The sequence below is a fragment of the Streptomyces bikiniensis genome (assembly GCF_000716625.1).
GTDB classification, from domain to species: Bacteria; Actinomycetota; Actinomycetes; order Streptomycetales; family Streptomycetaceae; genus Streptomyces; species Streptomyces bikiniensis.
In genome coordinates, this window is sequence record NZ_JNXJ01000011.1 from 1 (window position 1) to 115,104 (window position 115,104).

The 115,104-nt window shown below is 71.9% G+C and carries 100 protein-coding genes and 3 tRNA genes (1 of these 103 only partly in view); 43 read left to right on the plus strand and 60 right to left on the minus strand.

Annotated features, from left to right (window positions below):
* Window positions 1–118: 118 nt before the first annotated feature.
* Window positions 119–1,645, plus strand: a complete 1,527-nt coding sequence (locus OO47_RS10705) for an aminotransferase-like domain-containing protein (RefSeq protein ID WP_051715263.1) — start codon at window positions 119–121, stop codon at window positions 1,643–1,645.
* A 91-nt stretch (window positions 1,646–1,736) separates the two neighbouring features.
* On the opposite strand, the gene OO47_RS10710 is transcribed toward OO47_RS10705, so the two are convergent.
* The gene (locus tag OO47_RS10710; RefSeq protein WP_030206544.1) at window positions 1,737–2,540 is read right to left on the minus strand and encodes a carbon-nitrogen family hydrolase; all 804 of its coding nucleotides are present in this window, start codon (window positions 2,538–2,540) and stop codon (window positions 1,737–1,739) included.
* A 156-nt stretch (window positions 2,541–2,696) separates the two neighbouring features.
* Here OO47_RS10710 and OO47_RS10715 point away from each other — a divergent pair, with 156 nt between their 5' ends.
* A complete protein-coding gene (locus OO47_RS10715; protein WP_030206547.1) occupies window positions 2,697–3,524 on the plus strand; it encodes a maleylpyruvate isomerase family mycothiol-dependent enzyme in 828 nt (275 codons plus the stop codon).
* 43 nt (window positions 3,525–3,567) lie between these two features.
* Here OO47_RS10715 and OO47_RS10720 read toward each other — a convergent pair whose 3' ends face one another.
* The 5 genes from OO47_RS10720 to pdhA (OO47_RS10740) all read right to left on the minus strand — a co-directional run bounded on the left by OO47_RS10720 (window position 3,568) and on the right by pdhA (OO47_RS10740) (window position 9,313).
* Complete coding sequence (locus OO47_RS10720; RefSeq protein WP_030206550.1) at window positions 3,568–4,884, minus strand: MFS transporter; 1,317 nt, start codon at window positions 4,882–4,884, stop codon at window positions 3,568–3,570.
* Window positions 4,881–5,522, minus strand: a complete 642-nt coding sequence (locus OO47_RS10725; RefSeq protein WP_030206553.1) for a GntR family transcriptional regulator — start codon at window positions 5,520–5,522, stop codon at window positions 4,881–4,883. The genes OO47_RS10720 and OO47_RS10725 overlap by 4 nt, the downstream gene beginning before the upstream one ends.
* A 164-nt stretch (window positions 5,523–5,686) precedes the next feature.
* Complete coding sequence (locus OO47_RS10730) at window positions 5,687–7,105, minus strand: dihydrolipoamide acetyltransferase family protein (protein ID WP_051715322.1); 1,419 nt, start codon at window positions 7,103–7,105, stop codon at window positions 5,687–5,689.
* Window positions 7,106–7,136: 31 nt separating this feature from the next.
* Window positions 7,137–8,117 (minus strand): alpha-ketoacid dehydrogenase subunit beta, encoded by a 981-nt coding sequence (locus OO47_RS10735; protein ID WP_030206558.1) that lies wholly within the window; start codon window positions 8,115–8,117, stop codon window positions 7,137–7,139.
* Between the two features lie 2 nt (window positions 8,118–8,119).
* The gene (gene pdhA, locus OO47_RS10740) at window positions 8,120–9,313 is read right to left on the minus strand and encodes a pyruvate dehydrogenase (acetyl-transferring) E1 component subunit alpha (protein ID WP_030206561.1); all 1,194 of its coding nucleotides are present in this window, start codon (window positions 9,311–9,313) and stop codon (window positions 8,120–8,122) included.
* 342 nt (window positions 9,314–9,655) lie between these two features.
* Between pdhA (OO47_RS10740) and OO47_RS10745 the strand changes: the two genes are divergently transcribed.
* The 3 genes from OO47_RS10745 to OO47_RS10755 all read left to right on the plus strand — a co-directional run bounded on the left by OO47_RS10745 (window position 9,656) and on the right by OO47_RS10755 (window position 12,446).
* On the plus strand, window positions 9,656–10,315 hold the full coding sequence (locus tag OO47_RS10745; protein WP_030206562.1) for a response regulator: 660 nt from the start codon (window positions 9,656–9,658) through the stop codon (window positions 10,313–10,315).
* Between the two features lie 85 nt (window positions 10,316–10,400).
* Window positions 10,401–10,853 (plus strand): pyridoxamine 5'-phosphate oxidase family protein, encoded by a 453-nt coding sequence (locus tag OO47_RS10750; protein ID WP_030206565.1) that lies wholly within the window; start codon window positions 10,401–10,403, stop codon window positions 10,851–10,853.
* A 516-nt stretch (window positions 10,854–11,369) separates the two neighbouring features.
* On the plus strand, window positions 11,370–12,446 hold the full coding sequence (locus OO47_RS10755) for a phosphotransferase (RefSeq protein WP_199812290.1): 1,077 nt from the start codon (window positions 11,370–11,372) through the stop codon (window positions 12,444–12,446).
* 192 nt (window positions 12,447–12,638) lie between these two features.
* Here the strand turns inward: OO47_RS10755 and OO47_RS10760 are convergent, their stop codons facing one another.
* Complete coding sequence (locus OO47_RS10760; RefSeq protein WP_030206571.1) at window positions 12,639–14,282, minus strand: protein kinase domain-containing protein; 1,644 nt, start codon at window positions 14,280–14,282, stop codon at window positions 12,639–12,641.
* A gap of 267 nt (window positions 14,283–14,549) precedes the next feature.
* Between OO47_RS10760 and OO47_RS10765 the strand changes: the two genes are divergently transcribed.
* The 6 genes from OO47_RS10765 to OO47_RS10795 all read left to right on the plus strand — a co-directional run bounded on the left by OO47_RS10765 (window position 14,550) and on the right by OO47_RS10795 (window position 22,224).
* Window positions 14,550–16,190, plus strand: coding sequence for a protein kinase domain-containing protein (locus tag OO47_RS10765; protein WP_030206573.1), 1,641 nt, complete (start codon window positions 14,550–14,552; stop codon window positions 16,188–16,190).
* A 165-nt stretch (window positions 16,191–16,355) separates the two neighbouring features.
* Entirely contained in the window at window positions 16,356–17,108 is a 753-nt protein-coding gene (locus tag OO47_RS36830) for a hypothetical protein (RefSeq protein ID WP_158708649.1), read from the plus strand.
* Between the two features lie 96 nt (window positions 17,109–17,204).
* A complete protein-coding gene (locus tag OO47_RS10780; RefSeq protein ID WP_030206582.1) occupies window positions 17,205–17,870 on the plus strand; it encodes a PadR family transcriptional regulator in 666 nt (221 codons plus the stop codon).
* Window positions 17,871–17,985: 115 nt separating this feature from the next.
* Complete coding sequence (locus tag OO47_RS10785; protein ID WP_030206585.1) at window positions 17,986–18,720, plus strand: ABC transporter ATP-binding protein; 735 nt, start codon at window positions 17,986–17,988, stop codon at window positions 18,718–18,720.
* A complete protein-coding gene (locus OO47_RS10790; protein ID WP_030206588.1) occupies window positions 18,717–21,581 on the plus strand; it encodes an ABC transporter permease in 2,865 nt (954 codons plus the stop codon). The genes OO47_RS10785 and OO47_RS10790 overlap by 4 nt, the downstream gene beginning before the upstream one ends.
* A gap of 97 nt (window positions 21,582–21,678) precedes the next feature.
* Window positions 21,679–22,224 carry a bacterial proteasome activator family protein gene (locus OO47_RS10795; protein ID WP_030206591.1) on the plus strand — a complete coding sequence of 182 codons (546 nt, stop codon included), beginning with the start codon at window positions 21,679–21,681 and terminating at the stop codon, window positions 22,222–22,224.
* Between the two features lie 86 nt (window positions 22,225–22,310).
* Here OO47_RS10795 and OO47_RS10800 read toward each other — a convergent pair whose 3' ends face one another.
* The 7 genes from OO47_RS10800 to pdhA (OO47_RS10830) form a co-directional block, all read right to left on the minus strand.
* Window positions 22,311–23,297 (minus strand): NAD(P)H-quinone oxidoreductase, encoded by a 987-nt coding sequence (locus OO47_RS10800; protein ID WP_030206593.1) that lies wholly within the window; start codon window positions 23,295–23,297, stop codon window positions 22,311–22,313.
* Window positions 23,298–23,386: 89 nt separating this feature from the next.
* Entirely contained in the window at window positions 23,387–24,472 is a 1,086-nt protein-coding gene (locus OO47_RS10805; RefSeq protein WP_078489579.1) for a potassium channel family protein, read from the minus strand.
* Window positions 24,469–26,040: a molybdopterin molybdotransferase MoeA gene (locus OO47_RS33330; RefSeq protein ID WP_078489580.1), complete on the minus strand. Its 1,572-nt coding sequence runs from the start codon at window positions 26,038–26,040 to the stop codon at window positions 24,469–24,471. Before OO47_RS33330 ends, OO47_RS10805 begins: the two co-directional genes overlap by 4 nt.
* 20 nt (window positions 26,041–26,060) lie before the next feature.
* On the minus strand, window positions 26,061–26,912 hold the full coding sequence (locus tag OO47_RS10815) for an NTP transferase domain-containing protein (protein ID WP_030206598.1): 852 nt from the start codon (window positions 26,910–26,912) through the stop codon (window positions 26,061–26,063).
* An 81-nt stretch (window positions 26,913–26,993) separates the two neighbouring features.
* Window positions 26,994–28,367, minus strand: a complete 1,374-nt coding sequence (locus OO47_RS10820; protein WP_030206599.1) for a dihydrolipoamide acetyltransferase family protein — start codon at window positions 28,365–28,367, stop codon at window positions 26,994–26,996.
* Complete coding sequence (locus OO47_RS10825; protein ID WP_030206605.1) at window positions 28,367–29,413, minus strand: alpha-ketoacid dehydrogenase subunit beta; 1,047 nt, start codon at window positions 29,411–29,413, stop codon at window positions 28,367–28,369. The genes OO47_RS10820 and OO47_RS10825 overlap by 1 nt, the downstream gene beginning before the upstream one ends.
* Window positions 29,413–30,570, minus strand: coding sequence for a pyruvate dehydrogenase (acetyl-transferring) E1 component subunit alpha (pdhA, locus tag OO47_RS10830; RefSeq protein ID WP_030206607.1), 1,158 nt, complete (start codon window positions 30,568–30,570; stop codon window positions 29,413–29,415). Before pdhA (OO47_RS10830) ends, OO47_RS10825 begins: the two co-directional genes overlap by 1 nt.
* A 192-nt stretch (window positions 30,571–30,762) precedes the next feature.
* Between pdhA (OO47_RS10830) and OO47_RS10835 the strand changes: the two genes are divergently transcribed.
* Window positions 30,763–31,272, plus strand: coding sequence for an Lrp/AsnC family transcriptional regulator (locus OO47_RS10835; protein WP_030206610.1), 510 nt, complete (start codon window positions 30,763–30,765; stop codon window positions 31,270–31,272).
* Window positions 31,273–31,364: 92 nt separating this feature from the next.
* Here the strand turns inward: OO47_RS10835 and OO47_RS10840 are convergent, their stop codons facing one another.
* The gene (locus tag OO47_RS10840; protein WP_030206619.1) at window positions 31,365–31,958 is read right to left on the minus strand and encodes a TetR/AcrR family transcriptional regulator; all 594 of its coding nucleotides are present in this window, start codon (window positions 31,956–31,958) and stop codon (window positions 31,365–31,367) included.
* Window positions 31,955–33,586 carry a 3-hydroxyacyl-CoA dehydrogenase gene (locus OO47_RS10845; RefSeq protein WP_078489581.1) on the minus strand — a complete coding sequence of 544 codons (1,632 nt, stop codon included), beginning with the start codon at window positions 33,584–33,586 and terminating at the stop codon, window positions 31,955–31,957. The genes OO47_RS10840 and OO47_RS10845 overlap by 4 nt, the downstream gene beginning before the upstream one ends.
* Before the next feature lie 124 nt (window positions 33,587–33,710).
* Here OO47_RS10845 and paaN point away from each other — a divergent pair, with 124 nt between their 5' ends.
* On the plus strand, window positions 33,711–35,408 hold the full coding sequence (paaN, locus tag OO47_RS10850; protein ID WP_030206624.1) for a phenylacetic acid degradation protein PaaN: 1,698 nt from the start codon (window positions 33,711–33,713) through the stop codon (window positions 35,406–35,408).
* Between the two features lie 47 nt (window positions 35,409–35,455).
* Here paaN and OO47_RS10855 read toward each other — a convergent pair whose 3' ends face one another.
* The 3 genes from OO47_RS10855 to OO47_RS10865 are packed head-to-tail and all read right to left on the minus strand — an operon-like array spanning window position 35,456 to window position 38,207.
* A complete protein-coding gene (locus tag OO47_RS10855) occupies window positions 35,456–36,130 on the minus strand; it encodes a TrmH family RNA methyltransferase (RefSeq protein ID WP_030206626.1) in 675 nt (224 codons plus the stop codon).
* Entirely contained in the window at window positions 36,127–37,458 is a 1,332-nt protein-coding gene (locus tag OO47_RS10860; protein ID WP_234323128.1) for an HTTM domain-containing protein, read from the minus strand. Before OO47_RS10860 ends, OO47_RS10855 begins: the two co-directional genes overlap by 4 nt.
* On the minus strand, window positions 37,455–38,207 hold the full coding sequence (locus tag OO47_RS10865; protein WP_051715272.1) for a DUF5819 family protein: 753 nt from the start codon (window positions 38,205–38,207) through the stop codon (window positions 37,455–37,457). The genes OO47_RS10860 and OO47_RS10865 overlap by 4 nt, the downstream gene beginning before the upstream one ends.
* Window positions 38,208–38,319: 112 nt before the next feature.
* Here OO47_RS10865 and paaA point away from each other — a divergent pair, with 112 nt between their 5' ends.
* The 5 genes from paaA to OO47_RS10890 are packed head-to-tail and all read left to right on the plus strand — an operon-like array spanning window position 38,320 to window position 41,961.
* On the plus strand, window positions 38,320–39,354 hold the full coding sequence (gene paaA / locus OO47_RS10870; protein ID WP_030206640.1) for a 1,2-phenylacetyl-CoA epoxidase subunit PaaA: 1,035 nt from the start codon (window positions 38,320–38,322) through the stop codon (window positions 39,352–39,354).
* Complete coding sequence (paaB, locus tag OO47_RS10875; RefSeq protein ID WP_030206642.1) at window positions 39,351–39,638, plus strand: 1,2-phenylacetyl-CoA epoxidase subunit PaaB; 288 nt, start codon at window positions 39,351–39,353, stop codon at window positions 39,636–39,638. Before paaA ends, paaB begins: the two co-directional genes overlap by 4 nt.
* Complete coding sequence (gene paaC, locus OO47_RS10880) at window positions 39,635–40,381, plus strand: 1,2-phenylacetyl-CoA epoxidase subunit PaaC (RefSeq protein ID WP_030206645.1); 747 nt, start codon at window positions 39,635–39,637, stop codon at window positions 40,379–40,381. Before paaB ends, paaC begins: the two co-directional genes overlap by 4 nt.
* Window positions 40,375–40,872 carry a 1,2-phenylacetyl-CoA epoxidase subunit PaaD gene (gene paaD, locus OO47_RS10885; protein ID WP_030206648.1) on the plus strand — a complete coding sequence of 166 codons (498 nt, stop codon included), beginning with the start codon at window positions 40,375–40,377 and terminating at the stop codon, window positions 40,870–40,872. The genes paaC and paaD overlap by 7 nt, the downstream gene beginning before the upstream one ends.
* Window positions 40,873–41,961, plus strand: a complete 1,089-nt coding sequence (locus OO47_RS10890) for a 2Fe-2S iron-sulfur cluster-binding protein (protein WP_030206651.1) — start codon at window positions 40,873–40,875, stop codon at window positions 41,959–41,961.
* A 63-nt stretch (window positions 41,962–42,024) separates the two neighbouring features.
* On the opposite strand, the gene OO47_RS10895 is transcribed toward OO47_RS10890, so the two are convergent.
* The 4 genes from OO47_RS10895 to OO47_RS10910 form a co-directional block, all read right to left on the minus strand.
* A complete protein-coding gene (locus OO47_RS10895; RefSeq protein ID WP_030206654.1) occupies window positions 42,025–42,369 on the minus strand; it encodes a rhodanese-like domain-containing protein in 345 nt (114 codons plus the stop codon).
* Window positions 42,370–42,425: 56 nt separating this feature from the next.
* Window positions 42,426–43,268, minus strand: coding sequence for a hypothetical protein (locus OO47_RS10900; RefSeq protein ID WP_030206656.1), 843 nt, complete (start codon window positions 43,266–43,268; stop codon window positions 42,426–42,428).
* A gap of 41 nt (window positions 43,269–43,309) precedes the next feature.
* Window positions 43,310–44,797, minus strand: coding sequence for a DUF2252 domain-containing protein (locus tag OO47_RS10905; protein WP_078489582.1), 1,488 nt, complete (start codon window positions 44,795–44,797; stop codon window positions 43,310–43,312).
* A 206-nt stretch (window positions 44,798–45,003) separates the two neighbouring features.
* Window positions 45,004–46,059: an ABC-2 transporter permease gene (locus tag OO47_RS10910; RefSeq protein ID WP_030206666.1), complete on the minus strand. Its 1,056-nt coding sequence runs from the start codon at window positions 46,057–46,059 to the stop codon at window positions 45,004–45,006.
* A 103-nt stretch (window positions 46,060–46,162) separates the two neighbouring features.
* Here OO47_RS10910 and OO47_RS10915 point away from each other — a divergent pair, with 103 nt between their 5' ends.
* Window positions 46,163–46,630: a MarR family winged helix-turn-helix transcriptional regulator gene (locus OO47_RS10915; RefSeq protein ID WP_033208801.1), complete on the plus strand. Its 468-nt coding sequence runs from the start codon at window positions 46,163–46,165 to the stop codon at window positions 46,628–46,630.
* A gap of 57 nt (window positions 46,631–46,687) precedes the next feature.
* On the opposite strand, the gene OO47_RS10920 is transcribed toward OO47_RS10915, so the two are convergent.
* The 3 genes from OO47_RS10920 to OO47_RS10930 all read right to left on the minus strand — a co-directional run bounded on the left by OO47_RS10920 (window position 46,688) and on the right by OO47_RS10930 (window position 49,473).
* The gene (locus OO47_RS10920; protein WP_030206670.1) at window positions 46,688–47,347 is read right to left on the minus strand and encodes a response regulator transcription factor; all 660 of its coding nucleotides are present in this window, start codon (window positions 47,345–47,347) and stop codon (window positions 46,688–46,690) included.
* 36 nt (window positions 47,348–47,383) lie between these two features.
* Entirely contained in the window at window positions 47,384–49,159 is a 1,776-nt protein-coding gene (locus OO47_RS10925) for a histidine kinase (protein ID WP_051715332.1), read from the minus strand.
* Between the two features lie 227 nt (window positions 49,160–49,386).
* Window positions 49,387–49,473 (minus strand) — tRNA-Leu (locus OO47_RS10930).
* 559 nt (window positions 49,474–50,032) lie between these two features.
* Between OO47_RS10930 and OO47_RS10935 the strand changes: the two genes are divergently transcribed.
* The 6 genes from OO47_RS10935 to pknB all read left to right on the plus strand — a co-directional run bounded on the left by OO47_RS10935 (window position 50,033) and on the right by pknB (window position 58,248).
* On the plus strand, window positions 50,033–50,887 hold the full coding sequence (locus tag OO47_RS10935; RefSeq protein WP_030206672.1) for an FhaA domain-containing protein: 855 nt from the start codon (window positions 50,033–50,035) through the stop codon (window positions 50,885–50,887).
* A gap of 10 nt (window positions 50,888–50,897) precedes the next feature.
* Complete coding sequence (locus tag OO47_RS10940; RefSeq protein WP_030206673.1) at window positions 50,898–51,419, plus strand: FHA domain-containing protein FhaB/FipA; 522 nt, start codon at window positions 50,898–50,900, stop codon at window positions 51,417–51,419.
* Window positions 51,420–51,608: 189 nt separating this feature from the next.
* Window positions 51,609–53,096 carry a Stp1/IreP family PP2C-type Ser/Thr phosphatase gene (locus OO47_RS10945; protein WP_030206675.1) on the plus strand — a complete coding sequence of 496 codons (1,488 nt, stop codon included), beginning with the start codon at window positions 51,609–51,611 and terminating at the stop codon, window positions 53,094–53,096.
* 27 nt (window positions 53,097–53,123) lie between these two features.
* Window positions 53,124–54,548 (plus strand): FtsW/RodA/SpoVE family cell cycle protein, encoded by a 1,425-nt coding sequence (locus tag OO47_RS10950; protein ID WP_030206681.1) that lies wholly within the window; start codon window positions 53,124–53,126, stop codon window positions 54,546–54,548.
* Window positions 54,545–56,011 carry a peptidoglycan D,D-transpeptidase FtsI family protein gene (locus tag OO47_RS10955; protein WP_030206683.1) on the plus strand — a complete coding sequence of 489 codons (1,467 nt, stop codon included), beginning with the start codon at window positions 54,545–54,547 and terminating at the stop codon, window positions 56,009–56,011. Before OO47_RS10950 ends, OO47_RS10955 begins: the two co-directional genes overlap by 4 nt.
* Before the next feature lie 188 nt (window positions 56,012–56,199).
* Window positions 56,200–58,248, plus strand: coding sequence for a Stk1 family PASTA domain-containing Ser/Thr kinase (pknB, locus tag OO47_RS10960; protein WP_030206685.1), 2,049 nt, complete (start codon window positions 56,200–56,202; stop codon window positions 58,246–58,248).
* Window positions 58,249–58,337: 89 nt separating this feature from the next.
* Here the strand turns inward: pknB and OO47_RS10965 are convergent, their stop codons facing one another.
* The 5 genes from OO47_RS10965 to OO47_RS10985 form a co-directional block, all read right to left on the minus strand.
* Window positions 58,338–59,015, minus strand: coding sequence for a class E sortase (locus OO47_RS10965; protein WP_030206686.1), 678 nt, complete (start codon window positions 59,013–59,015; stop codon window positions 58,338–58,340).
* Between the two features lie 37 nt (window positions 59,016–59,052).
* Complete coding sequence (locus OO47_RS34885) at window positions 59,053–60,564, minus strand: class E sortase (RefSeq protein ID WP_078489583.1); 1,512 nt, start codon at window positions 60,562–60,564, stop codon at window positions 59,053–59,055.
* Complete coding sequence (locus OO47_RS10975; RefSeq protein WP_030206688.1) at window positions 60,561–61,199, minus strand: aminodeoxychorismate/anthranilate synthase component II; 639 nt, start codon at window positions 61,197–61,199, stop codon at window positions 60,561–60,563. The genes OO47_RS34885 and OO47_RS10975 overlap by 4 nt, the downstream gene beginning before the upstream one ends.
* Window positions 61,196–61,357: a hypothetical protein gene (locus tag OO47_RS37225; protein WP_030206689.1), complete on the minus strand. Its 162-nt coding sequence runs from the start codon at window positions 61,355–61,357 to the stop codon at window positions 61,196–61,198. The genes OO47_RS10975 and OO47_RS37225 overlap by 4 nt, the downstream gene beginning before the upstream one ends.
* Before the next feature lie 180 nt (window positions 61,358–61,537).
* The gene (locus tag OO47_RS10985) at window positions 61,538–62,305 is read right to left on the minus strand and encodes a DUF881 domain-containing protein (RefSeq protein WP_030206692.1); all 768 of its coding nucleotides are present in this window, start codon (window positions 62,303–62,305) and stop codon (window positions 61,538–61,540) included.
* Between the two features lie 140 nt (window positions 62,306–62,445).
* On the opposite strand from OO47_RS10985, the gene crgA reads away from it, so the two are divergent.
* A complete protein-coding gene (crgA, locus tag OO47_RS10990) occupies window positions 62,446–62,700 on the plus strand; it encodes a cell division protein CrgA (RefSeq protein WP_030206706.1) in 255 nt (84 codons plus the stop codon).
* Window positions 62,701–63,015: 315 nt separating this feature from the next.
* Here crgA and OO47_RS10995 read toward each other — a convergent pair whose 3' ends face one another.
* Both OO47_RS10995 and OO47_RS11000 read right to left on the minus strand, forming a co-directional pair.
* Entirely contained in the window at window positions 63,016–63,879 is an 864-nt protein-coding gene (locus OO47_RS10995; protein WP_030206709.1) for a rhomboid family intramembrane serine protease, read from the minus strand.
* Window positions 63,880–63,902: 23 nt separating this feature from the next.
* Window positions 63,903–64,430, minus strand: a complete 528-nt coding sequence (locus OO47_RS11000; RefSeq protein ID WP_030206711.1) for a peptidylprolyl isomerase — start codon at window positions 64,428–64,430, stop codon at window positions 63,903–63,905.
* 172 nt (window positions 64,431–64,602) lie between these two features.
* Between OO47_RS11000 and OO47_RS11005 the strand changes: the two genes are divergently transcribed.
* Window positions 64,603–65,316 carry a DUF5324 family protein gene (locus OO47_RS11005; protein WP_030206713.1) on the plus strand — a complete coding sequence of 238 codons (714 nt, stop codon included), beginning with the start codon at window positions 64,603–64,605 and terminating at the stop codon, window positions 65,314–65,316.
* 363 nt (window positions 65,317–65,679) lie between these two features.
* On the opposite strand, the gene OO47_RS11010 is transcribed toward OO47_RS11005, so the two are convergent.
* The 3 genes from OO47_RS11010 to OO47_RS11020 form a co-directional block, all read right to left on the minus strand.
* Window positions 65,680–66,060, minus strand: a complete 381-nt coding sequence (locus OO47_RS11010) for a DUF6344 domain-containing protein (protein WP_030206716.1) — start codon at window positions 66,058–66,060, stop codon at window positions 65,680–65,682.
* A 145-nt stretch (window positions 66,061–66,205) separates the two neighbouring features.
* The gene (locus OO47_RS11015; RefSeq protein ID WP_280923804.1) at window positions 66,206–67,387 is read right to left on the minus strand and encodes an MFS transporter; all 1,182 of its coding nucleotides are present in this window, start codon (window positions 67,385–67,387) and stop codon (window positions 66,206–66,208) included.
* Between the two features lie 515 nt (window positions 67,388–67,902).
* Window positions 67,903–67,975: transfer RNA gene (locus OO47_RS11020), tRNA-Ala, on the minus strand.
* Between the two features lie 129 nt (window positions 67,976–68,104).
* Here OO47_RS11020 and OO47_RS11025 point away from each other — a divergent pair.
* Complete coding sequence (locus tag OO47_RS11025; RefSeq protein ID WP_030206720.1) at window positions 68,105–68,653, plus strand: helix-turn-helix domain-containing protein; 549 nt, start codon at window positions 68,105–68,107, stop codon at window positions 68,651–68,653.
* 61 nt (window positions 68,654–68,714) lie between these two features.
* The gene (locus tag OO47_RS11030) at window positions 68,715–70,151 is read left to right on the plus strand and encodes a serine/threonine-protein kinase (RefSeq protein ID WP_030206721.1); all 1,437 of its coding nucleotides are present in this window, start codon (window positions 68,715–68,717) and stop codon (window positions 70,149–70,151) included.
* Between the two features lie 12 nt (window positions 70,152–70,163).
* On the opposite strand, the gene OO47_RS11035 is transcribed toward OO47_RS11030, so the two are convergent.
* The 11 genes from OO47_RS11035 to dnaA form a co-directional block, all read right to left on the minus strand.
* Window positions 70,164–71,537, minus strand: a complete 1,374-nt coding sequence (locus OO47_RS11035) for a hypothetical protein (RefSeq protein ID WP_030206723.1) — start codon at window positions 71,535–71,537, stop codon at window positions 70,164–70,166.
* Between the two features lie 147 nt (window positions 71,538–71,684).
* Complete coding sequence (locus OO47_RS34890) at window positions 71,685–71,819, minus strand: DLW-39 family protein (protein ID WP_003958712.1); 135 nt, start codon at window positions 71,817–71,819, stop codon at window positions 71,685–71,687.
* A 168-nt stretch (window positions 71,820–71,987) separates the two neighbouring features.
* Window positions 71,988–72,061: transfer RNA gene (locus OO47_RS11040), tRNA-Ile, on the minus strand.
* 110 nt (window positions 72,062–72,171) lie between these two features.
* A complete protein-coding gene (locus tag OO47_RS11045) occupies window positions 72,172–72,735 on the minus strand; it encodes a DUF3566 domain-containing protein (RefSeq protein ID WP_030206725.1) in 564 nt (187 codons plus the stop codon).
* A 109-nt stretch (window positions 72,736–72,844) separates the two neighbouring features.
* Window positions 72,845–75,457, minus strand: coding sequence for a DNA gyrase subunit A (gyrA, locus tag OO47_RS11050; protein ID WP_030206727.1), 2,613 nt, complete (start codon window positions 75,455–75,457; stop codon window positions 72,845–72,847).
* A gap of 41 nt (window positions 75,458–75,498) precedes the next feature.
* Window positions 75,499–77,529 carry a DNA topoisomerase (ATP-hydrolyzing) subunit B gene (gyrB, locus tag OO47_RS11055; RefSeq protein WP_030206730.1) on the minus strand — a complete coding sequence of 677 codons (2,031 nt, stop codon included), beginning with the start codon at window positions 77,527–77,529 and terminating at the stop codon, window positions 75,499–75,501.
* Window positions 77,530–78,109: 580 nt separating this feature from the next.
* Window positions 78,110–78,679: a DUF721 domain-containing protein gene (locus OO47_RS11060; protein ID WP_030206733.1), complete on the minus strand. Its 570-nt coding sequence runs from the start codon at window positions 78,677–78,679 to the stop codon at window positions 78,110–78,112.
* A gap of 25 nt (window positions 78,680–78,704) precedes the next feature.
* A complete protein-coding gene (gene recF / locus OO47_RS11065) occupies window positions 78,705–79,826 on the minus strand; it encodes a DNA replication/repair protein RecF (protein WP_030206736.1) in 1,122 nt (373 codons plus the stop codon).
* 56 nt (window positions 79,827–79,882) lie between these two features.
* Window positions 79,883–80,761: a phosphogluconate dehydrogenase (NAD(+)-dependent, decarboxylating) gene (gene gnd / locus OO47_RS11070; protein ID WP_030206739.1), complete on the minus strand. Its 879-nt coding sequence runs from the start codon at window positions 80,759–80,761 to the stop codon at window positions 79,883–79,885.
* 125 nt (window positions 80,762–80,886) lie between these two features.
* On the minus strand, window positions 80,887–82,017 hold the full coding sequence (dnaN, locus tag OO47_RS11075; RefSeq protein ID WP_030205035.1) for a DNA polymerase III subunit beta: 1,131 nt from the start codon (window positions 82,015–82,017) through the stop codon (window positions 80,887–80,889).
* An 864-nt stretch (window positions 82,018–82,881) separates the two neighbouring features.
* Window positions 82,882–84,702, minus strand: coding sequence for a chromosomal replication initiator protein DnaA (gene dnaA / locus OO47_RS11080; RefSeq protein WP_030206752.1), 1,821 nt, complete (start codon window positions 84,700–84,702; stop codon window positions 82,882–82,884).
* Window positions 84,703–85,098: 396 nt separating this feature from the next.
* Here dnaA and rpmH point away from each other — a divergent pair, with 396 nt between their 5' ends.
* The 9 genes from rpmH (at window position 85,099) to OO47_RS11125 (ending at window position 91,795) form a co-directional block, all read left to right on the plus strand.
* Complete coding sequence (gene rpmH / locus OO47_RS11085; protein WP_015659252.1) at window positions 85,099–85,236, plus strand: 50S ribosomal protein L34; 138 nt, start codon at window positions 85,099–85,101, stop codon at window positions 85,234–85,236.
* A 21-nt stretch (window positions 85,237–85,257) separates the two neighbouring features.
* Complete coding sequence (gene rnpA / locus OO47_RS34900) at window positions 85,258–85,629, plus strand: ribonuclease P protein component (protein WP_078489585.1); 372 nt, start codon at window positions 85,258–85,260, stop codon at window positions 85,627–85,629.
* Window positions 85,626–85,952, plus strand: coding sequence for a membrane protein insertion efficiency factor YidD (yidD, locus tag OO47_RS11095; RefSeq protein WP_015034858.1), 327 nt, complete (start codon window positions 85,626–85,628; stop codon window positions 85,950–85,952). The genes rnpA and yidD overlap by 4 nt, the downstream gene beginning before the upstream one ends.
* Window positions 85,953–85,955: 3 nt before the next feature.
* Window positions 85,956–87,281: a membrane protein insertase YidC gene (gene yidC / locus OO47_RS11100; protein ID WP_030206758.1), complete on the plus strand. Its 1,326-nt coding sequence runs from the start codon at window positions 85,956–85,958 to the stop codon at window positions 87,279–87,281.
* A gap of 31 nt (window positions 87,282–87,312) precedes the next feature.
* Window positions 87,313–87,825, plus strand: coding sequence for a Jag family protein (locus tag OO47_RS11105; protein WP_030206759.1), 513 nt, complete (start codon window positions 87,313–87,315; stop codon window positions 87,823–87,825).
* 118 nt (window positions 87,826–87,943) lie between these two features.
* The gene (gene rsmG / locus OO47_RS11110) at window positions 87,944–88,660 is read left to right on the plus strand and encodes a 16S rRNA (guanine(527)-N(7))-methyltransferase RsmG (protein ID WP_033208766.1); all 717 of its coding nucleotides are present in this window, start codon (window positions 87,944–87,946) and stop codon (window positions 88,658–88,660) included.
* Between the two features lie 270 nt (window positions 88,661–88,930).
* On the plus strand, window positions 88,931–90,025 hold the full coding sequence (locus tag OO47_RS11115) for a ParA family protein (RefSeq protein ID WP_078489586.1): 1,095 nt from the start codon (window positions 88,931–88,933) through the stop codon (window positions 90,023–90,025).
* Window positions 90,022–91,002 carry a ParB/RepB/Spo0J family partition protein gene (locus OO47_RS11120; RefSeq protein WP_030206768.1) on the plus strand — a complete coding sequence of 327 codons (981 nt, stop codon included), beginning with the start codon at window positions 90,022–90,024 and terminating at the stop codon, window positions 91,000–91,002. Before OO47_RS11115 ends, OO47_RS11120 begins: the two co-directional genes overlap by 4 nt.
* A 175-nt stretch (window positions 91,003–91,177) precedes the next feature.
* A complete protein-coding gene (locus OO47_RS11125) occupies window positions 91,178–91,795 on the plus strand; it encodes a GNAT family N-acetyltransferase (protein ID WP_030206770.1) in 618 nt (205 codons plus the stop codon).
* Window positions 91,796–91,938: 143 nt separating this feature from the next.
* On the opposite strand, the gene trxA is transcribed toward OO47_RS11125, so the two are convergent.
* The 7 genes from trxA to OO47_RS11160 form a co-directional block, all read right to left on the minus strand.
* Window positions 91,939–92,271 (minus strand): thioredoxin, encoded by a 333-nt coding sequence (gene trxA / locus OO47_RS11130; RefSeq protein ID WP_030206773.1) that lies wholly within the window; start codon window positions 92,269–92,271, stop codon window positions 91,939–91,941.
* Window positions 92,272–92,318: 47 nt separating this feature from the next.
* Window positions 92,319–93,302, minus strand: a complete 984-nt coding sequence (trxB, locus tag OO47_RS11135; RefSeq protein ID WP_030206776.1) for a thioredoxin-disulfide reductase — start codon at window positions 93,300–93,302, stop codon at window positions 92,319–92,321.
* A 137-nt stretch (window positions 93,303–93,439) separates the two neighbouring features.
* On the minus strand, window positions 93,440–94,381 hold the full coding sequence (locus OO47_RS11140; RefSeq protein WP_030206779.1) for an anti-sigma factor: 942 nt from the start codon (window positions 94,379–94,381) through the stop codon (window positions 93,440–93,442).
* Entirely contained in the window at window positions 94,378–95,082 is a 705-nt protein-coding gene (gene sigM, locus OO47_RS11145; protein ID WP_030206781.1) for an RNA polymerase sigma factor SigM, read from the minus strand. The genes OO47_RS11140 and sigM overlap by 4 nt, the downstream gene beginning before the upstream one ends.
* A 26-nt stretch (window positions 95,083–95,108) precedes the next feature.
* Window positions 95,109–96,800, minus strand: a complete 1,692-nt coding sequence (locus OO47_RS11150; protein WP_030206783.1) for a protein kinase family protein — start codon at window positions 96,798–96,800, stop codon at window positions 95,109–95,111.
* A gap of 117 nt (window positions 96,801–96,917) precedes the next feature.
* Complete coding sequence (murJ, locus tag OO47_RS11155) at window positions 96,918–99,206, minus strand: murein biosynthesis integral membrane protein MurJ (protein ID WP_030206785.1); 2,289 nt, start codon at window positions 99,204–99,206, stop codon at window positions 96,918–96,920.
* Window positions 99,207–99,251: 45 nt separating this feature from the next.
* Entirely contained in the window at window positions 99,252–101,654 is a 2,403-nt protein-coding gene (locus OO47_RS11160; protein WP_030206791.1) for a DUF6049 family protein, read from the minus strand.
* Between the two features lie 295 nt (window positions 101,655–101,949).
* Between OO47_RS11160 and OO47_RS11165 the strand changes: the two genes are divergently transcribed.
* Entirely contained in the window at window positions 101,950–103,416 is a 1,467-nt protein-coding gene (locus OO47_RS11165; protein WP_199812289.1) for a CCA tRNA nucleotidyltransferase, read from the plus strand.
* A 90-nt stretch (window positions 103,417–103,506) separates the two neighbouring features.
* Here OO47_RS11165 and OO47_RS11170 read toward each other — a convergent pair whose 3' ends face one another.
* From OO47_RS11170 to OO47_RS11180, 3 genes are all read right to left on the minus strand, one after another.
* Window positions 103,507–104,784 (minus strand): MFS transporter, encoded by a 1,278-nt coding sequence (locus tag OO47_RS11170; RefSeq protein WP_030206798.1) that lies wholly within the window; start codon window positions 104,782–104,784, stop codon window positions 103,507–103,509.
* 121 nt (window positions 104,785–104,905) lie between these two features.
* Window positions 104,906–105,988 carry an inositol-3-phosphate synthase gene (locus OO47_RS11175; protein WP_030206801.1) on the minus strand — a complete coding sequence of 361 codons (1,083 nt, stop codon included), beginning with the start codon at window positions 105,986–105,988 and terminating at the stop codon, window positions 104,906–104,908.
* A gap of 48 nt (window positions 105,989–106,036) precedes the next feature.
* On the minus strand, window positions 106,037–106,717 hold the full coding sequence (locus OO47_RS11180) for a PadR family transcriptional regulator (RefSeq protein WP_030206803.1): 681 nt from the start codon (window positions 106,715–106,717) through the stop codon (window positions 106,037–106,039).
* A gap of 367 nt (window positions 106,718–107,084) precedes the next feature.
* Between OO47_RS11180 and OO47_RS11185 the strand changes: the two genes are divergently transcribed.
* Complete coding sequence (locus OO47_RS11185) at window positions 107,085–109,829, plus strand: transglycosylase domain-containing protein (protein ID WP_033208771.1); 2,745 nt, start codon at window positions 107,085–107,087, stop codon at window positions 109,827–109,829.
* A gap of 111 nt (window positions 109,830–109,940) precedes the next feature.
* Window positions 109,941–111,443: a glycosyltransferase family 87 protein gene (locus OO47_RS11190; RefSeq protein WP_030206810.1), complete on the plus strand. Its 1,503-nt coding sequence runs from the start codon at window positions 109,941–109,943 to the stop codon at window positions 111,441–111,443.
* Between the two features lie 45 nt (window positions 111,444–111,488).
* Here OO47_RS11190 and OO47_RS11195 read toward each other — a convergent pair whose 3' ends face one another.
* The 3 genes from OO47_RS11195 to OO47_RS11205 all read right to left on the minus strand — a co-directional run bounded on the left by OO47_RS11195 (window position 111,489) and on the right by OO47_RS11205 (window position 114,375).
* Window positions 111,489–112,520, minus strand: coding sequence for an alanine racemase (locus OO47_RS11195; RefSeq protein WP_030206812.1), 1,032 nt, complete (start codon window positions 112,518–112,520; stop codon window positions 111,489–111,491).
* A 162-nt stretch (window positions 112,521–112,682) separates the two neighbouring features.
* Window positions 112,683–113,801, minus strand: coding sequence for a lipid II:glycine glycyltransferase FemX (locus OO47_RS11200; RefSeq protein WP_030206814.1), 1,119 nt, complete (start codon window positions 113,799–113,801; stop codon window positions 112,683–112,685).
* Between the two features lie 259 nt (window positions 113,802–114,060).
* Window positions 114,061–114,375 (minus strand): hypothetical protein, encoded by a 315-nt coding sequence (locus OO47_RS11205; RefSeq protein ID WP_030206815.1) that lies wholly within the window; start codon window positions 114,373–114,375, stop codon window positions 114,061–114,063.
* Between the two features lie 295 nt (window positions 114,376–114,670).
* On the opposite strand from OO47_RS11205, the gene rpsF reads away from it, so the two are divergent.
* Both rpsF and OO47_RS11215 read left to right on the plus strand, forming a co-directional pair.
* Window positions 114,671–114,961, plus strand: a complete 291-nt coding sequence (gene rpsF, locus OO47_RS11210) for a 30S ribosomal protein S6 (RefSeq protein WP_015034882.1) — start codon at window positions 114,671–114,673, stop codon at window positions 114,959–114,961.
* A gap of 74 nt (window positions 114,962–115,035) precedes the next feature.
* Window positions 115,036–115,104: the start of a single-stranded DNA-binding protein gene (locus OO47_RS11215; protein WP_030206816.1), read on the plus strand. It continues 525 nt past the right edge of the window; only the first 69 of its 594 coding nucleotides appear in the window; its start codon is at window positions 115,036–115,038; its stop codon lies off the right edge, out of view.

A 115,104-nucleotide genomic window follows, 5' to 3' on the forward strand; every position in this document is an offset into this window, starting at 1 on the left:
GGACAGAGGACGGGGTGGTGGGGCGGGCAGAGGACGGGGTGGTGGGGCGGGTCATGAAGTCAGTCTGGGAAAGGGGCGCTTGCCTTCCCAGGTCCAATCCCGGCAGATTGGTCCGGCGATGGAGCCAATCGAATCCCTTCCCCCTCCCCCCGCCCTCGACGTCCTGGTCGCGCGGCTCGGGCGCTGGTCCGCCGGGCGCGGGCCGCTGTACCTGCTGCTCGCCGCCCGGCTGCGCCGGCTCATCGACGAGGGGGTGCTGCCCCCGGGCACGCTCCTGCCGCCGGACCGGCGGTTCGCGACGGCCCTGGCCGTGGGCCGTACGACGGTGGTCGCCGCCTACGACGCGCTGCGGCGGGAAGGGCGGCTCGTACGGAGGCAGGGCAGCGGTACGCGGGTGGCGCCGGCCGCACTGTCGGCGAGGCGGCTCCGGTCGGCGGGGGCGGGGGCGGGCGCGGGTGCGGGAGTGGGGGCGGGTGCGGGGGCGCCCCGGGTGCGGGAGACCTCGAACCCGCTCTTCCTGCACCTCCTGGAGGCGCCGGACGACGTGATCCTGCTGAGCTGCGCGGCCCCGGACCGGGCGCCGGACGCGCTGGCGGAGGCGTACCGCTCCCTCGAACTGCCCGTCGGGGACCTCGGCTACCACCCGGCCGGGCTCGGGGCGCTGCGCGAGGCGGTGGCCGCGCGGTACGCGGCGCGGGGCGTGCCGACCGGTCCCGACCAGGTCCTGGTCACCACCGGCGCCCAGCAGGGGCTCGCGCTGCTCGCGCGGCTGCTGCTCGCCCCCGGGGACGGGGTCCTGGTGGAGGCGCCGACGTACCCGGGGGCGCTCGACCTGTTCCGGGAGGCGGCGGCCGTGCCGCTGCCGGTGGCGGTGGGCCCGGACGGGGTCGACGTGGCGGAGGCGGTGCGGCTGATGGAGCGGCACCGTCCCGCCCTGGCCTATGTGGTGGCCCGCTTCCAGAACCCGACCGGGACCGTGCTCCCGCCGCTCGCGGGGCGCCGGCTGGTGGAGGCGGCGAACGCGCTCGGGGTGCCGCTCGTCGACGACGAGGCCCTCTCCGACCTGGCCTTCGACGCCGGGGCGCCGTGGACGCCGCTCTCGGCGTACGGGGAGGTGGTCGCGGTCGGCTCGCTCAGCAAGGTGGTGTGGGGCGGCCTCCGGATCGGCTGGGTACGCGGACCGGCCCCGCTGATCGCCCGGCTCGCCCGTCTGAAGGCCCTGCACGACCTGGGCAGCGACGTCCCGGCCCAGTTGGCGGCGGTCCGGCTCCTGGACGGTTTCGGGCCGGTCCTGGAGGCCCGCGTGCGGACGGTCCGGGCGGGCCACGACCACCTGCGGGCCGAGCTGGCCCGGCTGCTGCCGTCCTGGTCCTGCGCCCCGGCGGCGGGCGGTCAGACCCTGTGGGTGCGGCTCCCGCACGGCGACGGCGTCTCCTTCGCGCAGCTCGCCCTCCGGCACGGGGTCGCCGTCCTGCCCGGCGCCACCGCCGACGCCCTCGGCGGCAGCGTCCGCCACCTGCGGCTGCACTTCCTGGCGGCCCCGGAGGTGCTGACGGAGGCGGTGCGGAGGCTGGCGGCGGCCTGGGCGGAGTACACGCCGGGTCCCGAGCCGGTGCGGGCGGCCCTGCACGCGATCACGCTGTGACGGCCGGGGCCCTGCTTCGGACGGGTCCCGGGGCGTGTGCCGAAAGTCCCGCCTGCCCTTCGGGCGGACGGCACTGCTTTCGGCACAGGCCCTAGGGCCGCTTCGGCTCCGGCGCCGCCACGCCCAGGACCCGGTCCTTGAGGGCCGGGAACTCCTCGCGGGTCGCGGCGACCCGGCCGGGGTCGAGTGCGACGCGCAGGACCTCCTCGCCGGGCCCCGCCTCCGCCAGGACCTCGCCCCAGGGGTCGACCACGATCGAGTGCCCGGCCTGCTCGATGCCGGCGTGGGTGCCGGCGGTGCCGCAGGCGAGCACGTACGCCTGGTTCTCGACCGCGCGGGCCCGCGCCAGGAGGGTCCAGTGGGCGCGGCGGCGGGCGGGCCAGCCGGCCGGGACGACGAAGGCCTGGGCGCCCGCGTCGACCAGGCCGCGGAAGAGCTCGGGGAAGCGCAGGTCGTAGCAGGTGCCGACGCCGACGGTGAGGTGCGGCAGGTCGACGGTGACCAGGTCCTCCCCGGCGGCCATGAGGACCGCCTCGCCCTCGTCGAAGCCGAAGCGGTGGATCTTCCGGTAGGAGGCGGCGAGTTCGCCGTCGGGGGAGAGGACGAGCGAGGTGTTGTAGAGGGCGCCGGCCTCCGCCTCCACGAAGGAGCCGGCGTGCAGCCAGACCCCGGCGTCCCGGGCGGCCTCGGCCATCGCCCGGTGCGTGGGGCCGTTCAGCGGCTCGGACCCGGCGGCGAAGAGGTCGGACGCGAAGGCGCCGACGGTCCACAGCTCGGGGAGGACGACGAGGTCGGCGCGGCCAGATTCCGCCCGTACGAGACGTGCCGCGCGGGCACGGCGGGCGTCGACCGGTTCGTCCGGGTCTACCGCGATCTGGATCAGCGAGGCGCGCACACTACCACCGTCCTGGCATTCGAGCCGTCAACACCGGCCTACGATCGTCACACGAAAGCACTGCCGGGGTGCCTTCGGGCAGCGTAACTTAGCGTCCGAGCCTCCCACCCAGTCGTGTTATTCAGCCCGCGCACCGAAGAACCGCCGAGGGGTCCCGTGACCGTCCATCCCAGCCTCCAGAACCACGCCGACGCCTGGACGCACTCGATCGAGGCGATAGCCGAGCTGGTGCAGCCGCTCGTGGAGGGCGAGTGGAACCGGCGGACCCCCTGCCCGGGCTGGTCGGTGCGGGACGTCGTGTCGCACGTCATCGGCATGGAGACGGAGATGCTGGGCGACCCCCGGCCGATCCACTCGCTGCCGCGCGACCTCTACCACGTGCGCAGTGACTTCGCGCGCTACATGGAGGTCCAGGTCGATGTGCGGCGGCACCACACGGCGCCGGAGATGACGTCGGAGCTGGAGTACGTCCTGATTCGCCGGGCCCGGCAGCTCCGCAACGAGAACCGCTCGCCCGACCATCTGATCCGGGCCCCGCTGGGCGCCGAGCAGACCCTGGAAGTGGCCTACCGGATGCGGGCCTTCGACGTGTGGGTGCACGAGCAGGACCTGCGGACGGCGCTCGGGGTGCCGGGGAACCTGGACTCGCCCGGGGCGCACGTGGTCCGGGACGTGCTCCTGGAGGCGCTGCCGAAGGTGGTCGCCAAGGACGCGGGCGCGCCGGCGTCCTCGGCGGTGGTGTTCGACGTGACCGGCCCGGTGGAGTTCCTGCGGACGGTGCGAGTGGACGCGGAGGGGCGCGGGTCGATCGACGGCGCGCCCTCGCTCGGCCCGGCGGCGACGCTGGCGACGGACTGGGAGACGTACGTGCGGCTGGCCTGCGGCCGGGTCCGGGCGGCCGACGCGGCCGACCGGATCAAGGTGGAGGGCGACGAGCGGCTGGCGCGGGCGATCCTCGACAACTTCGCGGTGACGCCGAACTAGGGCCTGTCCGGCGGGTCAGGGTCGGACAGGCCCTGGCCGTGCGCTACACGGGTACGTGCACGGCCTCCACGCGGCTGGCGACGAGCCGTTCGCGCTCCCGGCGGTGGGTGCGGGCCTTGAGGCGCAGGATCTGCGCGACGCCGAGGGCTTCGAGGACGAAGACCGAGGAGAACGCGATCCGGTAGTCGTCGCCGGTCGCGTCGAGCAGCACGCCGACGGCGAGGAGCGTCGTCATCGAGGCGACGAAACCACCCATGTTGACGATGCCGGAGGCGGTGCCCTGACGCTCCGGCGGGTTGGCCGGGCGGGCGAAGTCGAAGCCGATCATCGAGGCGGGACCGCAGGCCCCGAGGACCAGGCAGAGGGTGACGAGCAGCCACATCGGGGCGTGGTCGCCGGGGTACGCGAGGGTGGTCCCCCACAGCAGGGCGGTGGCCGCGACCGTGCCGAGGGCGAGCGGGGCGCGGGCCGCGTGGTGGCGGGCGATGATCTGCCCGTACGCGAGGCCGACGACCATGTTCGAGAGCACGACCAGGGTGAGCAGCGTCCCGGCGGTGGAGCGCGAGAGGCCCTGCGCCTCGACGAGGTACGGCAGTCCCCACAGGAGCAGGAAGACCATGGCCGGGAACTGGGTGGTGAAGTGCACCCACATGCCGAGCCGGGTGCCGGGCTCGCGCCAGGACTCGGCGATCTGGCGGCGCACGTAGGCGGCGCCCGCGTGCGGGGCGGGCCGGGGCTCGTACCCCTCGGGGTGGTCCTTGAGGAAGAGCAGCAGCAGGACGAGGACGAGGACGCCCGCGAGGGAGCTGCCGACGAAGGTGGTGGTCCAGCCGAGGCCGTGCAGGGCGCGGGCGACGACGACGGTGGAGACCAGGTTGCCCGCCATGCCGAAGAGGGCGGCGACCTGGCCGATGAGGGGGCCGCGCCGGGCGGGGAACCAGCGGCTGCCGAGCCGCAGGACGCTGATGAAGGTCATGGCGTCGCCGCAGCCGAGGAGGGCGCGGGAGGCGAGGGCCGTGCCGTACGACGGGGAGAGCGCGAAGCCGAGCTGGCCGACGGTGAAGAGGACGACGCCGAGGACCAGGACCTTCTTGGTGCCGAGCCGGTCGACCATGAGGCCGACGGGTATCTGCATGCCGGCGTAGACGAGCAGCTGGAGGATGGAGAAGGTGGAGAGCGCGGAGGCGTTGACGTCGAAGCGGTCGGCGGCGTCGAGTCCGGCGACGCCGAGCGAGGTCCGGAAGATGACGGCGACGAAGTAGACGGCGACGCCGACGCCCCAGACGAGGGCGGCGCGGCGGCCGCCGGGCGGGTCTCCGGGGAGGGTGACGGCGGAGCCGTATCCGTTGCGGTTGCTCACCGGTGCTCACCCCGCACCAGGACCTTGACCCAGCTGAGGTGCTGGCGGACGCAGTGCGCGGCGCCCTCGGCGTCGCCGGCCTTGATGCGGTCGAGGATCTCGGCGTGCTCGGCGATGTTCTTGGCGACGCGGTCGGGCTGGGACTGCATCACGGCGACGCCCATGCGCAGCTGGCGGTCGCGGAGCTGGTCGTAGAGCCGGGCGAGGATCTGGTTGCCGGCGTGCTGGACGATCTCGGCGTGGAAGCAGCGGTCGGTGACGGCGACCTCCGCGAGGTCCCCGGCCCCGGCCCGCCGCTTCTGCTCTTCCAGGAGCTCTTCGAGACGGGCGATCAGGGCGGCGGGGGCGGGCACGGCCCGGCGGACGGCGAACTCCTCGACGAGCAGCCGGGTCTCGACGACGTCGGCGATCTCCTGCGCGGAGACGGCGAGGACGAGGGCGCCCTTCTTCGGGTAGAGCTTGAGCAGCCCTTCCATCTCCAGCTTGAGCAGCGCCTCGCGGACGGGGGTCCGCGACACCCCGACGGCCGTGGCGAGTTCGCCCTCGGTCAGGAGGGTGCCCCCCTCGTACCGCCGGTCGAGTACGGCCTGCTTGACGTGCATGTAGACGCGGTCGGCGGCGGGGGGAGCGGAAGACATGGACACAGCATAGATACAACAGGGGTACAACAGAGAGCCCCGTCCGCATGATGGACGGGGCTCCGCCTGTCACCTTCTCGCCGGTTTCACGTGAAACCGTGCAAGTCGGGCCTCACTCCCGGGTGACCGCGCCGGGCATCACGCCCAGGTGACCGCGCCGGGCATCACGCCCAGGTGATCAGCCGCTTCGGCTGTTCCAGGATCGCGGCGACGTCCGCCAGGAACTTGGAGCCCAGCTCGCCGTCGACCAGGCGGTGGTCGAAGGAGAGGGCGAGCGTGGTGACCTGACGCGGCTTCACCTTGCCCTTGTGGACCCACGGCTGGAGCTTGATCGCGCCGACCGCGAGGATCGCGGACTCGCCGGGGTTGAGGATGGGCGTGCCGGTGTCGACGCCGAAGACGCCGACGTTGGTGATGGTGAAGGTGCCGCCCTGCATCGCCGCCGGGGTCGTCTTCCCCTCGCGGGCCGTGGCGACTAGCTCGCTCAGCGACTTCGAGAGCTCGGGCAGCGTCTGGGCGTGCGCGTCCTTGATGTTCGGCACGATCAGACCGCGCGGGGTGGCCGCGGCGATGCCCAGGTTCACGTAGTGCTTGAGGACGATCTCCTGCGCCGCCTCGTCCCAGGCCGCGTTGATCTCCGGGTTGCGCTTGACCGCGACCAGGACGGCCTTGGCGATGAGGAGCAGCGGGTTGACCCGCAGGCCCGCCATGTCCTTGTCGGACTTGAGCTCCTCGACCAGCTTCATCGTGCGCGTGATGTCGAAGGTCACGAACTCGGTGACGTGCGGGGCGGTGAAGGCCGAACCGACCATCGCCGCCGCCGTGGCCTTCCGTACGCCCTTGATGGGGACACGGGTCTCCCGGGCGCCGGACGGCGCGGCGGGCGCCTCCGCGGCGGGTGCTGCGGCGGGAGCGGCGACGGGCGCCGGCGCCTGGGCCGGGGCGGCCGGAGCCGGGACCGGGACCTCGACGGCCGGTGCGGGCGCCGGGGCGGCGGCCGCGTGGACGTCCTCGCGGGTGATGATGCCGTCCGGGCCGGTCGGGACGACCGTCGCCAGGTCGACGCCGAGGTCCTTGGCGAGCTTGCGGACCGGCGGCTTGGCCAGCGGCCGGCCGGCCCCCGCCGCGTGCCCGTTGAGCTGCTCGGGCACGGAGACGGCGACGGACGCCTGCGGTGCGGGGGCGGCCTCCCCGGCGCCCTTGCGGGGGCGGCGCTTGGTGGAGCCGGCGGCCACGCCGTAGCCGACGAGGACCGGCTGACGGCCCTGCGGCTCGTCCTCCTCCTCGGCGACCGGTTCCGCCGGTACGGCCTGGGCCGCGACGGACTCGGTCACCGGGGCCGCCGGGGCGGGGGGCGCGCCGCCGCCGACGTTCACCGAGATGATGACCTGGCCGACGTCGACCGTCGTGCCCTCGGGGAAGCACAGCTCGTGGACCGTGCCGTCGAACGGGATCGGCAGCTCGACGGCCGCCTTGGCCGTCTCGACCTCACACACGACCTGCCCGTCGGTGACGGTGTCGCCCGGCTGGACGTACCACTTGAGGATCTCGGCTTCGGTGAGGCCCTCGCCCACGTCGGGCATCTTGAATTCGCGGATCGTCACGGTGCTCTCCTCAGTACGCCAGCGAGCGGTCGACGGCGTCGAGCACGCGATCGAGACCCGGCAGGTACTCCTCCTCCAGGCGCGCCGGCGGGTACGGCGCGTGGTAGCCGCCGACCCGCAGGACGGGGGCCTCCAGGTGGTAGAAGCAGCGCTCGGTGATCCGGGCGGCGATCTCCGCGCCGGAGCCGAAGAAGACCGGGGCCTCGTGGACGACGACCAGGCGGCGGGTCTTCTCGACCGAGGCCTGGAGGGTGTCGAAGTCGATCGGGGAGATCGAACGCAGGTCCACGACCTCGACGGACTTGCCCTCCTCGGCTGCGGCCGCGGCCGCCTCCAGGCAGGTCTTCACCATCGGGCCGTAGGCCACCAGGGTGAGGTCCGTGCCCTCGCGGGCGACCCGGGCCTTGTGCAGCTCGCCGGGGATGGCCTCGGTGTCGAGCTCGCCCTTGTCCCAGTAGCGGCGCTTGGGCTCGAAGAAGATGACCGGGTCGTCGCTCTGGATCGCCTGCTGGAGCATCCAGTAGGCGTCGGAGGGGGTCGCCGGGGTGACGACCTTGAGGCCCGCGACGTGCGCGAAGAGCGACTCGGGGGACTCGGAGTGGTGCTCGACGGCGCCGATGCCGCCGCCGTACGGGATGCGGATGACGACCGGCACCTTCACCGCGCCGAGCGAGCGGGCCCGCATCTTCGCGAGCTGCGTGACGATCTGGTCGTACGCCGGGAAGACGAAGCCGTCGAACTGGATCTCCACGACCGGCCGGTAGCCGCGCAGCGCGAGACCGATGGCGGTGCCGACGATGCCGGACTCGGCGAGCGGGGTGTCGACGACCCGGTCCTCGCCGAAGTCCTTCTGGAGGCCGTCGGTGATCCGGAAGACGCCGCCGAGCTTGCCGACGTCCAGGCCCATGACGACGACCTTGGGGTCGGTCTCCAGGGCCGTGCGCAGCGACTCGTTGAGCGCCTTCGCGAGGGGAAGCTTCTGAACAGCCATGATTACTCGGCCTCTCCGTCCGCGAAGGACGCCTGGTAGGCGGCGAACTGCGCGCGCTCCTCGTCGACGAGCGCGTGCCCGTCCGCGTACACGTTGTCGAACATCGCCATGTGCTCCGGTACGGGCATGGCGCGGACGACCTCGCGGACCTGCTTGCCGAGGGCCTCGCTCTCCGCCTCCAGCTCCTCGAAGAAGGCCGCGTCGGCGTGGCCCTCGTTCTCCAGGTACGCCCTGAGGCGCAGGATCGGGTCCTTGGCCTCCCACGCCTCGCGCTCCGCGTCGCGGCGGTAGCGGGTCGGGTCGTCGGAGGTGGTGTGGGCGGCCATCCGGTAGGTGAAGGCCTCGATGAGCGTCGGGCCCTCGCCGCGGCGGGCGCGCTCCAGGGCCGAGCGGGTGACCGCGAGGCAGGCGAGGACGTCGTTGCCGTCGACGCGGACGCCGGGGAAGCCGAAGCCGCGGGCGCGCTGGTAGAGCGGGACGCGGGTCTGCTTCTCGATGGGCTCGGAGATGGCCCACTGGTTGTTCTGGCAGAAGAACACGACCGGGGCGTTGTAGACCGCGGAGAAGACGAACGACTCGTTGACGTCGCCCTGGCTGGAGGCGCCGTCGCCGAAGTACGCGAGCACGGCGGAGTCCGCGCCGTCCTTGGCGATGCCCATGGCGTAGCCGGTGGCGTGCAGGGTCTGCGAGCCGAGGACGATCGTGTACAGGTGGAAATTGTTGCTGTTGGGATCCCAGCCGCCGTTGTTCACGCCGCGGAACATTCCCAGCAGGTTCGTCGGGTCGACGCCCCGGCACCAGGCGACGCCGTGCTCGCGGTAGGTCGGGAAGACGTAGTCGTCGTCCCGCAGCGCGCGGCCCGAACCGATCTGGGCGGCCTCCTGGCCGAGGAGCGAGGCCCACAGGCCCAGCTCGCCCTGGCGCTGGAGGGAGGTGGCCTCGGAGTCGAAGCGACGGGTGAGGACCATGTCGCGGTAGAGGCCGCGCAGCTCCTCGGCGCTCAGGTCGATGTCGTAGTCGGGGTGCTGGACGCGCTCCCCTTCGGGCGTCAGGAGTTGGACCAGCTCGGGCTCCGTCGCTCCCGCCGCGGCGCGCGTGCTCGTCTTCTTGGTGGTGCTCGGGCTCGCGCTTGCGGTGCGCTTGGTGCCGCTGCTGCGTCGCGTCGTCTTGCGCGCGGCAGTGCTCTCCACGGTCACGTGCGTGCTCCTCCGTCGGTCCGGCCCCCGGGTTCGCCGGTGAGGCCAGTGCGGCTCTCCGCCTTATCCGTACCCTTCGCACGGGGTGGGTGCGACGCGGCCGGGGTCGGGCGTGACAAGTGCCCCGGCGAGCGCCCTGTCATAGGCACGTTACCCACAGCGCGGCATTCCCGCGAAACCCCTTTTGACCTGCGTTTTTGCTTGGATTTCCAAGTAAATCGAGAAAAGGGGGAACAGCGGCTGGTCAGCGCGTCGGCAACGGCCTGGAGGGCCGCCGGAACAAGCGGCACGTTATCCCGCGCACCCCGGGCGCGGGAAGAGCCAGTATGTGAGACTGACCCCGTGCGCGAAGAAGGAAAAATCAGGGTATTCCTGCTGGACGACCACGAAGTCGTCCGGCGCGGCGTCCACGAATTGCTCTCCATGGAGGAGGACATCGAGGTGGTCGGCGAGGCGGGCACGGCGGCGGACGCGCTGGTCAGGATCCCTGCGACCCGTCCGGACGTCGCGGTGCTCGACGTGCGGCTCCCGGACGGCAGCGGCGTCGAGGTGTGCCGGGAGGTCCGCTCCCGGGACGAGGACGTCAAATGCCTGATGCTGACCTCGTACGCGGACGACGAGGCCCTCTTCGACGCGATCATGGCCGGGGCCTCGGGATACGTCCTCAAGGCCATCCGGGGGACGGAACTCCTGAGCGCGGTGCGGGACGTGGCGGCCGGCAGGTCGCTGCTCGACCCGGTGGCGACCGCCCGGGTCCTGGAGCGGCTGCGCGACGGGAACGCCCCGAGGGGCGACGACAGGCTCGCCGGCCTGACGGAGCAGGAGCACAGGATCCTGGACCTGATCGGCGAGGGCCTGACCAACCGGGCGATCGGCGAGCGGCTGCACCTCGCGGAGAAGACCATCAAGAACTACGTCTCCAGCCTGCTGTCGAAGCTGGGCATGGAGCGGCGCTCGCAGGCGGCGGCGTACGTGGCGCGGATGCAGGCCGAGAGGCGCTGAACCGTTCCGCTTCGGGACCTACGTCCCGTCCCGAGGGGGCGGGGGCCCCTTTTCGGGCACCCGGTGGTGACGGAGAGTGGAAGCCATGTCCACCGAAGAGATCCGCGCCGTCGAGCTGCTGAACCGCGTGTCGTACGGGCGGGTGGCGGCGAGCATGCGGGCGATGCCCTTCGTCGCCCCGGCCCGGCACGTCGTGGTCGACGGCCGGGTGCTGCTCCGGATGCACCAGGGCCTCGGCCACCACCGCGCCTGCAACGGGGGCGTGGTCGCGTACGGGGCGGACAACTTCGGCTCGGGGGCCGAGCGGATCTGGTCCGTGCAGTTCAGCGGCACCGCGCGGGTCGTCGAGCCGACCGCGGCGGAGCGCGCGGCCTTCGGGCCCGAGCCGGAGCTGGTGGACGGCGAGCCGTTCGTCCCGGTCTACCTGCGGATCGAACCGCAGTTCGTGACGGTGCACGCGCTCGACTACCCGAGCGAAGCCCCCGGGGTTCCGGCTGCGGCCCGTCCCGTACGGCGACACCTCCACCACGTAGCGTGATCTAACATCTGGCGGGTGCCGCGCTCATCTGAAACCCTCCTCCCGCCGACCGGCGCACCGCCACCGCCCCCCGGGACCGCCGCCGCCCCACCGCCCCGGACCTCCACCCCACTGCCCTCCCGGACCGCCGCCTCGCCGCCCTCCCAGGCCGCCACCGCCCTGCCGCCCCGGACCGCTGCCTCGCCGTCTTCCCGGACCGCCGCCGCCCCACCGCCCCGGACCTCCACCTCACTGCCCTCCCGGACCGCCGCCTCGCCGCCCTCCCGGGCCGCCACCGCCCTGCCGCCCCAGGCCGCCGCCTCTCCGCCCTCCCGGACCGCCACCGCCCTGCCGCCCCGGGCCGCCGCCTCTCCGCCTTCCCGGACCGCCGCCGCCCTGCCGCCCCGGGCCGCCGCCGCGGTCCGGTCCGCCGGGGGTGCCGGAGCCCGGCCCACCGGGGCCCGTCCCGGGGGCGCCCCGGCCGCCCGGCTTCCCGGCACCCCGCCCCGACCGCTCGTCGGCGCCCCGACCGCCCCGGTGCCCGGGACCCGGCCCGTGCCGGCCCCCGGCCCACCGAACCCCCCCGGCGTCCCGCCCGTCGACGTCCTGCTGCGCCGGTACCGGCACGCCGGGGAGCCGCTGGCCTGCGTGCCGGTCACCGAGGGGCTGCTCAACCGGGGGTTCCGGCTCACCACCACCCGCGGCACCTACTTCCTCAAGCAGCACCTGGACGCCGCCACCGCCGACCGGGCCACCGTCGCCCGCCAGCACCGCGCCACCCAGCGCCTGCACGCCCTCGGCCTGCCCGTCGCCCCGCCGCTCACCGACGCCCGGGGGCGCACGGTCGCCGTCGTCGGCGGCCACTGCTATGCCCTGCACCCCTGGGTCGAGGGCCGCCACCGGGACGGCGGCCAGCTCTCCACCGGCGGCTGCCGTCGCCTCGGCACCCTCCTCGGGCAGGTGCACACCGCGCTCGACAGGGTCATGGGCGCCCCCGGGGCCGCCGGGGCCGACGGGGCGCCCGGCGGGACGGACGCGGACGCGTGCGCGAGCGCGGACCCCCAGGACACCTTCCGCGCCATCGACGAGCTGATCCGCCTCGTCCGCGCGCACCGCCCCCGCGACAGCTTCGATGTGCTCGCCGAGCACCGGCTCAGGGAGCGCCGCAGGCTGCTCACCCAGCACGCCCACCACCGGCCCCCGGCCGCCTCGGGCGCCGACTGGGTACACGGCGACTTCCACCCGCTGAACCTGCTCTACCGGGGCGCGGAGCCCGCCGCGATCGTCGACTGGGACCGGCTCGGGCTCCGCCCGAGGGCCGAGGAGGCGGTCAGGGCCGCCGCCATCTTCTTCGTACGGCCGGGGGGCGAGCTGGCCCTGGGGAAGGTACGGGCCTACGCGCGCGCGTACCGGCGGGCGACGGGCGCCGACGGCGCCGAGCTGGCGGCGGCGGCGCACCGGGTGTGGTGGGAGCGCCTGAACGACTTCTGGACCCTGCGCTGGCGCTACCAGCTCCACGACCGGAGGGCCGACGCGCAGTTCCCCGCGGTGTCGGCCCTGGCGGTCTGGTGGACCCGCGAGTACGAGGCGGTGCGGGAGGCCTTCGCGGGGTGAGCCCGGCGTTCTCGGAGTGAGCCCGGCCTTCGCGGGGTGAGCTCGGCCTTCGCAGGGGCGAGCCCGCCCTTCGCAGGCGCGAGCCCGCCCTTCGCAGGGGCGAGCCCGCCCGTCACCGGACCCTGCCTGTCCCGAGCCCCGCCGTCACCCCGACGGCGTCTCCTCGGCCGGGCCCCGCCGCCGGGTCCTCCGTCAGCCGGAGGCGCCGCTGGTGGCCGTCGGCTGCGTGCCCGTGCCGCCGCTGTCGTCGCCGCCGCCGTCCCCGCCGTCGCCGCCCCCGGAGGGGTCGCCGGTCGGGTCGGTGGTCGGCGTGCCCCCCGTGGGCCGGGTCGTCGGCTCGCCCGTGTGCGTGGGCGTGTCCGTGGGGTCGACCGGCGGCGTGGTGGCCGGTTCGGTCGGCGCCTCGGTGGTCGGCCTGCCCGTGGGCCAGTTCGGCTGCCGCGTCGGCTGCTCGGTCCACGGCTCCCGCGTCGAACCGCCGCTGGACGTGCCCGGGTCCTGCGTCTGGTCCTGGGTGGGCTCCGGCGAGGCCGTGGGCTCCTCCGAGGCCTTCGTGGACGGCGAGGTGGTGACGGTCGGCGTCTTGTTCTCCGTACCGCCGCCGCCGTTCCCGCCCGCCTTGCTGAGGGCGAACGCGACCCCGGCGACCACCGCGACCACCGCGAGCGCGGCGAACAGCCACATCCTGCCCCGGCCGCCGTTGCCGCCGCCCTGCGACCCGTACGAGCCGCCCTGGCCGTAGCCCCCGCCGCCCGCACCGCCGTCGTAACCACCGTCGTCGGGGTTCATCGGCGGGAGGATCGGGCGCTGCGCGGTCTCGCCGTGCGCCGGGTGGCCCATCGCGGTCGTCGCGGCCACGCCGCCGGCCGGGGTCCGGCCGCCGTCGTGCACCTCGATCGGGCCGGTGTTCCACGTGCCGGTGTAGCCGCCCTGCTGCTGGAGCATCTGGAGGGCGTACTGGATGAGCCCGCGCATCTCCTCGGCGCTCTGGAACCGGTCGTCCGGCTCCTTCGCGAGCGAGCGCATCACCAGGCCGTCCAGCTCCGGCGGCACGGACCCGGTCACGTCGGACGGCGGGACCGGCGCGTCCTGGACGTGCTGGTAGACGACGGACAGCGGGGTCTCGCCGGTGAAGGGGGGCCGCAGCGCGAGGAGTTCGTAGAGGAGGCAGCCCGTCGCGTACAGGTCGGAGCGGTGGTCGACGGCCTTGCCGAGCGCCTGCTCGGGGGAGAGGTACTGCGGCGTGCCCATGACCATGCCGGTCTGGGTCATCGTCGACTGCGCGCCGTGCAGGGCGCGGGCGATGCCGAAGTCCATGACCTTGACGGCGCCGCCGTGGGTGATGATCACGTTCGCCGGCTTGATGTCGCGGTGCACGATGCCGTGCTGGTGCGAGTAGGCCAGCGCCTCCAGGACCCCGGAGACGATGATCAGGGCCTGCTCGGGGCCGGGTGCCTCGGCGCTCAGCAGCAGGTCGCGGATGGTGCGGCCCTCGACCAGCTCCATCACGATGTACGGCACGGGGCGGCCGCCCACCAGGTCCTCGCCGGAGTCGTACACGGCGACGATCGCGTGGTGGTTGAGGCCGGCGACCGACTGCGCCTCGCGCGTGAAGCGCGCCTTGGAGACCGGGTCCTCGGCGAGGTCGGCGCGCAGCAGCTTGACGGCCACGGTGCGGCCCAGCCGTACGTCCTCCGCCGCGAACACCTCGGCCATGCCGCCGCGTCCCAGACGGTGCGTCAGGCGGTAGCGCCCGTCGCCGACGACGCCGCCGACGCCCCAGGATTCCGCGGCCGCGTCCGGCGCACCGCCACCTGCTCCGGATTCGGGTGCCATCAGTCCTCGCCGTCGTCTGTCGTGCCGTGTCCAGTCGTCACGCTACAGGCTCCGTACGACATCGCGGTCCGAGATGGACCGGCCATCCAATCCCGTTCACGTACACCTGTGCAAATTCGACGCATTCCCGCACCGGTTCGGAAACGCTTCCTGTGCGGAGGGTCACGTAACGGGCACCCGGCTTGACGTGTCACCGCCCTGGGGCAGACTTGGCCGGGAAAATCACGGGTCGACGCCGCACGCGCGCGTACGTAGGGGGAAGCACAGATGAGCCAGGACGGCGCACAGGGCCGCTACGCGGGCGGTTCGGTCGCGGGCGGCCGGTACCAGCTGCGCGATCTTCTCGGCGAGGGCGGCATGGCGTCGGTGTACCTGGCGTACGACAGCGCCCTCGACCGGCAGGTCGCCATCAAGACGCTGCACACGGAGCTGGGCCGGGAGCAGTCCTTCCGCGAGCGGTTCCGGCGCGAGGCGCAGGCCGTCGCGAAGCTCTCCCACACCAACATCGTCTCGGTCTTCGACACCGGCGAGGACACCCTCGACGGCGCCGTCATGCCGTACATCGTCATGGAGTACGTGGAGGGGCAACCGCTCGGCTCGGTGCTCGCCGCGGACGTGCGGCAGTACGGCGCGATGCCGGCCGACAAGGCGCTGAAGGTCACGGCCGACGTGCTCGCCGCCCTGGAGGTCAGCCACGAGATGGGCCTGGTCCACCGGGACATCAAGCCGGGCAACGTGATGACGACCAAGCGCGGCGTGGTCAAGGTCATGGACTTCGGCATCGCGCGGGCCATGCAGTCGGGGGTCACCTCGATGACGCAGACCGGCATGGTCGTCGGCACCCCCCAGTACCTCTCCCCCGAGCAGGCCCTCGGCCGGGCGGTGGACGCCCGCTCCGACCTCTACTCGGTCGGCATCATGCTCTTCCAGCTGCTCACGGGCCGGCTCCCCTTCGACGCCGACTCCCCGCTCGCCATCGCGTACGCGCACGTGCAGGAGGAGCCGGTCGCCCCGTCCTCCGTCAACCGCTCATTGACTCCGGCGATGGACGCGCTCGTCGCCCGCGCGCTCCGGAAGAACCCGAACGAGCGGTTCCCGAGCGCGGCGGCCATGCGCGACGAGTGCCTGCGGGTCCTGTCGGCCGGGCAGACCGGTGCCCCCGTGATCGTCGCGGGCGGGCCCGTCAGCAGCGGCGCGGGCGTCGGCTCGGCGGTCTTCCCGCCGGTCGGCCAGGCCCCGCCGCCCGGCCCGCACGGCGTGCAGCAGCCGTACCTGCCGCCGACGCCGCAGCCGGGCCCGTACGGCCCCGCGACCCCCGCGCCCGCCCCGTCGTACGGCTACCCGCAGCAGGCCCCGACGCCCGCCCCTTACGGCCAGCAGGCCCCCACGCCAGCGCCGTACGCCCAGACGCACGCCCAGACGCACGCACCCGCCCCGGCGGGCGGCGGCTCCCGGCGGAACACGTCGGTGATCGTCGGCGCGATCGCGGTCGCCGTGATCGCGATCGGCGGCCTGGTCCTGGCGCTCAACCTGAACAAGGGCGAGGAGAAGGACCCGCAGGCGGGCGGCACCGGCGGCACGGGCACCCAGCAGAGCGAGACGGCGAAGCCGGGCTACAAGGGCCCCGACCTGACCAAGACCATCGACACGAAGAAGTGCACCCAGCCGAGGGAGTCGAGCGACGACCCCGAGAAGTTCGAGGTGCCCGACTTCAACTACAAGAACATCCAGTCGGTGAAGGACTGCATCCGGGCCGCCGGCTGGAAGATCAAGGTCCAGACCCCGGTGGACGAGGCGACGTACGGCGACGGGACGGTCCTGGAGCAGTACCCGCCGTCCGGTACGGACATCAGCGCCAAGGACGCGGAGTTCACGCTGAAGATCTCGACGGGCAACCCGCCGCAGTAGCCCCCTCGGGCCCGCCCCCTCCTGCCGTGCGCCCACCGGGGGCCCGTCGGGCGCTTGCGGGCGTCTGAAGGACGCCTACCGGGTGCCCACCGGGTGCCGGAATCGTCCCGGCATGTGACGCTGAGTCGAACACCTCGGCGGCTCGGTACGGGAGGGGGTCACCCGGTGACTCCAGTACTCCGCGGGGCACGGGCGCGAGCCCTGCGCCCCGCGCTCACCTGCGCGTTCGCCTGCGCCTGCGCCCTGTACGCCGCGCCCCTCGCCCATCCGGCGGAGCCCCCCGGCACCACGGCGAGCGCCCCGACGGACACCACGGCGGACACCAGGACGGGCGCCACGCCCCCCGGCACCACCCCTCCGGCGCCCCCGCCGGGCCCGCCCTCCACGACCGCCCCGCCGCCGGTCTCCCCCTCCGCTCCCGCTCCCGCGTCCGGTTCCGTCCCGGCCTCTGCGCCCGCCTCCGCCTCCCCGGGGCGCGCCGGAAGCGCCGTCCCGCCCGCTCCCGCGCCCGCGGGCAGCGGACCGGCCTCCCCGGCCGTGCGGCCCGCCGGGCCCTCCGGCGCCCCCGCCCCGGAGTCCTCCGCCTCCCTCGCGGGGCGGCCCGCCGCCGAGGGCAGGACCAGGCCCGGCCGCACCGAGACCGCCCCGACGCCCTCGGAGAGCCGTTCCCGTACCGAAACCGTCACGGAATCCGAGTCGCGGGAGGACGGGGAGGAGGAGGGCGGAGCGGTACGCGAGGAGGAGGACGCGTCGCCCGAGGCGGCCTCCGCCGGCCTGCCCGCCGCCGTGCCCCGGACGGAGGGCGAGTCCGCCTCCGGCCTCGTCCACCAGCGGGTTCCCGTGCTCACCCTGGGGGTGGGGCTGGCCCTGATGGGGCTCGGGATCGGCTTCCTGGGGCTCCGGATGCGCCGCCGCTGAGCCGCGGCGGAGGGCCGGCGTCCCCCTTGAGGGGGACCCCCCGCTTCCGCCTCAGGTCGGTTGTCCGCGACGATATACCCGGTATACATACTGAGTATGTCCATCCGCCACGGGCTCCTCGCCCTCCTCGAACGCGGCCCGCGCTACGGCTCTCAGCTCCGTACGGAGTTCGAGTCCCGCACGGGCTCCACCTGGCCGCTCAACGTCGGGCAGGTCTACACGACCCTCAGCCGGCTCGAACGCGACGGCATGGTCGCGCAGGGCGGCGAGGACGGGGCCGGGCACACGCTCTACACGATCACCGACGACGGCCGCGCCGAGCTGAGGGCCTGGTTCGAGAAGCCGGTGGACCGCACCAGCCCCGCCCGTGACGAGCTGGCCATCAAGCTCGCCATGGCGGTGGGCGCGCCGAACGTCGACATCCGCGACGTCATCCAGTCCCAGCGCCGGCACACCGTGAAGGCGATGCAGGACTACACCCGGCTCAAGGCCCAGGCGCTCCTGGCCGTCGAGAGCGGCGGGGCGCGGGAACGGGACGACGTGGCCTGGCTGCTCGTCCTGGAGCAGCTGATCTTCCAGACGGAGGCCGAGGCGCGCTGGCTGGACCACTGCGAGTCCCGGCTGATCCGCCTCTCGGCGACCGCCCGGTCGGCCCCGGACGCCCCGGACGCGCAGAGCGAGCCGGACGCGCCCGCCGCCGGGGCCCCGGCTCCCGCCCCGGCCCCTGTCGCGCGGGCGGGCGCCCGCACCGACCGCCCCTGACGCCGGGGCGCGCCGACCGCTCGCCCGCGCCCCGCCCGTACGTCCGACGCACCACCTTCCACCGCACGCTCCGTGCCCGGCCGACCGCCCGGCACGCCAAGGGGGGAACCCTTCCATGTCCGCACAGCAGCCCGTGCTGCAACTGAAGAACCTGACCCGGGTCCACGGCTCGGGCGCCACCGAGGTGCACGCCCTGCGCGGCATCGACCTCGCCGTGTACCCCGGTGAACTCGTCGCCGTCATGGGCCCGTCCGGCTCCGGGAAGTCCACCCTGCTCACCATCGCGGGCGGTCTGGACTCCCCCACCTCGGGCGAGGTGATCGTCGAGGACACCGACATCACCAAGGTCGGCATCAAGGAGCTCGCGGCCCTCCGCCGCCGCAGCATCGGCTACGTCTTCCAGGACTACAACCTCATCCCGGCCCTGACCGCCGCCGAGAACGTCGCCCTGCCCCGCGAGCTGGACGGGACCCCGGCCCGCAAGGCGCGCGTCGAGGCCCTCGCCGCCCTGGAGGAGATGTCGCTCGGCCACCTCGCCGACCGCTTCCCCGACGAGATGTCCGGCGGCCAGCAGCAGCGCGTGGCCATCGCCCGCGCCCTGGTCGGCGACCGCCGCCTGGTCCTCGCCGACGAGCCGACCGGCGCCCTCGACTCCGAGACCGGCGAGTCCGTCCTCGCCCTGCTCCGCACCCGCTGCGACGCGGGCGCCGCCGGCGTCCTCGTCACCCACGAGCCGCGGTTCGCCGCCTGGGCCGACCGCGTCGTGTTCCTGCGGGACGGCGCCATCGTCGACCAGACCGTGCGCAGCGAGGCCGACTCCCTCCTCTCAGGTCGGGTGGCCGAGGCGTGAAGACCTGGTTCCACTCCTGGCGGGCCGCGATCCGCATAGCCCGCCGTGACGCCTGGCGCGCCAAGGGCCGCAGCGCCCTCGTCCTCGCGATGATCGCCCTGCCCATCCTGGGCGTCAGCGCCTTCGACCTGACCTTCCGCAGCGCGGAGCTGTCCCCCGCCGAGAAGCTGGACCGGACGATCGGCGCGGCCGACGCCCGCTTCCGGGACGCCGACATGGCCGGCGTGCCGATCCTCCAGGACCCGGCCGGTGAGATGAGCGCGCCGGCCAGGAAGGAGGACGACGAACGGTGGCCGTCGGGCCCCACCGACGTCACCAAGACCTTCCCGGCGGGCTCCACCGTCCTCACGGACCGCGTCGGATCGGCGAAGCTGACCACGTCCCACGGTCTGCTGATGACCGAGGTGCGCGAGCTGAAGGCGTCCGACCCCGTCGCCCGGGGCATCATGCCGCTCCTGGAGGGGCGTTACCCGGAGAAGAACGACGAGGTCATGGCGACCTCGCACTTCCTGGAGACCAGCGGTCTGTCGATCGGCTCGACCCTTTCCGCTCGCAACTTCGAGCGCCCGTACCGGATCGTCGGCTCCTACGAACTTCCCGACTCGCTCAAGGCGGATCAGGTCAACGCGCTCCCCGGCGCCTTCCTCGCCCCGTACGGGAAGGCCGCCGAGAAGGCCGGTCTGTCGGCCCCGGACTCCTCCGTGTCCTACCTGGTGCGGAAGCCCGGTGGTTTCACGTGGAACACGGTCCAGGAGATCAACACCAAGGGCGTTCTCGTCGCCTCGCGCGCCGTGCTGCTCTCCCCGCCCGCCGACGCCGACGTCCCGCTCTACCAGAAGGACGGCTGGGGCAACTACGAGGCCGGGCCCACGGACCGCGCCGCCGAACTCGCCGCGGCCGCGACCGTCGTGGGCCTGGCGATGCTGGAGATCTGCCTCCTCGCCGGTCCCGCCTTCGCGGTCGGCGCCCGCCGCTCGCGCCGCCAGCTCGGGCTCGTCGGTGCCAACGGCGGTGCCCGCAGCCACATCCGGGCGATCGTGCTGAGCGGCGGTCTGGTCATCGGCATCGCGGCGGCCGTCGTCGGCACCGTGCTCGCCGTGGTCCTGACCCTGGCGCTCCAGCCGCTCCTCGAACAGGCGATGGGCCAGCGGTTCGGCTCCTTCGACGTCCGGCCGCTCGAAATCCTGGCCATCGCGCTGCTCGCGGTCCTGACCGGTCTGCTCGCCGCGATCGTCCCGGCCGTCACCGCCTCCCGGCAGAGCGTCCTCTCCTCGCTCACCGGCCGACGCGGTGTCCGCCGCAGCAACCGGGTCCTGCCGGTCATCGGCCTCGTGGCCCTCCTGCTCGGCGGGTCCGTCGCCCTCTTCGGTTCCCTCGTCACCGAGCAGGTCGCCGTGGTGGCGGCCGGCTCCGCCCTGGCCGAGCTGGGCGTCGTCGCGATGACCCCGGCCCTGGTGGGCCTGTTCGGCCGCAGCGGACGCTGGCTGCCGCTCTCGCCGCGCCTCGCGCTGCGGGACGCCGTCCGCAACCGGGGCCGTACGGCTCCGGCCGTCGCCGCCGTCCTCGCCGCCGTCGCGGGAACGGTCGCCGTCTCCACCTACATGGCGAGCAGGGAGGCCGAGAACAGGGCCTCGTACGAGCCCCAGCTGCCCTACGGCGCCGTCGCGGCCTTCGTCCGGGAAGAGGGCGGCCGGGACGTCCCGGCGGTCCGCGAGGCCGTCCAGCGGTACCTGCCCGTCGAGCTGCGCGCCGACGTCGACCGCGTCTCGGTCGGCAGGCCCGGCTGCTCCCCGTGGGGCGACGCCGCGGGCTGCGGCCGCTTCGAGGTCGTCGTGCCCCCGGCGAACGAGTGCCCGCTGTACGCGGCGCTCCCGGGCGGCGGCGACCCCACGGAGAGGTTCACGCCCGACCAGCGGCGGAAGATGGTCACCGACGACTGGCGCTGCAAGGAGTCCTCCCACGGCGGGATCTACGTCGACGGCGGCCTGCTCGTCGGTGACGCCAAGGTCCTCCAGGTCCTCGGCGTCGACGACCCCGGGGCCGTGAAGGCCCTCGCGGACGGCAAGGTCGTCACCTTCGACCGCACCCAGATCGACAAGAACGGCACCGTCGGGCTCAAGCAGATCACCGACACCGCCGCCGCCGACAAGGCCATGGAGGAAGGCCGCCCCGTACCCGGCAAGGTCAGCTCCGTGCCCGCCTACCTGGTGCCCGGCGACGAGAAGTCCTACGGGGTCCGGGCCCTGATCACCCCGGCCGCGGCCAAGGCCGCCGGTCTCTCCACCGTGCCGCTGGGCATGTACGCCGCCACCGACCGGCTCGCGGACAGCGAGCAGCGGCAGAAGCTCGACGGCGAGATCGCCAAGCTCGGCAGCAACGTCGAACTGCACGTGGAGGAAGGTTTCGTCAACGAGTACGGGATCGTCCTGCTCTCGCTCGCGATCTTCGCGGGCCTCGTCACCATCGGCGCCGCCGGCATCGCCACCGGGCTCGCCCAGGCCGACGCCGAGGCCGATCTGAAGACGCTCGCCGCCGTGGGCGCCCCGCCCCGGGTCCGCCGCACGCTCAGCGGCTTCCAGTGCGGAGTCGTCGCCGCGATGGGCGTGGTCCTCGGCTCGGCGGCCGGGCTGCTGCCCGCCGTGGGGCTCCGGCTCACCGAGGAGCGCGACCGGCTCCGCTACCACGAGATGAGCGTCGCCGAGGGCTGGACCGGCACCGACACGGCGCCGCCGGACGTGCCGATCGTCGTCCCCTGGGAGACGCTGGCCGTCCTGCTCGTCGCCGTCCCGCTGGGCGCCGCCCTGCTCGCCGCCCTCGTGACCCGCTCGCGCGGCGCGCTGGCCCGGCGCGCGGCGACCTGACGTCCTTCGTGGCCCATCTGTGCCCCTGTACGAGGGTGGATCACCCTCGTACAGGGGCACACCCCGTGGTGAGGCACGTGTACGAGAGAATGGCGGCATGGAGATGCCGAGGAATGACAGGTCGCAGGAGAGCCCCCAGGTCCTCATCGTGGGACAGGACGGGATGGCGCTCGGCGGCACTCAGGGCGACGACGAATCCCGCGAGGTCCCGGTGACGGAAATGGTCGAGCAGCCTGCGAAGGTCATGCGGATCGGCAGCATGATCAAGCAGCTCCTGGAAGAAGTACGCGCGGCACCTCTCGACGAGGCCAGCCGGGTCAGGCTCAAGGACATCCACGCCAGCTCCGTGAAGGAGCTGGAGGACGGGCTCGCGCCCGAACTGGTCGAGGAACTCGAACGTCTCTCCCTGCCGTTCACGGACGAGGCGATCCCCTCCGAGGCGGAGCTGCGCATCGCGCAGGCGCAGCTGGTGGGCTGGCTCGAAGGCCTCTTCCACGGCATCCAAACGGCGCTGTTCGCCCAGCAGATGGCGGCCCGCGCCCAGTTGGAGCAGATGCGCCGGGCGCTGCCGCCGGGCGCCGGTCACGACGATGACGATGACCACGGCCCGGGCCACGCGGTCCGCTCGGGGCCGTACCTGTAGGACGGCGGCCGTACGGAGCCGTACGGCGGCCGTACGCGGAGGGGCCCGGCACACACGGTGTGTGCCGGGCCCCCGTGCGTACCGGCTCAGGCGCCGGGCGCGAGGAGCAGGACCTTGCCGACGTGGTCGCCGGACTCCAGCGCCCGGTGCGCGTCGGCGGCCTCCGGCAGCGGCAGCGTGCGGTCGACGACCGGCCGGACCGTGCCCGCCTCGATCAGTGGCCAGACGTGCTCCCGGACGGCGTCGACGATCGCCGCCTTCTCCCGCAGCGGGCGGGACCGCAGCGTGGTCGCCATGACGGCGCCACGCTTCGCGAGCAGCGCCCCGAGGTTCAGCTCGCCCTTCACCCCGCCCTGGAGGCCGATGATCACCAGGCGTCCGTTCACGGCGAGCGCCTTCACGTTCCGTTCCAGGTACTTGGCGCCGACGATGTCCAGGATGACGTCCGCCCCGGCCCCGTCCGTCGCCTTGGCCAGCTCCTCGACGAAGTCCTGCTCGCGGTAGTCGATGAGGACGTCCGCGCCCAGCTCGGCGCAGCGCTCCAGCTTCCCGGCGCTGCCGGCGGTGACCGCGACCCGGGCCCCGACCGCCTTCGCCAGCTGGATCGCCATCGTGCCGATCCCGCTGGCGCCGCCGTGCACGAGCAGCGTCTCGCCCGGCCGCAGATGGGCGATCATGAAGATGTTGGACCAGACCGTGCACGCCACCTCGGGGAGGGCGGCGGCGGTGGCCAGGTCGACGCCCTCCGGCACCGGCAGGAGCTGACCGGCCGGGACGACGACCTTCTCCGCGTAGCCGCCGCCGACCAGCAGCGCGCACACCTCGTCGCCGACGGCCCAGCCGGACACCCCGGGACCGAGCGCGGCGATCCGGCCCGAGCACTCCAGACCGGGGTACGGGGAGCTGCCGGGCGGCGGGTCGTAGAAGCCCTGGCGCTGGAGCAGATCGGCGCGGTTGACCGCGCTCGCCGCCACCTCGACGAGCACCTCGCCCTCGCCGGGCACGGGATCGGGCACCTCGGACCAGACCAGGGCCTCGGGTCCACCGGGTTCCGGAATCGTGATCGCATACATGGCGGCGAGGCTACTCCCGCGATCACCGCCGGCCGCGATCACCACCGGGGCGGGTTCGCCGCGGAGGCGATCGCGGCCGGCGGGCGGGCTCAGTCCTCCGGCGGGGTGGAGAGCCGGGTCACGGGCGTGGCGCGCACGATGGTGATCACCCGGTCGGTCAGCTGGAGCGGGTTGGCCGCGGGGTCGTCGTAACTGAGCAGCCGGTGGCCCCGGAGCACGCTCACCACCAGGTCCTGGGTCTCCCGCGGGCTCTTGCCCGCTTCGCTCTTCGTCACGGGACGCTCGACCAGGTCGAGGCCGGAGCCCTGCTGGATCAGGTCCTCCATCACCGTACCGGCGCTGGGGCTCAGCACCGAGAGGCCGAGCAGGCGTCCGGCGGCGCTGGCGCTGGTGATGACCGCGTCCGCGCCGGACTGGCGCAGCAGCGGCGCGTTCTCCTCCTCCCGGACGGCGGCGACGATCTTCGCGCCCCGGTTGAGCTGGCGCGCGGTCAGGGTGACCAGGACGGCCGTGTCGTCGCGCTGGGTGGCGATGACGATCTGGCGGGCGCGCTGCACCTCGGCGCGGAGCAGGACGGCGCTGCGGGTCGCGTCGCCGATGACACCGACGAAACCGTCCGCGTTCGCCGTCTCGATCACCTTGCTGGAGGGATCGACGATGACGATCTGCTCCTTGCTGAGACCGGTCGCGCAGAGGGTCTGGATCGCGGACCGCCCCTTCGTGCCGAACCCGACGATGACGGTGTGGTCGCGCAAGGTGGACCTCCAGCGGTTCAGCCGGAACTCCTCCCGGGTCCGCTCGGTGAGGACCTCCAGGGTGGTGCCGACCAGGATGATCAGAAACAGCACGCGCAGGGGCGTGACCAGCAGGATGTTGACGAGCCGCGCCGTGTCGCTGTGCGGGACGATGTCGCCGTATCCGGTGGTGGAGAGCGTCACGGTCGCGTAGTAGGCGCAGTCGAGGAAGTCGAGCGTCTCGTCGGCATTGTCGTGGTAGCCGTCACGGTCGAAGTAGACGAGGAAGATCGTCACGACGAGGACGCCGAGCGCCATGAGCAGCCGCTTGCCGACCTGGCGCAGCGGTCGCTCCACCTCCCGGCGGGGCAGGGTGACCCGGGGGCCGGCGATCTTCTCGTCCGCGTGGCGGGCCATCACGTCACGGCTGGGAAGTTTCACGTGAAACACGCTCCTTGGGCCGGTACGGCCCCCGCCGCCGGCGGCCAGGGAAGATCGAGGACGTCCAGTTCCTGTCCGGGCCGTGCCCCGCCGGGCGGGACGACGGCCAGGCCGTCCGCGGCGGCGATGCCGCGGAGCATGGCCGGACCGTTGTAGCGCAGCGGAACGGCCGATCCGCTGCGGCGGACGACCGGGACGAGTCGTGTGTCATGGGGGTGCCCGTGCACCTCGTCCCGAACGGGCACACGGTACGGCACGGGGGTACGGGGGTCTGTTCCGGCCCCGCCTTCCGCGGGGGTACGGGGCTCTGCGGGGTGCTCGGGCTCTGCGGGGTGCTCGGGCGCCGTGAAGGGCTCGGGCTCTGCAGGGTGTTCGGGCGCCGTGAAGGGCTCGGGCTCTGCGGAGTGCTCGGGCTTCGTGGCGGGCTCGGGCTTCGTCAGGGCGTCGAGCAGGGGCGCGGCGAGGGTGAGGAGCCCCGAAACGGCCGCGAGCGGGTTGCCGGGGAGGCCCACGAGGTGGCGCACGTGGTGCGGGCGGGCGGGGTCGGCGCCGAGGCGGGCGAGGAGCATGGGGTGCCCCGGCCGTACCTTCACCCCGTCGACCAGGAGCACGGCACCGGCCTCGTCGAGCACGCGGTGGACGTGGTCCACGGGTCCGGCGGCGGTGCCTCCGGTGGTGACGACCAGATCGGCGGCGGAGCCGGTGACGGCCGCGTACAGCGCTTCGGCGTCGTCGCCGATCCGGCGGGTGTCGAGGACGTCCGCGCCGAGCGCCGCCAGCCAGGGGCCGAGCATCGGGCCGAGGGCGTCCCGGATGAGCCCCTCGCGGGGGAGGCCGGCCGTGAGGAGTTCGTCGCCGAGGACCAGGATCTCCACGCGGGGACGGGGCAGTACGGGGAGTTCGTCGTACCCGGCGGCGGCGGCGAGGCCGAGGACGGCGGGGGTCACGGTGGTACCGGCGGGCAGCAGTTCGTCGCCGGAGCGGCACTCCTGGCCCCGGGGCCGGATGTCCTGCCCGGCGACGACCTCGCGCAGGGCGCGCAGGAGAAGCCGCCCGTCGTGCGGGGGCTCGTCGGTGCGGGGGTGTTCGGGGCCTTCGGTACGGGGCCGTTCGGTCCGGGAGTGCTCCGCACGGAGGACGGCCGTGGTCCCGGGCGGGACGGGGGCGCCGGTGGCGATCCGTACCGCCTCCCCGGCGGCCAGGGCGGCGGCCGGCACGTGCCCGGCGAGGACGGCGGTCTCCTCGCGCACGTGCCAGGGGCCGGGTCCCGCGACCGCCCAGCCGTCCATGGCGGAGGTGTCGAAGGACGGCAGGTCCGCGAGGGCCGTGAGCGGCCCCGCCAGGACCCGGCCCAGCGCCTCCCCCAGCGGGAGCCCCGAGGGCTTCCGGCCGACCCGTGCCCCGGCCCCGGCGCGGCGCGCGGCGGCCCGCGCCTCGGGCCAGGCGGTGGCCCGGTGCACGTGACCGGCCTTCGCACCGCCGGCGGGCCCGGCGGGGCCGGTGGGACCGGGCGCGTCGGCGGCAGGCCCGGCGGGGCCGGGTCCGGCGGCGGCGGGTTCGGGGGCCATGGGAGCGGGCTCCTTCAGGCTCATCCGGCCCCGTCCTGCTCGGCCTCCCAGCGCAGGGCGAGCGCCGCGGCCTTGCGGGCGGCCTCCGCGACCGCCTCGGGCCCGCCCTCGCCCGCGCGCGCCGCCGCGTACCCCACCAGGAAGGTGGTCAGGGGTGCGGCGGGGCGGGCCACGTTGTGGGCGGCGTCGCGGGCCAGATCGAGCAGGACGCCGGTGTCGACGTCCAACTCGATGCCCAGTTCGTCCTTGACTGCGGTGATCCATTCATCCAGCACGCTCCCATGCTCCCTGATGCGGGCGCGGGCCGTGGCAACGTCCTCCCAGGTGTCGCAGTCGAAGGAGGCGAGGGGACCCGCGGGAAGCCGGGCGAGCCGGAGTCCGTGCGTGAGGTGACGCAGCGGCAGGTGGGCGAGGCCGCCGTGCTCGTGCGCGAGCCGGTCCAGTTCGCGGCGCAGCGGGCCGGTCCGGTACGCGGCGACGAGCGGCTGGTCGCGCCCCTCGGCGTCGGTGAGGAGGACGGCCTCGGCCCCGGGACCCCCGTCCAGCGCGCCGAGGAGTCTCCGTACGGTGGCGCCGTCCAGGAAGGGCAGGTCGGCGGAGAGGACGAGCAGGACGGCCGCCTCCGTCTCCCGCGCCCCCGCGTCGAGGGCGGCCACCGGGCCGCCGCCGGGCGGGTCCTCCCTGGTCCAGCGGACGGGCCGGCCGGTCGGCCGGGGGGACCCGACGACCACGGTCCGGCCCGCGCCGGAGCAGGCCGCGAGGACCCGGTCGAGGAGGGTCCGGCCCCCGACCCGTACCCCGGGCTTGTCCGTGCCGCCGAGGCGCCGGGCGGCGCCCCCGGCGAGTACGACGGCGTCGTGTGCGGTGGTCACCCCAGCAGTATGGGCCGCCGGGGGCCGCGGGCGCCCGGCCCGTCCCACGGGGAGAGACGGACCGGGCGGTGACGGGTGCCGTCAGACCGTGCGGAGCAGCACCGCCGGCTGTTCGACGCAGTCCGCCACGTACCGCAGGAAGCCGCCCGCCGTGCCGCCGTCGCAGACGCGGTGGTCGAAGGTGAGCGAGAGCTGCACGACCTGACGGACGGCCAGTTCGCCCCGGTGCACCCAGGGTTTGGGGATGATCCGGCCGACGCCGAGCATGGCGGCCTCGGGGTGGTTGATGATCGGCGTGGAGCCGTCGACCCCGAACACCCCGTAGTTGTTGAGGGTGAACGTGCCTCCCGTCAGATCGGCCGGGGTGAGCGCGGACTGCCGGGCGGCCTCGGTCAGGCGCCCGAACTCCTCCGTCAGCGCCTCGGCCGTCCGCCTGCCCGCGTCCTTGACCACGGGGACGACCAGGCCGCGCGGGGTCTGGGCGGCGAACCCGAGGTGCACGTCCGGCAGCCGGACGATCTCCCGGGCGGCGGTGTCGACCGTGGAGTTGAGCTCGGGGAACCGGGCCAGGGCGTGGACGCAGATCCGGGCGAGGAGCGCGAGCAGCGAGATCTTCGGCCCGCCCGCCGCGTTCATCGCCGCCCGCGCGGCCATCAGCTCGGTCGCGTCGGCGTCGACCCAGCAGGTCGCGTCGGGGATCTCCGTACGGCTGCGGGACAGCTTGTCCGCCACCGCGCCGCGCACCCCGCGCAGCGGGACCCGCTCGCCCGCCGAGGTGACGGAGGGGGCGGAGGGGGCGGGCTCCGGCGCGGTGACCTGCCGGTCCCGGGCGGCCGCGAGGGCCAGTTCCACGTCGGCGCGCAGGATCAGCCCCTCGGGCCCCGAACCGCGCACCTGCCGCAGGTCGAGCCCCCCGTCCCTGGCCAGCTTCCGTACGAGCGGGGAGATGACGGGAACGGGTCCCCGGTGCGCGGGCGCGGGCACGGGCGCGGGGACCGCGACCGGTGCCGGGGCGGCGGCCGGAGCCGTCTGCCGCACCCGGCGGCGCCGGGCGGCGGGCCCGGCGGTTCCGTACCCGACGAGGACGTTGCCTGAATACTCAGAAGACACAGCAGACACGGCGGACTCGGCGGACCCGGCCTGCGCGGCGGCGGTCCCGGCGTCCTCCTCCGCGGCGACGGGGGCGGTCGCGGGGCCGGCGCCCCCCGTGCCGCCCACGGCGACCGTCAGGAGCGGTGCGCCGACGGGCAGTTCGGTGCCCTCCTCGCCGTACCGGGCGGTGACGACGCCGCCGTACGGGCAGGGCACCTCGACCATGGCCTTGGCCGTCTCGACCTCGACGACCGGCTGGTCGACGGCGACGACGTCGCCGACGGCGACCAGCCAGCGCACGATCTCGGCCTCGGTGAGCCCCTCGCCGAGGTCGGGCAGCTTGAATTCGAGGACCTGGGCCATCAGTTGTCCGCCTCCCACTGGAGCCGGGCCACCGCGTCCAGGACCCGGTCCACGCCGGGCAGGTGGTGCCGCTCCAGCATCGGCGGCGGGTACGGGATGTCGAAGCCCGCGACCCGCAGCACCGGCGCCTCCAGGTGGTGGAAGCAGCGCTCGGTCACCCGGGCGGCGATCTCCGCGCCGGGGCCGCCGAAGCCGGTCGACTCGTGGACCACGACGGCGCGTCCGGTGCGCCGCACCGAGGCGCAGACGGTCTCGTCGTCGAAGGGCACGAGCGAGCGCAGGTCGACCACTTCGAGGTCCCAGCCCTCCGCCTGCGCGGCCTCGGCGGCCTCCAGGCAGACCGGCACCGAGGGCCCGTAGGTGATCAGGGTGGCGCCGGTGCCCCGGCGCCGCACGACGGCCCTGCCGATGGGTTCGACGGGCGCGGGCGCCTCGGGGGACCAGTCGGACTTCGACCAGTAGAGCCGCTTGGGCTCCAGGAAGACCACCGGGTCGTCGGAGGCGATGGCCGCTCGCAGCAGGCCGTAGGCGTCCTCGACGGTGGCCGGGGTGACGACGTGCAGGCCCGGCGTGGCCGTGTAGTAGGCCTCGGAGGAGTCGCTGTGGTGCTCGACGCCGCCGATCCCGCCGCCGTACGGCACCCGGATGACGATCGGCATCGGCATCGCGCCGCGCGTGCGGTTGCGCATGCGGGCCACGTGGGAGATCAGCTGCTCGAACGCCGGGTAGGCGAAGGCGTCGAACTGCATCTCCACGACCGGCCGCAGGCCGTACATGGCCATGCCGACGGCCGCGCCGAGGATGCCGGCCTCGGCCAGCGGGGTGTCCGTGCAGCGGTCCTCGCCGAACTCCTTCGCGAGCCCGTCGGTGACCCGGAAGACCCCGCCGAGGGTGCCGACGTCCTCGCCCATCACGTGGACGGTCGGGTCCTCGGCCATGGCGTCGCGCATGGCGCGCTGGAGCGCCTGCGCCATCGTGGCGGGCTTGGCCTTCCCGGCCTTCCCGCCGGCCCCGGACGCCTTGGGTCCGGTCGTCGCGGTCGTCATCACGCCTCACCCTCGGCTTCGAGCTCGGCGCGCAGCTGCGCCGCCTGTTCGCGCAGCTGCGTGGTCTGCTCCGCGTACACGTGGGAGAACAGGTCCATCGGGTCGAGCACCGGGTCGGCGTTCATCCGTTCGCGCAGGTCGGCGGCCATGGTCTCGGCGGCCTCGGCCGCGGCGCGCCTGCCGTCCTCGTCCAGCAGGCCGCGTTCGGTCAGTTCCCGTTCGAGGATCAGGACGGGGTCGTGCGCCCGCCAGGTCTCGACCTCGGCGGACTCGCGGTAGCGGGTGGCGTCGTCGGCGTTGGTGTGGGCGTCGATCCGGTAGGTGACGGCCTCGACCAGGGTCGGCCCGCCGCCGCGCCGCGCGCGGGCCACGGCCTCGGTGAGCACCTGGTGGACGGCGACCACGTCGTTGCCGTCCACCAGCCGGCCCGGCACGCCGTATCCGACGCCCTTGTGGGCGAGGGAGGGGGCGGCGGTCTGCTTGGCGAGCGGCACGGAGATCGCGAAGCCGTTGTTCTGCACGAGGAAGACCACGGGGGCCTGCCAGACGGCCGCGAAGTTCAGCGCCTCGTGGAAGTCGCCCTCGCTGGTGCCGCCGTCGCCGACCATGGCGAGGGCGACGACGTCGTCGCCCTTGAGGCGGGCGGCGTGGGCGAGGCCCACCGCGTGCGGGAGCTGGGTGGCCAGGGGCGTGCAGAGCGGGGCGATCCGGTGCTCGTGCGGGTCGTAGCCGGTGTGCCAGTCGCCGCGCAGCAGGGTCAGGGCCTGGACGGGGTCGAGGCCGCGGGCCACCGCCGCCAGGGTGTCGCGGTACGAGGGGAAGAGCCAGTCCCGGTCCTCCAGGACGGCCGCGGCGGCGATCTCGCATGCCTCCTGGCCGGTGGTGGACGGGTACACGGCGAGCCGGCCCTGCTTGGTGAGGGCGGTGGCCTGGGTGTTGTACCGGCGGCCGCGGACCAGCTCCGCGTAGAGCCGCAGCAGCAGCGCGGGATCGGCGTCGGCCATGGCGTCCGTGCCGAGCACGCGCAGCGGCTCGGCGTCCGGCAGCAGCGGCGCGGGGTCGGTGCGCGGCCGCCACTCCGGCGGGGTGGTCCGGCGGGCGGGGGCGGCACCGGGCGGCTCTTGGACTGTCGAACTGCGCTGTTGCAACGAGTCCACCTCCTCGTGGGAGCGGGCATGAAGCCCGAAGGCGGGCGGCGCGAGTGTGGTGCGCCTCACCTACCGATTGTTCGGTCGTGGAGGCATTTTGGCTACAGGCACCTCCAGCCTGTGGACAAACGGTTCTCCACAGCCTGGGATAAGAACAGGTCGTCCACCGGAGAGAGGCGGGGGCACATGGCGGATGAACAAATGGCCGACGACTGGGAGCAGGTCGTCTCCCCGGCCCCGGCGGCGGCGCTGCAGGGCCCGCCCGCGCGCCCGCTGGACGCGATCGACCGCGACATCCTGCGCATACTCCAAACGGACGGCCGGGCGTCGATCCGCTCCGTGGCCGAGCGGGTGCACGTCTCCCGGGCCAACGCCTACGCGCGGATCAACCGGCTCATCGACGACGGGGTGATCCGGGGCTTCAGCGCCCGCGTGAACCACGAGCGGGCCGGCCACGGCGCCTCCGCCTACATCACGCTCAAGATCGTCCAGAACTCCTGGCGGACCGTGCGCGAGCAGCTCCAGGCCCTGCCGGGGGCCGCGCACATCGCGCTGGTCAGCGGCGATTTCGACGTACTGCTCCTGGTGCACACCCCGGACAACCGGACCCTGCGCGAGCTGGTGCTCACCAAGCTCCAGTCGATCCCGGAGGTGCTCTCGACCCGGACGCTGCTGGTCTTCGAGGAGACGGACCTCGACCCGGACCACTGAGACCGCCCGGGCCGGGGCGCGGACCGCTGGGACGCCCGGGCCAGGGGCCCCCGGACCACTGAGGCGCCCGGGCCAGGGGCCCGCCGAGGGCGTCAGCCGGCCGTCCGCAGCCCGTCGAAGGCCAGGTGGACCACGGTCCCGGCGATCCGCTGCCGCTCCGCCGCCGTGTCCGTATGCGGCCGGTACCACTCCACCAGCGAGTTGATCATGCCGAAGAGAAGCCGGGTCGCGAGCCGGATGTCCACGTCGGCCCGCAGGTCGCCCTCGGCGACGGCCGCCTTCAGGAGGTCGGCCACCCGGTGGTCGAACTCGCGGCGCCGCTCCATCGCCCACCGCTCGGTGGCCGTGTTGCCGCGCACCCGCAGGAGCAGCGTCACGTACGGCAGCTCCTCGATCAGCACCTCGACCGTGCGGCGCGTGACGTACTCGACCCGCTCGACGGCCCGGCCCTGCCCGGCCCCCGGCTCGTCGAGGACCGCGAACAGGCCGTCCAGCGCCCGGCTGACCGCCCGCCGGAGCAGCTCCTCCTTGCCGGACACGTGGTGGTAGATCGAGGACTTGGAGATGCCCGCCGCCTTCGACAGGTGCTCCATGGAGGTGCCGTCGTAACCGCGCTCGTTGAAGACCCGCACCGCGACCGAGAGCAGCGTCTCGGGGGTGTACGTGTCGCGCTTCGCCGTGGTCATCGGGAGCCCTCCTCGTCGCGGGTCTCCTCGGCGTACGCCCGGCGTACCAGACCGGTGCCCGGCGCGTACCGACCCGTCGGGTACCGCTCGTGCAGCGACTTGAGCAGGCCGCACACGCGCCGGTAGCCCACCCGCTCGGCCCACTCGAACGGTCCGGCCGGGTAGTTGACCCCGAGCCGCATCGCGGTGTCGACGTCCTCGGCGGTGGCGACCCTCCGGTCGACCGCGTCGACCGCGAGGTCGACCAGCATCGCGACCGTACGGGCCACGATCATGCCGGGCACGTCGCTGATCACGGACACCCGCTTGCCGAGCGCCTGGAAGAGGCCCACCGCCTCGGCGAGCACCTGCGGCTCGGTCTCCTCCGCGGTGGAGAGCACGATCCGGTCCGCGCGCGCGTAGTCGAGGGCCAGGTCGAAGTAGACGACCTCGTCACGGCCGTACTCGAAGGAGGTCTCCCCGTCGGCGAGCAGCAGCACGGCGCCGCCCGGCAGCTCGAAGAAGCCGTTCCCCCGCTTCTTGCGCCGGACCGTGATCCCAGCCTCCTCGAAGAGACCCACCAGCGGCTCGGCCGGGCCCAGGTCGCCCCGGACGGTGATCCGCTCCGGCGCCTTCGCCGGCGGGGCCGTGTGCGGCTCGGAACACTCGGCGCCCTCCGCGTACGAGAACCAGCCGTGGCCCGTCTTGCGGCCGAGGCGCCCGGACTCGACCAGCCGGCGCTGCGCGAGCGACGGGGTGAACTTGGGGTCCTGGTGGAAGGCGTCCCAGACGGAGCGGGTGACGGCCTCGTTCACGTCCTGGCCGATGAGGTCGGTCAGCTCGAACGGACCCATGCGGAAGCCGCCGCTCTCGCGCAGGGCCGCGTCGATGGTGGCCGGGTCGGCGCCGCCCTCCTCGTACACCCGGAACGCCTCGGCGTAGAAGGGGCGCGCGATCCGGTTCACGAGGAAGCCGGGGGTGTCCGCGCAGCGCACCGGCGTCTTGCCCCAGCCCTTCACCGTCTCGTACGCGCGCGTGGCGGTGTCCGGGTCGGTGGCGAAGCCGCTGACGACCTCGACCAGCGGGAGCAGCGGCGCCGGGTTGAAGAAGTGCAGTCCGACGAACCGGCCGGGCAGGCGCAGGCCTCCGGCGATGGCGGTGACGGAGAGCGACGAGGTGTTGGTGGCGAGGACGGTGTCGTCGCCGACGACCTCCTCCAGGTCGGCGAAGAGCCGCCGCTTGACCTCCAGGTCCTCCACGATCGCCTCGACCACGAGGGCCGCGTCCGCGAGTTCGGCGAGCTCTCCGGCCGCGTGCAGCCGTCCGACGGCCGCCTCGCGCGCGCCCGCGTCCAGGCGGCCCTTCTCCACGAGCCGGTCGAGGCGGGCGGTGAGGGCGGCCACGGCCTCCCCGGCCCGGCCGGGGGCGCTGTCGTAGAGGCGCACGGGGTGGCCGGCGACCAGGGCGACCTGGGCGATGCCCTGGCCCATGGTCCCGGTGCCGACGACGGCGACGACACGGCCCCGCCCGACGGACTCCACGGCCCCGGCGCCCTCCGTCCCCACGGCTGCAACGCGGTCCTGCTCCACGGCGGCGGGCTCATTGGCGGTCACGTCGTCGTTCCCCCTGACGGTCACGTCGGCACTCATGGGAGTGATCCTCCCCGATGGGTTTTCCACAGGATCGGCGGACCCCCTTGTCCCGACCGATCGTTCGGTTACTCTAACTCCGTACGTGTCTCCCTGCCCAGCTCGACGAGGAGTTGGTCCACCCATGGCCACCGCTCAGCCGACCACCGACCGTCTGGCCGAGAAGCACCGGTCCACGCTCGACCAGGCGCTCGACACCATCCGCACCCGCGCCTACTGGTCGCCGCACCCCGAGCACCCGAAGGCCTACGGGGCGGACGGCTCGCTCGACGCGGCGGCCGGCCTGACCGCGTACCAGTCCCTGCTGAACGGCCGCTTCGAGCTCGACCAGCCCGGCACGGACGGCTGGACCGGCGGCGAGGTCTCGCCGTACGGGCCGGAGCTCGGCGTCGAGTACCCGCACGCGGACCTCGACGTCCTGCTGCCCGCCATGCGCGCGGGCATGGGTGCCTGGCGCGACGCCGGGGCCGAGACGCGCGCCCTGGTCTGCCTGGAGATCCTCGCCCGGATCTCCGCCCGCACCCACGAGTTCGCCCACGCCGTCATGCACACCAGCGGCCAGGCGTTCATGATGGCGTTCCAGGCCGGCGGCCCGCACGCCCAGGACCGCGGCCTGGAGGCCGTGGCGTACGCGTACGCGGAGCAGACCCGCACCCCCGCCGGGCGGGCCGGCTGGTCCAAGCCCCAGGGCAAGCGGGACCCCCTGGAGCTGAGCAAGGAGTTCACCCCGGTCGGCCGGGGCGTCGCCCTGGTGATCGGCTGCAACACCTTCCCCACCTGGAACGGCTACCCGGGACTGTTCGCCTCCCTCGCCACCGGCAACCCGGTCCTGGTCAAGCCCCACCCGCGCGCGGTCCTGCCGCTCGCGCTCACCGTCCGGGTCGCCCGCGAGGTGCTCGCCGAGACGGGCTTCGACCCCAACCTGGTGGCGCTCGCCGTCGAGCGTCCCGGCGAGGGCATCGCCAAGACCCTGGCCGTGCGCCCCGAGGTCCGGATCATCGACTACACCGGTTCGACCGCCTTCGGCGACTGGCTGGAGGCCAACGCCCGCCAGGCCCAGGTCTACACCGAGAAGGCCGGGGTCAACACGGTCGTGGTGGACTCCACCGACGACTACCGGGGCATGCTCGGCAACCTGGCCTTCTCGCTGTCCCTCTACAGCGGCCAGATGTGCACCACCCCGCAGAACCTGCTGATCCCCCGCGACGGCATCGCCACCGACCAGGGCCCCAAGTCGTACGACGAGGTCGTGGCCGACCTCGCGGCGGCGGTCGACGGCCTGCTCGGCGACGACGCCCGGGCCAACGGCCTGCTGGGCGCCCTGGTCAACCCGGACGTGAAGGCGCGCCTGGAGGCCGCCGCCGACCTCGGCGAGGTGGCGCTGGCGTCCCGCGAGGTGGCCAACCCGGAGTTCCCGGACGCCGTGGTCCGCACCCCGGTGATCGTGAAGCTGGACGGCTCCAAGCCGGAGGCGCAGGACGCGTACTTCTCGGAGTGCTTCGGCCCGGTCTCCTTCGCCGTCGCGGTGGACTCCACCGCCGACGCCCTGGAGCTGCTGCGGCGCACGGTCCGCGAGAAGGGCGCGATGACGGTCGGCGCGTACACGACCTCGGAGGAGGTCGAGCGCGCGGTGGAGGAGGTCTGCCTGGAGGAGGCGGCCCAGCTGTCGCTGAACCTGACGGGCGGGGTGTACGTGAACCAGACGGCCGCGTTCTCCGACTTCCACGGCTCCGGCGGGAACCCGGCGGCGAACGCCGCGCTGTGCGACGGCGCCTTCGTCTCCAACCGCTTCCGGGTGGTGGAGGTCCGCCGCCAGGCCTGACCTGCCGTGTGCGGCGGGGCCCCTCAAGGCCCCGCCGCCCCGGGGCCCTAAGGGGTCTCGATCTCCGCGTACCGCTGGATCCACGCGTGCATGGCGATGGCGGCGGCGGCCCCCGCGTTGATCGACCGGGTGGAGCCGAACTGGGCGATCGAGCAGACCGTCTCCACGTGGGCGCGGGCCTCCTCGGTGAGCCCGGGGCCCTCCTGTCCGAAGAGCAGCACGCAGCGGCGGGGGAGCACGGTCCGCTCCAGCGGCACGGCGCCGGGCAGGTTGTCGATGCCGATGACGGGCAGGCCCTCGGCCGCCGCCCACGAGGTCAGCGACGCGGTGTCCGGGTGGTGGCGGACGTGCTGGTAGCGGTCGGTGACCATGGCGCCGCGCCGGTTCCAGCGCCGCCGGCCCACGATGTGGACCTCCTTGGCCAGGAAGGCGTTGGCGGTCCGCACCACCGAGCCGATGTTGAAGTCGTGGCCCCAGTTCTCCACCGCCACGTGGAAGTCGTGGCGCCGGGTGTCCAGGTCGGCGACGACCGCCTCGCGCGTCCAGTACCGGTAGCGGTCGACGACGTTGCGCCGGTCGCCGCCGGCGAGCAGCTCGGGGTCGTACCGCTCGCCCTCGGGCCACGGCTCCGGGTGCGGTCCGACGCCGACCTCGGTGCCGAACCCCTCGTCGTACTGGACCGGCTCCTGCTCGGCCCCGGGCCTCTCTTCGGTGCTGCTCACCCGACGAGGGTACGGGGGCCGTGCTCCCCGCCCGCAGGGCGCTCCCCGTCCGCGGGGCCCTGCGCGTCCGTATGGCGCTGCTCGTCCGCGGGACCCTGCGCGTCCGTACGGCGCTGCTCGGGCAGTGCCTTCTCCGGTGCCCGTCGCAGCAGCCGGTCCCGGATCCGGGTCGCCCGCGCGCCCAGGGCCACCAGGAACACCGTCGGCAGGAACACCGCGTCGGCGGAGATCATCGCCAGCGAGAAGACCGGCAGGCCGAGGAGCACGGCGATCCCGGCGTGCTCCAGCATCATCGCGACGAGCAGGACGTTCTTGACCTTGCGGTTGAAGAGCGTGAAGGGGAAGGCGACCTGCACGATCACCGTGCCGTAGGTCAGCACCATCACCATGATCCCGCTGGCGGCGAGCAGCTCGGAGAGGGTGGGCCAAGGCGTGAAGTAGTCGAGGTGGAGCGGGTAGAACAGCGCGGTGCCGTCCTGCCAGCGCGAGCCCTGGACCTTGTACCAGCCGGCCGTGGCGTAGATCAGGCAGACCTCCGCCATGAGCACGAGCAGGGCGCCGTTGTGCGCGAGGTTGGCGAGGGCGTCGAGCAGGGTGCGGGGCTCCCCGGGGGCGTACCGGCAGACCAGCCACCACAGCCCGTTCCCCAGCCAGAGCACCCACAGCAGCACCGGGATCCACCACTCGCCGGTGACGTCGGCGAACCAGGTGGTGGCCACGAGGAAGCCGCCGAGCACGACCCACAGCAGCGGGCCGGTGAGGTCGCGGCGCGGGGGCTCCCCGGCGCGGGCGGCGCGGTCCTCGCGGGCCGCCCGCCGGGCGTCGAGGGACCACACCTGCGAGCAGCGGATCAGGACGAGGTAGATCGCGGCGAGGTGGAGGACGTTGTCGCCGCCGTCGCCCACGAAGACGGCGCGGTTCTGCAGCGACAGCACCCCGGCCATGAAGACCACGGAGACGGCCCGGGTGCGCCAGCCCACCAGGAGGAGGGCGGCGGAGAGCACCGCGAGTGCGTAGACGATCTCGAACCAGATCCGCCCGTCCGACCAGAGGAGCACGGTGAAGGCCCGGTTGTCGGCGATCAGCCGCTCGGCCATCCCCCATGACCAGGGGCTCTCGAAGCCGTACAGCTGGTGCCGGTGCGGCAGCTCGCGCAGCAGGAAGAGCAGCCAGGTCAGCGAGAAGCCGATCCGTACGATCGCGCTCTGGTACGGGCCGAGGGAGCGGCCGGTGACGGTCTGGACGGCGCGGGTGAGCCGGCGGTCGAAGGGCTCGCGGGCACGCGCGCGCGTGGGCGCGGACACGGGCGTCGGGGCCGGGGCGCTCATCGGGCCTCCTCCGTACGGTTCGGAGCCGCGTCCGCGGGGTTCCGGTCGGCGCCGGCGCCGGGGGACCGGTCGGCGTCGGTGATCCGCCACCACGGGAAGTCGCGGTAGGTGGGGGCGGAGGTCTTCGGCTTCTCGGTGCCCCACCGCGGCGCGGGGACGGGCCGGGTGACGGCGCGGAGCTGGACGCGCCGGACGTCGGAGCCGCCGAGGGAGGGCAGGGCGTCGAGCCGCTGCACCGCGATCCGGCGCATGTACTGCTCCGAGAGGCGGCCGCGCAGTCCGTTGGGTCGGTGCTCGTCGTTGTGCGAGTTGAAGTAGAAGTCCACGGCCCTGCGGAGCTGGTTCTGCTGGGTGTGGCTCGGCATCGGGTTGTGGCGGACGGCCTCGGCGTCCTGGGCCGTGAGGTCGATCCAGCCGGTGGTGCGGCGGCCGCCGTCGGCGGTGGCGAGCTCGGCGCGGGCCTCGACGGAGACGTTCTGCTGGAGCGGGTTGGGCGCGAAGAGCTTCCAGTTCTGCTCGAACTCGGGGTAGATCCAGTCGTCGACGGCCTGGCCGTTCTGCTTGGTCAGCGTGTTGGACGGCGCCACGTGCAGGAAGACCATCGCGAGGTGGACGCAGGCGAACACGCCGGTGACGGCGAGCGCGACGGCGACGACGACCTGGTACGGCAGGGAGAGGGCCATGATCCCGGCGCCCGTCCTGCCCGCCCCGTCCGCCCCGGCCGCGCCCTTTTCGACGTCCGTGTCCATCCCGCCCCGATCCCGATCGGCCCACCTCGGTTATCCACAGGGTTGACACCATACGGGCCGCCGTCTCACCATTGAAGCCAATGAACCGAACGATCGGTCGGTAGGGGATCTGATGACTGCGGTGACGGCGGGAACGGCAGGGAGCGCGGGTACGGCGGGCGGCGCGGGCACGATCGGCGCGGCGGACGCGGCCGCGGTGGAGGCGGCCGCCCACGAGGCCGTGTTCGACGCCGCCGTCGCCGCCGACGAGCGCATCGAGCCGCGCGACTGGATGCCCGAGGCCTACCGCGCCTCGCTCGTCCGGCAGATCGCGCAGCACGCCCACTCCGAGATCATCGGCATGCAGCCCGAGGCGAACTGGATCACCCGCGCCCCCTCGCTGCGCCGCAAGGCGATCCTGATGGCCAAGGTGCAGGACGAGGCGGGCCACGGCCTCTACCTGTACAGCGCGGCGGAGACCCTCGGCACCAGCCGCGACGAGCTGCTCGACAAGCTCCACTCCGGCCGCCAGAAATACTCCTCGATCTTCAACTACCCCACGCTGACCTGGGCCGACGTCGGCGCGATCGGCTGGCTGGTGGACGGTGCCGCGATCACCAACCAGGTCCCCCTGTGCCGCTGCTCCTACGGCCCGTACGCCCGCGCGATGGTCCGGGTCTGCAAGGAGGAGTCCTTCCACCAGCGCCAGGGGTACGAGGCGCTGCTCGCCCTGTCGAACGGCACCGAGGCCCAGCACGCCATGGCGCAGGACGCGGTGAACCGCTGGTGGTGGCCCTCGCTGATGATGTTCGGCCCGCCGGACGACGAGTCGACCCACACGGCCCAGGCGATGGCCTGGAAGATCAAGCGCCACTCCAACGACGAGCTGCGGCAGCGCTTCGTCGACATCGCCGCGCCCCAGGCCGACGCGCTCGGCCTCACCCTCCCCGACCCGGACCTCCGGTGGAACGAGGAGCGCGGGCACTACGACTTCGGACCGATCGACTGGACCGAGTTCTGGGACGTCCTCAAGGGGAACGGCCCCTGCAACGACCAGCGGCTGAGCAAGCGGCGCCAGGCCCACGAGGACGGCGCCTGGGTCAGGGAAGCGGCGGCGGCCCACGCGGAGAAGCACACCGGCGGGAACAACGGGAAGGCACAGGCATGACGAGCGACGGTTGGCCGCTGTGGGAGGTGTTCGTGCGCTCGCGCCGCGGACTGTCCCACACCCACGCGGGCAGTCTCCACGCGCCCGACGCGGAGATGGCCCTGCGCAACGCCCGCGACCTGTACACCCGCAGGAGCGAGGGCGTCTCGATCTGGGTGGTGCCCTCCGCGGCGATCACCGCCTCCTCGCCCGACGAGAAGGACCCCTTCTTCGACCCGGCGGCGGACAAGCCCTACCGCCACCCGACCTTCTACGAGATCCCGGAGGGGGTGAAGCACCTGTGAGCACCCCCGACACCTCCGGGAGCGCCACCGCCGCCGTGCCCGTCGGCGCGGCCCTCGCCCTCGCTGACGACGCCCTGGTCCTCTCCCACCGCCTGGGGGAGTGGGCCGGTTCCGCCCCCGTCCTGGAGGAGGAGGTCGCCCTGGCCAACATCGCGCTGGACCTGCTCGGCCAGGCCCGCGTCCTGCTCTCACTCGTCGGTGACGAGGACGAACTGGCCTACCTCCGCGAGGAGCGCTCCTTCCGGAACGTCCAGCTCGTCGAGCAGCCGAACGGCGACTTCGCCCACACCATCGCCCGGCAGCTGTACTTCTCCACCTACCAGCACCTGCTGTACGCGCGGCTGGCCTCCGGCGACGGGCCCTTCGCCGGTCTCGCGGCGAAGGCCGTCAAGGAGGTCGCCTACCACCGGGACCACGCCGAGCACTGGACGCTGCGGCTCGGCGACGGCACCCCCGAGAGCCACGAGCGGATGAGCCGGGCCTGCGAGGCCCTGTGGCGGTACACCGGCGAGCTGTTCCAGCCGGTCGAGGGGCTCGACGTGGACCACGCGGCCCTGGAGAGCGCCTGGCTGGAGTCGGTGGCGGACGTCCTCGGCAGGGCGACGCTCGCCGTGCCCTCCGGGCCGCGCACCGGCGCCTGGAGCGCGGGCGCGGGCCGCCAGGGCCTGCACACCGAACCCTTCGGGCGGATGCTGGCCGAGATGCAGCACCTGCACCGCAGCCACCCGGGGGCGTCGTGGTGACCATGACGGCCCTGGAGGAGGAGCTGAGCCGGATCGCCGGCGCGGTCCCCGACCCCGAGCTGCCCGTCCTCACCCTGGAGGAGCTGGGCGTGATGCGGGGCGTCCACGTCACCGGACCCGGCCGGGTCGAAGTCACCCTCACCCCGACGTACACGGGCTGCCCGGCGATCGAGGCCATGTCGTCGGACATCGAGAGCGCCCTCCACGCCCACGGGGTCCCCGAGGTCTCCGTCGTCACGGTCCTCACCCCGGCGTGGTCCACCGACGACATCAGCGAGGAGGGGCGGCGCAAGCTCACCGAGTTCGGCATCGCCCCGCCGCGCCCGCAGGGCCCGGCCGGCGGTCCCGTGCCGCTGACGCTCGCGATCCGCTGCCCGCACTGCGGCTCCACCGACACCGAGCTCCTGAGCCGCTTCTCCTCCACCGCGTGCAAGGCCCTGCGCCGCTGCACGGCCTGCCGCGAACCGTTCGACCACTTCAAGGAGCTGTAGATGGTGTCCTCAGGCGCGGGACGGGCCGGGTTCCATCCGCTCAGGGTCAGCGAGGTCGAGCGGCTCACGGACGACTCCGTGGCCGTCACCTTCGCGGTCCCGCCCGAGCTGCACGAGGCCTACCGGCACCTGCCCGGCCAGCACCTCGCGCTGCGGCGCACCGGCGAGCGGGGCGAGGAGGTCCGGCGCACGTACTCGATCTGCGCCCCCGCCGCTCCGGTCGGCGAGCCGCCCGTCCTGCGCGTCGGCATCCGGCTCGTGGACGGCGGCGCGTTCTCGACGTACGCGCTCAAGGAGCTGGCCGCCGGCGACCTCGTGGAGGTCATGGAGCCGACGGGCCGCTTCACGCTCGCCCCGCGCCCCGGCTACTTCGCGGCCGTCGTCGGCGGCAGCGGCATCACCCCGGTGCTCTCGATGGCGGCCACCCTGCTCGCCCGCGAGCCGGAGGCCCGGTTCTGCCTGGTCCGGAGCGACCGCACCACCGCGTCCACGATGTTCCTGGACGAGGTGGCCGACCTGAAGGACCGCTACCCCGGCCGCTTCCAGCTGGTCACCGTGCTCTCCCGGGAGGAGCAGCAGGCGGGCCTGCCGTCGGGCCGGCTCGACCGCGAGCGGCTCGCGGGGCTGCTCCCCGCACTGCTGCCGGTCGGCGAGGTGGACGGCTGGTTCCTGTGCGGCCCGTTCGGCCTGGTGCAGGGCGCCGAGCGTGCGCTGCGCGACCTGGGCGTCGACCGGGGCCGGATCCACCAGGAGATCTTCCACGTCGACGACGGCTCCGCACCCGTGGCGGCTCCGGCGGCCGACGCCCCCGCGCACGCCACCCTGACCGCGACCCTGCACGGCCGGTCCGGCACCTGGCCGGTGGAACGGGGCGAGACGCTCCTGGACACCGTGCTCCGGGCCCGCGCGGACGCCCCGTACGCCTGCAAGGGCGGGGTGTGCGGCACCTGCCGGGCCTTCGTGGTCGGCGGGGAGGTGCGGATGGACCGCAACTTCGCCCTGGAGCCGGACGAGACGGAGGCCGGTTACGTCCTGGCCTGCCAGTCCCGCCCTACCACCGCCGACGTGGAGCTGGACTTCGACCGCTGACGGAATCTGAACGAAGGGAACGGGGAACGGCGCGGGCCCTGTCTCCGGGCCCCGGCCCGGGGGTCAGAGGACGAACGCCTCGGCGCCGTTCTCCGCCACCATCGGGCGCCCGGCGCCGTCCCAGGCGAGCATCCCGCCGTCGATGTTCACCGCGTCGAAGCCCTGCTGGAGCAGGTACTGCGTGACCTGGGCCGACCGGCCGCCCACCCGGCACATCACATAGGCCCGGCCGTGCTCGGCCAGGGACTCGGTGACCTCGCCGAAGCGGGCCACGAAGTCGCTCATCGGCACGTGCACCGCGCCCTCGACGTGCCCGGCCGCCCACTCGTTCTCCTCCCTGACGTCCAGCACCAGGGCATCGGCCGGCACGGAAGCCGCGTCCACCGAGGGCAGCGGGGAGACATTCATGGGACCGGCCTTCTCTCGTCAGAACCGCCCGAAGGGCCTCGGGCGCACGGAAAAACCTACTGCACCAGACCGGACAGCTCGTTCTCCCGCTCGGAGACCTGCGCGAGCAGCTGCTCGGCGATCTCCTCCAGGAGCCGGTCCGGGTCGTCCGGCGCCATCCGCAGCATCGCGCCGATCGCGCTCTCCTCCAGCTCGCGCGCCAGCGCCGACAGCATGTCCTTGCGCTCCGCCAGCCACTCCAGGCGCGCGTACAGTTCCTCGCTCTCGTCGAGCCGCTCCTCGGCCGGCGCCGGACCGGCCTCCCACTCGGCGGACAGCTCGCGCAGCAGGCGCTCGTCGCCCCGGGCGTAGGCGGCGTTCACCCGGGTGATGAACTCCTCGCGCCGCTTCCGCTCGCCCTCCTCGCGGGCCAGGTCGGGGTGGGCCTTGCGGGCCAGCTCGCGGTAGAGCCTGCGGGCCTCCTCGCCGGGCCGGACCCGCTTCGGCGGCTGGACCGGCCGCTCGGTGAGCATGGCGGCCGCCTCGGGGGAGAGGCCGTCGGCGTCGATCCAGTCGTGGAACAGCTCCTCCACCCCGGGCATCGGCATGACCGCCGCCCGGGCCTCCCGGGCCCGCCGCAGGTCCTCCGGATCGCCGGTGCGCGCCGCCCGGGCCTCGGCGATCTGCGCCTCCAGCTCGTCGAGCCGCGCGTACATCGGGCCGAGCCGCTGGTGGTGCAGCCGGGAGAAGTTCTCCACCTCGACCCGGAAGGTCTCGACGGCGATCTCGAACTCGATCAACGCCTGCTCGGCCGCCCGCACGGCGCGCGCGAGCCGTGCCTCGGGACGCTCGTCGCCCCCGGTGTCCGCGCCCTGCTCCAGGCCCTGGTCCACGTCGCTGTCCTCGCTCCGGCTCGTCACCCTCCCAGCGTAAGGGGCGGGGACTCCGGCCCAGCGCCGCGTCAGACGCCGAGCTCGGCCGCCACCCGCCCGGAGCGGACGGCGGAGAGCAGGTCCGCGTGGTCGGCCGTGGTGCGGTCGGCGTACGCGACGGCATAGGAGGCGACGGCCTCGTCCAGTTCCTCGTTCTTTCCGCAGTAGCCGGATATCAGGCGCGGGTCGGCGCTGTGGGCGTGGGCACGGGCCAGCAGGGCGCCGGTCATCCGCCCGTAGTCGTCGACCTGGTCGGCGGTGAGCGCGGCGGGGTCGACGCTGCCCTTGCGGTTGCGGAACTGGCGCACCTGGAACGGTCGCCCGTCGACGCTGGTCCAACCGAGCAGAATGTCGCTGACCACCTGCATCCGCTTCTGCCCGAGCACCACGCGCCGCCCCTCGTGGCCCGCGTCCTTCACGGTGAAGCCCGCGGCCGGCAGGTGGGGGAGCAGGGCCGAGGGCCGGGCCTCCTTGACCTGGAGCACCAGCGGCTCGCCCCGGTGGTCGAGGAGCAGCACGACGTAGGAGCGGGTGCCGACGCTGCCGGTGCCGACCACCCGGAAGGCCACGTCGTGGACGGCGTACCGCGCGAGGAGCGGCAGCCGGTCCTCGGACACGGTCTCCAGGTACGGGCCGAGGGAGGCGGCGACCCGGGCCGCCTCGGCGTCCGGGACCCTCCGCAGCACCGGGGGAGCGTCGACGAACCTGCGGCCTCCGCCCTCGGCGTCCGTCACGGCCTCGGTCGACCGGGCGGCGAACCGGGCGCTGGTGTTGTTGCGGGCCTTGGCGGAGACCTTCTCCAGGATGCCGAGGAGGTCGTGGGCGTCGGCGTGGGAGACGAGCTCCTCGTCGGCGATCGCGTTCCAGGCGTCGGCGGCGGGGAGCCGGGCGAGCAGGCGCATGGTGCGCCGGTAGGCGCCGACGGCGTCGAAGGCGGCGGCCCGGCAGGTCTCCTCGTCCGCGCCGACCTCCCGTCCGGCGAGGACGAGGGAGGTGGCGAGCCGCTTGAGGTCCCACTCCCAGGGGCCTACGACGGTCTCGTCGAAGTCGTTGAGGTCCATGACGAGACGGCCGCGGGCGTCCCCGTAGAGGCCGAAGTTGGCGGCGTGCGCGTCGCCGCAGATCTGCGCGGCGATCCCGGTGGCGGGGGTCCCGGCGAGATCCTGGGCCATCAGTCCGGCGGAGCCGCGCAGGAAGGCGAACGGGCTCGCCGCCATCCTGCCGACCCGGATCGGCGCGAGCTCCGGTACCCGGCCGAAGTTCGACTCCTCGACGGCGCGGACGGCGTCCGGGCGGTCGAGGACGGGGTCCTGCCGGGCGTGCGAGGAGCGGGGGACCCGCTCACGGAGCGCCTTGCCCCGCTCCTTGGGGGAGGCGCCGGACCCGGGGGCGACCCGGCGTGCGAACCCCGGCACGTACGGGATGCGCGCCGCGTCCCGCACCCCGTCCGTACCGCCAGTACTGCCAGTACCGCCCGTACCGCGCTGTTCCGGCGCGACAGCCGTGATCACGTCCATGGGACGCCCTCCCCCGATGCGTTGTCCGTCCTCGCTCGGCCCCGACCGTACATCCGTCGCGGATCGGTCGTCTTCCCCTGTGGACAAGCACCTGTGGACAACCCCTCCGGACGCGTCCCGGCCGTACGGACCGGGGTGGAGCGGACCAGTATGGGGCGCACCGGGACGGGCGGACCGGGACAGGGCGGACCGGGACGGGGCAGGCCTCAGACCGCGACGGCCTCCTCCATCTCCTCCTCGGCCTCGGCCTTCTCCTCCGCGGACCCCTCGACGGAAGGCCCGGCGACCGCCTTCGCGCGCCGCGCCTCCGTGAGGCCCGCGACGGTGACGAGGACGGCGCCGACGACGAGCCAGAGGGCGAGGACGAGGACGTTCCCACCGAGGTCGTGGCCGTCGAAGTACACATGGGCGCGCACGCCCTCGACGAAGCCCGCGCCGTTCCAGAAGGCGTGCAGGGCGCCGAAGAAGCCGGGCTGGAGCTCGGGCCGGTAGATGCCGCCGGAGCTGGTGAAGTTGAGCATGACGAAGAGGACCATCACGCCGAGCGTGGTCCAGCGGCGCAGGAAGGTGTGCAGGCCGACGCCGACGAGCAGGATGCCCGCCGCGTACAGCCAGGACATCGCCCACACCCCGCCGAGTCCCCGGTCGACCAGGTGGAAGACCGGTCCGGCGAAGAGGGTGCCGATCAGGCTGACGACGAACGACATGCCGGCGGCGAGGAGGACCCTGATCCGCATGGGCAGGACGGCCCCGGCGCCGCCGATGACGGCGACCGAGGCGTACGCGCCGATGCTGAGGGCGACAAGGAGGAAGAAGACGCCCTGGCCGGTGGGGTCGCCGGAGGCGGTGGGGGCGATGTCGGTGACCTTCAGCGGGGCGTCCTGCGCGGCGGCGACCTTGGTGAACACCTTCTCGACCGCCATGGCGCTGGTGTCGGAGGAGCCGGAGGCGACGAGGAGTTCGGGCTTCTCGCCGGGCACGTAGGCGCCGAAGCTGTGCTGCTCGCGCAGCGCGGTGACGGCCATCTCCCGGTCGGCGACGGTACGCACGTCGAGGGCGCCCGCCCCCTCGTCCTGCAGCGACTGGGCGAGCACCCGGGTCGTGGGGCCCGAGCCGACGACGTCGACGCGCAGGTCGTGGGGTTCGGGGGCGTGGAAGGCGCCGAGGTAGGCGAGACCCATGCCGACGCACATCAGCAGGGGGGTGAGCAGATGCCCGAGGACGTGCTTCAACGCTCCCCTGGTGTTCGGTCCTGCGGACACCGAGACCTCCATGGTTGGCCTTTACAACTAAAGAACCGTTGTACTATACAACTGAAAGGTCGTGGTGGGCGAACAGCGCCCGCACGACGACGAGGGAGCCCCCATGACCGGCGGCGCGCAGCCACCCCGCGAGACGTCCCTGGACGTCATCCAGCGCGAGCTGACGGCCTTCGCCCGCCGGGCCCGCGCCGCGGCGGCCCGGGTCCATCCCGAGCTCCCGCTCGTCTCCTACACGCTCCTCGCCCACATCGAGGAGCGGCACGGCTGCCGCGCCACCGATCTCGCGGCCCACTACCTGCTGGACAAGTCGACGGTCAGCCGCCAGCTCGCCGGCCTGGAGAAGCTCGGTTTCGTGGAGCGCCGGCCGGCCCCCGACGACCACCGCGTACAGGTCCTGCACGCCACGGAAGCGGGCACGAAGGTCCTCGCCACCGCCCGGACGAACCGCCAGGCGGCCTACCAGGAGCGCCTCAAGGACTGGTCCGCCGAGGACCTGGCCCACTTCGCCGCGTACCTCCTGCGCTACAACGACGCCGGCACGAACGACCTCCCGGACCGTCCCTCGCCCTGACCCGCGCACGCCGGGAGGCGTCTGCACGGCTACGACGACACGGCCACAACGACGCGGTTACAGCCCCGCGTCCCGCGCGAGCAGCGCCGCCTGGACCCGGTTCTCGCAGTCCAGCTTGGCCAGGATCCGGCTCACGTACGTCTTCACCGTGCCCTCGCTCATGTGCAGCCGCTTCCCCGCGTCCGCGTTGGAGAGCCCCTCCCCGAGCAGCGCCAGGACGTCCCGCTCCTTCTCGCTCAGCGCCGCCACCCGCCCCCGCGCCTCCTCGGCACGGGCCGCCTCCCGGCCCTTGGCGAGCCGCTCCACCACGTGCCGGGTCGCCGCCGGCGACAGGTACGCGTCTCCCGCCGCGGCCGCCCGCACCGCCCCGATCAGCTCCGCGGGCGCCGTGTCCTTGAGCAGGAACCCGGCACCCCCGTGCTCCAGCGCCCGCAGGACGTTCTCCCGCTCGCCGAAGGTCGTCAGGACGACGACCCGGGCCCCGGGAGCCGCCCGCCGCAGCTCCGGCAGCGCCGAGAGCCCGTCGAGCACCGGCATCTGGATGTCGAGCAGCACCACGTCGGCGGCGTGCGCCCGCGCCGCCTCGACCGCAGCCCGCCCGTCGGCCGCCTCCCCGACGACCTGGATGTCGGGGTCCGAGGTGAGGATCATCCTGATCCCTGCCCTGATCAGCGGCTCGTCGTCGGCGATCACGACCCTGATGGGCTGCCCTGCCACAGCTTCTCCCCCACGGCTCCGGTACGAGCGGCCGCGCTACCGCTGCTCGGCCATGTACGACTTCTTCTCGATCAGCTTGCCGTCCTTGAAGCAGAACCGGAAAACGGGCTCCTCGTCCCAGTTCTCGCTCGTCTCCGAGGACAGCAGCATCAGGCACTCGGCCCCTTCCGGCCGCGCGGGCCCCGAACTCTGGAGGCCCACCGTGGCTATCGAGTCGCCCGAGGGCAGTTGGGCACGGACCTCCTGCTCGCTCGCCCCGACCCTCACCGCCTCGTACTCCGCCGGATCGATCATCCCCTTCTCCAGCGAACCGATCAGGAAGTAGAGGCCGAAGCCCCCCGCCACCAGAAGCAGGACGAGCGCCCCGAACGCGATCCCGCAGCCCAGCGCGACCCCCCTGCCCGTGCTCGCGCCCCTGCCCCCACGCATCGCCATCGCCAGCTCCCGCTCGGTGAAAGTCCAGTCGGCCGGTCCGACCACGACCGGACGACCATCGCCCACCAGCGGCTTCGTGGTCTGCTGCCGGAAGTCGTCGACCGCATCGACCAAAGGCACCTCCTCCGCGACCGGCGCCGCCCCGTACGGCAGCATCCCGGCCACCCGGAACCCGCCGTCGTCGGCCGGGCCCGCGTGGCACATGCCGCCCACCAGCCGGGCCCGTTCGGCAAGGCCGGTCAGCCCCTGCCCGCCGCTCACCATGTCCTCTGCGGGTCCGTCCGCCGGCTCCTCGTTGACGACCTCCACCACGAAGGCGTCCGGCTCGTAGCGCAGTTCGACGCCGATCGGTGCCCCCGGCGCGTACTTGTAGGCGTTGGTCAGGGCCTCCTGCACGATCCTGTACGCAGCGTGGTCGGCCGCCGGCGCGAGCGGCCGCTCCTCCCCCGTCCGGCGCAGCCCGACCTCGGTGCCGGCCGCCCGGGCCGCCGCCACGAGCCCTTCGATGCCGGCGATCCCCCGGGCCGCCCTCCCCGTCTCGTCCCCCGGGGGCGCGGGCACCACGGGGCCGTTCGCCGCCCCGGTCCCGTCGCGGAGTATCCCGACGACCTCCCGCAGCTCGTGCATCGCGGTCACCGAGGCGCTCCGCAGGACACCGACCGCCTCGCGCTGCCGCTCGTTCAGCTCGCGGTCGACCTCCAGGGCCCCCGTGTGCACGGCGATCAGGGCCAGTTGGTGCCCGAGGCTGTCGTGCATGTCCTGGGCGATGCGCTGCCGCTCCCGCAGCCGCGCCTGCCAGGCCACCATGGTTCTCTCGCGCAGCAGTTGGGCGTTGCGCTCCTGGAGCGCGTGCAGCAGGGACCGCCGCTGGGTCCAGTAGCGGTGGGCGAGTCCGGGGGCCAGGGTGGTCCCCAGGTAGTAGAGGGTCGCCATGAAGACGACGGTGAAGAGCCGCTGCCGGTCCCAGGTGTCCAGGAGCGTCCCGCCGACGTCGAGGACGAAGGCGGCGATGAACGCGGCGAGCGCCCGCCCCGCGCTCGCGATGTACCGGCCGGCCGACCAGCCGGCCACGATCAGCAACGGCCCGAACCCGGGGACGAAGGGAGAGAACGCCGCCGTCAGAACGAGCACGCTCGCGGGGAGCCGCCGTCGCAGCAGCGAAAGCACGGCGGCACCGGCGGCGACCGCCGCCAACCCCCACCCCTCGCCGCCCAGCAGCTCCTCGGCCCCGGCACCGAGCAGCCCCACGACCACGGCGAGCGCCACCTCACCGGTGGTCCTGCGCCCCGACCACTGCCCGGGCACCGCGAACCAGGCCCACCCGGCGGCGAGTGCGGCCCCGATCCCGTACGAACCCCGGTCCCCCGACTTCGACATAGCGTCCACGCCCGCACCCTAGGCACCGGCCCCACCGCCGGCCTTCCCTCTTTCGTCCCACCCCTCGACGACGAAGGTCGCGCATCCTGTGGAGTACCTCACAGCCGGAGTGCCCCACAACCGGAGTACCTCACCACAACGACCCGGCAAGCACCGCGAAAACCAAGAAGGTCGGCACCATTTTCATGGTGCCGACCTTCTCATCGGTACAGCTGGAGCGATGCTCCTGGTGCGCGAGGGGGGAGTTGAACCCCCACGCCCTTTCGGGCACTGGAACCTGAATCCAGCGCGTCTGCCTATTCCGCCACCCGCGCATTGGGTGTGCTCCGGACTCTCTCACTTTTCGGTGGGAGCGCCTGGCGACATCAGAAGATTAGCACGTCGCAGACCGTGGATTCACATCCGTTGTTTCGGCTCCGCTCGCGGAGACCAAGGTGACCAGGGTGAGGGGAGGCGGAACAGGGGTAGGGCGGACGGAGGCGGGTGGAAGCAGGCGGCCGGCAGGAGGGGGAGACGGGTGGAAGGACAGGAAGGACGGAGGGACGGGAGGGAAGACGGGCCGAAGGAGAGGGAGACGGCTGGAGGGGAAGGGAGAAGGGGGACAGGGGGAAGGGGGGAGAGGCTGGAGGGGAAGGAGAGGGAGGGGGAGGGAGAGGGGAGGAACAGGGACGGACCGCCCGGACCCCGGACCGAGCCCCCGCTTCCACAGCAGGGTGCGGGACACTGTCCACAGGCCGCCTCTACGATCCGTGGGGGCAACCTGTGAGAGGTGACACTCGTCCACAGGGCAGAGAAGGGGAACCAGCCGATTTCCCGACGCGTGGATACGATCAGTAAGCAGTGCCAGGACGGCAACGACGGAGGAGGTGCCCCATGGGAGTCCTGAAGCGTTTCGAGCAGCGTCTCGAAGGTCTGGTCAACGGCACCTTCGCCAAGGTCTTCAAGTCCGAGGTCCAGCCGGTCGAGATCGCCGGCGCGCTCCAGCGCGAGTGCGACAACAACGCGCAGATCTGGAACCGCGAGCGGACCGTCGTGCCCAACGACTTCATCGTCGAGTTGAGCACACCGGACTACGAGCGTCTGAGCCCCTACTCGGGCCAGCTCGGCGACGAGCTCGCCGGCCTGGTCAGGGACTACGCCAAGCAGCAGCGGTACACCTTCATGGGACCGATCAAGGTCCACCTGGAGAAGGCCGAGGACCTTGACACCGGCCTGTACCGCGTCCGCAGCCGCACGCTGGCGTCGAGTACGTCACAGCCGCAGCCGCCCACGGGCGGACAGCAGCAGGGCCGCGACGGCTACGGGTACCCCCCGGCCGGCGCCCCGCCCATGCCCGCCTCACCACCTCCCGGCGCGCCCGGTCACCGGCCGCCGACCGCCGCGGGCCGCCCCTCCGGCGGCCCCGGCGCCATGCCCGGCCCCGCCACCCACGGCGGAGCGGGCACCCAGGTGCGCCGCTGGATCGAGATCAACGGCACCCGCCACCAGATCTCGCGCCCGACCCTGGTCCTCGGCCGCAGCACCGACGCGGACGTGAGGATCGACGATCCCGGCGTCTCCCGCCGGCACTGCGAGATCCGGACCGGAACGCCCTCGACGATCCAGGATCTCGGATCCACCAACGGCATCGTGGTGGACGGGCAGCACACCACCCGCGCTACGCTCCGCGACGGCTCGCGGATCGTCGTGGGCAGCACCACCATCGTTTACCGGCAAGCCGAAGGGTGAAGCGGGGGCAATGTCAGAGCTGACCCTGACGGTCATGCGGTTGGGTTTCCTGGCCGTTCTGTGGCTGTTCGTCATCGTGGCCGTCCAGGTCATCCGCAGCGACCTCTTCGGTACGCGGGTCACCCAGCGCGGTTCGCGGCGCCAGGAGGCGCGGCCCCAGCAGGCCGGGCGCCAGGCCGCCGCGCCCCCGCAGCAGCGCGGCCAGCAGAACACGGGCGGCGGGCGCCAGCGCCGCGGCGCCCCGACCAAGCTCGTCGTGTCCGAGGGCACCCTCACCGGCACGACCGTCGCCCTCCAGGGCCAGACGATCACGCTGGGCCGGGCGCACGATTCGACGATCGTCCTCGACGACGACTACGCCTCCAGCAGGCACGCCCGGATCTACCCGGACCGGGACGGCCAGTGGATCGTCGAGGACCTCGGGTCCACCAACGGCACGTACCTCGACCGGGCCCGCCTCACCACCGCCACGCCGATTCCGCTGGGCGCGCCGATCCGCATCGGCAAGACCGTCATCGAGCTGCGGAAGTAGTGGCTGCATCATGAAGAGGCGCGAGCGGAGCGAGCGAGCCGGGGCGGTCCCCGCCGCGGGACGTGCCGCGCTCCCGGCCGGAGCGGTTGACGCGTCCGGAGCGACTGAAGTGACCGGAGCGACCGGAGGGTGGGCAGTGTGGGTCGAGACCGGCTGTACCCCGATGCAGCGTCGACAGGGCAGGTGCGCATGACTCTGTCGCTGCGATTCGCCGCGGGCTCGCACAAGGGCATGATCCGCGAGGGCAACGAGGACTCCGGCTACGCCGGTCCCCGGCTGCTCGCCATCGCCGACGGCATGGGCGGCCAGGCCGCCGGCGAGGTCGCCTCCTCCGAGGTGATCTCCACCCTCGTCACGCTCGACGACGACGTCCCCGGCTCCGACATCCTCACCTCGCTCGGTACGGCGGTGCAGCGCGCCAACGACCAGCTGCGGATGATGGTCGAGGAGGACCCGCAGCTGGAGGGCATGGGCACCACGCTCACCGCCCTCCTCTGGACCGGCCAGCGGCTCGGTCTGGTGCACGTCGGCGACTCGCGCGCCTACCTGCTCCGCGACGGCGTCCTGACCCAGATCACCCAGGACCACACCTGGGTCCAGCGGCTCGTCGACGAGGGCCGGATCACCGAGGAAGAGGCCACCACCCACCCGCAGCGCTCGCTCCTCATGCGCGCGCTCGGCAGCGGCGACCACGTCGAGCCCGACCTCTCCATCCGCGAGGTCCGGGCCGGCGACCGGTACCTGATCTGCTCCGACGGCCTGTCCGGCGTGGTCTCGCACCAGACCCTCGAGGACACCCTCGCCAGCTACCAGGGCCCGCAGGAGACCGTGCAGGAGCTGATCCAGCTCGCGCTGCGCGGCGGCGGCCCCGACAACATCACGGTGATCGTCGCCGACGTCCTCGACGTCGACGGCGGCGACACCCTGGCCGGCCACCTCAGCGACACCCCGGTCATCGTGGGCGCGGTCGCCGAGAACCAGGCCCAGCTGAACGACGGCGGGGCCATGCAGACCCCGGCCGGCCGCGCCTCCGGGCTCGGCCGCCACGCCGCCCACCGGCAGCCCCCGGCCGGCGGCTTCGGCCCGCCCGGCAGCGGCGACGACCACGGCTACGACGGGATGCCCCCGGAGGGCTCCTTCGAGTCGTACACCGAGGACGACTTCGTCAAGCCGCGCAAGGGCCGCACGTGGCTCAAGCGCTCCTTCTTCCTGCTCCTGGTCCTCGCCCTCCTCGGCGGCGGCCTCTACGGCGGCTGGCGCTGGACGCAGACCCAGTACTTCGTGGGCTCCAAGGACCAGCACGTGGCGCTCTACCAGGGCATCAGCCAGGACCTGGCGTGGATCTCGCTGTCGAAGGTCGAGAAGGACCACCCCGAGATCGAACTCAAGTACCTCCCCGCCTACCAGCGGAAGCAGGTCGAGGACACGATCGCGGGCGGCAGCCTGGGCAAGGCCCGTACGAAGATCGCCGAGCTGGCCGTGCAGGCCTCCGCCTGCAAGAAGACCGAGCAGCGCCGTGCCGCCGCCGAGCAGGCCGCCGACCAGGCGAGCAAGCCGCCGGCCCAGAAGCCCGACGGCACCGCCCCCGACTCCAAGCCCACCACAGCCGCTCCGTCCCCGGGTCCCACCCTCACGGGGGAGGAGCAGAAGCTGGCCTCGAACTGCGGCAAGCAGTAAGCACCCGTAGGGGGGCCTTTCACCACCATGAGCGTTGTCACCAACACGACCACCATCGGCGCGATCGAGGCGCCGAGCCGGCGCAACACCGAGCTGGCGCTGCTCGCGTTCGCCGTCGTCATCCCGGTGTTCGCGTACCTCAACGTCGGCCTGGCCATCGACGGCAAGGTCCCGGCCGGCATGCTCGGGTACGGGCTCGGCCTGGCCCTCCTCGCGGGCGTCGCGCACCTGGTGGTCCGGAAGTGGGCCCCGTACGCGGACCCGCTGCTGCTGCCCCTCGCGACCCTGCTGAACGGCATGGGCCTGGTACTGATCTGGCGCCTGGACCAGTCGCCGCGGCTGATCGCCACCTCGATGCGGCGGTACGGCAGCTTCAGCCCGGACGCCCCCAGCCAGATGATGTACTCGGCGATCGGCATCGCCATGTTCGTGGGCGTGCTGCTGCTGCTCAAGGACCACCGGGTCCTCCAGCGCTACACGTACATCTCCATGGCCGTGTCCCTCGTCCTCCTGCTCCTGCCGCTCGTCCCGGGCCTCGGCATGGACAGCTTCGGCGCCAAGATCTGGATCCGGGTCGCCGGCTTCTCGATCCAGCCGGGCGAGTTCGCGAAGATCGTGCTCGCGGTCTTCTTCTCCGGCTACCTCATGGTGAAGCGCGACGCGCTCGCCCTGGCCAGCCGCCGCTTCATGGGGCTCTACCTGCCCCGTGGCCGCGACCTCGGCCCGATCCTGACGATCTGGGCGGTCAGCCTCCTCATCCTGGTCTTCGAGAACGACCTCGGCACCTCCCTGCTGTTCTTCGGCATGTTCGTGATCATGCTGTACGTGGCGACGGAGCGGACCAGCTGGATCGTCATGGGTCTCCTGATGTCCGTCGCGGGAGCGGTGGGCGTGGCGTCCTTCGCGGGCCACGTGCAAGCCCGTGTCGACGCCTGGGCCGACCCCTTCAGTTGCGCCACGGAAGGCGTCGCCGCCTGCCAGCAGATGACCCAGGTGCTGATGTCCTTCGGCTCCGGCGGCATCCTCGGCACCGGCCTCGGCCAGGGCAACTCCGACCTCATCGGTTTCGCGGCCAACTCCGACTTCATCTTCGCCACGGTCGGCGAGGAGCTGGGCCTCACCGGTGTGATGGTCTTCCTGCTCTTCTACGGGCTGATCGTCGAGCGCGGCATCCGTACCGCCCTCGCCGCCCGCGACCCCTTCGGCAAGCTGCTCGCGATGGGCCTCTCCGGCGCCTTCGCACTCCAGATCTTCGTGGTCGCCGGCGGTGTGATGGGCCTCATCCCGCTCACCGGCATGACCATGCCGTTCCTCGCGTACGGCGGTTCCTCCGTGATCGCCAACTGGGCCCTGATCGGCATCCTGATCCGGATCAGCGACACCGCGCGCCGTCCCGCGCCCGCGCCCGCCCCGTCCCCCGACGCCGAGATGACCCAGGTGGTCCGTCCGTGAACAAGCCGCTGCGCCGGGTCGCGATCTTCTGCGGCCTGCTCGTCCTCGCCCTGCTCGTACGGGACAACTGGATCCAGTTCGTCCGCGCCGACGAACTGAGCACCCACGCCACCAACCGGCGGGTCCAGATCGAGCGGTACGCCAACGAGCGCGGCAACATCATCGTCGACGGCAAGCCGATCACCGGCTCCGTCGACTCCAAGGACGAGTACTACAAGTACAAGCGGACCTACGTCGACGGCCCCATGTGGGCCCCGGTCACCGGCTTCGCCTCGCAGGCCTACGACGCCACCCAGATCGAGAAGATCGAGGACGGCATCCTCACCGGCAACGACGACCGGCTCTTCTTCGACCGCACCCTCGCCATGTTCACCGGCGAGAAGAAGAAGGGCGGCGACGTCGTCACCACCCTGAACGGCGCCGCGCAGAAGGCCGCCTTCGAGGGTCTCGGCAAGAAGACCGGTGCCGTCGTCGCCATCGAGCCGAAGACCGGCAAGATCCTGGCGATGGCCTCCACCCCCTCGTACGACCCCTCCTCCATCGCCGGCTACTCCCGCGCGGACGAGAAGGCGTGGATCGCGCTGGAGAAGGACAAGAACAAGCCGAAGCTGAACCGCGCGCTCCGCGAGATCTACCCGCCCGGTTCCGTCTTCAAGGTCGTCACCGCCGCCGCCGCCCTGGAGAACCGCAAGGTCACCGACATCAACGCGCCGACGAAGACGCCGGAGCCGTACATCCTGCCGCTGTCCACGGTGCCGATGAAGAACCACGCGCAGGGTTGCGAGAACGCCTCCCTGAACCGTGCGCTGGAAGTCTCCTGCAACTCGGTCTTCGCCAAGCTCGGCGACGAGGTCGGCCGGGACAAGATGGTGGAGATGGCGGAGAAGTTCGGTTTCAACGCCGAGCAGTACGTGCCGGTCCGCTCCGCCGCCTCCGTCTACGACAAGAAGATGGACCGCGGTGGCAACGCCCAGTCGTCCATCGGCCAGTTCAACACCGCCACCACCCCGCTCCAGATGGCGATGGTCACGGCGGCGATCGCCAACGACGGCAAGCTGATGAAGCCGTACATGATCGACGAGCTGCGCGCCCCGAACGTCGACCTGGTCAAGAAGAACGAGCCCGAGGAGATGAGCCGCCCGGTCTCGCAGGAGACCGCCCAGCAGCTCCAGCAGATGATGGAGAACGTCGTCTCCAACGGCACCGGCGGCAACGCCGACCTGAAGATGGACGGCGTGAAGGTCGGCGGCAAGACGGGTACGGCCCAGCACGGCGAGAAGAACGCCAAGCGCCCCTACGCCTGGTTCATCTCGTACGCGAAGACCTCCGAGGGCTCCCCGGTCGCGGTCGCGGTGATCGTCGAGGACTCGGCGGGCACGAGCCGCGAGGACATCAGCGGTGGCGGTCTGGCCGCCCCGATCGCGAAGGCCGTGATGAAGGCGGTCCTGAAGACCCGGGGCTGATTCCCCGTCCCCGTAGGGACCCCGTAAGGACCCGGTCCCGACCCGGTACGGGCCAGGTACCGGTCGGGTATCAGCTACCGGCCCCGGGCGGAACGCCTGCCCGGGGCCGGTAGCGTATGCGCGAACAGCACACACCGCCGGACCACCCATGGGTGCGGTCGGGACAGACGGAGAGGGCTGGATTAGCTATGGAAGAGCCGCGTCGCCTCGGCGGCCGGTACGAGCTGGGCTCGGTGCTCGGCCGTGGTGGCATGGCCGAGGTGTACCTCGCCCAGGACACCCGGCTCGGCCGCACCGTCGCCGTGAAGACGCTGCGGGCCGACCTGGCCCGTGACCCGTCCTTCCAGGCCCGGTTCCGCCGTGAGGCACAGTCCGCCGCCTCGCTGAACCATCCGGCGATCGTCGCGGTCTACGACACCGGCGAGGACTACGTCGACGGGGTCTCCATCCCGTACATCGTGATGGAGTACGTCGACGGTTCGACCCTGCGTGAGCTTCTTCACTCCGGGCGCAAGCTGCTTCCCGAGCGCACCCTGGAGATGACGGTCGGCATCCTCCAGGCGCTGGAGTACTCGCACCGCGCCGGCATCGTGCACCGCGACATCAAGCCGGCGAACGTCATGCTGACGCGCACCGGCCAGGTCAAGGTCATGGACTTCGGCATCGCGCGCGCCATGGGCGACGCGGGCATGACCATGACGCAGACCGCCGCGGTGATCGGCACGGCCCAGTACCTCTCCCCGGAGCAGGCCAAGGGCGAGCAGGTCGACGCCCGCTCCGACCTGTACTCCACCGGCTGCCTGCTCTACGAGCTGCTCACCGTCCGTCCCCCGTTCATCGGCGACTCCCCGGTCGCGGTCGCGTACCAGCACGTCCGCGAGGAGCCGCAGCCGCCGAGCAACTTCGACCCCGAGATCACGCCCGAGATGGACGCCATCGTCCTCAAGGCGCTGGTCAAGGACCCCGACTACCGCTACCAGTCCGCCGACGAGATGCGCGCGGACATCGAGGCCTGCCTCGACGGGCAGCCGGTCGCGGCCGCCGCCGCGATGGGCATGGCGGCCGCGCCCGCGTACGGCGGGGGCTACGGCGGCTACCCGCCGGAGGACCAGCCGACCACGGCCCTGCGCCAGGCGGACCCGGGCGGCCAGACCGCCATGCTCCCCCCGATCAACCCGAACGACGGCGGCTACGGCTACGACGACCGCCCGGACCGGCGCCGCGGCGGCGGCCAGAAGAAGTCGAACACCTCGACGATCCTGCTGGCCCTCTCCGGCATCCTGGTGCTCGTCGGGGCGATCTTCATCGGCGTCTGGGTCTTCGACAAGAACGACGGCCCGCAGCCGGTCACGGTGCCGAACCTGGTCGGCGAGAAGCTGGACGTCGCGACGAACCGCGCCGCCAACGTGAACCTGAAGGTCCAGCAGGCGGGCACCGAGCGCTGCGAGCAGCCCACCGGCGCCATCTGCCGCCAGGAGCCGGTCGCGGACAACGTCACGAAGCTGGAGCCCGACAGCACGATCAAGGTGTTCCTCTCCGAGGGCGCGCCGCTCGTGGAGGTCCCGGACGTCCAGGAGCAGTCCCAGGAGCGGGCCACGAAGTCCCTGGAGGAAAAGGGCTTCAAGGTCAAGGTCGAGGAGGAGGAGTCCGACGAGGACCCCGGCTCGGTCCTGCGCCAGAACCCGGGCGGCGGCACCAAGGCGGAGAAGAACTCCGAGGTGACGATCACCATCGCGAAGAAGAAGCTGAGCACGGTTCCGCCGGTCGTCGGCAACCAGCTCGCGCAGGCCGAGCAGCAGCTGAAGGCCCTGGGCTTCGTGGTGGTCACCGAGGACGTGGACTCCGACAAGCCGAAGGGCGAGGTCCTGGAGCAGTCTCCGGAGGGCAACGCCTCGGTCGCGGGAGGCTCCGAGGTGAAGCTCAAGGTCTCCAAGGGCCCGCAGCAGACCCAGGTCACGATCCCGGGCGACCTCGGGAACCGTCCCTTCAAGGACGTCAAGGCGCAGCTCGAGGGCATGGGCCTGACGGTCGTCCAGAAGGGTTCGGACAAGGAGGACGCGCTGGTGTTCGGCACCAACCCGCCCGCGAACACCCCCGTCAACACCGGTTCCACGGTGGAGGTCTACACCGCGGGCGGCGGGCTCCCCAGCAACCCCGGCGACAACAACAACGGGGACAACAACGGCGGTAACAACAACGGCAACGACAACGGCGGCATCGGCGGCTGGTTCGACTGATCCCGCCCCCCGTACGAACGGGAGAGCCCCGGCATCCGGAAGGTCGGACGCCGGGGCTCTCCCGTTGTCGCGCGCGGAGGGCGGAGGGGTCAGCGCAGCTCCGCCGGGGGCGTCCGGTCGCGGTCGACCCGTTCCGTGCGCTCCAGTTCGCCCCAGACGACGTACCGGTAGTCCGAGGTGTACATGGGGGTGCAGGTGGTCAGCGTGATGTACCGGCCCGGCTCGGTCCTGCCGGACTCCTTCGGGACGGGCTGGAGGACGTCCACGTTGTACTTCGTGGTCTCGGGCAGGGTCCTGTAGACCTTGTAGACGTACCAGGTGTCCTTGGACTCGAAGACGATCGCGTCCCCGGTCTTCACCTTGTGGATGTTGTGGAATTTGGCCCCGTGCCCGTCCCGGTGCGCGGCCAGCGTGAAGTTTCCCTGCTTCTCCTGCGGGAGGGCGGACTTGATCGGGTCGGTGTAGTAGCCGGCCACGCCGTTGTTGAGGACGGCGGGATCGGTGCCCCGCTTCACCAGGACCTCGTCGTCGCCCATCGCCGGCACGTGCAGGAAGCCGATGCCGTCCCGGGTGTCGAGCGCGCCCGGGGCGTCGTCGGCCCAGTGGTCGCGCACCTGGGCGCCGTCCTTGTCGGCGGCGCGGTCGGCGAGGACGTTGGTCCACCACAGCGAGTAGAGGACGAAGAGACCGAGCACCAGGCCCGCCGTGATGAGGAGTTCGCCGAAGACACTGATGATCCCGGCGATCCGGTTGCGCGCTCGTGCCACTAGGTCGTCCCGTCGTCCTGTCCGGAGGTGTGGGGACTCAGCCTACGAGCGCTTCGGGCTTCCCCTTGCTGCGCGGACGCTCCTCCAGGAGCCTGCCCCACACGATCATGCGGTAGGTGCTGGTGAATTCCGGCGTGCACGTGGTCAGCGTGATGTACCGGCCGGGCTCGGTGAAGCCGGAACCCTTCGGAATCGGGTCGATCACCGCCACGTTGGAGGGCGGGGTCTGCGGCAGGATGCTCGCCATCTCGTACGTGTAGTACGTGTTCCGGGTCTCGACGACGATCGGGTCTCCGGGCTTCAGGCGGTTGATGTACCGGAAGGGCTCGCCGTGCGTGTTGCGGTGGCCGGCCACCGCGAAGTTGCCCTGCTTGTCGGAGGGCATGGCCGTCTTGAGACTGCCCTCGGCGTAGTGGCCGACCATGCCCTTGTCGAGGACCTTGGTCTTGTCGATGCCCTCGGCGATCGGGACGACGACGTCCAGCTTGGGGATGTGCATGATGGCGAAGCCCTCGCCGGGGGCGAAGACGTCGGGCCCGTCCTCGTTCCCGCCCTTGGCCCAGGTGTCCTCGATCCGCTCCTTGGCCTGGTCGGTCTCCTGGCCGGCGAGGACGTTCGTCCACCACAGCTGGTAGGCGACGAAGAGCAGCATGACGACACCGAAGGTGATGAAGAGCTCGCCGACGGCCCGGCTGACGACGACGCCGGCGCTGTCCTTGGCGTCGCGGGCGGCCCGTCGGGCCTCGACCCGGGAGAGGGGCGCGGCCGGCTTCGCCCCGGCGGTGGCGGGCGGGGCGGTGGCGGGCGGGGCGCCCCGGCGGCCCTTCCCCCGGCCGCCCTTGGCGGCACGGCGGCGCTCGGCCCGCCCGGGCCCGGGGGCCGCCTGCTCGGCCTCCTCGACCGCCTGCTTCTCCGGTTCCTTCTCCGAGGGCTCCGGAGGGCCTTCGGAGACCGGTAGGACGGCCGCCCCGTCCGGACGCGACGCCGGACCCTCCTCGGCCCCGTACGGCCCGTAGCGGGCCTCGTAGGGGCCCTCGGGGGAGGCGGTCCCGCGCCCGGAGGGCCGCTCTCGGGGATACGACTGGGCCGGGACGTGGGAATTGTCCGTTACGTACGGATCGGGCGGTGCGTAGGGACCGGGCTGCGCGTGCGGCTCGGCGGGCGCGTACGGGTCGGCGTACGGCCCGGCCTGTTGCGGGTAAGGCTCCGCGGGGGCGTACGTCCCCGGGGCCCCGTACGGGTCGGCGGGCGCCGCGTACCGCTCCGCGTGCGCGTACGGATCGGTGGCGGAGGCGTACGGGTCGGCGGACGCGTAGGGGGCGGCCGGTCCGTGCGGCTGCGCCTCCGGCGCGTAACCGCCTCCCTGTACGTAACCGCTTTCCGGCGCGTAACCGCTCCCCGGCGCGTGCCCGTCTCCCGACGGGTACCCGTTCCCCGGCGCGTACCCGCCCTCCGGTACGTGTCCGCCCTCCGGTACGTACCCGTCCCCCGTCGTCGGCTCCTGCCCCGGCTCGTGCCTCGCCCGGAACCACGGCGAGCCCGTCGTCACGCGACGGCCTTGCCCACCACCGGCGCGAGCCCCGCCGACCGGCCGACCGCCCCCTTGTCCCCGCACTCCTCCAGCCAGTTGGCGAGCATCAGGTGGCCGTGCTCGGTGAGGACGGACTCGGGGTGGAACTGCACTCCCTCGACCGGGAGTTCGCGGTGCCGCAGGCCCATGATGATGCCGTCCTCGGTCCGCGCGGTGACTTCGAGCTCGGCGGGCAGGGCGGCGGGCTCGGCGGCCAGCGAGTGGTAGCGCGTCGCGGTGAAGGGCGAGGGCAGGCCGGCGAAGACGCCCCGGCCCTCGTGCGTGACGGGCGAGGTCTTGCCGTGCAGCAGCTCGGGCGCGCGGTCGACGACGCCGCCGTACGCCACGGCCATCGACTGCATGCCGAGGCAGACGCCGAAGACGGGCACACCGGTCTCCGCGCAGTGCCGGACCATGTCGACGCAGACGCCGGCCTCCTCGGGCGTGCCGGGTCCGGGCGACAGGAGGACGCCGTCGAAGCCGTCCTGGGCGTGGCTCAGCTCGACCTCGTCGTTGCGCAGGACTTCGCACTCGGCGCCGAGCTGGTAGAGGTACTGAACGAGGTTGAAGACGAAGCTGTCGTAGTTGTCGACGACGAGAATTCGCGCGCTCACTGGCCGTCCACCGTCACATCGTTGAACGGAAGCAGCGGCTCCGCCCAGGGGAACACGTACTGGAAGAGGACGTAGACGATCGCGAGGACCAGCACGATCGAGATCAGCGCCCGCACCCACGCGTTGCCCGGCAGATGCCGCCAGATCCAGCCGTACATGACGTCGACCGCCCCTTCCGTTCGTTACGGGACCAGAGTACGGGGCGAGGGGGCCGGGAGGGGCCGCCTGTCCAAAGCCTGTGGACAACGGGTGGCGCCCCGGAATCGCGGCCCGTTGTCCACAGGTCGTGGACGGGCTCGCGGCCGGACCGGAAGGGAGGGGCCCCGGTCGGGATCCGGTCAGCCGGCCGGCGTCGCGTGGTGGAGGTCCACCGTGCCCGCGTACCCGGGGAGGGTGACCGCCCGGTGCTCGTCGACCTTCCAGCCGAGCCCGTACGCCTTGACGTACAGCTGGTAGTTCCGGATCGCCGGGGAGTCGGCCAGCGCCCTGCTCAGCCTTCCCCGGTCGCCCACGGCAGTGATCTTGTACGGCGGTGAGTAGACGCGGCCCTGGAGGATCAGGGTGTTGCCGACGCAGCGCACGGCGCTGGTGGAGATGAGCCGCTGGTCCATGACCCGGATGCCCTCGGCGCCGCCCTGCCAGAGGGCGTTGACGACGGCCTGGAGGTCCTGCTGGTGGATGACCAGGTCGTTGGCCTGCGGCTCGGGGTAGCCGGGGGCGGCCCGGGCGTCCGGCGGGGCGTCGTTGAGGGTGACGGTGAGGCCGGAGCCGGAGATCTCGGTGGTGCCGGCCGCCGCTTCGAGCGCCGCCAGCTTCTCGTCCTCCGCGCGCGTGGAGCCGTCGTCACGGGCGGCGAGGGAGTCCACCTGGGAGCGGAGGGCGGCGGCGGCCTCGTCGAGTCCGGCGTTCTTGTGGCTGCGTTCCTCGATGAGGTCGGAGAGCCTGAGGAGGGAGGCGTCCGTGCGGAGGTTGGTGCCCCTGGCGGTGTTGAAGCTCGTGACGAAGATCAGACCGGCGAGGGCGAAAACGGCGAGGGTGAGCAGCCGGACGGGGCGCCACCTGGTGGTGCGGCCCGGCCCTTCGGGAGTGCCGGCGGAATTGCTCAACGTACCCTGATCCCCTTCGGTGCCGCGGAACCACTACGCTAACGGACGCCTGGGGGACGCAGACGTCCTCCTTCGTCACATCCCGGCGCCAGCCACAGTTCCCTGCGCGGTCACGCAGCGCATCGACAGGAGAGTCCCTCGTGCCGAAGTCACGTATCCGCAAGAAGGCCGACTTCACGCCTCCGCCCGCCAAGCAGGCCACGAACATCAAGCTGACCAACCGCAGCTGGGTGGCGCCGGTGATGCTGGCGCTGTTCGCCATCGGACTGGTGTGGATCGTGGTCTTCTACGTCACCGACGGCACCATGCCGGTCGAGTCGATCCGGAACTGGAACATCGTGGTGGGCTTCGGCTTCATCGCGGCCGGTTTCGGCGTCTCCACGCAGTGGAAGTAGCGGCGGTCCGACACGTGCGGCGGGGGCTGTAGCGCCCGCACCGGGGGCCCGTCAAGCTCTCCCCTGAGTTTATCCACAGCGTTGTGCACAGCACTGGATAACTTAAGAAGATCTGTGGATAACTCTCACGATGTTGACGCCGGTATGACCGCGTCCACCATCGGCACCATGCGTCGCGCCCCTCACCTCCCTGGTAAAAACCCAGGTCAGAGGTGAGGGGCGCGTTGTTTTAGTGCGGAGCGGACAGAGACCGCCACACGCTGTGGATAACTCTGGGGAAAGCCGTCCCGGAAGCTCATCCACAGCCCTGTGCGCTCAGGCGAGCGCGGCCGAGCGGAAGAGCACGATCCCCAGGTCGAGCAGGAGAACCAGTCCACAGGCTGTGTACTGCACCAGGTTCCGGCGGGCCCGCGGCGCGTGCACCAGCGCGTACGTCACCAGGGCGCCGCCGACCAGACCACCGATGTGGGCCTCCCAGGAGATCCCCGGACGGGTGAAGGTCAGCAGCAGGGACAGCGCCACGAAGAGGACGACCGGCCGCATGTCGTGCCGCCGCCGGCGGGCGAGCACGACCCAGGCCCCGATCAGCCCGAAGACGATCCCGGAGGCGCCGAGCGAGAACTGGTTCTGCGGGGAGAGCAGATAGGCGAGCGCCGAACCGGAGAGTCCGGAGAGCAGGATCAGGGCCACGTACCGGATCCGCCCCAGTTCGGGTTCGACGATCCCGCCGATCACCCACAGCCCCAGCATGTTGAAGAGGAAGTGCGGGATCTCCTGATGGAGGAAGGCGGAGGTCAGCAGCCGGTACCACTCGCCGACCGCCACCCCGACCAGCTCGCCGGTCGGGAGGAAGGCGTAGCCGATGAGCGCCAGGTCGTCGACGAGCCGGTCGCCCACCGCCTGGACGGCGATGAAGAGCGCCAGGTTGATCGCGATGACGATCTTGGTGACGAAACGTCCGTCCGCGGCGACCCGGCCGCCCGCGAGCGTCCGGGGCCGGTTGGCGTCGGGGGCGTGACCGGTGCCCGAACCGCCGCGTACGCAGTCGGGGCACTGGAAGCCGACGGATGCGGAGATCATGCACTGCGGACAGATGGGCCTGTCGCAGCGGACGCAGCGGATGCCGGTCTCGGTCTCCGGGTGGCGGTAACAGCGCGGCAGACCGGGCTGCGAGTCCATGCGGGGTCCCCGTCCCTTCCGGCTCAGCGCTTCTCGATCACCACGGACTCGAGGACCACGTCCCGGAGCGGACGCTCGGTGTGCGGATCGGTCGCGGTCTCCGCGATCGCGTCCACGACCTCCCGGCTCTTCTTGTCCACGACCTCACCGAAGATCGTGTGCTTGCGGTTCAGCCAGGTCGCGGGGGCGACGGTGACGAAGAACTGCGATCCGTTGGTCCCCGGGCCGGCGTTGGCCATGGCGAGGAGGTAGGGGCGGTCGAAGAAGAGCTCCGGGTGGAACTCGTCCGCGAACTCGTAGCCGGGACCTCCCGTGCCGTTCCCCAGGGGGTCGCCGCCCTGGATCATGAACCCCTTGATGACCCGGTGGAAGACCGTCCCGTCGTAGAGCGGGTCCTTGGAGACCGCGCCGGTGGCGGGGTGCGTCCACTCGCGCTCGCCCGTCGCGAGCTCGACGAAGTTGCGGACCGTCTTCGGGGCGTGGAACGGCATGAGCCGCACCTCGATCTCGCCCAGGCCCGTCTTGAGGATCGCGTACAGCTGCTCGGCCACGGTCGCCTTCCGTCCACTTCGGGGCGCGTCATGTCACGCCTGACTCTGCAGTGAACGATCCTCGCATGACCCGGATGCCCACCCCGCATGCCGGACCTGGATCCGGCGGGCATGATTTCGAAAAGGATGGAAAGGCGAAAACCCGACATCGCCACCGAGGAGGAGGAACCCCGTGACCCGCATGGACAGCGTGCGCTCCGCGACAGGTTCGGCCAAGGAGAGCGTCCTGCACGCCGCGGAAGCGGTGGCGCCGTACGCCGAGACGGCCCGGGACCAGGCCACGCACTACGCGCACGAGGCGCGGGAGATCATCGCGCCCAAGCTCTCGAAGGCCGCCAAGCAGGCACGCGCGCAGTACGACTCCTACGTCGCGCCGCGGGTGCCGCCGCGGGTCGACGCGGCCGCACAGCGTGCGGCGGTCAAGACCCGCCGGGCCGCCCGTCAGGCAGCCGACTACACCGCTCCGCGCGTCGAGAGCGCGGTCGCCGCCACCGGTCCCGTCCTGGAGGAGGCCGGGGCGCGTTCCACGGCCGCCTGGGCCGCGCTGCGCGGTCAGGTGACGCCGAAGGACATCCGGAAGATCGTGAGGAAGCACGAGCGCCGGGCCAGGGCCGGGCGCCTCGCCAAGGGACTCGTCGTCCTCGGCGTGGTGGCCGGCGGCGTGTTCGCCGCCTGGAAGTGGTGGGACAAGCAGTCCAATCCCGACTGGCTGGTCGAGCCGCCCGTCGCCACCGAGGTGGACGAGGAGGTCACCGTACTGACGTCCGTCGACGGCAGTGGTGCCACCCTCGATCCGGAGGTGGAGGCCAAGGAGGCCGAGGCGGAGGCGGAGGCCGCCGAACTGGACGCCGCGGAGGCCGCCGAGCGCCGCGACGAGGGCCGCTGACCGGACGGGGACGTCCTGCGGGTCCCGCCGTGGGGCCCTGCCGGGTCGTGCCGTGTTGCGGTACGGGGGCCTGCGGGGTGCTGCGGTGCGGTCCGGGTGGACCGAGGGAAACGGGTGAACCGGGTAAGTCTGGTTGTTCGGGTGGCCCGAGTGGAGCAAGTGGACTGCGTGGAGCAAGTGGCCCGAGCGGTTCGAACGGTCCGAGCGGTCCGAGCGGTCCGAGCGGTCCGAGCAGTCTGAGCAGTCCGAGCGGTTCGGATAGCGCCGCTTTCCATCGTGTGATGCCGGATCGCAGCGGATGCCGATGCGCCGTGCACGGGGCGTGTGGGGTGCGGGGAGTGCACGTCGTGGTCTCCCCGCGCCCTACGCCGCCGTGGCGAGCGCCAGCTCCGTCAGCGCGACCGGGTCGTTCTCGGCCGCCGCGGGCACGGACGACCGCTGGCGCGCGGTGGGGGAGGAGCCGTGGGCCTCGGCGGCGATGCGCTGCTTGATGGTGGGCGGCAGGGAACGGTCCCCGACGAGCGGCCATCGGTGTGCCCGCTGTGCCGGTACGGAGGCGGACGCACGCTCCCCGGCGGTGGAGGCGGTCGCGGCGGCGGCAGCGGGAGCCGCCGGCTCCTCGGGCTGCTGCACGGCGGGCCGCTGAGCCGCGGTGGCGGTGCCCGCCAGGCCGACGGAGGCGAGCAGGGCGAAGAGGACGGAGAGGAAGGCGGCCCAGAACTGCTTGACCTTGGCGGTGGCCATGATCCCTCACTTTCGTGATGTTCTCGGATGGTTCATTTCAGGTTGCGCGCTTTACATACCTTCCTCATGATGTGCCCGCGCCCCGGAATGGCACGGAGCGACGCCGCCCGTGCGCAGTTCTTCGGATGAACACCACTCGTACGGATCAGCGGGCGCCCTCGGCCCACCGCACGGCGGGCCCGGTCACCGCCCCCGCGACCAGGAAGACCCCGCCCAGGAGCAGCCATCCGGGCACGCCCCAGCCGATGAGCAGCGTGGTGACGAGCAGGGGCCCGAGGGTGCGGGCGACGGGGACACCGGAGCCGTAGAAGCCCTGGTACTGGCCGATCCGGTCGGCGGGGGCCAGCGCGAAGCCGATCTGCCACGCGCCTGCGGAGTGCCGCATCTCGGCGAGGACCTGGAGCACGGCCCCGAGGACGAGCACCGCCACCGCGACCCCCGCCCCGGCGCCGAACCCGAGCCCGGACCCGAGCCCGAGCCCCGACAGCGCGAAGACCGCGCACGCGGCGCACATGACCGCTCCCGACCACCGCACCGCCCGCGCGGCCGTGGCGAGGTCCGTCACGGACCGGGCGGCACGGACCTGAAAGAGCATCACCACGCCGGTGTTGAGGACGAAGAGCGCCGACACGGTCCAGCCGGGCGCCGCCGTCCGCCCCACGATCCACAGCGGCAGGGCGAGGCTGAGGAGCGGCATCCGCAGCAGCATCAGGGCGTTGAGGAGGGCGAGGAGCGCGTACGGCCGGTCCCGCAGCACCGCGAGCCCCGGCCCGCCGCCCGCCGGCCCCGGGGCGGCCGCCACCGCGGGCAGTCGGCCCAGGACCAGCGCGCAGGCCAGGAAGGCGACGGCGTCCAGCGCGAAGACGGAGAGGTACGCGGTCCGCGTCCCGGCGTGCAGCGCGAGTCCGCCGAGCGCGGCCCCCACGGCGAGCCCGCCGTTGAGGACGGCCTGGAGCCGGGCGAGTACCCGCGTCCGCGCGGCCGGCCCGACGAGTCCGGCGAGCAGGGCCTGCCGGGCGGCGGCGAGGCCGCTCTGCGCGGCGGCGTACACGACGGCCGCGCAGAGGAACGGCACGAAGGAGCGCACGACCAGGAAGGACGCGACGGCCGCGGCGGTGGCCAGGGCGAGCAGGACGGCGGTCCCGCGCGGTCCCCGCCGGTCGGCCAGGTGCCCCAGCGGGACCCCGGCGACCGATCCGACGGCCCAGGCGACCGCGAGTCCGGCCCCGATCTGCGGTGCGGAGAGACCGACGATCCGGGTGAAGTAGAGCGCCGAAGAGACGTAGAAGGCCCCGTCCCCGACCGCGTTGACGAACTGCGCGACCACCAGCGCGCGCGGCGCGCCCCCGCCGGTCCCGCCTCCGCGCCCGCCCGCCTTCCCTCCGCGCCCGCACGCCCCCTCCACACGCGCGTGCCCACCGTCCCCGCGCACGTGCCCACCGTCCCCGCGCACGTGTCCACCGTCCCCGCGCACGTGTCCACCGTCCCCACGCGCGTGCCCACCGTCCCCACGCGCGTGCCCACCGTTCCCGCGCGCGTAATCACCACCCCCATGCGCGTGATCACCACCCCCGCGCACCTCCCCCCTGCCCCCGCGCGCGTACCGCTCCGCCGTGCCCGTCCGCGCCCGCACGTTCGACTCTTTCGCCATGGACACGACGCTAGAACCGAGTGGCCCGCTCCTTCTGGTCCATTCGAGCCCCCTCCACCTGGGCCATTGAGCTCCCGATCACCCAGCGCCACGGCCCCGGGCCCGCTTCCCGACCGCCGCCCCGGGCCCGGGGAAAAAGCGAAAGACCCCCCTGACCCGCGCTTCCGCAGGTCAGGGGGGTCTGTCCGGAGTGGAGCCTAGGGGAGTCGAACCCCTGACATCTGCCATGCAAAGACAGCGCTCTACCAACTGAGCTAAGGCCCCAGAACGAGGACAGCGTACCGGGTCACCCCCCATGTCCGGCAAAAGGATTGGGACTCCCGGTCCGCGACCACGCTCCGTAAGATGCTGACCGAGGTTCGCAGTGGCGAACCGCAGGGATGGGGAGAAGTGATGGACGCAGCGCAGCAGGAAGCCACGGCCAGAGCCAGAGAGCTTCAGCGCAGTTGGTACGGGGAGCCGTTGGGGGCGCTCTTCCGTCGGCTGATCGACGACCTCGGGCTCAATCAGGCCAGGCTCGCGGCCGTGCTCGGGCTCTCCGCGCCCATGCTGTCCCAGCTGATGAGCGGCCAGCGGGCGAAGATCGGCAACCCGGCCGTCGTCCAGCGCGTCCAGGCCCTCCAGGAGCTCGCCGTGCAGGTCGCCGACGGCAGCGTCAGCGCCGCCGAGGCCACGGACCGGATGGAGGAGATCAAGAAGTCGCAGGGCGGCTCCGTCCTCACCGGCTCGGGCCAGACCGGCACCGCCTCCGGCGCCCCGACCGTGCGCCGGGTGGTCCGCGAGATCCAGTCCCTGCTGCGCTCCGTCGCCGCCGCGGGCGACATCATCGACGCCGCCGACTCCCTCGCCCCGGCCCACCCGGAACTGGCAGAGTTCCTCAGGGTGTACGGCGCCGGGCGCACCGCCGAGGCGGTCGCCCACTACGAGTCGCACCAGAACTGACGGGTCCGGCGGCCGGCCGGGTCCGCGGAGAGACGAAGCGACGGGGAGCGGGCGCAGCACGATGGGTGAGGTCTTCGCCGGGCGGTACGAGCTGATCGACCCGATCGGACGGGGCGGGGCGGGCGCGGTGTGGCGGGCCTGGGACCACCGGCGCCGCCGCTACGTGGCGGCCAAGGTGCTCCTGCAGAGCGACGCCCACACCCTGCTCCGCTTCGTCCGCGAGCAGGCGCTGCGGATCGACCATCCGCACGTCCTCGCCCCGGCCAGCTGGGCCGCCGACGACGACAAGGTCCTCTTCACCATGGACCTGGTGGCCGGCGGCTCCCTGGCCCACGTCATCGGGGACTACGGCCCGCTGCCGCCCCGGTTCGTCTGCGTCCTCCTCGACCAGCTGCTCTCGGGCCTGGCCGCGGTGCACGCCGAGGGGGTCGTCCACCGGGACATCAAGCCGGCCAACATCCTCCTGGAGGTCACCGGGACCGGGCGGCCGCACCTGAGGCTCTCCGACTTCGGCATCTCCATGCGCAAGGGCGAACCCCGGCTCACGGAGACGGACTACGTCGTGGGGACACCCGGCTACTTCGCGCCCGAGCAGCTCCTCGGCGCCGAACCGGACTTCACCGCCGACCTGTTCGCCGTCGGCCTGGTCGCGCTCTACCTGCTCCAGGGCCGCAAGCCGGACTCCCAGGCCCTGGTCGAGCACTTCCTCACGCACGGCACCCCGGGCGCCCCCGAGGGCATGCACGAGCCCCTGTGGCAGGTGCTCGCCGGGCTGCTCCAGCCCGATCCGCAGGCCCGCTTCCGTACGGCCACGGGGGCGCGCAAGGCGCTGGGCGCCGCCGTCGAGCTGCTGCCCGAGCCGGCCGCCGACGAGGAGCCGGTCGAAATCTTCGACCACCTCGGCCCCCTGCCTCCGGGCTTCGGCCCCGAAGGCCCCACGAATCACACAAACCCCACGAACCACAAGAGTCACACGAACCACACGAGCCCCGCACGGGACGGCCAAGACGGCCAAGACTGCCAAGACGGCCAAGACGGCCAGAACAGCCAGAACGGCCAAGCTCCCGCCCCGACCGCCTCCCAGGGCACCCCCACGGCCACCGACCCGGGGCGCCCCCTCCCTCCGCCCGTACCTCCGCAGCACCACTCCCCGCACCCGGCCGCACCGGCCGCCCCCGTCGCCGCCCCGGCCACCCCGCCCCACCCCTCAGAGACGGGCAGCTTCCATCTGCCTCCGCCGGTCCCGCAGCCGACCCCCTCCCCTCCTCCCCCGTACGCCCCGGGGCCCCCGTACGGGCCGGCCCCCACGAACCCGTACACCGCCCCTCCCGTCCAGTCCCCCGGTCCCTACGGGTATCCGCACCCGCAGCCGGTGACGGCCCCCGTGCCCGCGCCGCCCGTACGCCGACCGGGACCGCCCCCGAAGGTCGCGGTCCCGGTGCTCCTGCTCGCGCTCGTCTGCCTCGCGGTCGGCTTCTGGGCCCTCACCCAGCTCTGAAGGTCCGAGGGATCACGCCGTCCGCCGTCGCGCCACCAGCGTCCACGCGCCGAGGCCGAGCAGCAGCACCGTCCCGGTGCCGATCCCGGCAGCGGCGACCAGCCGCATGGCGTCGCCGCGCTCCGCCTCCTCGGCCGCCTGTGCCCCGCTGGCCCCCTTCTCGGCCGCCTCCTTGTCGCCGGCGGTCACGGCGAACGGGCCGGGGTCCCCGTCGTACCCGGGGCCGGGCTTCGCCGCGTTCAGCACGTTCACCCGCAGCGTCAGCGGCACCGGCCCGTCGCCGTACTCCTTGGCGATCTCCGGGCTGAGCGTGGCCGACAGGTAGTACCAGCCGGCGAACCGCATCCCGCTCGTCGCCTCGTTGTACGCGGTGCGGTTCTCGTGCGCCACCGGCCGCTGCGGACCGAGCGCCAGCGTCGTCTGCTTCCCGCTGTAGCCGACCGTCCCGTCGTCGACGTGGCCGAGCGCCGGGTTGGCGAGGGAGAGCACCAGCGCGTTGGAGACGTGGTCGTCGCCCGCGGTGCTGCTGCCCAGCTCGGCGGTGGCGAAGAGCTGCTGCCCCCAGTCGAGGGGGACCCGGTAGAAGAGGGTCTGCCCCGGCCGGATGTCGGACCGCCACTCGCCCCGCGTCAGCGAGGCCGCGTCGTAGACCCCCGATCCGCCCTGCCGGAGCTTCGGCTCGCCCGTCAGGGGCGCGGGCGTGGCGGACGGCCAGGACTCCGGGAGCTCGGTCGGCCCCGGCTTCTTCAGGAGCGGCTCGGTCAGGTGCCGGATCTCCAGGTCCCAGGCGGCCGGGTCGGAGCCCGCCTTCGTGGTGCGCTCGACGAGCACGTAGTAGTTGCCCGGCTTCTGGCAGCTGGAGCTGTCCGGGTTCACGACCCGGCGGGCGTACGCGGTGAGGGGGCGGGTGTACCGGGCCGAGGAGAAGCCGGTCTGCTGGTAGCCGCACTCGGTGCCGGAGTCGTCCTGGATGCTGACCTTGAACCCGTCGCCGTAATCGACCCTGCCGCCGGGCTTGGGGACGGCGACCGCGGAGACGTACGTGTTCCGCTTTCCGTCGAGGACGATCCGGTAGTAGGCCCTGCCGTCCTTCTCCAGCGTGTCGCGGTAGGTCTGCCCGGCCTTCAGCTCCCGCGCGTACGAGCTGGAGTCGGCGCCCCGGACCTGCTGGGCGGTGGCGTCGAAGGCGTACGGCGGAAGGGCCTCGCCCTCGGCGGCCGGGGCGTGGACCGAGGCCTGCCCGTGGGACGGGACCCGGGCCTGCGCCTGGTCCCGCACGAGGGGCCGTGTCTGCGCCTGGGCGGGCGGCCCCGCCACCGTCCCCACCGCCGCGGCCGCCGCGAACAGGGCCCCCGCCCGCCTGCCGATGCCGGCCCGCTTCCTCACGCGCTCCCCCTCGTCGCTTCCCGACGCCTTCTCTTCGCTTGGGCAAGCAACCTATTCGCCCGGGCAAACCACGAACAAGGTCCGGACAGAGCGAAGCCCCGGTCCGCACAAGTGCGGCCGGGGCTTCACCCACAGACGGTCTTCGTCTCAGACACCCGAACCTGCGGGCACGGAGTCGGTCGCCTCCGTCCACAGATCCTGCTCGGCGCGATCCGCCTGGATCTGGCGGTACACGAGGAGCCCGCCGATGGCGGCCAGTGCGACCAGGAGAAGCTTCTTCACCGCGCGACCTCGTCTTTCGTTGACGTAGGAGACTTCTGACGCCCACTCTACACATCGACCGATACCGATCGGTGACCTGTGCGAGGTTCAAACCCACGACGTCCCGGATTCACGCCGGGAAAAACGAAATCGACCCGGACGGATGAACCGTCCGGGTCGATCGAGAAGTGGGGCTAACAGGATTTGAACCTGTGGCCTCATCCTTATCAGGGATGCGCTCTAACCAACTGAGCTATAGCCCCGCCGCGCTTTGCGGTGTGTGTCCCGCGCGCTGACTCCTGAAGATTAGCGCACGTGGGGGCCAGTCCCAAAATCCGTTCCCGGGACCGGCCCCGCGCGTCCCTCTCGCCCGCTACTCGTCCTCGGCCAGCGTCAGCTCGACGCCGCCCACGAAACCGGCCGACAGGTTGTAGATGAACGCGCCCAGCGTCGCCAGGGCGGTCATCAGGACCACGTCGATCACCGCGATCACCGAGGTGAACATCAGCACCCTCGGCAGCGACAGGAACGACTGCAGGTCGAAGCCGTTGGACTCGTTCGAGCCCGTGGCCTCGCTGATCGTCCCGCCGACCGTCGAGAAGACGCCCATGGCGTCCATGACCATCCACAGCACCGCCGCGGCCACGACCGTGCAGATGCCGAGCGCGATGGAGAGCAGGAAGCTCACCTTCATCACCGACCACGGGTCGGCCTTCGCCACCCGCAGCCGGGCCTTGCGCGTCCGGGGCGTCGTGCGCGCGCCCGTACGGGGCCGGCGCACGGCCCCGGTCTGGCCGCCCGCCGTGCCGCCCGTCGTCGGGGCGCCGTAGGCCTGCGGCGGGTGGTACGGCCCGCTCGGCCGCTCGCCGGGCCGCTCGCCGGGCAGCGGCCCGTTGTAGCTCTCGTACGAGGGCTGCTGCCCCCGAGTGTCCGTCACCGCAACCCCCTGGGAGTTCGTGGCGGAACCACGGGCGCCGTTCGCGCCGGCCCCTGCAGAAGAAGCTCCGGCGGCCGCCGATCCGGCGCCCGTGGCTCCACTCACGCTCTTACTCCTCGTGCTCCCCGGCCGAGGACTCCGTGCCCTCGGCTGTCCCGCCCTCGACCACCTCGGTCTCGGACACCTCGACGACGCCCTCGGCCTCGTCGGCGTCGTCGACCTCGTCGTCGCCGCCGGCCTCGGCGTTCCGCGCGATGCCGACGACGGCGTCGCGCTTGCCCAGGTTGATCAGCTGGACGCCCATGGTGTCACGGCCGGTCTCCCTGACTTCGTTGACTCGCGTACGAATCACACCGCCGGACAGCGTGATGGCGAGGATCTCGTCCGTCTCCTCGACCACCAGCGCGCCCACGAGCGAGCCGCGGTCCTCCACGATCTTGGCGGCCTTGATGCCGAGGCCGCCGCGGCCCTGGACGCGGTACTCGTCGACGGGGGTGCGCTTCGCGTACCCGCCGTCGGTCGCGGTGAAGACGAACGTACCGGGCCGGACGACATTCATCGAGAGCAGTTCGTCGTCCTCGCGGAAACTCATGCCCTTGACACCCGAAGTGGCGCGTCCCATCGGACGCAGCGCGTCGTCCGTGGCGGTGAAGCGGATCGACTGCGCCTTCTTGCTGATGAGCAGCAGGTCGTCCTCGGCGGAGACCAGCTCGGCGCCGATCAGCTCGTCGTCCTCGCCGTTGTCCAGCTCGCGCAGGTTGATGGCGATGACACCGCCGGAGCGGGGCGAGTCGTAGTCCTTGAGCGCGGTCTTCTTCACCAGGCCGGCCTTGGTGGCGAGCACCAGGTACGGCGCGACGTCGTAGTCGCGGACCGCCAGGATCTGGGCGATCTGCTCGTCCGGCTGGAAGGCGAGCAGGTTGGCCACGTGCTGGCCGCGGGCGTCCCGGCCGGCGTCCGGCAGCTCGTACGCCTTGGCCCGGTAGACCCGGCCCTTGTTGGTGAAGAAGAGCAGCCAGTGGTGGGTGGTGGAGACGAAGAAGTGGTCGACGATGTCGTCCTGCTTCAGCTTCGTGCCCCGGACGCCCTTGCCGCCGCGCTTCTGCGAGCGGTAGTCCTCGGTCTTCGTCCGCTTCACGTAGCCGCCGCGCGTGATGGTGACGACGATGTCCTCCTCGGCGATCAGGTCCTCGATGGACATGTCGCCGTCGAAGGGCACCAGCTTGGAGCGGCGGTCGTCGCCGAAGCGCTCGACCAGCGCGGCCAGCTCCTCGCTGACGATCGCCCGCTGCTTCTCGGGCGAGGCCAGGATCGCGTTGTACTCGTCGATCTTCGCCTGGAGCTCGTCGTGCTCGGCGACGATCTTCTGGCGCTCCAGGGCGGCGAGTCGGCGGAGCTGCATCTCCAGGATCGCGTTGGCCTGGATCTCGTCGATGCTCAGCAGGTCCATCAGGCCGCCGCGGGCGACCTCGACCGTGTCGCTGCGCCGGATCAGCGCGATGACCTCGTCGATCGCGTCGAGGGCCTTGAGCAGGCCGCGCAGGATGTGGGCGCGCTCCTCGGCCTTGCGCAGCCGGAAGCGGGTCCGGCGGACGATGACCTCGATCTGGTGCGTCACCCAGTGGCGGATGAACGCGTCCAGGGAGAGGGTGCGCGGCACGCCGTCGACGAGCGCCAGCATGTTGGCGCCGAAGTTCGTCTGGAGGTCGGTGTGCTTGTACAGGTTGTTCAGGACGACCTTGGCGACGGCGTCGCGCTTGAGCACGATGACCAGGCGCTGGCCGGTCCGGGACGAGGTCTCGTCGCGGACGTCGGCGATGCCGCCGATCCGGCCGTCCTTCACCAGGTCGGCGATCTTCTGCGCGAGGTTGTCCGGGTTGACCTGGTACGGCAGCTCGGTGACCACCAGGCACTGGCGGTTCTGGATCTCCTCGACCTCCACGACCGCGCGCATCGTGATGGAGCCGCGGCCGGTGCGGTACGCCTCCTCGATGCCCTTGCGGCCGACGACGAGCGCGCCGGTGGGGAAGTCGGGGCCCTTGATCCGCTCGATGAGCGCGTCGAGCAGCTCCTCGTGGCCGGCCTCGGGGTTGGCCAGGTACCACTGGGCGCCCTCGGCGACCTCGCGCAGGTTGTGCGGCGGGATGTTGGTCGCCATGCCGACGGCGATGCCGGCCGAGCCGTTGACGAGCAGGTTCGGGAACCGGGCCGGCAGGACCGTCGGCTCCTGGTTCCGGCCGTCGTAGTTGTCCTGGAAGTCGACGGTCTCCTCGTCGATGTCCCGGACCATCTCCATCGACAGCGGCGCCATCTTGCACTCGGTGTAGCGCATGGCGGCGGCCGGGTCGTTGCCCGGGGAGCCGAAGTTGCCGTTGGAGTCGACGAGCGGCAGCCGCATCGACCAGGGCTGGGCGAGGCGGACGAGCGCGTCGTAGATCGAGGTGTCGCCGTGCGGGTGGTACGTGCCCATGACGTCACCGACGACGCGGGCGCACTTGTAGAAGCCCTTCTCCGGCCGGTACCCGCCGTCGTACATCGCGTAGAGCACGCGCCGGTGGACGGGCTTGAGGCCGTCCCGCACGTCGGGCAGCGCGCGGGACACGATGACGGACATCGCGTAGTCGAGGTACGAGCGCTGCATCTCGGTCTCGAGCCCGACGGGCTCGATCCGCAGCACGGGCTCCTGCTCTTCGGTGGTGCCGGAGGTGTTTTCGTCGGCCATTGCTGGTCGTCAGTCCTTTCGTACGGTCAGCTGAGACCGACTCAGATGTCGAGGAAGCGGACGTCCTTGGCGTTCCGCTGGATGAACGAGCGGCGCGCCTCGACGTCCTCGCCCATCAGCACCGAGAACAGGTCGTCGGCCTGGGCCGCGTCGTCCAGGGTCACCTGGCCGAGCACGCGGTGCTCGACGTCCATGGTGGTGACGCGCAGCTCCTCGGCGTTCATCTCGCCGAGGCCCTTGAAGCGCTGGATCGAGTCCTCGCGGATCCGCTTGCCGTTCTGCTTGCCGAGCTCGACGAGGGCGTCCCGCTCGCGGTCCGAGTAGGCGTACTCGAAGTCGTCCCGGCCCCACTTGATCTTGTAGAGCGGCGGGCGGGAGAGGTAGACGTGACCGGCCTCGACCAGCGGGCGCATGAAGCGGAAGAGGAAGGTCAGCAGCAGGGTGTTGATGTGCTGGCCGTCGACGTCGGCGTCCGCCATCAGGATGATCTTGTGATAGCGGAGCTTCTCGATGTCGAAGTCCTCGTGCACGCCGGTGCCGAAGGCGGAGATCAGCGCCTGGACCTCGGTGTTCTGCAGGATCTTGTCGATGCGGGCCTTCTCGACGTTCAGGATCTTGCCGCGGATCGGCAGGATGGCCTGGTACATCGGGTTGCGGCCGGACTTGGCCGAGCCGCCGGCGGAGTCGCCCTCGACGATGAAGATCTCGCACTTGGACGGGTCGTTCGACTGGCAGTCGGAGAGCTTGCCCGGCAGGGAGGCCGACTCCAGGAGGCCCTTGCGGCGGGTCAGGTCGCGCGCCTTGCGGGCGGCCACGCGCGCGGTGGCGGCCTGGATGCCCTTGCGGACGATGTCCGCGGCCTCGTTCGGGTTGCGGTCGAACCAGTCCGTCAGGTGCTCGTGGACGACCTTCTGCACGAAGGTCTTCGCCTCGGTGTTGCCCAGCTTGGTCTTGGTCTGGCCCTCGAACTGCGGCTCGCCGAGCTTGACCGAGATGATCGCCGTCAGGCCCTCGCGGATGTCGTCGCCGGTGAGGTTGTCGTCCTTCTCGCGGAGCAGCTTCTTGTCGCGCGCGTACTTGTTGACCAGCGTGGTCAGCGCGGCGCGGAAGCCCTCCTCGTGCGTACCGCCCTCGTGGGTGTGGATCGTGTTCGCGAAGGAGTACACGCCCTCGCTGTACGAGGAGTTCCACTGCATCGCGATCTCGACCGAGAGCAGGCGCTCCTTGTCCTCGGCCTCGATGTCGATGACGGTGGGGTTGATCAGCTCGCCCTTGCGCGAGTTGAGGTACTTCACGAAGTCGACGATGCCGCCCTCGTAGTGGTACGTCACCGTGCGGGCGGCCGGCTCGTCGGCGGCCTCGGCGTCCGGGTCGTCGGCGCCGACCGTGGCCTTCGCGGACTCGCGCTCGTCGGTGAGCGTGATGGTGAGGCCCTTGTTGAGGAAGGCCATCTCCTGGAAGCGGCGCGAGAGCGTCTCGAAGGAGTACTCGGTCGTCTCGAAGATGTCCGGGTCGGCCCAGAAGGTCACCGAGGTGCCGGTCTCCTCGGTCGCCTCGTGCTGGGCGAGGGGAGCCGTCGGGACGCCCATCTTGTAGTCCTGCGTCCAGCGGTGGCCGTCCGTCCTGATCTCGACGGCGACCTTGGTGGACAGGGCGTTCACGACCGAGACGCCGACGCCGTGCAGGCCGCCGGAGACGGCGTAGCCGCCGCCGCCGAACTTGCCGCCCGCGTGCAGCACGGTCAGCACGACCTCGACGGCCGGCTTGCCCTCGGAGGCCACGATGCCCACCGGGATGCCGCGGCCGTTGTCGACGACGCGGACGCCGCCGTCGGGCAGGATCGTCACGTCGATGGTGTCGGCGTGGCCGGCCAGGGCTTCGTCGACCGAGTTGTCGACGACCTCCTGCACCATGTGGTGCAGACCGCGCTCACCGGTCGAGCCGATGTACATGCCAGGGCGCTTGCGCACGGCATCCAGGCCCTCGAGGACTTGGATGTTGCTGGCGGTGTACTGGTTGTTCTCGTTGGGGTTGCCGGAATCGGCCACGAAGCGCCCTTTCTGGCACAGCACAGGCCGTTCTCCGGGCATACGGGAGCCGGCTGCGTCGTTCGACATTTCCGCGGGGTGGCGGGTTTGCTTCCAGTCTACCGGTACCACTGACACTCATGGGTGTTTGCCGGTACCTGAATGCGCATGTGCCGCCCTGGGCGGGAGCGAGACGACTCCCCATATCCGGACAGGGGCTCCAGGGCCCCCTGACGGCCACCCAGCGCTTCGAGCCGTAGCGCGGCGTGGGCGCCGGGGGCGAACGTTGTCAAAGAACGGTCGCCCCCTGTCGGGGGCATGCGTTCCACCCCTGGTCGTGGGTGCGCGTTCCGCCTCGTCGGGGGCGTGCGCTCCGCCGGGGCGTGGGGGTTCCCCGGGCGAAGCCCGGGGAGGGCGGGCACAACGCCACGCGCACGGCGCCCTCCCCTGGTACCCACCACGAGAACGAGGCCCCCGAAGGACCCGCACATATACGGAGCACCGGCCACCGAGAACCCGGGCAGCCCGGCGCCCCGGGGCCTGTCCGGCGGATCATGGCCGGAGCCACGACGCCTGGCACGGCACCTCGCCGCGGCCCACCCGGCCCTGATCCGCCTGACAGGCCCTAGCCGTACGTGTCGCCGGGCCCCAGCGACCCCGGCGCCCGCAGCGGCCCGTACCCCCGCCTCGGCGCCCCGGGCCCCAGGACCTTGATCATCCGCACCGTCCCGTGCCCCAGGTCCTCGTTGAGCCGCGCGACCAGCCTCGGCGCGAGGAGCCGCAGCTGCGTGGCCCACGCGGTCGAGTCGCACTGCACGGTCAGCACCCGCACGTCCGGGTCGTCGTCGAACCTCACCGGCACGCAGTGCTTCGCCAGGTCCTCACCGACGATCTGCGGCCAGCGGCCCATGACCCCGCCGACCGCCGCCGGCGTCTCCCAGCCCCGCTCGGTGATCAGCCGGTTGATCGCGGCGCCGAGCGCCATCGGGTCGCGCCCGTCGGCGCGCGCGCCGGAGCGCAGCCCGCCGCCGCGCCGGGCCTGCTTCCGCTGCTGCGCGGCCGCGCCCCGCGCCTTCGCCTGCTCCTTCGCGGCGCGCAGCGCGACCCGGGCGAGGTCGACGCCCGAGGGCTCGGGCGCCGCGCCCCCGGGGGTCGCGGCACTGTCCACAGGCTGGGGACGGTTCTCCTCGCTCATGCGCGCTCCCCGGTCGGTCCCACGGTCATACGCGTTCCACCGCCCCGCCGGCCACCGCGTACCGCGCCCCGGCCAGGACGTCCGGCACGTCGTCGTCCACCGCGGCCGTCACCAGGACCTGCTCGCCGTGCGCCACCAGTTCCGCGAGCCGCTCGCGCCGGCGCGCGTCCAGCTCGGCGAAGACGTCGTCGAGGACGAGGACCGGCTCGTTGCCCTCGGCGCGCAGCAGGTCGTACGAGGCGAGCCGCAGCGCGAGCGCGTACGACCAGGACTCGCCGTGGCTCGCGTACCCCTTCGCCGGCAGGTCCCCGAGCTTGAGCAGCAGCTCGTCCCTGTGCGGTCCGACGAGCGTGACGCCCCGCTCGATCTCCTGCTTGCGGACCTCGGCGAGGGCGGCGAGCACCTGCTCGTACAGCTCCTCGCGGGTGCTCCCCGGGCCCGGCGCGGAGGGCCGGTACTCCAGGAGGACCGGTCCGCCGCCGGGCGCGAGCTGCTCGTACGCCTTGTCCGCGAGCGGCTGCAGTACGCCGATGAGGTCGAGCCGCTGGGCGAGCAGCTCGGCGCCGGCCCGCGCCAGGTGCTGGTCCCAGACGTCCAGGGTCGACAGGTCCATGCCCCGGCCGCCGTGCCGCCGGGCCATCGCGGCCGACTTCAGGAGCGTGTTGCGCTGCTTGAGCACGCGCTCGTAGTCGGCGCGCACGCCCGCCATGCGCGGCGAGCGCGCCGTGATCAGCTCGTCGAGGAAGCGCCGGCGCTCGCCGGGGTCGCCCTTCACCAGGGCGAGGTCCTCGGGCGCGAACAGCACGGTCCGTACGATCCCCAGGACGTCACGCGGTCTGACCTGCGAGGACCTGTTGATGCGGGCGCGGTTGGCCCGGCCCGGGTTGAGCTCCAGCTCGATCAGCTGGGAGCGCTCGCCCTGGGTGACGGCGGCCCTGATCACCGCGCGCTCCGCCCCCATGCGGACGAGCGGGGCGTCGGAGGCGACGCGGTGGCTGCCGAGGGACGCGAGGTAGCCGACGGCCTCGACCAGGTTGGTCTTGCCCTGGCCGTTCGCGCCCACGAACGCGGTGACGCCCGGGTCGAGGGGAACCTCGACCCGGGCGTAGGAACGGAAGTCGGCCAGCGACAGATGCGTGACGTGCATGGTTGGGCGCCGACCTTCCCCGGCTGCTGCGCACCGCCGGGTGCACAGCCTGTGGATTACTTGTTCTTCTCGACCGCGTGGCCGCCGAACTGGTTGCGCAGCGCGGCGATCATCTTCATCTGCGGGGAGTCGTCCTGGCGCGAGGCGAACCGCGCGAACAGCGACGCGGTGATCGCGGGCAGCGGCACGGCGTTGTCGATGGCGGCCTCGACGGTCCACCGGCCCTCGCCGGAGTCCTGGGCGTAGCCCCGCAGTCCCTCCAGGTGCTCGTCCTCGTCCAGGGCGTTGACGGCCAGGTCGAGCAGCCAGGAGCGGATGACCGTGCCCTCCTGCCAGGAGCGGAAGACCTCGCGCACGTCGGTGACGGAGTCGACCTTCTCCAGGAGCTCCCAGCCCTCGGCGTAGGCCTGCATCATCGCGTACTCGATGCCGTTGTGGACCATCTTCGCGAAGTGGCCGGCGCCGACCTTGCCCGCGTGGACCGAGCCGAAGTCGCCCTCGGGCTTGAGCGCGTCGAAGACCGGCTGGACCTTCGCCACGTTCTCGGCGTCGCCGCCGTACATCAGCGCGTAGCCGTTCTCCAGGCCCCAGACGCCGCCGGAGACGCCGCAGTCGACGAAGCCGATGCCCTTGGCGGCCAGCTCCTCGGCGTGCTTCTCGTCGTCCGTCCAGCGCGAGTTCCCGCCGTCCACGACGACGTCGCCGGGGGAGAGCAGGCCGGCCAGCTCGTCGATGGTGGACTGGGTCGCGGCACCGGCCGGGACCATGACCCACACGACGCGCGGACCCTTGAGCTCGCCCACAAGCTCTTCGAGGCTGTGGACGTCGGCGAGGTCCGGGTTGCGGTCGTATCCGATGACGGTGTGGCCTGCGCGGCGAATGCGCTCGCGCATGTTGCCGCCCATCTTGCCGAGACCGACGAGACCGAGCTCCATCAGATGATTCCTTAAGCGTCGTGTGCGGTTCGTACCCGCGTCCGAGCCTACGCCCGGACGCGGGTGCACACCTGTGGGGTCGGCCGCTCAGGCGAAGCCCCGCACAAGGCCGTGGAGCAGGCGGATCAGCCGCTCAGGCGCACCGGCATGATCAGGTACTTGTAAGCCTCGTCCGCCTCGGCGTCCACGGCGGGCTTGCCGCTGAGCAGCGCCGGCTTGGTGGAGGTCGTGAAGGAGAGCTGGGCGACCGGGGAGTCGATCGCGCTCAGGCCGTCGAGCAGGAAGGTCGGGTTGAAGGCGATCGAGATGTCGTCGCCCTCCAGCTGCGCGTCGACCCTCTCCACAGCCTGTGCGTCGTCGCTGGAGCCCGCCTCCAGGATCAGCACGCCCTGCTCGAAGCTCAGCCGGACCGGGGTGTTGCGCTCGGCCACCAGGGCCACGCGCTTGACGGCCTCGACGAAGGGGGCGGTCTCGATCACCGCGACCGAGTTGAACTCGGTGGGGAAGAGCGTCCGGTACTTCGGCAGGTCGCCCTCGAGGAGGCGGGTGGTGGTGCGGCGGCCCGCGCCCTCGAAGCCGATCAGTCCCTCGCCCTTGCCGGAGCCCGAGAGCGCCAGGGTGACCGTGTCGCCGCTGGTGAGCGCCTTCGCGGTGTCCAGGAGGGTCTTCGCGGGCACCAGGGCGACCGCGGAGGCGTCCGGGGACTCCGGCTTCCACAGGAACTCGCGGACCGCGAAGCGGTAGCGGTCGGTGGAGGCCAGGGTGACCGTGTCGCCCTCGATCTCGATGCGCACACCGGTGAGGACGGGCAGCGTGTCGTCGCGGCCGGCGGCGATGGCCACCTGCGCGGCGGCGGAGGCGAAGACCTCGCCGGGGACGGTGCCGGTCGCGGTGGGCATCTCCGGCAGCGCCGGGTACTCCTCCACGGGCAGGGTGTGGAGGGTGAAGCGGGAGGAGCCGCAGACGACGGTCGCCCGTACACCGTCCGTGGAGATCTCCACGGGACGGTTGGGGAGGGCGCGGCAGATGTCGGCGAGCAGGCGGCCGGAGACGAGGACGGTGCCGTCCTCCTCGACCTCCGCCTCGACCGAGACCCGCGCGGAGACCTCGTAGTCGAAGCTCGAGAAGCTGAGGGCGCCGTCCTCGGCCTTCAGCAGAAGGCCCGCGAGTACGGGCGCCGGCGGACGGGCCGGGAGGCTGCGGGCCACCCAGGCCACCGCCTCCGCGAGTACATCGCGCTCCACCCGGATCTTCACCGGAACCGCCTCCTGCTTGTTGCTGGCTCTTCGTCGACTGCGGGAACCAGTCTGACGTACGCCACCGACACTCGGTGCTGCTCGGGGTCAAGTCGGGACGAGGGGCGTTCGGGGCTCCGGCGCCGAGTTGTGCACAGCCCCCGCTTCAAAGCGGATTCCGAGCTAACTCTAGGTGGCAGTAGTAGTAGGGCCTGTGGAAACCGTGGATAACCCTGTCCACGCAGGTCAGACCCAGTTTTTTGTCCACCGTGCCTGTGGGTGGAACCGGTGGATAACCAGCGGTCTCTGTGGACACCCGAAAGTTCTGCACACCCCATACACAGGACACAGGGAGTTCTCCCCAGCCTCGTCCCCAGCTTTACCCCGGTTCCCCACAGGCCAATCCTCTCCCCTGGTGTGACGGCTTTCACTCGACGAGGTGAGGACGGGCGTTTCGTTGCCGAACAGTGGACAGGGCTGTGGAGAAGCTGTGGGCAACAGACCGTTCCCTGTGGGCGACCGGTGGACAACCTTCGAGACCCCCTGTGGACGAAAGTTCTGTCCACATCCTGTGGATAACGCTTGCCAACAATTCCCCAGGGGTCTGAGCTGGAGTGATCCCCTGGCACCAAGCCAGCCTGTGGACAGAATCCGGATAACTTCGCAGTCCCCACCCTGTGGACGGGTGATCATCCCGCAATCTGTGGAGAACCCGCCAGCGGAACGCCGCAATCGAACAGCCCCGCCCCGCCGCCGGCTCGTCCCCAACCTGTGCACACCTCACGGCCGACCCGTTCCGACCGCCGGAGGGGCCCGGGCAGCCCCCGGGAACGCCTACGGGCGCCCCGGGAGGAGTCCCGGAGCGCCCGTGGGAGGAGGCTGGTGTCAGCCGTTCTTGATGCGGTTGGTCAGCTCGGTGACCTGGTTGTAGATGGAGCGCCGCTCCGCCATCAGGGCGCGGATCTTCCGGTCCGCGTGCATCACCGTCGTGTGGTCCCGGCCGCCGAACTGCGCGCCGATCTTCGGCAGCGACAGGTCCGTCAGCTCGCGGCACAGGTACATGGCGATCTGGCGGGCCGTCACCAGGACGCGGCTGCGCGAGGATCCGCAGAGGTCCTCCACCGTCAGGCCGAAGTAGTCCGCGGTGGCCGCCATGATCGCCGTAGCCGTGATCTCCGGCGCGCTGTCCTCGCCGCCCGGGATCAGGTCCTTGAGGACGATCTCGGTGAGCCCGAGGTCCACCGGCTGCCGGTTGAGGCTCGCGAAGGCCGTCACCCGGATCAGCGCGCCCTCCAACTCGCGGATGTTCCGCGAGATCCGGGAGGCGATGAACTCCAGTACCTCCGGCGGGGCGTTGAGCTGCTCCTGCACCGCCTTCTTGCGGAGGATCGCGATGCGCGTCTCCAGCTCCGGCGGCTGCACGTCGGTGGTGAGGCCCCACTCGAAGCGGTTGCGGAGCCGGTCCTCCAGGGTCACCAGCTGCCGGGGCGGCCGGTCCGAGGAGAGCACGATCTGCTTGTTCGCGTTGTGCAGGGTGTTGAAGGTGTGGAAGAACTCCTCCTGCGTCGACTCCTTGCTCGCCAGGAACTGGATGTCGTCGACGAGCAGGATGTCCACGTCGCGGTAGCGCTTGCGGAAGGTGTCGCCCTTGCCGTCGCGGATCGAGTTGATGAACTCGTTGGTGAACTCCTCGGAGCTCACGTACCGCACGCGCGTGCCCGGGTAGAGGCTCCGCGCGTAGTGTCCGATCGCGTGCAGCAGATGGGTCTTGCCGAGTCCCGACTCCCCGTAGATGAAGAGGGGGTTGTACGCCTTCGCCGGCGCCTCGGCCACCGCGACCGCGGCCGCGTGCGCGAACCGGTTCGAGGAACCGATCACGAAGGTGTCGAAGAGGTACCGCGGGTTGAGGCGCGCGTGCTGCTCGCCCGGCGCGCCGGAGCCCTGCCCGGCGGAGCCGGAGGAACCGGAGGAACCGGAAGAGGGGGACCCGTGGACACCCCCGGGGCCGGGGACCGGACCGCCGCCCGGCCGGGGGCCGGGACGCGCGGCGTGGCCCGGCGGGTCGGGCAGCTCGGCGCGCTCGGGCCGCTGCTGCTCGTAGCCGTGGGAGGGCTCGTCGTACCGCGTCTGCCGGGACTGCTCGGCGGGCCCCGTGTACGGCGCGCGCTCCTGGTAGCCGCCGAGGCGCGGCTGCTGCCAGGAGAGGTCCTCCTGGGTGCGCGGCCAGGCGCCGGGGTCGGGCCGCTGCGGCTGCTGGTAGTCCGGATAGGCCGGGCGCGCGCTCGGCAGCCCGTCGTCGGACATCGGCCGGTGGCCGTACCCCTCGTACTTCTCGTACTTCTCGTACGGCTTGTCGTACGAGTCGGACCGGTCGCGCTCGTCGTACCGGGGCGGCTGCGGCGCGGTGGGCGGCGCGGGAGGCGCCGGCTCGCCGACGGAGTCGTCGACGGTGATCGCGATCCGGATCGGCCGGCCGCACTCGTGGCTGAGCGTCTCGCTGATCAGCGGGGCCAGCCTGCCCTCCAGGACGCGCTTGCCCCACTCGTTGGGCACGGCCAGGAGGGCCGTGTCGGCGACCAGGGCGAGCGGCTGGCAGCGCTCGATCCACTGCTTGTCCTTGGGCTCGATCCCCTGCTGGCCCTCGGCGAGGAGCTGTTCGAGGACCCGCGGCCACACTGCGGCAAGATCGGCAGGTACGTCAGCCACAGGGCACGCTTTCTCGCAGGTCCCACGAAGGTGTGGTTCTCGGGGACGGTGGATCGAAGTCCGGAAGACCGGTCTGTTGAGGACAGGTGAGGACAGAACGGAAAAGATTGTGGAGTCCGCCCACGGTAGTCGGGCGGACTGACGCGGTTCAAGTTGTTGTCCACAGCCTGTGCACAATGGGGGGCGGCAACAGGTCGGTTTGACCGGATGGCGTAGCCGCGCGTACCGTAACCAGGTCGAGTTGTCGATGGCTGCTGCCGCCTGCCTCCGATGGGCAAAGATCACTCTCTGTGATCACGAAGCGGTGCACTCGGGCGTATTGCGAGCTACTCGTGGGCGCACGGTGACAGCCAGGCGATGTCCCGCCACCACCCGAATCATTTCTGGAGCCCCCGAGTGAGCAAGCGCACCTTCCAGCCGAACAACCGTCGTCGCGCCAAGACCCACGGCTTCCGCCTGCGCATGCGCACCCGTGCCGGCCGCGCCATCCTGGCGAACCGCCGTGCCAAGGGTCGCGCGAGCCTGTCCGCCTGATCCACTTAAACAGGTCATGACGTGCTGCCTACCGAGAATCGGCTGAGGCGGCGCGAGGACTTCGCAACCGCGGTACGCCGAGGGCGCCGGGCCGGTCGCCCGCTCCTCGTCGTCCACCTACGCAGCGGTGCAACGGACCCGCACGCGCCTGGGGAGAGCGCTCCCCCGACGCGTGCGGGTTTCGTCGTGAGCAAGGCCGTGGGCGGTGCGGTCGTACGCAACCAGGTGAAGCGTCGTCTGCGTCACCTCGTCCGCGACCGCCTCTCCGCACTGCCCCCCGGTAGCCTGGTGGTGGTACGGGCGTTGCCCGGAGCCGGCGACGCCGATCACGCACAGCTGGCCCGAGACCTGGACGCCGCTCTCCAGCGGCTCCTGGGAGGGGGCACGCGATGAAGTACCCGCTGCTGGCTCTCATCAAGCTGTACCAGTGGACGATCAGCCCCCTGCTGGGCCCCGTCTGCCGGTACTACCCGTCGTGTTCCCACTACGGATTCACGGCCATCGACCGGCACGGCGCGATCAAGGGCACGGCCCTGACCGCCTGGCGCATCCTGCGGTGTAACCCGTGGTCGCCCGGCGGAGTGGACCACGTTCCCCCGCGGAAGCGCCCCCGCTGGCACGAAATGCTGCGGAACGCGTTGCGCGGCGACAAGGGCGGGTCCACCGCCGAGACGAGCCCGGCCGCAGAGACCTCGCCCAATGCTCAAGGAGCCTGATTAGTGGACACGATTGCCAGTCTGTTCAGCTTCATCACCTGGCCCGTTTCCTGGGTCATCGTCCAGTTCCACAAGGTGTACGGAGCGATCTTCGGTCCCGACACCGGGTGGGCCTGGGGTCTGTCCATCGTGTCCCTCGTGGTCCTGATCCGCATCTGTCTGATCCCGCTCTTCGTGAAGCAGATCAAGTCGACGCGGAACATGCAGGCGCTCCAGCCGAAGATGAAGGCGATCCAGGAGCGCTACAAGAGCGACAAGCAGCGTCAGTCCGAAGAGATGATGAAGCTGTACAAGGAGACGGGCACCAACCCGCTCTCCTCGTGCCTTCCCATCCTGGCCCAGTCGCCGTTCTTCTTCGCCCTCTACCACGTGCTGTCCAACATCGCGTCGGGCAAGGAGATCGGCGTGATGAACCAGGCGCTGGTCGACAGTGCCCGGCAGGCCCACATCTTCGGCGCCCCGATCGCGGCGAAGTTCATGGACAGCCCGGAGAAGGTCGAGGCCCTCAACGCCTCGCTGACCGACGTCCGCATCGTCACCGCCATCATGATCATCCTGATGTCGGCCTCGCAGTTCTTCACCCAGCGCCAGCTGATGATGAAGAACGTCGACCTCTCGGTGAAGACCCCGTACATGCAGCAGCAGAAGATGCTCATGTACATCTTCCCGGTGATCTTCGCCGTCATGGGCATCAACTTCCCCGTCGGTGTCCTCGTCTACTGGCTGACCACCAACGTGTGGACCATGGGCCAGCAGATGTACGTGATCAACCAGAACCCGACGCCGGGCAGCAAGGCCCAGGACGCCTACCTCCAGCGCCTGCTCAAGAGCGTCATCCACCACGGCGAGGTCCGCGGCCGGCGCCGGAAGAGCGTCGTCAAGGTCATCGTCGCCAAGGGCAGCGACCGCAACGAGAACGAGCGCCGCTTCTTCGGAGGCCTCGCCAAGGCCGGGTTCGTCGCCCAGGCCGACGGCAGCGTGATCAAGGGCGACACCCTCCCGGCCGAGGCCGAGGGTGCCGCCGCCAAGCGCCAGCAGCCCAAGCGCCAGACCAAGGCCCAGCGCCAGGCCGCCGCGGCCCAGGCGACCGTCTCCAAGGACGCCGGAGAAGCCTCCGAGCCGGCCGCCGAGAAGGCGACCACCTCGCTGGAGAAGAAGCCCCAGGGCCCGGCCAAGAGCGATGCCTCCGGTGCCGACGCGAAGGACGGGGCCCAGGGCGACAAGCCCGCGCGTCCGAGCCGTGCCAACTCCGGCGGCTCCCGGCAGCAGGGCAAGACCGGCCAGCGCAAGGGCCAGCAGCGGCCCAAGCACCCGTCCTCCAAGAAGTAAGCCTCCCCCCGACGCAAGAAGGAGCCCGTCCGTGACGGAAGGCACCACCTCCGCCGCCGCCGAGGGTGGCGACACCCTGACCCGCCTGGAGCAGGAGGGTGAGATCGCGGCCGACTACCTCGAAGGTCTGCTCGACATCGCCGACCTCGACGGCGACATCGACATGGACGTCGAGGCGGACCGGGCAGCGGTCTCGATCATCAGCGACTCCGGCAGCCGTGACCTCCAGAAGCTCGTGGGTCGCGACGGCGAGGTCCTGGAGGCGCTTCAGGAGCTGACCCGGCTGGCCGTGCACCGGGAGACCGGCGACCGCAGCCGTCTGATGCTCGACATCGCCGGTTTCCGGGCCAAGAAGCGTTCCGAGCTCGCCGAGCTGGGTGCCAAGGCCGCGGCCGAGGTGAAGGCTGGCGGGCAGCCGGTCAAGCTGGATCCGATGACGCCGTTCGAGCGCAAGGTCGTGCACGACGCGATCGCCGCCGCCGGTCTGCGCAGCGAGTCCGAGGGCGAGGAGCCGCAGCGCTTCGTCGTCGTGCTCCCGGCCTGAACCCCTCACGCAGTCCCGGCCCCGTCTGTTCGCAGGCGGGGCCGATCTTTGTCAGCCTGATAGTCAGCCACCACAGTGCGCTCGCACGTCATGCGTGCGGTACGGAAGGACGGTTCCCGTGACGGAGGCAGCGGAGCTCCCCGAGGCGCCGGAGCAGGCACGGACAGTCTTCGGTGAGTACTTCCCGGAGGCCGTGCGGTACGCCGAGCTCCTCGCGGACGCGGGTGTGAAGCGTGGTCTGATCGGCCCGCGCGAGGTCCCGAGGCTCTGGGAACGCCATCTGCTGAACTGCGCCGTCCTCTCGGAGGTCGTGCCCGAGGGCGTCACCGTCTGCGACGTCGGCTCGGGCGCAGGTCTGCCCGGCATCCCCCTGGCCCTGGTCCGGCCCGACCTGAAGATCACCCTCCTGGAACCGCTGCTGCGCCGGACGAACTTCCTCCAAGAGGTGGTCGAGCTGCTCGGCCTCGACCATGTGACCGTGGTCCGGGGGCGCGCCGAGGAGATGCTCGGCAAGATCACGCCCGTGCACGTGGTGACCGCGCGCGCGGTGGCCCCGCTGGACCGCCTCGCCGGCTGGGGCGTTCCCCTGCTGCGCCCGTACGGGGAGATGCTGGCGCTCAAGGGCGACACCGCGCAGGAGGAGATCGACGGAGCCCGCGCCGCGCTCTCCCGGCTCGGCGTGGTGGAGACCTCGGTGCTGCACGTGGGCGAGGGGATCGTCGACCCCCTGTCCACCGTCGTCCGAGTGGAGGTCGGCGAGAGCCCCGGTGGCGTGCGGTTCGCCGCCAAGCGGGCCAAGGCCGCCCGTACGAGCAAGACCCGCCGACGCCGCTGACGGAAGCCCGTCGGCGGGAGGCCCCTGCCGACGGGCGTCGCATACGTCCCATTTCGGAGTGTCGACCGGCCCCGGCAGGGTGGCACGGGCATGGTGTTTCACGTGAAACATCGCTCACTGCTGCAGGGGATCATCAGTCGTGGCCGTGCGACCGCCGCGCCCCGGGACCGTAGGCCCCGCGTGAATCCACCCGCGAGGGTTACGGGGATGTCCACAGAGGTGGATTCATCCACAGAACCCCCGACCTCGCTGGTTCGTGACCCCGAAAGCATGGCAGGCTCTCCTCATCGCGAGCCCGAAGTCGAGGAGAGTGAATCCTTGCGGTCCGACGCCAACATCGCGGGACCGATGACCGATCCGGTCCCCGGTCCCCGAACCGAATCGGTAGGGGGTGATGTTTCACGTGAAACATCGCCTCCCATGGAAACGCCGCCCCCCATGGACGACACCCCCATCGGCCGCGCTGCCCAGATGGCAGTAGAGGCCCTGGGGCGTGCCGGCGAAGGGCTTCCCCGTCCGGCCCGGACTCGCGTCATGGTGGTGGCCAATCAGAAGGGCGGCGTGGGCAAGACGACCACGACGGTCAACCTTGCCGCCTCCCTGGCCCTGCACGGCGCCCGTGTCCTGGTCATCGACCTGGACCCGCAGGGAAACGCCTCCACGGCACTCGGCATCGACCATCACGCCAGCGTCCCCTCGATCTACGACGTCCTCGTGGACAGCCGGCCGCTCTCCGAAGTGGTGCAGCCCGTGATGGACGTGGAAGGCCTCTTCTGTGCCCCCGCCACCATCGATCTCGCCGGAGCCGAGATCGAGCTGGTGTCGCTGGTGGCGCGCGAGAGCCGCCTCCAGCGGGCGATCCAGGCCTATGAGCAACCGCTGGACTACATCCTGATCGATTGCCCGCCCTCGCTCGGCCTGCTCTCGGTGAACGCCCTGGTGGCGGGGGCCGAGGTGCTGATCCCGATCCAGTGCGAGTACTACGCCCTCGAAGGCCTCGGTCAGCTCCTGAAGAACGTCGACCTGGTCCGCGGGCACCTCAACCCCGCGCTCCACGTCTCGACGATCCTGCTCACCATGTACGACGGTCGGACGAGGCTCGCCTCGCAGGTCGCCGAGGAGGTGCGCACCCACTTCGGCAAAGAGGTGCTGCGGACCAGCATCCCCCGGTCCGTCCGTATCTCGGAGGCGCCGAGCTACGGCCAGACGGTGATCACGTACGATCCGGGCTCCAGCGGTGCCCTGTCGTACATCGAAGCGGCTCGTGAGATCGCCCTTCGGGGCGTCACCGTGAACTATGACGCCCAGCACGCACGTGTCGGGCACCAGAACCATCAGCGCAGCATGTCGGAGGGAATTCAGTGAGTGAGCGACGTAGGGGATTGGGGCCGCGTGGGCTCGGTTCGCTGATCCCGCAGAGCGCTCCGTCTCCCGAGTCGGCGGTGGCATGGGCCGAGGCCGTGAAGACGGTCGAGCCGCAGGCCCCCGCCGGGGCGTACTTCACCGAGATCCCGATCGACGCCATCGTGCCCAACCGGCACCAGCCGCGGCAGATCTTCGACGAGGACGCTCTCGCGGAGCTGGTCACCTCCATCAAGGAGGTCGGTCTGCTCCAGCCCGTGGTGGTGCGCAAGGCCGACGGCGACCGCTATGAGCTCGTCATGGGCGAGCGTCGTCTGCGGGCCTCCACGACGGCGGGCCTGGAGCGGATCCCGGCGATCGTCCGGGAGACCGACGACGAGAAGATGCTCCTGGACGCCCTCCTGGAGAACCTCCACCGGGCGCAGCTGAACGCGATCGAGGAGGCGCACGCCTACGAGCAACTGCTCAAGGACTTCGGCTGCACGCACGATCAGCTCGCGGACCGGATCGGACGCTCCCGCCCGCAGATCTCCAACACGCTGCGTCTGCTGCGTCTCTCTCCCCCGGTGCAGCGCCGGGTCGCCGCCGGGGTGCTCTCCGCCGGCCACGCACGGGCCCTGCTCGGCGTGGAGGACGGGGAGGCCCAGGACAAGCTGGCGGCCCGGATCGTCGCCGAGGGCCTCTCGGTGCGTTCCGTCGAGGAGATCGTGAGCCTCATGGGCTCCGAGGAGACCGCCGGTGCGGTCAAGCCGAAGAAGCCGCGAGCCGGTGCCCGCGTCTCGCCCGCCCTCACGGACCTGGCCACCCGGCTCTCGGACCGCTTCGAGACCCGGGTGAAGGTCGACCTGGGGCAGAAGAAGGGCAAGATCGTCGTGGAGTTCGCCTCCATGGACGACCTGGAGCGGATCCTCTCGACCCTGGCTCCCGGCGAGGGCCGGGTCCTGGACCAGAAGAAGGTGGAGCAGGGCGCCAAGGGCTGACCCACGAGCTTCTTCGCCTCCCCGCTTCCATGAGGTTCCTGAGGGCGGGCCGTGCTCCGGTTCCACCGGGGCACGGCCCGCCCTTTGCCTGGGGACGGTGTCCTCCCGATCGCCCGGTCGATACGATTTCGGGAGGCACATCCGTACGCGAAGGCGAGGGAAGCGAGGAACGGCCGTGGGGCGTCGGCTCGTACCGCTCACGCTGGACAACCTTCCGGACCTCCCCAAGCGGTGTCGCTCCTGTGTCTTCTGGGAGCTCGACCCGGTCAGCGGTGAGGCCGCCGTGAAGGCGGGGCGTTCGGAGTGGGAGAAGGAGTCCTGGATCTCGGCGGTGCTCCTGGAATGGGGCTCCTGCGGGCGGGTGGTCTATGTGGACGAGGTGCCGGTCGGCTACGTCCTCTACGCTCCCCCGGCCTATGTGCCGCGCTCGACGTCCTTTCCGACGAGCCCCGTGGCGGCGGATGCCGTTCAGCTGATGACCTCGTGGATCATGCCGGGGTATCAGGGGCAGGGCCTGGGGCGCGTGATGGTGCAGACCGTGGCCAAGGACGTGCTGCGGCGGGGCTTCAAGGCGATCGAGGCGTTCGGGGACGCCCGGTGGAAGGAACCGGCCTGTGTGCTGCCGGCCGACCATCTGCTCGCGGTGGGCTTCAAGACCGTCCGGCCACACCATGCCTTTCCCCGCATGCGACTGGACCTCAGGACGACGCTCTCCTGGAAGGAGGATGTCGAGATGGCTCTGGACCGCCTGCTCGGAGCCGTACAGAAGGAGCCCGCCCTGCGGCCCCTCTAGGGTCTGTCCAGCGGAGCAGGGTCGGGTAGGCCCTAGGCCCGGATGCGAGGATTCGGCTTCGGATACGAGAACGGCCCGCCCCCGTGAGGGAGCGGGCCGCTGCTGTTCCACCTGAATGTTTCACGTGAAACGGCGAAGGGGCATCAGGCCTTGGGGGCCTCGACGAAGCCCTCCAGGTCGCGCAGGATGGCGGCCTTCGGCTTGGCGCCGACGATGGTCTTCACGACCTCGCCGCCCTGGTAGACGTTCAGCGTCGGGATGGACATGACGCCGTACTTGGCGGCCGTGGCGGGGTTCTGGTCGATGTTGAGCTTCACGACCTCGATCTCGCCGTGCTCGGCGGCGATCGCCTCAAGCGACGGGGCGATCTGACGGCACGGACCGCACCACTCGGCCCAGAAGTCCACCAGAACGGGCTTGCCGCTCTTGAGGACTTCCTCTTCGAAGGTGGCGTCGGTCACGGACTTCAGGGCCACAGTGGCCTCCTTGAACTCGCGGGGTGTGGGTGGGGAAAGGGCAGAGGTCAGACCACGGGGGTCTCGGCCAGCTTCTCGGGCTCGGCCACCTTCTCGGTGTCGGCGAGCGCGGCCAGGAAGCGCTCGGCATCGAGCGCGGCGGAGCAGCCGGTGCCGGCGGCCGTGATGGCCTGGCGGTAGGTGTGGTCGACGACGTCACCGGCGCCGAAGACACCCGGGAGGTTCGTACGCGTCGACGGGGCGGCGACCTTGAGGTAGCCCTCGTCGTCCAGGTCCAGCTGGCCCTTGAACAGCTCGGTCCGCGGGTCGTGGCCCACGGCGATGAAGAGGCCGGTGACCGGGAGCTCACGAGTCACGCCGGTCTTCGTGTCGCGCAGGGTCACACCGCTCAGCTTCTGGTCGCCGTGGATTGTGGTGACCTCGCTGTCCCAGGCGAAGGAGATCTTCGGGTCGGCGAAGGCGCGGTCCTGCATGGCCTTCGAGGCGCGCAGGGTGTCGCGGCGGTGGACGATCGTGACGGACTTGGCGAAGCGCGAGAGGAAGGTGGCCTCCTCGATCGCGGTGTCGCCGCCGCCGACGACGGCGATGTCCTGGTCCTTGAAGAAGAAGCCGTCGCAGGTGGCGCACCAGGAGACGCCGCGGCCGGAGAGGGTGTCCTCATTGGGGAGGCCGAGCTTGCGGTGCTGGGAGCCCGTGGTGACGATGACGGCCTTGGCGCGGTGCACGGTGCCGGCGGTGTCGGTGACGGTCTTGATCTCACCGGTCAGGTCCACGGCGACCACGTCGTCGGGGACGAGCTCGGCGCCGAAGCGCTCGGCCTGGGCCCGCATGTTGTCCATCAGGTCCGGGCCCATGATGCCGTCGCGGAAGCCGGGAAAGTTCTCGACCTCGGTCGTGTTCATCAGGGCGCCACCGGCGGTGACCGCACCCTCGAAGACCAGCGGCTTCAGCGACGCTCGGGCCGTGTAGAGCGCAGCGGTGTATCCCGCAGGCCCCGAGCCGATGATGATCACATTACGGACGTCGCTCACGGGTTTCTTCCTCGTCTCTGCAGACTGCCACTGCCTACGGGGGCGGTTGTCTCGGTCGCTCACCCCACCCAACGGATCCTAAGGGGCGTGCATTCCCGACACCGCCGCGCGGCACGTGACCGGGACGGGAAGAGGGGTCAGGAGCGGGGGTAGGCCTTGCTGAGGAGGATTTCGGCGGCGGGGCCCCCGCCCTCCGTCCGGTCGGCGCAGGAGGCGTCGAGCACATAGGCCTGGACCCGTGCGGCGTCGGCGGGGTCCGGAAGGACGAGCAGATAGGCGGGCTTCCCCTGGTACTCGCCCCGCTCGTGGCCCAGCACCGGGTCGGTGCGGCCGGTGCCGGCGAGGACGCACGCGGGAACGGCGCCCTCCCCGCTCCGCCGGGGGGCCGTGGTCCCGGTGTCGGAGGACATCGATTCGGGCCCCACTCCCTGGGGGGTCCGCAGCGTTCTGTCCTGGACCAGGAGGTCCTGGACCCGCTCCTCGACCGGCGACCCGGAGAAGGGAGCGGCGGCGAGTTCGGCGGAGGCGTCGGCCCTCCGTACGCCGTTCGCCACGCCGTCACCGGCCGTGCCGCCCGCCTGGCTGAGGTACAGGCTCGTCCCGAGCACCACGGCACCGAAGGCGGCGCCGATCGTGGAGAGCAGGGCGATCCGGCGGCGGGACCGCTGGGGGCGCCCCGGGCCGGTGGCCGCGCGGGGGCGCCCGGCGGGGCGGTCCGAAACCGGGGTGGAGGAAGAGGAAGAAGAGGGCGACTGCACGGAGGGGCGCGATGTTTCACGTGAAACAGGGGCGTCGCCGTCGTTGTCCGGGGCGGTGGCGTCGAGGAGGGCTTCGGCGGCGAGGGCGGCGTCGATCCGGCCGGCGATCTCGGCGGGCATCCGGGGCGGCCCGGGCAGGGTGCCGAGCAGGCTCCGGATCTCCTCCAGGGAGGAGCGCACGTCCGCACAGAGGGGACAGTCGTCCACGTGCCGTCGTACGGCCGCGGAACGGGACGGCGAGAGCAGCCCCTCGGCCAGGTCGGAGATCTCCGAGACGTCCGGGTGCTGTGTGGTGTCAGCCCTGTCGGCCGTGGAAGTCACGTGCGCCCACCTCCGCCCTTCACAGCAGCTGGATCTGTCGGTCCGGTGTCCGTCGGCCCCGGCACCGGTGGGACGGATGCCCCCGGCGTCCGGTTCCTTCCCTCTTCGGCGGCCTCGTTACCCACCGTGTCGGTGCGCAGATGAGTGACCATCGGCAGGAGACGCGCCCGGCCCCGTGCGCAGCGGCTCTTCACGGTTCCGGCGGGAACGCCGAGGATACGGGCCGCCTCCGCGACCGGGTATCCCTGCATGTCGACCAGGACGAGGGCGGCCCGCTGGTCGGCGGGGATCGAGGCGAGCGCGGCCAGGACCTCGCGGTGGAGGTCCCGGCGCTCCACGGGGGCCTCGGCGGACTCGTGAGGGTCGAGGAGCTGTTCGAAACGGTCGTCGTCGTTGACGGGCGAGGTCCTGCGGGAGGCGGTCTTGCGCGCCCGGTCGAGACAGGCGTTCACCGTGATCCGGTGGAGCCAGGTCGTGACGGCCGACTGGCCGCGGAAGGTGTGAGCGGCTCGGAAGGCCGAGAGAAGGGCGTCCTGGACGGCGTCGGCGGCCTCCTCGCGGTCCCCCAGGGTCCGCAGGGCCACCGCCCACAACCGATCCCGGTGCCGCCGTACCAGCTCACCGAAGGCATCGGGATCCCCGGCGACGTGACGGGCCAGAAGCTCCTGGTCGTCAGCGGCCTCGTCTATTGGATCGTCCAACGGTGAGCCCCCTCCCTGTGCGGTCGTCAGCCCAAGACCTTGACTTCCGTCAGCTTGCCTCGGAAGTTCCCGTCGTTGGCGGGCAGCTCGGTGAGCCAGATCAGAACGTAGCGGGTGGTGACGGGTGCGAGGGGCTTCAGCGTCACGTTGCTGCCGGTTTTGGATGCCCGGGTGATGTACTGATGGGGCATGGTCGGCTCGGACGCCGCGTCCGCGGGTGCGGTCCGCAGCTCCACCGAGGTGTCTCCCAGGAACGACAGTTCGACCGAGCTGATCTTCTGCGCCTTGCCCAGGTCGAGCACCATGCCCACACCGGTCTTCAGGTTTCCGAAGCGGGCGCCGTAGTAGTTGTCGGTGTACCAGTAGGTGCTGGGGTCCCCGTCGTAGGCCTTCGGTATGGCCTGCGGCTTCTCACTACCGCCGCCCAGCGGGTCGAAGTCGCGGGCGGATTCGATGGGGATCGGCTTCGGCGCCACCGGCTTCTCGTCGGTGACGATCGTCGGAGCCGGGTCCGGTGTCTTGGAGGGTTCCTTCTGGCCGAGGAGGCGGTCGGCGATCTGCCAGCTGCCCAGGCCCAGGGCAGCGATCAGGAGGGCCGAGACCGTCCACTTCAGCGCGCGGCCGGTGCGGCTCTGGAGCGGGGGCGGCGGGACGACGACCGGCTGGGTGGACGCCGGGTGCACCTGTGGACGCCCGTACGTGCCCTGCTGGTACGTCGTGCGCTGGTACTCGGGCGGGGCGGCGAACTCGGGCTCCGGCGGCTTCACGCGGGGCATCGTGGACACGGCCCTGGCCAGCTCGCCCGGGGTGGTGCAGGGCGGCTCCTGGCGCGAGGCGGTGGCCCCGTCGTTGGCGAGGGCGCGCATGGCGATCTCGGAGAGGCCCCGGTGGACGCCGGCACGGACCTGGTCGGGGGGAAGCAGCCCGACGCCCTTGGGGAGCCCGGAGAGGCCGTGGGCGTCGTTCTCGTACGGCCAGCGCTGGGTGAGAGAGGCGTACAGCAGGGCGCCGATGGCCTCGGTGTCGGTGCGCTGCGGACGCTCGGCCGTGATGCCGCGCAGGGCGGCGTTCACGGCGAGTCCGCGGATCCGGTACTGGCCGGTGGAGCTGCGCAGGACCGCGCTCGGAGTGAGCCGGAGGTGGGAGAGGCCTTCACGGTGGGCGGCGGCCATGGCCTGGGAGACCTGGCTGACGAGCTGGTAGGCGTCGTGGGCCTCCAGCGGGCCGGCCGCGAGCAGCGCGGTCAGCTCGACGGAGTCGGGCAGCCACTCGTGCACGACGTACACGAGGTCGTTCTCCTCGACGGCGTCGAGGACCTGGACGAACCGGGGGTCGCCGAGGAGGGCGGCGGAGCGGGCCGCGGCCAGGACCGAACGCGCCCGGGGGTGGTCGGCGGGCAGCAGGTGGACCCCGACGGCGCGCCGGAGCTTCTCGTCGACGGCCCGCCAGCTGCTGAAGCCGTCCAGACGGGTGACGCACTCCTCCAGCCGGTAGCGCCGGGCCAGCTTGTGGCCGCTGTGCAGTTCCGGAGCCGTGAGGGAAGGGTGTTCGCCGCTCTGTCGTTCGACCGCCTCGTTCTCCGTGGCCTCGGCGGTCTTCTCCGCCGTCTTCTCTTCTTCCGCCACCCCGTCGGTCGCGGCCTTGCCCGCCTTGGCGGTCAGCGGGTCGTCACCGCTGTTGTCGGCCACGTCGACGGCAGCCGTGCTACGTTCCGCCACCGTCGTTCCTGCCTCCCCATCCGTTGCGCCACATCCAACAGCCAAGCCAATTGTGCCCACAGTCGGACGCCATGCACGACACGCGGCCCCCGCCGATGGTTGTGCGGGACCTCCGGTTCAGCGTCCCAGGCGGCCGCGGACCATGCCGACCAGGGTGTTCAGCTCCGTGATCCGCATGCGCTTCGCCGCGACGAAGAAGACCCCGAGGAGCACGGCCCCGCCGACGACCAGGGCGACGAGCGAGCCGAGCGCGCCCTCGCCCAAGAGCTTCAGGAGACCGAATCCGACGCCACCGGCGACGATCGCGGCGGGCACGGAGGCCATGCAGAGCCGGGCGTAGGTCCGCAGCACGTGGGTGCCGTCCAGGTCGCCGCCCAGCCGGTTGCGGAGCCGGCGCCAGGCGACACCGACACCGACCGCGTAGGCGAGGCCGTACGAGGCGGCCATGCCCACGACGGCCCACTGGGCGGGCAGGACCACGTAGCAGAGCGCCGAGGCGGCCGCGTTGACGGCGGCGACGATGACCGTGTTGTAGAAGGGCGTCCGAGTGTCCTCGTAGGCGTAGAAGCCGCGGAGCACGACGTACTGGACGGAGTAGGGGATCAGGCCGAGGCCGAAGGCCATCAGGATGAAGCCCATGCCCTGGGCGGCCTCGACGCCGCTGGAGGCGTAGAGCAGGGTGCACATCGGGACGCCGAGCGCCAGGAAGGCGAAGGAGACCGGGACGATCGCGACGGCCGAGTTGCGGAGGCCCTGTGAGATGTCGTCGCGGACGGCGCCCGGGTCGTCGTCGTGGGCGGCGCGGGAGATCCGCGGCAGCAGCGCGGCCATCACGGAGACGGTGATGATGGCCTGCGGCATGCCCCAGATCAGCTGGGCGTTGGAGTAGGCGAGGAAGCCCGCGCCGTTCTTCCCGGACTCCTCGCCGGCGGCGGTGGCGAGCTGGGTGACGACCAGGACGCCCGCCTGGTTGGCGAGGACGAAGAGCACGGTCCACTTGGCGAGCTTGACGGTCTTGCCGAGCCCGTGGCCCTTCCAGTCGAAACGGGGCCGGAAGCGGAAGCCCGTCTCGCGCAGGTACGGGATCATCGCCAGGGCCTGGACGACGAGGCCGAGCAGGGTGCCGATGCCGAGCAGGCGGATGCCCTCGTCCGGAATGGTCTGCACGCCCATCTGGGACTCAGCGGAGGTGCCGTACACCCAGATGAACAGGCCGAAGGTGACGATCATGACGATGTTGTTGAGGACCGGGGTCCACATCATCGCGCCGAACTTGCCCCGTGCGTTGAGGATCTGCCCCATCACCACGTGCACGCCCATGAAGAAGATCGTGGGCAGGCAGTAGCGGGCGAAGGTCACGGCCACGCTGTTGGCCGCCGCGTCGTCGGCGATCGTGTTCGACATGAGCCGGATCAGCAGCGGCGCCGCGAAGACGGCCAGGGCGACGATCAGGCCGAGCGCTACCATGACCAGGGTGAGCAGGCGGTTGGCGAAGGCCTCGCCGCCGTCCTCGTCGTTCTTCATCGAGCGGACGAGCTGGGGGACGAAGACCGAGTTGAGGCCGCCGCCGACGGTGAGGATGTAGATCATCGTCGGCAGGGTGTAGGCGATGGTGAAGGTGTCGCCGAGCAGGGCCGCGCCGAGCGCGCCGGTGATCACCAGGCTGCGGACGAAGCCGGTGAGCCGGGAGACCAGGGTGCCGGCCGCCATCACCGCGCTCGACTTGAGCAGCCCGGAGGCGCGGCCGGTCTTCTTGGGGGCGGGCGCGGGCAGCGGGTCCGGCTCCGGGGTGGGCGGGGGCACCTGGCCGGAGGCCTGCTGGTCCCGGTAGAGGTGCGCGAAGGCGTCCGGCTCGGGGTTCTCCTCGCTCGCCCGGGTCACCAGGTCGTCGACGCCGGTGAACTGGACCGTGCGCGCGTCGTCGCCGTACGGCAGGTGGCGCGAGGGGCCGTCGGGCTCCGGCGCAGGGGTCTGCGCCCACACCCGGGGATCGGGGGCGTGCGGGGGCGCGGCCGGCTGCTGGTAGAGCGCCTGGGGGTCCTGGTAGGTGCCGGGGGGCGGCGGCGGGTGCGCGGCGCGGTCGTAGAGCGCCTCGCCCACCGGGTCCTGTGCGGAGAGGTCCTGCGCCCGGTACGGGTCGTGGGCGAAGGCGTCCTGGACGTAGGGGTCCTGGGCGTAGGGGTTCTGCCCGTAGGGATCCTGCGCGTACGGGTCCTGGGGGTGGGGGGCCTGGCCGGGCGGGTACGGGGCGTAGGGGTCCTGGCCGGTCGGGTGCGGGGCAGGGGAGCCCTGCTGCGGGGCCGGCGCCGGCGGGTGGCCGGGGCCCGAGGGCGCCGCGGGCGTCCCACCGGACGGCGCGGTGCCGCCCGCACCCTGGCCGCGGTCACCGTCGTACGGCGCGTTCATGGTTACCCCACCTCATCGTCCCCGGCCGACCGGCCACGACATCGCTCAACGGTCCACTTTCTCACCCGTGGCCGACGGGTCGCCGCTTTCGGACCCGGTGTCCGGTGTCGGGTCACTCGGCTGCTCGGGTCCGGCCGTGTCGTTTTTCCCCGGCTCCGGGCCCGGCTCGGCCGGTCCGGCCTCTTCCGGCTCCTCGGCCTTCTCCGCCGTCTCGGCGGCCCCCTCGGCGGACTCGGCCGCTTCGGCTTCGGCGGCCTGGGCGGCCAGCCGCTTGCGCTGGGTGTACATCCGCACACCGGCGAGGACGAGGAGGAGGACACCGCCGGCGATCACCAGCATCACCGTGGGGGTGATCTCGGAGACCTTCACGGTGAACGACATCGGCTTCCCGTACGGCGTGCCGTCCTCGGTGTAGAGCTGGGCCGTCACCGGCACCTGGCCGTTGACGGCGGCCGTGGCGTCGAACTTCACCGACTGGCTGTGTCCGGCGCCCACCTTCACGGGCAGCTCGGCGGCCCTCTCACCGTTGATCTTCAGCCGGTTGCCGTTGTTGGAGACGAGGCGTAGCACCAGGTGGTCCACGCCCTGCACCAGCTTGTTCTGGACGGTCACGGGGATCGTCGCGCTGCGGCCGGAGAGCGTGAGGTCCGACTTGTCGACCAGCTGGATGCCCTTGGTGAGCCGCTGCAGATAGTCCTGGACGTTGCCCCGGTAGATCGCGGCCTCCCTGGTCCGGCCGCGCCAGGACGTCGACGTCTCGCGGCTGATCGCGTTGCCGAACGGGGTCACGACGCGGTCCGGGAACGTCAGGACGACCTTGAAGTCGTTCAGCTCGTCCCGGGTGGTCTTCATGTCGCGGAAGGCCTGGACCTGGAGCTCCTGGTCACGCAGCCTCTTCGGGTACCGCGAGCCGCTGGGCACCGCGGTGGAGGCGTTCGGGTCCGGCTTGGCCGTGGCCGCCGTGACGAGGTCGCTCGGCTGGCTCCAGCGCCGGCCGGAGAGGCCGTGCAGAGCGGTCGCCATGGTCTGCGCCTGGGCGACGGTCGGCATCCGCTGGGGGGCGACCACGACGCTCCGCTGCTTCTCCGGCTGCTCCAGGGTGATCGCGAGCGACTGGGAGAGGAACTTCTGAACGGCGAGCGTGGACCCCTCCGCGCGGACCATGTCCCCCTCGAAGGCGGTGGACAGGAGCGCGTCGCTCACCACGGCCGTGGTGCTGCCGTTGCCCAGGGGGCGGGCCGCCGTGGGCGTGTAGGACAGGTCGTCGCGGACGCTGTCGCTGCGGGCGATCACCTTGTCGGCGCCGGCCGAGGTCGCGACCGCCACGATGGAGGGGTCGACGGCTCCCTCGACGGGCCAGGCGAAGTCGGTGGAGGGCTGCACGTGGAGGACGGTCTCGACCGTCACCCCGGCGAGGGCGGTGGCCGACTGGAGGTGGCCCAGGGAGCCGGGAACGTCCTTGCCGTGGTGGGCCAGGGAGGCGAGGTCGGGGTCGGCGAAGGGGAGGGCGACGACCTTGCGCCCCTGCACCGCCTTCTCCAGCTCGCCCAGCCACCGTTCGGCGAGCTCCTTGTTCGTGCCGGGGACGTGCAGGGAGCCGTCCTTGACGCGGTAGCCGTTCGCCATGGCGTCGACGGTGGCCAGGAGGTCCGGGTCGATCACCCAGGTGACCGGCAGGTTCCTGCCCAGCGAGACCATCTGGTCGAGCCGTCCGCCCGGCCGCAGCTCCGCCACCAGGGCGTCGTCCTCGAAGACCGGGGTCCGCTGGTCGTCCGGGGCGGTCTCCGCCGAGACGTGGGCCGAGGCGATCAGCGGCCAGAGGTAGGTGAGCTGGGTCTTCTTCTCGGTGGGCTCGGGCTGGTACGGCAGGAAGGTCCGCTCGATGCCGAGCACCCGGGGGTAGGGGCGGTCCGAGGTCTGGCCGGTGAGGGAGACGCCGAGCTGGTAGACGCCCGCCTCGTCGAGCCCGAGGTCGGCGACCGGGACGGAGAGGGAGAAGTCCGCGCCGAGGCCGGCGCCCAGCTCGGGGATCTTCGCGGTGGGGCCGTCCTGCACGGGAGCGGGGTCGCTGTCGTCCCGGTAGCCCGTGCGCCTCGTCGCCTGCTCGATCTCGCTGCGGCTGCTCATCCGTGGCCCGACCCGCAGCTCGACGGACGCGTCGGTGATGGCCTTCTTGCCCCGGTTGGTCACCGTGCCCTTGACGGTGACGGTGTCGCCCTCGGCGGGAGAACTCGGGGTCAGGGTGTCGATCGACACATCGACGGTCTTCGATCCGGTGGCGTCCTCGGCGGCGGTCGCCGAGGGAGCGGCGACCGCGGGGGAGGTGGCGACCGGGGCCTGGAGCAGCCCGGCGAGGAGCGGCGCCCCGACGGCGACGGTGAGTGTGCGCCGCAGCCATCGGCGGGCAGGTGAGGGACCGGTCCCCTGGATGTCTGCCGCCTCGGCCACGCGCTCGCCCGTCCTCGTCGTTGTCTGTGGTGTCGGTGGTTCCCGGTTGCTGTGTCCAGGCATGGTAACGAGGCATGCTGGGAGCAAGTGCCGGGGAGTGCTCCGGACGATCTTCGACCGGCCGCCGACGAACGCGTCCCGGCGGCCCGCCCCCGGGCCGGCCGGCGGTCCCGCCCCGGGAGACCGGCGGTCCCGTCCGGGAGGTCGGACATCCCCCACCCCCGGGAACGGGCGGCCCCGGACCCCGGGAAAACGGGGACATCGTGGTGAGCCGGGGCACGTACCCTTTTCTGTTGTGCCGAACGCCAACGAAGACACCCCGACTGCACTGAGCCAGGTGCAACGCCGCGCGGTCAGTGAACTGCTGCGCGTGTCCCCTGCCGCCGACGACCTCGCCCGCCGCTTCCAGGAGGCCGGGTTCAGCCTCGCGCTGGTCGGCGGCTCGGTACGGGACGCCCTGCTCGGCCGGCTCGGCAACGACCTGGACTTCACCACCGACGCCCGCCCCGAGGACGTACTGAAGATCGTCCGCCCGTGGGCCGACGCCGTGTGGGAGGTCGGCATCGCCTTCGGGACGGTCGGCTGCCAGAAGGACGCCCGCGTCGGGGACACCGTCCAGCGCTTCCAGATCGAGGTCACCACGTACCGCTCGGAGGCGTACGACCGGACCTCTCGCAAGCCCGAGGTCTCCTACGGCGACTCGATCGAGGAGGACCTCGTCCGGCGCGACTTCACCGTCAACGCCATGGCCGTGGCCCTCCCCGAGAAGACGTTCATCGACCCGTACGGCGGTCTGGAGGACCTGGCCGCCCGGGTCCTGCGCACGCCCGGCACGCCGGAGGAGTCCTTCTCCGACGACCCGCTGCGCATGATGCGGGCCGCGCGGTTCGCCGCCCAGCTGGACTTCGAGGTCGCCCCCGAGGTCGTCGCGGCCATGAAGGAGATGTCCGGCCGGATCGAGATCGTCTCCGCCGAGCGCATTCGGGAAGAGCTCAACAAGCTCCTCCTCTCCGCCCACCCGCGGAAGGGCCTCGGCCTGCTCGTGGACACCGGCCTCGCCAACCACGTGCTGCCCGAGCTGCCGTCGCTGCGCCTGGAGAGCGACGAGCACCACCGGCACAAGGACGTCTACGAGCACTCGCTGACCGTGCTCGACCAGGCGATCGACCTGGAGGAGGACGGCCCCGACCTGGTGCTGCGGCTCGCGGCCCTGCTGCACGACATCGGCAAGCCGCGCACCCGTCGCTTCGAGAAGGACGGACGGGTCTCCTTCCACCACCACGAAGTCGTGGGCGCGAAGATGACCAAGAAGCGCATGACCGCGCTCAAGTACTCCAACGAGATGATCAAGGACGTCTCGCGCCTCGTGGAGCTGCACCTCCGCTTCCACGGTTACGGGACCGGCGAGTGGACCGACTCCGCCGTGCGCCGCTACGTGCGGGACGCCGGCCCGTTGCTCTCGCGTCTGCACAAGCTGACCCGCTCGGACTGCACCACCCGCAACAAGCGCAAGGCGACCGCGCTCTCCCGGGCCTACGACGGCCTGGAGGACCGCATCGCCCAGCTCCAGGAGCAGGAGGAGCTGGACGCGATCCGTCCCGATCTCGACGGCAACCAGATCCAGGAGATCCTGGGCATCGGCCCCGGCCCGGCCATCGGCCAGGCGTACAAGTTCCTGCTTGAGCTCCGGCTGGAGAACGGGCCCATGGGGCACGACCAGGCCGTCACCGCGCTCAAGGAGTGGTGGGCGGCACAGGGCTGAACCGTCCTCGGCGTCCGGGCCGGGTGTTTCACGTGAAACACCCGGCCGGACACCGGCAGCTCACCGAGGGGTGGTGTTTCACGTGAAACATCACCCCTTCGCGCGTTCCCCGCGCTCCCCGCGGGTTCCGTGCAGCGCCACGGCGATCGATCCGTAGATCACGGCCACCAGAACGATCAGCGGGGCGGAGCGCCCGTCGGGCGGCAGCATCAGCGCCGCGACTCCTGCCGCGCCGACGAAGGCGACGTTGAAGAGCACGTCGTAGAGCGAGAAGACCCGGCCCCGGTACGCGTCGTCCACGGACGTCTGCACCACCGTGTCCGTCGCGATCTTCGCCCCCTGGGTGATGAGCCCGAGCAGGAAGGCGGCGACGAGGAAGGGGACGGGAGCGAAGGTCAGGCCGAGTGCCGGTTCGAGTACGGCCGCCGCCGCGGTGCACACGGTCATCCAGCCGAAGGGACCGAACCGCCGGACCGCCCACGGGGAGAGGACCGCGGCGGCGAAGAAGCCCGCTCCCGACAGGGCGACGGCGAGTCCGAGGAGACCGAGGCCCTCGGACTCGGTGGAGCTCCAGGTGTAGCGGCAGAGCATGAGCACGGCGACGAGCAGGGCGCCGTAACAGAACCGTATGAGGCCCACCGCGGTGAGCGCCCGGAGGGCGGGCCGCCGCTCGGTGAGGTGGCGCAGCCCCTCGGCCAGCCCGTGGGCGGTCGTCCGCAGGGCCGTGGTGAGGCGCTGGGGCACGAGGCCAGGATCGGGACCGAGGAGTTCCCGGGGCATCCGCAGGGAGGCGAGGGCCGCGCAGAGGTAGAGGACGGCGCCGAAGGCCACCACGGCGGCGTCGGAACCGTCGGCGAGCAGCCGGACGCCGAAGGCGAGGCCGCCCCCGACGGTCGCGGCGAGCGTGCCGGCGGTGGGGGAGAGCGAGTTCGCCACGACCAGCCGTTCGTCGTCGACGACGCGCGGGAGCGAGGCCGAGAGCCCCGCGAGGACGAAGCGGTTGACGGCCGTGACGGAGAGCGCGGAGGCGTAGAAGAGCCAGTCGGGCACGGAGGCGAGGACGAGCACCGCGGTCCCGCACGCGAGCAGGGCGCGCAGGAGGTTCCCGTACAGGAAGACCTGGCGGCGCTGCCAGCGGTCGAGCAGCACACCGGCGAAGGGCCCCACGAGGGAGTAGGGGAGCAGGAGGACCGCCATGGCGGAGGCGATCGCGGCGGGCGAGGTCTGCTTCTCGGGGGAGAAGACGACGTACGCGGCCAGGGCCACCTGGTAGACGCCGTCGGCGCACTGGGAGAGCAGCCGGACGGCGAGCAGACGGCGGAAGTGCGCCAGGCGCAGGAGTACGCGCAGATCACGTACGACGGACATGGCAGCAAGACTCACACACGAGGAGGGCCCCGGGCAGTGCCCGGGGCCCTCGATCACCGGCCGTGCGGAGTGATCAGCCGTCGTCCGTACGGCGTGACCAGCCGTCAGGCGTGCGCCGTGATCAGCGCTCGACCTCGCCCTTGATGAACTTCTCGACGTTGGCGAGGGCCTCGTCGTCGAAGTACTGCACCGGGGGGGACTTCATGAAGTAGCTCGACGCGGAGAGGATGGGGCCACCGATGCCCCGGTCCTTGGCGATCTTCGCGGCGCGCAGGGCGTCGATGATGACACCGGCCGAGTTCGGGGAGTCCCACACCTCCAGCTTGTACTCCAGGTTCAGCGGAACGTCGCCGAAGGCACGGCCCTCGAGGCGCACGTACGCCCACTTGCGGTCGTCCAGCCAGGCCACGTAGTCCGACGGGCCGATGTGGACGTTCTTCTCGCCCAGCTCGCGGTCGGGGATCTGCGAGGTGACGGCCTGCGTCTTGGAGATCTTCTTGGACTCCAGGCGCTCGCGCTCCAGCATGTTCTTGAAGTCCATGTTGCCGCCGACGTTGAGCTGCATGGTGCGCTCGAGACGGACACCGCGGTCCTCGAACAGCTTGGCCATCACGCGGTGCGTGATGGTCGCGCCGACCTGCGACTTGATGTCGTCGCCGACGATCGGGACACCGGCCTCGGTGAACTTGTCCGCCCACTCCTTGGTGCCGGCGATGAAGACCGGGAGGGCATTGACGAAGGCGACCTTGGCGTCGATGGCGGCCTGCGCGTAGAACTTCGCGGCCTCCTCGGAGCCCACGGGCAGGTAGCAGACGAGAACGTCGACCTGGCGGTCCTTGAGGATCTGGACGACGTCCACCGGCTCCTCGGCGGACTCCTCGATGGTCTGGCGGTAGTACTTGCCGAGACCGTCGAGGGTGTGGCCGCGCTGGACCGTGACGCCCTTGTTCGGGACGTCGCAGATCTTGATGGTGTTGTTCTCGCTGGCGCCGATGGCGTCCGAGAGGTCGAGGCCGACCTTCTTCGCGTCGACGTCGAAGGCGGCGACGAACTCGACGTCACCGACGTGGTAGTCGCCGAACTGGACGTGCATCAGGCCGGGCACCTTGGTCGCCGGGTCGGCGTCCTTGTAGTACTCGACGCCCTGGACCAGCGAGGCGGCGCAGTTGCCCACGCCGACGATTGCTACGCGAACCGAACCCATTCCGGTTGCTCCCTGTGTGATCGTGTGAAGCCCTGCTGTGCGCGGGATTCACGTGGTGGTGTCGTCGGACGGATCCGGCCGGGTACTGCCCCCGTGCCGGGGCAGGCCGCCCGTTTCTCCAGAATCGTTGTCGTGCGGAGCGGCGGCCCCGGGACCGGATCGTCGATCCCGTCCCGCCCGCTCGCTCTCGATGAGCTCGTTCAGCCAGCGCACTTCGCGCTCCACGGACTCCATGCCGTGGCGCTGCAGCTCAAGCGTGTAGTCGTCGAGGCGCTCGCGGGTCCGGGCCAGAGAGGCGCGCATCTTCTCCAGGCGCTCCTCCAGCCGGCTGCGGCGGCCTTCGAGGACCCGCATCCGCACCTCGCGCTCGGTCTGCCCGAAGAAGGCGAAGCGGGCCGCGAAGTGCTCGTCCTCCCAGGAGTCCGGTCCGGTGTGGGAGAGGAGCTCCTCGAAGTGCTCCTTACCTTCCGGGGTCAACCGGTAGACGATCTTGGTCCGGCGTCCCGCGAGCGACGCGGCGAGGGTGTCCTCGGGGGCGCTGCCCGGCTCCTCGATCAACCAGCCGTTTGCGACCAGCGTCTTGAGGCAGGGGTACAGCGTTCCGTAGCTGAAGGCCCGGAAGACGCCCAGCGAGGTGTTGAGCCGCTTCCGCAGCTCGTACCCGTGCATCGGGGCCTCGCGCAGCAGGCCGAGGACGGCGAACTCGAGGATGCCGGAGCGTCTGCTCATCCGTCGCCTCCTCCGGTGCCGTGGCCCTTATGCCGTGCTGATGTATCGGCTCGATACATCAGCACGATAGAGCGGTCACTCTGCGGCGACAAGTGGACCCGTCGTGACCGGCGTCACATCCTCGATTCACAGGAGTCGACTTGCCTGATTTGGGGTGAACTCCGGCTCCAGGTGGTTTTTGGCCGTGCGTAGTCTGTGCGGATGCAGACCACCGGGAACCGAGCGACGCCCTGGGGCGTCAGTGCTGCGGGTGACCGGCTGCGGTACGGGGGGACCTCCGATGGGTCCCGGCCGTGCGCATTTCGGGGGGACCGGAACTCAACTGCCGCTTCCAGGCGTACTCGCCTGCCCGAGGAGTAGTCGTTCGATGAGCGAGCATCGTCGCAAAGCGCCGCAGCAGCAGCCACCGACCGGTGGACGCGCGGCGGCACGGCGCGCTGCCCAGCAGCCGGGGGGCCGCAGGTCGGCCCCGGCCCGGAACGTCGGTACGGGGGCCCCTTCGGCCTCCTACGGACCTCCCTCCTCCCACGGCGGGGAGGAGCGCCCCTACGGGGGACGCGCGGAGGCCCGCCGGGCCGCCCAGCGCGGCAGCCGCAGGAAGGGCGCCGGCTCCGGTCCCGGCGGCCCCGGTGGATCCGGTGGCGGCCGGCGCGGTGGCGGCGGCGGGGGGCGCGGCCCGGGGGGCGGCCCCGAGGGACGCGGACCCGGCAAGAAGCGGTTCATCGACTACCCGCGCCACAACAAGTACGGCTGGCGCCGTTGGCTGCCCTCGTGGCGGCTGGTGACGGGCACGTTCCTGTTCTTCGCCGCGAGTCTGATGGGCGCGGCGGCCCTCGCGTACTCGCAGGTGGACATCCCCAACGAGGCCGACACCGCCAAGTCGCAGAACAACATCTACTACTGGGCCGACGGGTCCGTCATGGTCGCGACGGGCGACGGCGCCAACCGCCAGATCGTCAAGCTTCCGCAGATCTCGAAGCACATGCAGAACGCCGTGATCTCGGCGGAGAACAAGACCTTCTGGGACGACGCGGGCATCGACCCGAAGGGCATGGGGCGCGCCATCTGGAACATGGCCAAGGGCGGCCAGACCCAGGGCGGCTCGACGATCACCCAGCAGTACGTGAAGAACAACCTCCTCGACGACCAGTCGCAGACCCTCACCCGGAAGATGAAGGAGTTCTTCATTGCCCTGAAGGTCGGCAACCAGGTCGACAAGAGGGACGTCATGGCCGGCTACCTGAACACCGCGTACTACGGGCGCGGCGCCTACGGCATCCAGGCGGCCTCCCGCGCCTACTTCAACACGGACGCCGACAAGCTCGACCCCAGCCAGGCGGCGCTGCTCGCCTCGGTGCTGAAGGGCGCGACGTACTACGACCCGGCCGGCTACCCCGAGATCGACCCCGGCGCCACCCAGGAGAAGAACACCGAGCGCGCCACCAAGCGGTGGAAGTGGATCCTCGACGAGATGGCGAAGGACGGGCACATCACGTCCGCGGAGCGGGCGAAGTACACGGAGTTCCCCAAGCTCCAGAAGCCCGGCCAGAGCGCCAAGCTGAGCGGTCAGATCGGCTACCTCGTCAGGACCGCCAAGGCGAACATCAAGACCCAGTTCGACCTCAGCGAGGCGGAGCTGGAGCGCGGCGGGTACCAGATCTACACCACCTTCGACAAGAACAAGGTGGCCGCGCTCGAGAAGTCGGTGAAGAAGGTCTACGACGAGCACATCGACCCCGAGAAGCGTCCCAAGACGGACACGCACGTCCAGTTCGGCGGCGCCTCCGTCGACACGGACACGGGAGAGATCGTCGCCATCTACGGCGGTGTCGACGCCACCAAGCACTTCACCAACAACGCCGACGCCACCGGCGCCATGGTCGGATCGACGTTCAAGCCCTTCGTGCTCGCGGCCGCGATGACGGACGGCGTACGGGACAAGGAGCTGGGCCCGGAGCAGGACGCCTCCACCCGCACGATCGTGGACCCGGACAAGAGCCGCTACTCCGGCAAGAACGGTTTGGTCGTCCGGAAGTACAACGGTGAGATCTGGCACAACGAGAAGGGCGAGGAGTGGCGCCAGACCAATGACGGTCAGGAGGACTACGGCAACATCTCGCTGCGCAGGGCCATGGTCCGGTCCGCCAACTCGCCCTACGTCCAGCTCGGCATGGACGTCGGCATCGACAAGGTCCGGGAGGCCGCGGTGAAGTCCGGCCTGCTGGAGAGCTCGCTCGTCAAGGGCGAGGTCCCCTCGTTCTCCCTCGGCATCTCCAGCCCGAGCGCCATCCGCATGGCGGGCTCCTACGCGACCTTCGCCAACCAGGGCAAGCAGAACGACCCCTACTCCGTGAAGGAGGTGAAGAAGGACGGCACCGTCGTGCACAAGCACAAGGCGGAGCCCGACCAGGCCTTCACCCCGGCCGTCGCCGGCAACATCACCGACGTCCTCCGGGACGTCGTGGACGAGGACGAGGGCACCGGCAAGAAGGCCCGGCTCCCCGGCCGCGACGTGGCCGGCAAGACCGGTACGACCGACGACAACCGGTCGGCCTGGTTCGTGGGTTACACCGCGCAGCTGGCGACGGCGATCGACATGTACCGCTACGACGACGACGACACGAAGAAGGACCGCAAGTTCGAGAAGATGTACGGCACCGGCGGTCGTGACACGATCCACGGTTCATCGTTCCCCTCGGAGATCTGGCGCGACTACATGACCGTGGCCGTCAAGAACGACCCGAAGGTCAAGTTCCCCAAGCCGGAGAAGCTGGAGAACGCCGAGCCCGTCTTCGGCGGCGGTGCGTCGAGCCCCACGCCGACGCCGACGGCGACCGAGTCGGCGACGGCCACCCCGTCGACGACTCCCCCCACCACCCCGTCGACGACCCCCCCGACGCCGACCAAGTCGCCGAAGCCGACCAAGACGACCTGCAGCATCTGGGACCCGGACTGCTACAACCCGGGCGACCCCGGCGGCAACACCGGAGAGCCCACGGGCACGCCGACGAACACCGGTGATCCGGATCCGTCCGGCTCGCCGACGGACGACGGGGGCGGCAGGCCGGGCGGCACCGGGAACAGGCCCAACGACGGGTCCTGGTTCCCCTAGACCCCTCCGGGGCCACTCCTCCGGGCCGTCGCGGCCGCTCCGTACCCTCCGTACGGGGCAGGCCGCGGCGGCCCCGCCGTTTTCCCGGGGACGTACGGCAGGATGTCCCCCATGCCGAGCCTCCAGAAGACGAGCGCGCCGCGGGAGCGTCCGCGGACGGTCATCCCCACCCACCGGGACGAGGTGGCCGCCGCGGGCAGCGAACTGATCGGCGGCCCCTACGGACGCCGGGCGCTGCCCGGCACCGGCCGGCTGTCCCCGGTGCGGGTGATCGCCCTGGTGGCCATCGGCATGTTCGCCCTGGGCATGGTGCAGAAGCTGCCCTGCTACAACTGGGCCTGGTTCCGGGGGACGACCTCCCAGTACACGCACGCCTGCTATTCGGACATCCCGCACCTCTTCTCCGGGCGGGGCTTCGCGGACGGCCTGGTCCCCTACTTCGACCGGCTGCCCGGCGACATACCGTTCCTGGAGTACCCCGTCCTGACCGGGCTCTTCATGGAGGTCGCGGCCTGGCTGACGCCGGGCGGCGGCGAGACGGCGGAGCGCGAGCAGGCGTACTGGCTGGCCAACGCCGGCCTGCTGATGGTCTGCGCGGCCGTCCTGGCGGTCTGCGTCGCCCGGACGCACCGCCGGCGTCCCTGGGACGGCCTCCTGGTCGCCCTGGCGCCCGCGGTGGCGCTCACGGCCACGATCAACTGGGACCTGCTCGCCGTCGCGCTGACCGCCGCGGCCGTCCTGATGTGGGCGCGGAGCCGTCCGCTGGCCTTCGGGATCCTGCTGGGCCTTGCCACGGCCGCCAAGCTCTACCCGGCTCTGCTCCTCCTCCCGCTGCTGCTGCTCTGCTGCCGCGCCGGGAAGTGGCGGCAGTACGGGGCCGCGGTGCTCGGCTTCGCGGGGTCCTGGCTGGTTGTGAACCTGCCGGTGATGCTGCTCGCGCCGGAGGGGTGGAAGCAGTTCTACGTCTTCAGCAGGCAGCGGAACGTCGACTTCGGTTCGGTCTGGCTGCTCATCAGCCAGCGCACGGGCGACCCGATCCCGCCCGACCGGGCCAACCTGTACGCGCTGCTGCTCATGGGCATGGCCGCGATCGCCCTGGCCCACCTGACGTTCACGGCCCCCCGCAGGCCCCGCTTCGCCCAGCTGGCCTTCCTGGTCGTCGCCGCGTTCGTCCTCGTCAACAAGGTCTACTCGCCGCAGTACGTGCTGTGGCTGGTCCCGCTGGCGGTGCTCGCCCGGCCGCGCTGGCGCGACTTCCTGATCTGGCAGGCGTGCGAGGTCATGTACTTCCTGGGCGTCTGGACGTACCTGGCGTTCACGGCCGGCGGCAACAAGCAGGGCCTGCCGGTCGACGGCTACCAGTTCGCGATCGCCCTGCACCTGCTCGGCACGCTGTACCTGTGCGCGGTGGTCGTGCGCGACATCCTGGTGCCCGAGAAGGACCCGGTCCGGCAGGACGGCTCGGACGACCCCTCGGGGGGCGTCCTGGACGGGGCGGAGGACGTCTTCGTGGCGGGCGGCGCGGCGCACCCGGCGCGGCACGCCGCCCCCGCCTCCGGAGAGGCGCAGCGGGTCAGGTGGGGCGCTTCCGGGGAGCAGGACTCCCGGGGCTGAACGGCTGCCTCCGGTCCGGGGCCCTCAGGACCCCGGACCGGTCGCTCAGCGCTCGACGAGGCGGTCGAACTGCGTCGTGGTGTGGCGCAGGTGCGCCACGAGCTCGTCGCCGACCCGGGGCTCCTGGGCGTCGGCGGGCACGAACAGGATCGACACCTGCATGTGCGGCGGCTCGGCGAACCAGCGCTGCTTCCCCGCCCACACGAACGGCGACAGGTTCCGGTTGACGGTGGCGAGGCCGGCCCGCGCCACGCCCTTGGCGCGCGGCATGACGCCGTGCATCGCCTTGGGGGCCTCCAGGCCCACGCCGTGCGAGGTGCCGCCGGCGACGACGACCAGCCAGCCGTCCGACGCGGCCTTCTGCTGGCGGTAGCCGAACCGGTCGCCCTTGGCGACCCGGGTCACGTCGAGGACCGCGCCCCGGTACTCCGTGGCCTCGTGGTCGCCCAGCCAGAGCCGGGTGCCGATGCGGGCGCGGAAGCGCGTCTGCGGGAACTGCTGCTGGAGCCGGGCCTGCTCCTCGGCCCGCAGGTGGCTGACGAACATGGTGTGCAGCGGCAGCCGGGCGTTGCGCAGCCGGTCCATCCAGGCGATGACCTCCTCGACGGCGTCGGTGCCGTCCGGGCGGTCCAGCGGGAGGTGGAGGGCGAAGCCCTCCAGGCGCACGTCCTCGATGGCGGCGTGGAGCTGGTGGAGCTCCTCCTCGCGCACGCCGTGCCGCTTCATCGAGCTCATGCACTCGATCACGACCCGGGCGCCCACCAGGGCGTGGACACCGTCCACGGAGGAGACGGAGCGCACCACCCGGTCGGGCAGCGGAACCGGTTCCTCGCCCCGCCGGAAGGGGGTGAGGACCAGCAGGTCGCCGCTGAACCAGTCCTTGATGCTCGCGGCCTCGTACGTGGTGCCCACGGCGAGCATGTCGGCGCCGAACCGGGCCGCCTCGTCGGCGAGCCGCTCGTGGCCGAAGCCGTAGCCGTTGCCCTTGCAGACGGGGATGAGGCCGGGGAACCGGTCGATGACCGACTTCTGGTGCGCCCGCCAGCGAGCGGTGTCGACGTACAGGGAGAGCGCCATGGCCGGCCCGGAACCTTTCTGATGGCTGCGGTGTGTCAGGGGTGACGGGTGTCCACGCGTGACGGGTGTCCACCGGTCGACAGGTGTCTGTAGGAGACGGGTGTCTACGAGGGTACGGAACCGGGGGCGGCACGTCCTGGGGCCGTGCCGCCCCCGCGTCGGTCAGCGCCGGGACATGTACATGTCGAGCGCCTTGTGCAACAGCTTGTTCAGCGGGAAGTCCCACTCGCCGACGTACTCGACGGCCTCGCCGCCCGTGCCGACCTTGAACTGGATGAGGCCGAAGAGGTGGTCGGTCTCGTCCAGCGAGTCCGAGATGCCCCGCAGGTCGTAGACGGTCGCGCCCATCGCGTAGGCGTCGCGCAGCATCCGCCACTGCATCGCGTTCGAGGGCCGGACCTCGCGCCCGATGTTGTCGGAGGCGCCGTAGGAGTACCAGACGTGCCCGCCGACGACGAGCATGGTCGCGGCGGAGAGGTTCACCCCGTTGTGACGGGCGAAGTACAGGCGCATGCGGTTGGGGTCCTCGCTGTTGAGGACGGTCCACATGCGCTGGAAGTACGAGAGCGGGCGCGGCCGGAAGCGGTCGCGGACGGCCGTGATCTCGTACAGCCGCTGCCACTCGGCCAGGTCCTCGTAACCGCCCTGGACGACCTCGACGCCGGCCTTCTCTGCCTTCTTGATGTTGCGGCGCCACAGCTGGTTGAAGCCCTTGAGGACGTCGTCGAGCGAGCGGTTCGCGAGCGGCACCTGGAAGACGTAGCGGGGCTGCACGTCGCCGAAGCCGGCGCCGCCGTCCTCGCCCTGCTGCCAGCCCATCCTCCGCAGCCGGTCCGCGACCTCGAAGGCGCGCGGCTCGATGTGGCTGGCCTCGACGTCCTTGAGGCGCTTGACGTCCGGGTTCTGGATGCCGGACTTGATGGCGGCCGAGTCCCAGCGGCGGATGACGACCGGCGGACCCATCTTCACGGAGAAGGCGCCCTGCTGCTTGAGGTGCGCCAGCATCGGCTGCAGCCAGTCGTCGAGGTTGGGCGCGTACCAGTTGATGACCGGACCCTCGGGCAGGTAGGCCAGGTAGCGCTTGATCTTCGGGAGCTGGCGGTAGAGGACCAGACCGACGCCGACCAGCTCGCCGGTCGCGTCGAACCAGCCGAGGTTCTCCGAGCGCCACTCGGTCTTCACGTCGGCCCACGCCGGGACCTGGCAGTGGCTCGCGGCGGGCTGGCTCTGGATGTACGCCAGATGCTGCTCACGGCTGATGGTCCTCAGGGTCAGGCTCATGCGGGGCGCTCCTCGGCAGGTGTGTCCCCATCGGTCAGGGGCTCCGGCTCTCGCGCCGAAGCCTACTGCGACCGGGGAGCGCCCCGTATGTCTGTACGGGCCCTGACGTGCCGCGGGGGCCGCCCGGACCTGCTCCGGTGCGGCCCTGCGCGCCCTTCGTTCCCGCCCGGCGGCCCGGGGCCGGTCGGGGGACCCGGAGCGGCCGGCGGAGGGCCAGGCCGGCTGTCGGGGCCCCGGGTCCGGTCGTCGGGAAGCCGGATCAGTTGATGACGCCGGTGAAGAGGCCGCCGTGGGCCATGCCCAGGTAGAAGCCGATCGCCGACGCGCCGAGTCCGATGATCAGGAGGAAGCGCTCGCGGGTCGTCGCGGAGATGAACTGCCCGTATCCGCCGGTCAGGATGCCGACCAGGCCCGCCCAGGAGCTGAGCAGGTGGAGGCCGTGGAACTGGGCGGTGACGAAGGCGAGGGCGCCGAGCACCAGCGTCACGCCGACCAGGGTGTCCTGGAGCGGGTGGGGCTTGCCGTCGGTGGCGAAGAGGGAGTGGCCGGGGTCGCGTCGCATTGCCTGTGCCATGGGGCACCTCCTGGCGTGCTTGCCGGAAGGCGGCGCATCGTAGCGCCGCCGACATCCGTTGTGTACAGATTGCGTCCCTTCACCAGGGAATTTCAACCGGAAGCGGATGTACGGGTACGCTGTACGGTCTGCACCGGTGTCTGCCCAGGTCCCTCCCGGGATCCCGGCGGTGCCCCTCGCCCGACGCGTTCGACGAGGGGGACTGTCAGTGGCGGCGGATACCGTTGCTCACGCATCACGACCCTCCTGCCACGGAACGACCGTGGCCGCTGAGTCCAAAGGAGGTGGGTTCCACATGCGTCACTACGAGGTGATGGTCATCCTCGACCCCGATCTCGAGGAGCGCGCTGTCTCCCCGCTGATCGAGAACTTCCTCTCCGTCGTCCGTGAGGGCAACGGAAAGGTCGAGAAGGTCGACACCTGGGGCCGTCGTCGTCTCGCCTACGAGATCAAGAAGAAGCCCGAGGGCATCTACTCGGTCATCGACCTGCAGGCCGAGCCTGCGGTCGTCAAGGAGCTCGACCGACAGCTCAACCTGAACGAGTCGGTCCTCCGGACCAAGGTCCTCCGTCCCGAGACCCACTGAGCACCTAGCTCAGAGGTCATCGGGTCCGAGTAGCAGCACAGCAGCCAGAAGCAATCCCGCCGAGAGGTTCCCCCATGGCAGGCGAGACCGTCATCACGGTCGTCGGCAATCTTGTCGACGACCCCGAGCTGCGCTTCACCCCG

Coding starts and splice junctions, on each gene's coding strand:
- OO47_RS10705 (WP_051715263.1), top strand. CDS start 119: ATGGAGCCAATCGAATCCCTTCCCCCTCCCCCCGCCCTCGACGTCCTG.
- OO47_RS10725 (WP_030206553.1), bottom strand. CDS start 5,522: ATGTCTTCCGCTCCCCCCGCCGCCGACCGCGTCTACATGCACGTCAAG.
- OO47_RS10730 (WP_051715322.1), bottom strand. CDS start 7,105: ATGCCCGACGTGGGCGAGGGCCTCACCGAAGCCGAGATCCTCAAGTGG.
- OO47_RS10735 (WP_030206558.1), bottom strand. CDS start 8,117: ATGGCTGTTCAGAAGCTTCCCCTCGCGAAGGCGCTCAACGAGTCGCTG.
- OO47_RS10750 (WP_030206565.1), top strand. CDS start 10,401: ATGTCCACCGAAGAGATCCGCGCCGTCGAGCTGCTGAACCGCGTGTCG.
- OO47_RS10760 (WP_030206571.1), bottom strand. CDS start 14,282: ATGGCACCCGAATCCGGAGCAGGTGGCGGTGCGCCGGACGCGGCCGCG.
- OO47_RS10765 (WP_030206573.1), top strand. CDS start 14,550: ATGAGCCAGGACGGCGCACAGGGCCGCTACGCGGGCGGTTCGGTCGCG.
- OO47_RS10780 (WP_030206582.1), top strand. CDS start 17,205: ATGTCCATCCGCCACGGGCTCCTCGCCCTCCTCGAACGCGGCCCGCGC.
- OO47_RS10785 (WP_030206585.1), top strand. CDS start 17,986: ATGTCCGCACAGCAGCCCGTGCTGCAACTGAAGAACCTGACCCGGGTC.
- OO47_RS10795 (WP_030206591.1), top strand. CDS start 21,679: ATGGAGATGCCGAGGAATGACAGGTCGCAGGAGAGCCCCCAGGTCCTC.
- OO47_RS10800 (WP_030206593.1), bottom strand. CDS start 23,297: ATGTATGCGATCACGATTCCGGAACCCGGTGGACCCGAGGCCCTGGTC.
- OO47_RS33330 (WP_078489580.1), bottom strand. CDS start 26,040: ATGGCCCCCGAACCCGCCGCCGCCGGACCCGGCCCCGCCGGGCCTGCC.
- OO47_RS10820 (WP_030206599.1), bottom strand. CDS start 28,367: ATGGCCCAGGTCCTCGAATTCAAGCTGCCCGACCTCGGCGAGGGGCTC.
- OO47_RS10825 (WP_030206605.1), bottom strand. CDS start 29,413: ATGACGACCGCGACGACCGGACCCAAGGCGTCCGGGGCCGGCGGGAAG.
- OO47_RS10835 (WP_030206610.1), top strand. CDS start 30,763: ATGGCCGACGACTGGGAGCAGGTCGTCTCCCCGGCCCCGGCGGCGGCG.
- OO47_RS10840 (WP_030206619.1), bottom strand. CDS start 31,958: ATGACCACGGCGAAGCGCGACACGTACACCCCCGAGACGCTGCTCTCG.
- OO47_RS10845 (WP_078489581.1), bottom strand. CDS start 33,586: ATGAGTGCCGACGTGACCGTCAGGGGGAACGACGACGTGACCGCCAAT.
- paaN (WP_030206624.1), top strand. CDS start 33,711: ATGGCCACCGCTCAGCCGACCACCGACCGTCTGGCCGAGAAGCACCGG.
- OO47_RS10860 (WP_234323128.1), bottom strand. CDS start 37,458: ATGAGCGCCCCGGCCCCGACGCCCGTGTCCGCGCCCACGCGCGCGCGT.
- OO47_RS10865 (WP_051715272.1), bottom strand. CDS start 38,207: ATGGACACGGACGTCGAAAAGGGCGCGGCCGGGGCGGACGGGGCGGGC.
- paaA (WP_030206640.1), top strand. CDS start 38,320: ATGACTGCGGTGACGGCGGGAACGGCAGGGAGCGCGGGTACGGCGGGC.
- paaB (WP_030206642.1), top strand. CDS start 39,351: ATGACGAGCGACGGTTGGCCGCTGTGGGAGGTGTTCGTGCGCTCGCGC.
- OO47_RS10890 (WP_030206651.1), top strand. CDS start 40,873: ATGGTGTCCTCAGGCGCGGGACGGGCCGGGTTCCATCCGCTCAGGGTC.
- OO47_RS10895 (WP_030206654.1), bottom strand. CDS start 42,369: ATGAATGTCTCCCCGCTGCCCTCGGTGGACGCGGCTTCCGTGCCGGCC.
- OO47_RS10905 (WP_078489582.1), bottom strand. CDS start 44,797: ATGGACGTGATCACGGCTGTCGCGCCGGAACAGCGCGGTACGGGCGGT.
- OO47_RS10915 (WP_033208801.1), top strand. CDS start 46,163: ATGACCGGCGGCGCGCAGCCACCCCGCGAGACGTCCCTGGACGTCATC.
- OO47_RS10925 (WP_051715332.1), bottom strand. CDS start 49,159: ATGTCGAAGTCGGGGGACCGGGGTTCGTACGGGATCGGGGCCGCACTC.
- OO47_RS10935 (WP_030206672.1), top strand. CDS start 50,033: ATGGGAGTCCTGAAGCGTTTCGAGCAGCGTCTCGAAGGTCTGGTCAAC.
- OO47_RS10940 (WP_030206673.1), top strand. CDS start 50,898: ATGTCAGAGCTGACCCTGACGGTCATGCGGTTGGGTTTCCTGGCCGTT.
- OO47_RS10945 (WP_030206675.1), top strand. CDS start 51,609: ATGACTCTGTCGCTGCGATTCGCCGCGGGCTCGCACAAGGGCATGATC.
- OO47_RS10950 (WP_030206681.1), top strand. CDS start 53,124: ATGAGCGTTGTCACCAACACGACCACCATCGGCGCGATCGAGGCGCCG.
- pknB (WP_030206685.1), top strand. CDS start 56,200: ATGGAAGAGCCGCGTCGCCTCGGCGGCCGGTACGAGCTGGGCTCGGTG.
- OO47_RS37225 (WP_030206689.1), bottom strand. CDS start 61,357: ATGTACGGCTGGATCTGGCGGCATCTGCCGGGCAACGCGTGGGTGCGG.
- OO47_RS10995 (WP_030206709.1), bottom strand. CDS start 63,879: ATGGACTCGCAGCCCGGTCTGCCGCGCTGTTACCGCCACCCGGAGACC.
- OO47_RS11010 (WP_030206716.1), bottom strand. CDS start 66,060: ATGGCCACCGCCAAGGTCAAGCAGTTCTGGGCCGCCTTCCTCTCCGTC.
- OO47_RS11025 (WP_030206720.1), top strand. CDS start 68,105: ATGGACGCAGCGCAGCAGGAAGCCACGGCCAGAGCCAGAGAGCTTCAG.
- OO47_RS11030 (WP_030206721.1), top strand. CDS start 68,715: ATGGGTGAGGTCTTCGCCGGGCGGTACGAGCTGATCGACCCGATCGGA.
- gyrA (WP_030206727.1), bottom strand. CDS start 75,457: ATGGCCGACGAAAACACCTCCGGCACCACCGAAGAGCAGGAGCCCGTG.
- OO47_RS11060 (WP_030206733.1), bottom strand. CDS start 78,679: ATGAGCGAGGAGAACCGTCCCCAGCCTGTGGACAGTGCCGCGACCCCC.
- recF (WP_030206736.1), bottom strand. CDS start 79,826: ATGCACGTCACGCATCTGTCGCTGGCCGACTTCCGTTCCTACGCCCGG.
- gnd (WP_030206739.1), bottom strand. CDS start 80,761: ATGGAGCTCGGTCTCGTCGGTCTCGGCAAGATGGGCGGCAACATGCGC.
- yidD (WP_015034858.1), top strand. CDS start 85,626: ATGAAGTACCCGCTGCTGGCTCTCATCAAGCTGTACCAGTGGACGATC.
- OO47_RS11115 (WP_078489586.1), top strand. CDS start 88,931: ATGGCAGGCTCTCCTCATCGCGAGCCCGAAGTCGAGGAGAGTGAATCC.
- murJ (WP_030206785.1), bottom strand. CDS start 99,206: ATGAACGCGCCGTACGACGGTGACCGCGGCCAGGGTGCGGGCGGCACC.
- OO47_RS11170 (WP_030206798.1), bottom strand. CDS start 104,784: ATGTCCGTCGTACGTGATCTGCGCGTACTCCTGCGCCTGGCGCACTTC.
- OO47_RS11175 (WP_030206801.1), bottom strand. CDS start 105,988: ATGGGTTCGGTTCGCGTAGCAATCGTCGGCGTGGGCAACTGCGCCGCC.
- OO47_RS11180 (WP_030206803.1), bottom strand. CDS start 106,717: ATGAGCAGACGCTCCGGCATCCTCGAGTTCGCCGTCCTCGGCCTGCTG.
- OO47_RS11185 (WP_033208771.1), top strand. CDS start 107,085: ATGAGCGAGCATCGTCGCAAAGCGCCGCAGCAGCAGCCACCGACCGGT.
- OO47_RS11190 (WP_030206810.1), top strand. CDS start 109,941: ATGCCGAGCCTCCAGAAGACGAGCGCGCCGCGGGAGCGTCCGCGGACG.
- OO47_RS11195 (WP_030206812.1), bottom strand. CDS start 112,520: ATGGCGCTCTCCCTGTACGTCGACACCGCTCGCTGGCGGGCGCACCAG.
- OO47_RS11200 (WP_030206814.1), bottom strand. CDS start 113,801: ATGAGCCTGACCCTGAGGACCATCAGCCGTGAGCAGCATCTGGCGTAC.
- OO47_RS11205 (WP_030206815.1), bottom strand. CDS start 114,375: ATGGCACAGGCAATGCGACGCGACCCCGGCCACTCCCTCTTCGCCACC.
- rpsF (WP_015034882.1), top strand. CDS start 114,671: ATGCGTCACTACGAGGTGATGGTCATCCTCGACCCCGATCTCGAGGAG.